General features: G+C 66.8%; 104 protein-coding genes, 1 tRNA gene and 2 pseudogenes (1 of these 107 running past the window's edge). 43 read left to right on the plus strand and 64 right to left on the minus strand.

From position 1 onward, the window contains the following. Positions 1-103: 103 nt before the first annotated feature. Positions 104-1,726 (minus strand): fatty-acid--CoA ligase FadD5, encoded by a 1,623-nt coding sequence (fadD5, locus tag QRN63_RS07265; RefSeq protein ID WP_267320040.1) that lies wholly within the window; start codon positions 1,724-1,726, stop codon positions 104-106. A 135-nt stretch (positions 1,727-1,861) separates the two neighbouring features. Here fadD5 and QRN63_RS07270 point away from each other — a divergent pair, with 135 nt between their 5' ends. Then, on the plus strand, positions 1,862-2,557 hold the full coding sequence (locus QRN63_RS07270; RefSeq protein WP_267320039.1) for a GntR family transcriptional regulator: 696 nt from the start codon (positions 1,862-1,864) through the stop codon (positions 2,555-2,557). On the opposite strand, the gene QRN63_RS07275 is transcribed toward QRN63_RS07270, so the two are convergent. Together QRN63_RS07275 and QRN63_RS07280 are read right to left on the minus strand one after the other, a co-directional pair. After that, positions 2,554-2,997: an SRPBCC family protein gene (locus tag QRN63_RS07275; protein WP_064858619.1), complete on the minus strand. Its 444-nt coding sequence runs from the start codon at positions 2,995-2,997 to the stop codon at positions 2,554-2,556. The genes QRN63_RS07270 and QRN63_RS07275 overlap by 4 nt on opposite strands. 106 nt (positions 2,998-3,103) lie before the next feature. Further along, entirely contained in the window at positions 3,104-3,535 is a 432-nt protein-coding gene (locus QRN63_RS07280) for an acyl-CoA thioesterase (protein ID WP_267320037.1), read from the minus strand. A gap of 26 nt (positions 3,536-3,561) precedes the next feature. Between QRN63_RS07280 and QRN63_RS07285 the strand changes: the two genes are divergently transcribed. After that, positions 3,562-4,650 carry an alcohol dehydrogenase catalytic domain-containing protein gene (locus tag QRN63_RS07285; RefSeq protein ID WP_285030174.1) on the plus strand — a complete coding sequence of 363 codons (1,089 nt, stop codon included), beginning with the start codon at positions 3,562-3,564 and terminating at the stop codon, positions 4,648-4,650. Here QRN63_RS07285 and QRN63_RS07290 read toward each other — a convergent pair. Further along, entirely contained in the window at positions 4,647-5,840 is a 1,194-nt protein-coding gene (locus QRN63_RS07290; protein ID WP_285030175.1) for an FAD-dependent monooxygenase, read from the minus strand. The two genes, QRN63_RS07285 and QRN63_RS07290, sit on opposite strands and share 4 nt — an antisense overlap. Positions 5,841-5,963: 123 nt before the next feature. Between QRN63_RS07290 and QRN63_RS07295 the strand changes: the two genes are divergently transcribed. Next, positions 5,964-6,581 carry a TetR/AcrR family transcriptional regulator C-terminal domain-containing protein gene (locus tag QRN63_RS07295; protein ID WP_285030176.1) on the plus strand — a complete coding sequence of 206 codons (618 nt, stop codon included), beginning with the start codon at positions 5,964-5,966 and terminating at the stop codon, positions 6,579-6,581. Here QRN63_RS07295 and QRN63_RS07300 read toward each other — a convergent pair. Together QRN63_RS07300 and QRN63_RS07305 are read right to left on the minus strand one after the other, a co-directional pair. Further along, positions 6,578-8,374: an acyl-CoA dehydrogenase gene (locus QRN63_RS07300; protein WP_285030177.1), complete on the minus strand. Its 1,797-nt coding sequence runs from the start codon at positions 8,372-8,374 to the stop codon at positions 6,578-6,580. The genes QRN63_RS07295 and QRN63_RS07300 overlap by 4 nt on opposite strands. A gap of 48 nt (positions 8,375-8,422) precedes the next feature. Next, positions 8,423-9,115 (minus strand): TetR/AcrR family transcriptional regulator, encoded by a 693-nt coding sequence (locus QRN63_RS07305; RefSeq protein ID WP_234880477.1) that lies wholly within the window; start codon positions 9,113-9,115, stop codon positions 8,423-8,425. Positions 9,116-9,263: 148 nt separating this feature from the next. Between QRN63_RS07305 and QRN63_RS07310 the strand changes: the two are divergent. From QRN63_RS07310 to pntB, 3 genes and pseudogenes are all read left to right on the plus strand, one after another. Further along, a pseudogene (locus tag QRN63_RS07310) lies at positions 9,264-9,380 on the plus strand (CAP domain-containing protein); the annotation flags it as partial. Positions 9,381-9,632: 252 nt separating this feature from the next. Beyond that, on the plus strand, positions 9,633-11,156 hold the full coding sequence (locus QRN63_RS07315; RefSeq protein WP_267320032.1) for a Re/Si-specific NAD(P)(+) transhydrogenase subunit alpha: 1,524 nt from the start codon (positions 9,633-9,635) through the stop codon (positions 11,154-11,156). A 34-nt stretch (positions 11,157-11,190) separates the two neighbouring features. Next, positions 11,191-12,621: a Re/Si-specific NAD(P)(+) transhydrogenase subunit beta gene (gene pntB / locus QRN63_RS07320; protein WP_267320031.1), complete on the plus strand. Its 1,431-nt coding sequence runs from the start codon at positions 11,191-11,193 to the stop codon at positions 12,619-12,621. Between the two features lie 165 nt (positions 12,622-12,786). On the opposite strand, the gene QRN63_RS07325 is transcribed toward pntB, so the two are convergent. From QRN63_RS07325 to QRN63_RS07335, 3 genes are all read right to left on the minus strand, one after another. After that, positions 12,787-13,683, minus strand: coding sequence for an alpha/beta fold hydrolase (locus QRN63_RS07325; RefSeq protein WP_285030179.1), 897 nt, complete (start codon positions 13,681-13,683; stop codon positions 12,787-12,789). A gap of 93 nt (positions 13,684-13,776) precedes the next feature. Continuing rightward, complete coding sequence (locus QRN63_RS07330; protein WP_267320029.1) at positions 13,777-14,970, minus strand: sensor histidine kinase; 1,194 nt, start codon at positions 14,968-14,970, stop codon at positions 13,777-13,779. 1 nt (position 14,971) lies between these two features. Beyond that, positions 14,972-15,613: a response regulator gene (locus tag QRN63_RS07335; protein ID WP_267320028.1), complete on the minus strand. Its 642-nt coding sequence runs from the start codon at positions 15,611-15,613 to the stop codon at positions 14,972-14,974. A gap of 206 nt (positions 15,614-15,819) precedes the next feature. Between QRN63_RS07335 and QRN63_RS07340 the strand changes: the two genes are divergently transcribed. Next, a complete protein-coding gene (locus QRN63_RS07340; protein WP_267320027.1) occupies positions 15,820-16,059 on the plus strand; it encodes a hypothetical protein in 240 nt (79 codons plus the stop codon). A gap of 58 nt (positions 16,060-16,117) precedes the next feature. On the opposite strand, the gene QRN63_RS07345 is transcribed toward QRN63_RS07340, so the two are convergent. After that, a complete protein-coding gene (locus tag QRN63_RS07345; RefSeq protein WP_267320026.1) occupies positions 16,118-16,615 on the minus strand; it encodes a hypothetical protein in 498 nt (165 codons plus the stop codon). 16 nt (positions 16,616-16,631) lie between these two features. After that, on the minus strand, positions 16,632-17,651 hold the full coding sequence (locus QRN63_RS07350; protein ID WP_285030182.1) for a zinc-dependent alcohol dehydrogenase family protein: 1,020 nt from the start codon (positions 17,649-17,651) through the stop codon (positions 16,632-16,634). Between the two features lie 187 nt (positions 17,652-17,838). On the opposite strand from QRN63_RS07350, the gene QRN63_RS07355 reads away from it, so the two are divergent. The 5 genes from QRN63_RS07355 to QRN63_RS07375 are packed head-to-tail and all read left to right on the plus strand — an operon-like array spanning position 17,839 to position 21,895. After that, a complete protein-coding gene (locus tag QRN63_RS07355; protein WP_350224434.1) occupies positions 17,839-18,741 on the plus strand; it encodes an alpha/beta hydrolase in 903 nt (300 codons plus the stop codon). A gap of 18 nt (positions 18,742-18,759) precedes the next feature. Beyond that, entirely contained in the window at positions 18,760-20,046 is a 1,287-nt protein-coding gene (locus tag QRN63_RS07360; protein WP_285030183.1) for an MBL fold metallo-hydrolase, read from the plus strand. Positions 20,047-20,070: 24 nt separating this feature from the next. Then, positions 20,071-20,241, plus strand: coding sequence for a hypothetical protein (locus tag QRN63_RS07365; protein ID WP_285030184.1), 171 nt, complete (start codon positions 20,071-20,073; stop codon positions 20,239-20,241). Continuing rightward, positions 20,238-21,032 (plus strand): alpha/beta fold hydrolase, encoded by a 795-nt coding sequence (locus QRN63_RS07370; RefSeq protein ID WP_285030185.1) that lies wholly within the window; start codon positions 20,238-20,240, stop codon positions 21,030-21,032. The genes QRN63_RS07365 and QRN63_RS07370 overlap by 4 nt, the downstream gene beginning before the upstream one ends. After that, the gene (locus QRN63_RS07375) at positions 21,029-21,895 is read left to right on the plus strand and encodes an MBL fold metallo-hydrolase (protein ID WP_285030187.1); all 867 of its coding nucleotides are present in this window, start codon (positions 21,029-21,031) and stop codon (positions 21,893-21,895) included. The genes QRN63_RS07370 and QRN63_RS07375 overlap by 4 nt, the downstream gene beginning before the upstream one ends. Before the next feature lie 216 nt (positions 21,896-22,111). Here QRN63_RS07375 and QRN63_RS07380 read toward each other — a convergent pair whose 3' ends face one another. The 9 genes and pseudogenes from QRN63_RS07380 to QRN63_RS29630 form a co-directional block, all read right to left on the minus strand. Next, a complete protein-coding gene (locus QRN63_RS07380; RefSeq protein WP_267320019.1) occupies positions 22,112-23,131 on the minus strand; it encodes an alcohol dehydrogenase in 1,020 nt (339 codons plus the stop codon). Positions 23,132-23,462: 331 nt separating this feature from the next. Further along, the gene (locus QRN63_RS07385) at positions 23,463-24,218 is read right to left on the minus strand and encodes a hypothetical protein (protein ID WP_285030188.1); all 756 of its coding nucleotides are present in this window, start codon (positions 24,216-24,218) and stop codon (positions 23,463-23,465) included. 85 nt (positions 24,219-24,303) lie between these two features. Continuing rightward, positions 24,304-25,206 carry a 3-hydroxyacyl-CoA dehydrogenase gene (locus tag QRN63_RS07390; RefSeq protein ID WP_285030190.1) on the minus strand — a complete coding sequence of 301 codons (903 nt, stop codon included), beginning with the start codon at positions 25,204-25,206 and terminating at the stop codon, positions 24,304-24,306. A 47-nt stretch (positions 25,207-25,253) separates the two neighbouring features. Then, on the minus strand, positions 25,254-26,198 hold the full coding sequence (locus QRN63_RS07395; RefSeq protein ID WP_285030192.1) for a 3-hydroxyacyl-CoA dehydrogenase NAD-binding domain-containing protein: 945 nt from the start codon (positions 26,196-26,198) through the stop codon (positions 25,254-25,256). 29 nt (positions 26,199-26,227) lie between these two features. Further along, positions 26,228-27,010, minus strand: coding sequence for a crotonase/enoyl-CoA hydratase family protein (locus QRN63_RS07400; RefSeq protein WP_285030193.1), 783 nt, complete (start codon positions 27,008-27,010; stop codon positions 26,228-26,230). Next, positions 27,007-28,248 (minus strand): CaiB/BaiF CoA transferase family protein, encoded by a 1,242-nt coding sequence (locus QRN63_RS07405; RefSeq protein WP_285030194.1) that lies wholly within the window; start codon positions 28,246-28,248, stop codon positions 27,007-27,009. Before QRN63_RS07405 ends, QRN63_RS07400 begins: the two co-directional genes overlap by 4 nt. Positions 28,249-28,258: 10 nt before the next feature. Further along, entirely contained in the window at positions 28,259-29,479 is a 1,221-nt protein-coding gene (locus tag QRN63_RS07410; protein ID WP_267320013.1) for an acyl-CoA dehydrogenase family protein, read from the minus strand. A 192-nt stretch (positions 29,480-29,671) separates the two neighbouring features. Next, positions 29,672-30,046, minus strand: a complete 375-nt coding sequence (locus QRN63_RS07415) for a helix-turn-helix domain-containing protein (RefSeq protein ID WP_285030196.1) — start codon at positions 30,044-30,046, stop codon at positions 29,672-29,674. A gap of 22 nt (positions 30,047-30,068) precedes the next feature. Beyond that, a pseudogene (locus QRN63_RS29630) lies at positions 30,069-30,215 on the minus strand (ATP-binding protein); the annotation flags it as partial. A gap of 262 nt (positions 30,216-30,477) precedes the next feature. On the opposite strand from QRN63_RS29630, the gene QRN63_RS07420 reads away from it, so the two are divergent. Next, positions 30,478-30,897, plus strand: a complete 420-nt coding sequence (locus QRN63_RS07420) for an MmpS family transport accessory protein (protein ID WP_502888100.1) — start codon at positions 30,478-30,480, stop codon at positions 30,895-30,897. Continuing rightward, positions 30,894-33,791: an MMPL/RND family transporter gene (locus tag QRN63_RS07425; protein ID WP_285030199.1), complete on the plus strand. Its 2,898-nt coding sequence runs from the start codon at positions 30,894-30,896 to the stop codon at positions 33,789-33,791. Before QRN63_RS07420 ends, QRN63_RS07425 begins: the two co-directional genes overlap by 4 nt. Positions 33,792-33,902: 111 nt before the next feature. Here the strand turns inward: QRN63_RS07425 and QRN63_RS07430 are convergent, their stop codons facing one another. The 3 genes from QRN63_RS07430 to QRN63_RS07440 are packed head-to-tail and all read right to left on the minus strand — an operon-like array spanning position 33,903 to position 38,217. Then, positions 33,903-34,913, minus strand: a complete 1,011-nt coding sequence (locus QRN63_RS07430) for an SLAC1 family transporter (protein ID WP_285030201.1) — start codon at positions 34,911-34,913, stop codon at positions 33,903-33,905. 2 nt (positions 34,914-34,915) lie between these two features. Next, positions 34,916-37,720 carry a helix-turn-helix transcriptional regulator gene (locus QRN63_RS07435; RefSeq protein ID WP_285030202.1) on the minus strand — a complete coding sequence of 935 codons (2,805 nt, stop codon included), beginning with the start codon at positions 37,718-37,720 and terminating at the stop codon, positions 34,916-34,918. Positions 37,721-37,752: 32 nt separating this feature from the next. Continuing rightward, positions 37,753-38,217, minus strand: coding sequence for a hypothetical protein (locus QRN63_RS07440; protein ID WP_285030203.1), 465 nt, complete (start codon positions 38,215-38,217; stop codon positions 37,753-37,755). A gap of 182 nt (positions 38,218-38,399) precedes the next feature. Between QRN63_RS07440 and QRN63_RS07445 the strand changes: the two genes are divergently transcribed. From QRN63_RS07445 to QRN63_RS07455, 3 genes are read left to right on the plus strand one after another with little or no spacing between them, the layout of a single operon-like run. After that, positions 38,400-39,125 (plus strand): hypothetical protein, encoded by a 726-nt coding sequence (locus QRN63_RS07445; RefSeq protein WP_285030204.1) that lies wholly within the window; start codon positions 38,400-38,402, stop codon positions 39,123-39,125. 50 nt (positions 39,126-39,175) lie between these two features. Further along, positions 39,176-40,405 (plus strand): acyl-CoA dehydrogenase family protein, encoded by a 1,230-nt coding sequence (locus tag QRN63_RS07450; protein WP_285030205.1) that lies wholly within the window; start codon positions 39,176-39,178, stop codon positions 40,403-40,405. Next, positions 40,405-41,214 carry a tyrosine-protein phosphatase gene (locus QRN63_RS07455; RefSeq protein ID WP_267320006.1) on the plus strand — a complete coding sequence of 270 codons (810 nt, stop codon included), beginning with the start codon at positions 40,405-40,407 and terminating at the stop codon, positions 41,212-41,214. The genes QRN63_RS07450 and QRN63_RS07455 overlap by 1 nt, the downstream gene beginning before the upstream one ends. Here the strand turns inward: QRN63_RS07455 and QRN63_RS07460 are convergent. From QRN63_RS07460 to QRN63_RS07490, 7 genes are all read right to left on the minus strand, one after another. Continuing rightward, positions 41,211-41,768 (minus strand): YceI family protein, encoded by a 558-nt coding sequence (locus QRN63_RS07460; RefSeq protein ID WP_285030206.1) that lies wholly within the window; start codon positions 41,766-41,768, stop codon positions 41,211-41,213. The two genes, QRN63_RS07455 and QRN63_RS07460, sit on opposite strands and share 4 nt — an antisense overlap. Next, entirely contained in the window at positions 41,765-42,250 is a 486-nt protein-coding gene (locus QRN63_RS07465; protein ID WP_267320004.1) for a DUF456 domain-containing protein, read from the minus strand. Before QRN63_RS07465 ends, QRN63_RS07460 begins: the two co-directional genes overlap by 4 nt. Beyond that, positions 42,251-43,222: an NADPH:quinone oxidoreductase family protein gene (locus tag QRN63_RS07470; RefSeq protein ID WP_285030207.1), complete on the minus strand. Its 972-nt coding sequence runs from the start codon at positions 43,220-43,222 to the stop codon at positions 42,251-42,253. A 3-nt stretch (positions 43,223-43,225) separates the two neighbouring features. Further along, on the minus strand, positions 43,226-44,089 hold the full coding sequence (locus QRN63_RS07475; RefSeq protein WP_267320002.1) for an SDR family oxidoreductase: 864 nt from the start codon (positions 44,087-44,089) through the stop codon (positions 43,226-43,228). Between the two features lie 109 nt (positions 44,090-44,198). Then, positions 44,199-45,599 carry an aldehyde dehydrogenase family protein gene (locus QRN63_RS07480; protein WP_285030208.1) on the minus strand — a complete coding sequence of 467 codons (1,401 nt, stop codon included), beginning with the start codon at positions 45,597-45,599 and terminating at the stop codon, positions 44,199-44,201. 79 nt (positions 45,600-45,678) lie between these two features. After that, complete coding sequence (locus QRN63_RS07485) at positions 45,679-46,611, minus strand: class I SAM-dependent methyltransferase (RefSeq protein ID WP_285030209.1); 933 nt, start codon at positions 46,609-46,611, stop codon at positions 45,679-45,681. A 27-nt stretch (positions 46,612-46,638) separates the two neighbouring features. Beyond that, complete coding sequence (locus QRN63_RS07490) at positions 46,639-47,274, minus strand: TetR/AcrR family transcriptional regulator (RefSeq protein ID WP_267319999.1); 636 nt, start codon at positions 47,272-47,274, stop codon at positions 46,639-46,641. 257 nt (positions 47,275-47,531) lie between these two features. Between QRN63_RS07490 and QRN63_RS07495 the strand changes: the two genes are divergently transcribed. After that, positions 47,532-49,706, plus strand: coding sequence for an FUSC family protein (locus QRN63_RS07495; RefSeq protein ID WP_285030211.1), 2,175 nt, complete (start codon positions 47,532-47,534; stop codon positions 49,704-49,706). On the opposite strand, the gene QRN63_RS07500 is transcribed toward QRN63_RS07495, so the two are convergent. After that, complete coding sequence (locus QRN63_RS07500) at positions 49,707-50,681, minus strand: pirin family protein (protein ID WP_285030212.1); 975 nt, start codon at positions 50,679-50,681, stop codon at positions 49,707-49,709. Positions 50,682-50,745: 64 nt separating this feature from the next. Further along, the gene (gene ptsP, locus QRN63_RS07505; protein WP_285030214.1) at positions 50,746-52,485 is read right to left on the minus strand and encodes a phosphoenolpyruvate--protein phosphotransferase; all 1,740 of its coding nucleotides are present in this window, start codon (positions 52,483-52,485) and stop codon (positions 50,746-50,748) included. A 101-nt stretch (positions 52,486-52,586) separates the two neighbouring features. Here ptsP and QRN63_RS07510 point away from each other — a divergent pair, with 101 nt between their 5' ends. The 10 genes from QRN63_RS07510 (at position 52,587) to QRN63_RS07555 (ending at position 64,866) form a co-directional block, all read left to right on the plus strand. Beyond that, on the plus strand, positions 52,587-53,366 hold the full coding sequence (locus tag QRN63_RS07510) for a DeoR/GlpR family DNA-binding transcription regulator (RefSeq protein WP_285030215.1): 780 nt from the start codon (positions 52,587-52,589) through the stop codon (positions 53,364-53,366). Next, the gene (pfkB, locus tag QRN63_RS07515) at positions 53,363-54,340 is read left to right on the plus strand and encodes a 1-phosphofructokinase (RefSeq protein WP_267319994.1); all 978 of its coding nucleotides are present in this window, start codon (positions 53,363-53,365) and stop codon (positions 54,338-54,340) included. Before QRN63_RS07510 ends, pfkB begins: the two co-directional genes overlap by 4 nt. Before the next feature lie 25 nt (positions 54,341-54,365). Next, positions 54,366-56,387 (plus strand): PTS fructose transporter subunit IIABC, encoded by a 2,022-nt coding sequence (locus QRN63_RS07520; protein WP_285030216.1) that lies wholly within the window; start codon positions 54,366-54,368, stop codon positions 56,385-56,387. Positions 56,388-56,434: 47 nt separating this feature from the next. After that, complete coding sequence (locus QRN63_RS07525; protein WP_267319992.1) at positions 56,435-56,692, plus strand: HPr family phosphocarrier protein; 258 nt, start codon at positions 56,435-56,437, stop codon at positions 56,690-56,692. A gap of 193 nt (positions 56,693-56,885) precedes the next feature. Then, on the plus strand, positions 56,886-58,232 hold the full coding sequence (gene mycP, locus QRN63_RS07530) for a type VII secretion-associated serine protease mycosin (RefSeq protein ID WP_285030218.1): 1,347 nt from the start codon (positions 56,886-56,888) through the stop codon (positions 58,230-58,232). Continuing rightward, a complete protein-coding gene (eccE, locus tag QRN63_RS07535) occupies positions 58,229-59,614 on the plus strand; it encodes a type VII secretion protein EccE (protein ID WP_285030219.1) in 1,386 nt (461 codons plus the stop codon). Before mycP ends, eccE begins: the two co-directional genes overlap by 4 nt. A 14-nt stretch (positions 59,615-59,628) precedes the next feature. Further along, positions 59,629-61,209, plus strand: coding sequence for a PPE domain-containing protein (locus tag QRN63_RS07540; protein ID WP_285030220.1), 1,581 nt, complete (start codon positions 59,629-59,631; stop codon positions 61,207-61,209). Continuing rightward, on the plus strand, positions 61,206-61,544 hold the full coding sequence (locus QRN63_RS07545; protein WP_285030221.1) for a YbaB/EbfC family nucleoid-associated protein: 339 nt from the start codon (positions 61,206-61,208) through the stop codon (positions 61,542-61,544). The genes QRN63_RS07540 and QRN63_RS07545 overlap by 4 nt, the downstream gene beginning before the upstream one ends. A gap of 102 nt (positions 61,545-61,646) precedes the next feature. Continuing rightward, the gene (locus QRN63_RS07550) at positions 61,647-62,837 is read left to right on the plus strand and encodes a DUF7373 family lipoprotein (protein ID WP_285030223.1); all 1,191 of its coding nucleotides are present in this window, start codon (positions 61,647-61,649) and stop codon (positions 62,835-62,837) included. Positions 62,838-62,847: 10 nt separating this feature from the next. Next, positions 62,848-64,866 carry a serine/threonine-protein kinase gene (locus QRN63_RS07555; protein WP_285030225.1) on the plus strand — a complete coding sequence of 673 codons (2,019 nt, stop codon included), beginning with the start codon at positions 62,848-62,850 and terminating at the stop codon, positions 64,864-64,866. 1 nt (position 64,867) lies between these two features. Here QRN63_RS07555 and QRN63_RS29635 read toward each other — a convergent pair whose 3' ends face one another. The 16 genes from QRN63_RS29635 to QRN63_RS07640 all read right to left on the minus strand — a co-directional run bounded on the left by QRN63_RS29635 (position 64,868) and on the right by QRN63_RS07640 (position 85,643). Further along, positions 64,868-65,581 carry a sensor domain-containing protein gene (locus QRN63_RS29635; protein ID WP_350224435.1) on the minus strand — a complete coding sequence of 238 codons (714 nt, stop codon included), beginning with the start codon at positions 65,579-65,581 and terminating at the stop codon, positions 64,868-64,870. 12 nt (positions 65,582-65,593) lie between these two features. Next, the gene (locus QRN63_RS07570; RefSeq protein ID WP_502888095.1) at positions 65,594-68,674 is read right to left on the minus strand and encodes an ATP-binding cassette domain-containing protein; all 3,081 of its coding nucleotides are present in this window, start codon (positions 68,672-68,674) and stop codon (positions 65,594-65,596) included. Positions 68,675-68,687: 13 nt separating this feature from the next. Further along, on the minus strand, positions 68,688-70,166 hold the full coding sequence (locus QRN63_RS07575; RefSeq protein ID WP_285030227.1) for a neutral zinc metallopeptidase: 1,479 nt from the start codon (positions 70,164-70,166) through the stop codon (positions 68,688-68,690). A 101-nt stretch (positions 70,167-70,267) separates the two neighbouring features. Continuing rightward, positions 70,268-71,374, minus strand: coding sequence for a hypothetical protein (locus QRN63_RS07580; RefSeq protein ID WP_285030228.1), 1,107 nt, complete (start codon positions 71,372-71,374; stop codon positions 70,268-70,270). Positions 71,375-71,475: 101 nt separating this feature from the next. Beyond that, positions 71,476-73,020, minus strand: a complete 1,545-nt coding sequence (eccD, locus tag QRN63_RS07585; protein WP_502888096.1) for a type VII secretion integral membrane protein EccD — start codon at positions 73,018-73,020, stop codon at positions 71,476-71,478. Then, a complete protein-coding gene (locus tag QRN63_RS07590; protein ID WP_285030229.1) occupies positions 73,017-74,411 on the minus strand; it encodes a MinD/ParA family ATP-binding protein in 1,395 nt (464 codons plus the stop codon). The genes eccD and QRN63_RS07590 overlap by 4 nt, the downstream gene beginning before the upstream one ends. A gap of 99 nt (positions 74,412-74,510) precedes the next feature. Next, positions 74,511-74,804: a WXG100 family type VII secretion target gene (locus QRN63_RS07595; RefSeq protein WP_285030230.1), complete on the minus strand. Its 294-nt coding sequence runs from the start codon at positions 74,802-74,804 to the stop codon at positions 74,511-74,513. A gap of 49 nt (positions 74,805-74,853) precedes the next feature. Beyond that, positions 74,854-75,156 carry a WXG100 family type VII secretion target gene (locus QRN63_RS07600; protein WP_285030232.1) on the minus strand — a complete coding sequence of 101 codons (303 nt, stop codon included), beginning with the start codon at positions 75,154-75,156 and terminating at the stop codon, positions 74,854-74,856. Positions 75,157-75,253: 97 nt separating this feature from the next. Beyond that, positions 75,254-76,561, minus strand: coding sequence for a PPE family protein (locus tag QRN63_RS07605; protein ID WP_285030555.1), 1,308 nt, complete (start codon positions 76,559-76,561; stop codon positions 75,254-75,256). Positions 76,562-76,630: 69 nt separating this feature from the next. Continuing rightward, a complete protein-coding gene (locus QRN63_RS07610) occupies positions 76,631-76,927 on the minus strand; it encodes a PE family protein (RefSeq protein WP_285030233.1) in 297 nt (98 codons plus the stop codon). A gap of 171 nt (positions 76,928-77,098) precedes the next feature. Further along, complete coding sequence (eccCb, locus tag QRN63_RS07615; RefSeq protein ID WP_285030235.1) at positions 77,099-78,844, minus strand: type VII secretion protein EccCb; 1,746 nt, start codon at positions 78,842-78,844, stop codon at positions 77,099-77,101. Then, complete coding sequence (gene eccCa, locus QRN63_RS07620) at positions 78,841-81,078, minus strand: type VII secretion protein EccCa (RefSeq protein WP_285030237.1); 2,238 nt, start codon at positions 81,076-81,078, stop codon at positions 78,841-78,843. The genes eccCb and eccCa overlap by 4 nt, the downstream gene beginning before the upstream one ends. Beyond that, the gene (gene eccB, locus QRN63_RS07625; protein ID WP_285030238.1) at positions 81,075-82,556 is read right to left on the minus strand and encodes a type VII secretion protein EccB; all 1,482 of its coding nucleotides are present in this window, start codon (positions 82,554-82,556) and stop codon (positions 81,075-81,077) included. Before eccB ends, eccCa begins: the two co-directional genes overlap by 4 nt. 3 nt (positions 82,557-82,559) lie before the next feature. Next, positions 82,560-84,281, minus strand: a complete 1,722-nt coding sequence (gene eccA / locus QRN63_RS07630; RefSeq protein ID WP_285030240.1) for a type VII secretion AAA-ATPase EccA — start codon at positions 84,279-84,281, stop codon at positions 82,560-82,562. Further along, on the minus strand, positions 84,274-84,780 hold the full coding sequence (locus QRN63_RS07635) for a YbaB/EbfC family DNA-binding protein (protein ID WP_285030241.1): 507 nt from the start codon (positions 84,778-84,780) through the stop codon (positions 84,274-84,276). The genes eccA and QRN63_RS07635 overlap by 8 nt, the downstream gene beginning before the upstream one ends. A 2-nt stretch (positions 84,781-84,782) precedes the next feature. After that, the gene (locus tag QRN63_RS07640) at positions 84,783-85,643 is read right to left on the minus strand and encodes an ESX secretion-associated protein EspG (protein ID WP_285030243.1); all 861 of its coding nucleotides are present in this window, start codon (positions 85,641-85,643) and stop codon (positions 84,783-84,785) included. A 518-nt stretch (positions 85,644-86,161) separates the two neighbouring features. Here QRN63_RS07640 and QRN63_RS07645 point away from each other — a divergent pair. Continuing rightward, complete coding sequence (locus QRN63_RS07645) at positions 86,162-87,346, plus strand: MinD/ParA family ATP-binding protein (RefSeq protein ID WP_285030245.1); 1,185 nt, start codon at positions 86,162-86,164, stop codon at positions 87,344-87,346. Between the two features lie 6 nt (positions 87,347-87,352). Here QRN63_RS07645 and QRN63_RS07650 read toward each other — a convergent pair whose 3' ends face one another. Beyond that, positions 87,353-88,060 (minus strand): transcriptional regulator, encoded by a 708-nt coding sequence (locus tag QRN63_RS07650; protein ID WP_285030556.1) that lies wholly within the window; start codon positions 88,058-88,060, stop codon positions 87,353-87,355. Positions 88,061-88,474: 414 nt separating this feature from the next. On the opposite strand from QRN63_RS07650, the gene QRN63_RS07655 reads away from it, so the two are divergent. Together QRN63_RS07655 and QRN63_RS07660 are read left to right on the plus strand one after the other, a co-directional pair. Then, positions 88,475-88,771 (plus strand): WhiB family transcriptional regulator, encoded by a 297-nt coding sequence (locus tag QRN63_RS07655; protein ID WP_267319990.1) that lies wholly within the window; start codon positions 88,475-88,477, stop codon positions 88,769-88,771. A gap of 78 nt (positions 88,772-88,849) precedes the next feature. After that, positions 88,850-89,161 carry a GNAT family N-acetyltransferase gene (locus QRN63_RS07660; protein WP_267319989.1) on the plus strand — a complete coding sequence of 104 codons (312 nt, stop codon included), beginning with the start codon at positions 88,850-88,852 and terminating at the stop codon, positions 89,159-89,161. Positions 89,162-89,210: 49 nt separating this feature from the next. On the opposite strand, the gene QRN63_RS07665 is transcribed toward QRN63_RS07660, so the two are convergent. The 5 genes from QRN63_RS07665 to QRN63_RS07685 form a co-directional block, all read right to left on the minus strand. After that, positions 89,211-89,717 carry a pyridoxamine 5'-phosphate oxidase family protein gene (locus tag QRN63_RS07665; RefSeq protein WP_267319988.1) on the minus strand — a complete coding sequence of 169 codons (507 nt, stop codon included), beginning with the start codon at positions 89,715-89,717 and terminating at the stop codon, positions 89,211-89,213. An 82-nt stretch (positions 89,718-89,799) separates the two neighbouring features. Beyond that, positions 89,800-90,456 carry an enoyl-CoA hydratase-related protein gene (locus QRN63_RS07670; RefSeq protein ID WP_267319987.1) on the minus strand — a complete coding sequence of 219 codons (657 nt, stop codon included), beginning with the start codon at positions 90,454-90,456 and terminating at the stop codon, positions 89,800-89,802. Beyond that, on the minus strand, positions 90,453-91,079 hold the full coding sequence (locus tag QRN63_RS07675) for a TetR/AcrR family transcriptional regulator (RefSeq protein WP_285030246.1): 627 nt from the start codon (positions 91,077-91,079) through the stop codon (positions 90,453-90,455). The genes QRN63_RS07670 and QRN63_RS07675 overlap by 4 nt, the downstream gene beginning before the upstream one ends. A gap of 56 nt (positions 91,080-91,135) precedes the next feature. Further along, complete coding sequence (locus tag QRN63_RS07680; RefSeq protein ID WP_285030247.1) at positions 91,136-92,809, minus strand: serine/threonine-protein kinase; 1,674 nt, start codon at positions 92,807-92,809, stop codon at positions 91,136-91,138. 43 nt (positions 92,810-92,852) lie between these two features. Then, complete coding sequence (locus tag QRN63_RS07685; protein ID WP_285030557.1) at positions 92,853-94,490, minus strand: metallophosphoesterase; 1,638 nt, start codon at positions 94,488-94,490, stop codon at positions 92,853-92,855. A gap of 615 nt (positions 94,491-95,105) precedes the next feature. Here QRN63_RS07685 and QRN63_RS07690 point away from each other — a divergent pair. The 3 genes from QRN63_RS07690 (at position 95,106) to QRN63_RS07700 (ending at position 100,284) form a co-directional block, all read left to right on the plus strand. Next, positions 95,106-96,365, plus strand: a complete 1,260-nt coding sequence (locus QRN63_RS07690; RefSeq protein ID WP_350224439.1) for a S1C family serine protease — start codon at positions 95,106-95,108, stop codon at positions 96,363-96,365. Between the two features lie 137 nt (positions 96,366-96,502). Next, positions 96,503-97,099, plus strand: a complete 597-nt coding sequence (locus QRN63_RS07695) for a DUF3592 domain-containing protein (protein WP_285030251.1) — start codon at positions 96,503-96,505, stop codon at positions 97,097-97,099. Between the two features lie 104 nt (positions 97,100-97,203). Further along, the gene (locus QRN63_RS07700; protein ID WP_285030252.1) at positions 97,204-100,284 is read left to right on the plus strand and encodes an ATP-binding protein; all 3,081 of its coding nucleotides are present in this window, start codon (positions 97,204-97,206) and stop codon (positions 100,282-100,284) included. A 1-nt stretch (position 100,285) separates the two neighbouring features. Here the strand turns inward: QRN63_RS07700 and QRN63_RS07705 are convergent, their stop codons facing one another. Continuing rightward, on the minus strand, positions 100,286-100,624 hold the full coding sequence (locus tag QRN63_RS07705; protein WP_285030253.1) for a hypothetical protein: 339 nt from the start codon (positions 100,622-100,624) through the stop codon (positions 100,286-100,288). Between the two features lie 64 nt (positions 100,625-100,688). After that, positions 100,689-101,423, minus strand: coding sequence for an LpqN/LpqT family lipoprotein (locus QRN63_RS07710; RefSeq protein ID WP_267319981.1), 735 nt, complete (start codon positions 101,421-101,423; stop codon positions 100,689-100,691). Between the two features lie 234 nt (positions 101,424-101,657). Between QRN63_RS07710 and QRN63_RS07715 the strand changes: the two genes are divergently transcribed. Genes QRN63_RS07715 through QRN63_RS07725 form a run of 3 tightly spaced genes read left to right on the plus strand, consistent with a single transcriptional unit; the run spans position 101,658 to position 103,905 of the window. After that, positions 101,658-102,194 (plus strand): anti-apoptotic protein, encoded by a 537-nt coding sequence (locus QRN63_RS07715; RefSeq protein ID WP_285030254.1) that lies wholly within the window; start codon positions 101,658-101,660, stop codon positions 102,192-102,194. Between the two features lie 3 nt (positions 102,195-102,197). Next, entirely contained in the window at positions 102,198-103,559 is a 1,362-nt protein-coding gene (locus tag QRN63_RS07720; RefSeq protein WP_285030256.1) for a neutral zinc metallopeptidase, read from the plus strand. 34 nt (positions 103,560-103,593) lie between these two features. After that, a complete protein-coding gene (locus QRN63_RS07725) occupies positions 103,594-103,905 on the plus strand; it encodes a hypothetical protein (RefSeq protein WP_267319978.1) in 312 nt (103 codons plus the stop codon). 50 nt (positions 103,906-103,955) lie between these two features. Here QRN63_RS07725 and QRN63_RS07730 read toward each other — a convergent pair whose 3' ends face one another. Then, positions 103,956-104,579 carry a TetR/AcrR family transcriptional regulator gene (locus QRN63_RS07730; RefSeq protein WP_285030258.1) on the minus strand — a complete coding sequence of 208 codons (624 nt, stop codon included), beginning with the start codon at positions 104,577-104,579 and terminating at the stop codon, positions 103,956-103,958. Between the two features lie 2 nt (positions 104,580-104,581). Continuing rightward, positions 104,582-105,406: an SDR family NAD(P)-dependent oxidoreductase gene (locus tag QRN63_RS07735; RefSeq protein ID WP_285030260.1), complete on the minus strand. Its 825-nt coding sequence runs from the start codon at positions 105,404-105,406 to the stop codon at positions 104,582-104,584. Positions 105,407-105,490: 84 nt separating this feature from the next. Between QRN63_RS07735 and QRN63_RS07740 the strand changes: the two genes are divergently transcribed. Both QRN63_RS07740 and QRN63_RS07745 read left to right on the plus strand, forming a co-directional pair. Next, complete coding sequence (locus tag QRN63_RS07740; RefSeq protein WP_285030261.1) at positions 105,491-106,354, plus strand: LLM class F420-dependent oxidoreductase; 864 nt, start codon at positions 105,491-105,493, stop codon at positions 106,352-106,354. After that, entirely contained in the window at positions 106,351-106,848 is a 498-nt protein-coding gene (locus QRN63_RS07745; protein ID WP_285030263.1) for a nuclear transport factor 2 family protein, read from the plus strand. Before QRN63_RS07740 ends, QRN63_RS07745 begins: the two co-directional genes overlap by 4 nt. Here QRN63_RS07745 and QRN63_RS07750 read toward each other — a convergent pair. From QRN63_RS07750 to QRN63_RS07770, 5 genes are all read right to left on the minus strand, one after another. Next, on the minus strand, positions 106,845-107,492 hold the full coding sequence (locus tag QRN63_RS07750; RefSeq protein WP_410506157.1) for a TetR/AcrR family transcriptional regulator: 648 nt from the start codon (positions 107,490-107,492) through the stop codon (positions 106,845-106,847). The genes QRN63_RS07745 and QRN63_RS07750 overlap by 4 nt on opposite strands. A gap of 70 nt (positions 107,493-107,562) precedes the next feature. Then, positions 107,563-108,609, minus strand: a complete 1,047-nt coding sequence (locus QRN63_RS07755; protein WP_285030265.1) for a DUF6670 family protein — start codon at positions 108,607-108,609, stop codon at positions 107,563-107,565. Next, the gene (locus QRN63_RS07760; RefSeq protein ID WP_285030267.1) at positions 108,609-109,442 is read right to left on the minus strand and encodes an SDR family NAD(P)-dependent oxidoreductase; all 834 of its coding nucleotides are present in this window, start codon (positions 109,440-109,442) and stop codon (positions 108,609-108,611) included. The genes QRN63_RS07755 and QRN63_RS07760 overlap by 1 nt, the downstream gene beginning before the upstream one ends. Positions 109,443-109,503: 61 nt before the next feature. Further along, complete coding sequence (locus QRN63_RS07765; protein WP_285030268.1) at positions 109,504-109,911, minus strand: hypothetical protein; 408 nt, start codon at positions 109,909-109,911, stop codon at positions 109,504-109,506. 421 nt (positions 109,912-110,332) lie between these two features. Then, positions 110,333-110,788, minus strand: coding sequence for an SRPBCC family protein (locus QRN63_RS07770; protein WP_285030269.1), 456 nt, complete (start codon positions 110,786-110,788; stop codon positions 110,333-110,335). Between the two features lie 196 nt (positions 110,789-110,984). Here QRN63_RS07770 and mraY point away from each other — a divergent pair, with 196 nt between their 5' ends. Next, a complete protein-coding gene (mraY, locus tag QRN63_RS07775; protein ID WP_285030270.1) occupies positions 110,985-112,064 on the plus strand; it encodes a phospho-N-acetylmuramoyl-pentapeptide-transferase in 1,080 nt (359 codons plus the stop codon). A gap of 359 nt (positions 112,065-112,423) precedes the next feature. On the opposite strand, the gene QRN63_RS07780 is transcribed toward mraY, so the two are convergent. After that, a tRNA-Leu gene (locus QRN63_RS07780) sits at positions 112,424-112,506 on the minus strand. Positions 112,507-112,783: 277 nt separating this feature from the next. Here QRN63_RS07780 and QRN63_RS07785 point away from each other — a divergent pair. The 3 genes from QRN63_RS07785 to QRN63_RS07795 form a co-directional block, all read left to right on the plus strand. Next, a complete protein-coding gene (locus QRN63_RS07785; protein WP_285030271.1) occupies positions 112,784-114,304 on the plus strand; it encodes an FHA domain-containing protein in 1,521 nt (506 codons plus the stop codon). 124 nt (positions 114,305-114,428) lie between these two features. Then, positions 114,429-114,896, plus strand: coding sequence for an FHA domain-containing protein FhaB/FipA (locus QRN63_RS07790; protein WP_064859211.1), 468 nt, complete (start codon positions 114,429-114,431; stop codon positions 114,894-114,896). After that, positions 114,893-115,028, plus strand: the 5' end (the start) of a protein-coding gene (locus tag QRN63_RS07795; RefSeq protein ID WP_285030275.1) for a PP2C family protein-serine/threonine phosphatase. The gene runs 1,409 nt beyond the window's last position; the window shows 136 of its 1,545 coding nt (coding positions 1-136); its start codon is at positions 114,893-114,895; its stop codon lies off the right edge, out of view. Before QRN63_RS07790 ends, QRN63_RS07795 begins: the two co-directional genes overlap by 4 nt.

Consider the following 115,028-nt stretch of genomic DNA (forward strand, 5'->3'; position numbering starts at 1 on the left):
CCAACTGAGGGATAATTGCGTTCAGTTTCAGCAAACGCGACATGGGCCCATCCGCCCTCCGCTCAGGTGGTCGAATTTCTCAGCGCGACGTCACTTGCCACGCTTACGACACACTTGTATCACCGAACCGCTCGCGGAGTTCCGTTTTAAGAACCTTGCCAGAAGGATTTCGCGGCAGAGCGTCGACAATTTCCAGCACTTTCGGGTGCTTGTAGCGCGCCAGCCGTTCGGTCAGAAAATCGTCGAGATCCGCCAGGGTCAGGGCACTTTCGCCATCAACGTTCGCACTGGGCGTCACAGCAACGACGGCGACAGGGACCTCGCCCCACTTTTCATGTGGGCGACCGATCACCGCGACTTCGCTAATCGACGGATGCGCGGCCAGAATGTTCTCTACTTCTGCGCAGTAAATATTTTCGCCACCGGAAATAATCATGTCCTTTTTACGGTCGACGACCCAGATGTAACCCTCCTCGTCCTGGCGAACCAAGTCTCCGGAATGGAACCAGCCGCCGGCGAATGCCTCGGCCGTCGCTTTCGGGTTGTTCCAATATCCCGCCATGAGGGTGGGCGCACGGTAGACGATCTCCCCGACCTCGCCTACCGGAACGTCATTCATGTTGTCGTCGACGACGCGGGCAGCCACCGTCGGGATGACCCGTCCGACCGATCCCAGCTTCCGCAGCGCGTCCTGGCTCAGCAGCATGCACGTCACCGGCGACATCTCGGTCTGACCGAACGCAGCAAAGATCTGAGTGCCCGGGAACGTCGACGCCATCTCCCTCAAGAGAGTGTCCGACGCAGGCGCCGCGCCCCAGGAAAGGACGCGCAATTTCACGTCGCGCGGCTTGGCCTGCTGTGCCGCGCACACGGCCTGCCACTGCGCCGGAACCAGGAAGATCGACGAGACGCCTTCGGCCTCCAGCACGTCGAGCAGCGCGCCGGGATCGAATGCACCGAGCGGGTAGATCACGGTCGGCAGACCCAGGAGCAGGCCGCCGATCATGTTGCCGATACCGGCGATGTGGAAGAACGGGACGCCGATGAAGCCGACGTCGTTGTTGATGTCCGGCGCGATCGTGAACAGGTTGGTCATGGCCTGGCCCATGATGTTGACGTGCGTCAGCACGGCACCCTTCGGATACCCGGTGGTGCCCGAGGTGTACATGATCAGCGCCGGGGAGTCCTCCGGGATGTCGACGGGCGCGGGAGGCGCGCCGTCCTCGGCGAGGACGTCGTCGTAGCCCAGCACGGTTCCCTCGGTGGCGCCGCCGGCGACGATGACGGTGGCCAGCGACGGTTCCAGCTCCCGCACCGCCGTGGCGACCGGGGCCAGCACCTGCTCGGTGATCACGGCTTTCGGGTCGCAGTCCCGCACCAGATAGGCGATCTCGGGCGGCGTCATGCGGAAGTTGACCGGGACCGCGATGGCGCCGAGCAGGTTGGCGGCCAGGAACGACTCGACGTACTCGGTGCGGTTCAGCATCAGGATGAGCACGCGATCACCGAAGCCGACCCCTCGACGGCTCAGCGCTCCCGCGAGCTTGGTGACGCGCCGCTGCAGCTCACCCCAGGTGACCGTGTGGCCGACGAACCGCAGTGCCGTCCCTTCGGGCTGCATGAGGGCGTGCCGGGCAAGGTGCGTCGTCCAGTTCTGCCGACGGGCCAGATACGGCTGCTCGAGTGGTGCGGGTGACACGGTCTGCTCCTGCGTCTCGATCGGCATCGCAGCGGACTTCGAGTGATCGCGACGAACGATGCTGATATTTGATCAAATATAGTGTTGCCGCCGTCACAATAGGACGCCCGCACCATCCGGACAACCGCCGGGTGGCTCTACCCGCCGACAAGAAGGACTGCCGTGAACGTCTCGGCGAAACCGCTACCCGGCCTCCAGCGGGCCCGTCGGCGTGAACAGCTGTCCGACGAGGTGGCGGCCCATCTCCGGGCGGCGATCATGTCGGGCACCCTGCGGCCGGGCACGTTCGTCCGGCTCGACGAGACCGCGGCCGCACTCGGCGTGAGCATCACGCCCGTCCGCGAGGCACTGCGCACCCTGCGCGGTGAGGGCATGGTCGAGCTCGAACCCAACCGCGGCCACGTGGTGTCCGCCTTCACCCGCGACGACATCGCCGACATCTTCTGGCTGCAGGCCACCATCGCCACCGAGATCGCCGCGAATGCGGCCCGGCGGATCACCGAACCCGTCATCGCCGAACTCGACCGGCTGACCGACGAACTCGCCGACGCCGTCGCGGCGGGCGACGTAGACGCGATCGCGCTGGCCGAGTTCCTGTTCCACAAGGAGTTCAACCGCGCCGCGGGCCGGACGAAGCTGGCCTGGTTCCTGCTGCACGCGACCCGGTATCTGCCGGTCCGCATCTACGCCACCGATCCGCAGTGGGGCGCCGCGACCGTGGCGAATCACCGCGAATTGGTTGCCGCCCTGCGGGACAAGGACATCGATGAGGTCGTCCGGCAGACCCGACGCCAGTTCGACGACGCCGCCGAGCGCTTGACCGGAAGGCTCGACGAACTCGGGTTGTGGCCTGCTTAGTTGGCGGCGAGCTGCTCGGCGCGTGTCTTGAGGTTGCCGGCGAGATGGTCCAGCGCGTCGTTGACGACCTTCTTGATCATCATCGACGGGATACCGGGCATGTCGACCTCGACGTCCATGTCGACGGTCAGCAGGGCACTGGTCCCGAGGTCGACGACGGAGAACAGCTGCTCCTGCTTGGAGAACAGGTTGCCCTGCTGCATGACGGTCTGGATCTGGCCGTCACCGGGGTAGTAGACGGCCTGGATGTACGAGCCGTCCATGCCCTGAATCTTGGTGTCCAGGCGGAGCTGGCTGGGCCGGCCGTCGTCGTAGCGGTGCAGAATCCAGCAGCCGGTGACTTCTTCGTTCCACTGCGGGTAGGCCTCGAAGTCGGCGACGATCCCCAGAATCTGCGCTGCAGGTGCGGCGACCTCGACGGTCTTGCTCACGATCGGCATGGGCCAGAGCATATCGAGGCCGCTGCGCCGTCGATCCCGCGCGTGTGTCCGTTGACCCTGAACTGACGGCGCAGGTCTCTCGACATTTCGCGCCCTCGATACAGGCTCAACGCACGACGGCGGTCTCCAGCAGCTCACGGATGGGCGCCGGGATCGGGACGGGACGACGGGTGTCGCGGTCGACGTACACGTGCACCCAGCTGCCGACGGCGGCCGGCGTGCTGTCGCCCTCGGCCCACAGCCCGGTGCGGTAGGTGACGCTGCTGTTGCCCAGCCGGGTCACCGCGAGTCCGACCACCAGCTGCGACGGGAACTTCAGTTCCGCGAAGTACCGGCAGCCCGATTCGGCGACGACCCCGAGCCAGGGCGCGGCCACCGGGTCGACGTCGCGTGTGGTGTTGATCCACGCGTTGATCGCGGTGTCGAAAAGCTCGTAGTAGACCGCGTTGTTGAGGTGGCCGAACATGTCGTTGTCGGTCCATCGGGTCTGCACGGGCCAGTGCACCGGAAATTCCGCGGTGGTCAGTGCCTGCTCCATGCCGGTCAGTCTGTCAGGCTGGGGACATGTTGATTCGCGGTGCCGTACTCGAAGAGATCGGGCGAGCCCGCCCCTACGCCGAATCGAAGCCACTCACCATCAGCGAGCTGAACCTGGATGCCCCGGGCGACGGCGAGCTGCTGGTCCGCATCGAGGCGGCCGGCCTGTGCCATTCCGATCTGTCGGTGGTCGACGGCAACCGCGTCCGCCCGGTGCCGATGCTGCTCGGCCACGAAGCGGCCGGCATCGTCGAACAGGTCGGTGGCACTTCGGATTTGGCGGTCGGGCAACGCGTCGTCATGACGTTCCTGCCGCGCTGCGGCCAGTGCCGGTCCTGCGCGACGGACGGCCTGGCGCCGTGCATTCCCGGCAGCGCCGCCAACGGCGCGGGCACGCTACTCGGCGGGGATATCCGCCTATCTCGCAGTGGCGGGGCGGTTTTGCACCACCTCGGGGTGTCAGCGTTCGCGACGCACGCGGTGGTGGATCGCCGATCGGTGGTGCCGGTCGACGCGGATGTGCCGCCTGTCGTCGCCTCGCTGCTCGGCTGTGCGGTGCTCACCGGCGGCGGCGCGGTGCTCAACGCCGGTCAACCGAAACCCGGTCAGACGGTCGCCGTCGTCGGCATGGGCGGGGTCGGGATGGCCGCGATGCTCACCGCCCTGGCGCACGACGACGTCCGCGTCGTCGCCGTCGACCGGTTGCCGGACAAACTCGACCAGGCCCGCGCACTCGGCGCGCACGACGCCGTCACCGATCCCGGCGACATCAAGGCCGATGTGGTGATCGAGGCCGCCGGCCACCCTGCGGCCCTCGACACCGCGATCGGCATGACGGCCCCGGGCGGCAAGACCATAACGGTCGGGCTGCCGCACCCGGATGCGCGAATCTCGTTGTCACCCTTGGCTTTGGTCGCCGACGGCCGGTCGCTGATCGGCAGCTATCTCGGGTCGGCGGTGCCCGCACGGGACATCCCGCGCTTCGTCGAACTGTGGCGCGCGGGACGACTCCCGGTCGAGAAGCTGGTGTCGGACACCATCACGCTGGACGACATCAACACCGGGATGGACGCCTTGGCCGACGGCCGCGCGGTGCGGCAGATCGTGCAGTTCTAGACCCGCGTGTCCGCCCAGGCCGCCCTGGCCGCGTCGAGAACCCGTTGCCGCAAGGCATCGGACTGGTCGTCGGCGGACACCGCGTCTCCGGGCCCGGTGTCTGCCGCCGACTGAATGAACCATCCCCGGGAAACCCGCGCGAGTTCATGACTCAGGGCGATCATGTCGGCTATCCGCTCCTGATACCGACTGAAGGCGTGCAGGTGATCGTCGGGCGTGGCGTTCAGCTCGTCGGCGAGCGCCGCGGCTCCGATGATCGCCAAGGTCGCACCCATGCCGGACAACAACGACGGACTGTAGGCCGCATCGCCGACGAGCGCGACGCGGCCGCGATACGGCTGCGCCACGACAACCTGGGCCACGGAATCGAAATAGAAATCGTCGGCGAGGTCCATGCGATCGAGCAGTTCCGTCGTCCGCCATCCCATGCCGGTGAAAACTTCCTTGACCCAAACCTGTTGAGCCGCAGCGTCAGAGCGATCGTAGCCAACCGGCGGCGAGTCGAAGAACAGGCCGACGACGATCTCGCGGTTGCCGTGCACGCTGTAACAGCCGAGGGTGCGCCCAGGCCTGTTGAGCAATAACCCGGCGTGCTCGAGATTCAGCATGTTGTCGGCGGTGAAGTGCGCTTGGTAGCAACCCAGATGGTGAACGAATTCCGATTCGGGTCCGAAAGCCAGGGCTCGCGTATGCGAGTGCAGTCCGTCGGCACCGATGACGAGGCCGAAATCCTGGCGCCGGCCACCGCGGAACGTGACGACGACGTGGCTACCGGCGTCGTCGAGTGAAGCCACGGAATCATTGAAGCGGTACGTGATTCCGTCCTGCGCCGCGGCGAACAGCACTGCGCTGAGTTCGGTCCGCAGGAGTTCGACGTCGCCGGCGATCACCTCGGGCGCCATGGTGACGACGCGGTTGCCCGCCGGGTCGATGCGGTAGAACTCGGCCAACCCGGTCGCACGCTCGCAGAGTTCGTCGTAGACCCCCATCTCGGCGACGACGTCGACCGCCGGCCCGCGCAGGTCCACGGCGTTCCCGCCCCGGCGCAATGTCGGGGCCCGCTCGACAACGGTCGGCCGGAACCCACCTCGCGCGAGCCGGTGCGCCAAGACGAGGCCGGCGATTCCGGCGCCGCAGATCAGTACCTCGCGGTCGGCACCACTGGCCGAATGATGGTCAGCCGAAGACATTTCAGGGTCCTTCCGGACGAGGCCGAGCCCACCGCTCGGTCCGACCCAGTCCAGGCTAGGTCGCTACTTGACCATTGGTCAAGTATCGACTTGTTATCGTGCTCGGGACCGGAAAGGGAGGCGATGGCGCGTCTTGACCGAGCAGCCGTCCTTGCAGGGGCCTGGGCGTTCATCGAGGAGCACGGCATCGACGCATTGACGATGCGCAAGCTCGCCACGTCACTGGGGGTCAACCACGGAACCCTGTACTGGCACGTGGACAACAAGCACGCACTGACCGATGCCCTTGCCGACGACCTGCTCCACGGGGTCGCCGACGAGACCGGCTCGGGCGCGCAGGGCGGCGACCGGTTGATCGAGCTGGCGCACCGGCTGCGATCGGCACTGCTGTCACACCGAGATGGCGCTCGTGTCCTGGCCGGCACATTCGTCCGCCAGCCCAACACATTGGCTTTCGGCGAAGCGGCGATCGGCGCCGCCCTGGCCGCCGGCGTGCCCGAGGCCGAAGCCGTCCTGGTCGCGTTCTCCGTGCAGTACTACGTCATGGGCTTCGTCATCGAAGAGCAGGCCGCCTACGAACTCTCCCGGGACGAGTCGCGCGACAACAGTCGGGAACCAATCGACGCCAGTGCGTATCCGCACGTGGCCGCCGGATTGGCACGCTTGCGAAAAACCCCGCGCGACAGTCAGTTTGCCTACGGCCTGACGCGACTTGTCGCGAACACCGGCCTACCCGGCTAGAACCAGCTGTCCCGCATCTCCAGCGTCGTGCGGTCCAGCGACGCCAGCAGGTCCAATTGCGGTGCGGTCTTGGGCAATTCGAACCGGAAGAAGTACCGGGTCGCCTGCCGCTTGCCGTCATAGAAGTCGCCGTCTTTACCGGCGGCGGCCACGAACTGCTCCAGCCACAGCCACGCCACCACGATGTGCCCGAACGCCTCCAGGTAGACGTGACTGTTGGCCATCACCGCGGGGATATCGCCGGAGCCGAACATGCCGCCGGTCACCACGACCAGCCGCTGCCACGACGCATCGAGCGCACCCGCCAGCTCGGCGCCCTCACCGCCTACCTCGTTGGCCGCCCGCACCGTCTCCGCGATGACCTGCCCCAGCGCCGCGAGGCTCGCCCCACCGCGCTGAGTCACCTTGCGGCCCAACAGGTCCAGGCTCTGGATCCCGTTGGTGCCCTCGTGGATCGGGTTCAGCCGGTTGTCCCGGTAGTGCTGCTCCACGTCGTATTCGCGGGTGTAGCCGTACCCGCCGTGCACCTGGATCGCCAGGTTGTTGGCCTCCAGGCACCACTGCGACGGCCAGCTCTTGGCGACCGGGGTCAGGATGTCGATCAACAGCCCCGCGGCGTCGGACTCGGCATCCGATTCCGCGCTGTGCTGCACGTCGACCAGCCGGGCGCAGTACAGGGCGAGCGCCAGCCCGCCTTCGACATAGGCCTTCTGCGCCAACAGCATTCGCCGGACGTCGGGATGCTCGACGATGGGCACCTGGGGTGTCGTCGGGTCCTTGACGTCCAGCGGGCGGCCCTGCGGCCGCTCCCGGGCGTACTGCACGGATTTGAGGTAGCCGGTGTAGCCGAGCGCGACTGCACCCATGCCGACGGCCAGGCGTGCCTCGTTCATCATCTGGAACATGTAGACGATGCCGCGGTGCGGCTCGCCCACCAGATAACCGATCGCGCCGTTCTCGCCGCCCGGATTGAACTGCGTATCACCGAAATTCAGAACGGTGTTGGTGACGCCGCGCTGCCCCATCTTGTGGTTCAGGCCGGCGATGGCGACGTCGTTGCGCTCGCCGATCGATCCATCGGCGTTCACCAGGTACTTTGGCACGATGAACAGCGAGATGCCCTTGGTGCCGGGAGGTCCGCCGGGGAGCTTGGCCAGCACCAGGTTGACGATGTTGTCGGTGATCTCGTGCTCGGCGCCCGAAATCCACATCTTGGATCCGAACAGCCGGTAGGTGCCGTCCGCGCGCGGTTCGGCGCGGGTGGCCACGTCGGCCAGCGACGACCCGGCCTGCGTCTCCGAGAGCGCCATGGTGCCCGAAAAGCGGCCTGCCAGCATGGGTTTGACGTAGGTCTCGATCTGCTCGGGCGTCCCGAACCTGGTCAGCAGATTGGCGTTGGCGATGGTCAACATCAGGTAGCCCGACGTCGACACGTTGGCCGCGGCGATCCAGGCGAACGCCGCCTGCGCGACGACGGCGGGCAGCTGCGCCCCACCGACCGACTCATCCATCGACATGCCGATCAGATCGGCGCCGACGAACGCGTCCCAGGCCTCTTTCACCTCGGGGACCATCGTGACGGTCTGCCCGTCGAAGGTCGGCTCGTTGGCGTCGCTCTTCTTGTTGTGCGGCGCGAAGTAGCGTTCGGCCAGCTGTTCACTGAGGTCCAGGACCCCGTCGAAGGTCTCGCGCGAGTGATCGGCGAATCGCTTGCGGCCGGTGAGTTCGTCGACCTTGAGCCACTCGTACAGCAGGAAGTCGAGGTCCCGGCGGGACAGCAGCAGAGATTTCATCGGACCTTTCATCAGTGCCGTAGCCGCCTTCCGCCGTGTCGTTCTGTATCAGGCGCCGCCGCCGAGGGGGTCCTCGGTGCGAATCGTTTCGTCGCGGATCAGGCCCCGCAGCAGTGCCGTGCTGAATTCCACCGCGATCTCGGAGGCCGTGCGCCGGCCGTGCGGCCGCAGCCACCGGTAGGCACCCAGCGTCATCCCGATGTAGCCCAGCGCCAGGACATGCGAGTCGCAGTCGTTGAACTCGCCGCTGGCGATGCCGCGGTCGATGACGTCGCGGACGTGCTCATAGACGGTCGTCTCCGCCTTGCGGATATAGGCGACCTGCTCCTCGGTGAACCATTCGGTGATGTACGGCCCCTCCTGGAAGTACACCGCCGCGGATTCCAGGTCGGTGGCAATGCCCGTCAGCAGCCGCCGGGTGAAGTTGAAGATGGTCTCGCGCGCCGAGGCGGTCGGGTCGTCGTGGAGGGCGTCGACGGTGAAGTCGGCGGTCGACTTGTAGATGTCCCAGAGGATCAGCGACTTGCTCGCGTAGTAGTGGTAAACGGTCGCCTTGTTGAGCCCGACGGCGTCGGCGACGTCGTCCATGCGGGTCCCGTGGTAGCCGCGGGCCGCGAACAACTTGGCGGCGACCGCCAGCAACTCCTCGCGCCGCGACGTGCCGTTCGACCCGTTCGACGCAGCCGACGCCCCCGCGGGCGACCCCGTGGCAGAACCTTTGGTCGACGACTCTGTGGACATGTCAGCTCACTCTATGCAGTCGGGCGCACGGCCCGGGACCCAATCAACTGGTTGGCCAGTCTATGCCGTGACATTTCTCCGGCCGATCCGCCACTCGTAACAGGGGTCCAACAGCTAAACTCGCGAGTAACAAGCTTGTCGGTTGGAGGTACTGATGGATCCGAGTCCGGATTACGACGCGAGCGACGAGGTCGAGTACTTCTTCAACTGGGTCCCGTGGGGCCTGCGCGGCGTGTACCCGCCCCCGGCGTACCCCCCGGTGTAACCACCCGAAAATTGCACCTCACCGACCGGTGTGTTGGCGCGCAGCGTCCCACCGGTCGGAATCTGTGTACCCAAATCCGTGCCGATGACGTAGACATATCCGGCACCGCCCCCGCAGCGGACTTTTGGTCGCATTATGAGCGACTGCTAATTTATAAGCGATTGCTAACTGGTATAGGGGGGCAAGAGCACCGTCCCGACGTGGATGGGGGAGACTCTTGCAAGCAAACCAACACAGATCGGATCGGATTCGATGATCATCGGGATTCCCCGCGAGTCTCTGGCTGGTGAGACGCGGGTTGCCGCCACTCCTGCAACTGTCGGGCAGCTGATCAAGCTCGGCTACTCGGTAGTGGTTGAGTCCGGCGCGGGCGACTTGTCCAGTTTCGCCGACGCCGCCTATGTCGAGGCCGGCGCCGACATCGGCTCCCCCTGGGCCGCCGACATCGTGCTCAAGGTCAACGCCCCCGACGACGGTGAGATCGCCGCCCTCAAGGACGGCGCCACCCTGGTCTCGCTGATCTCCCCCGGTTTGAAGCCCGAGCTGGTCGAAAAGCTCGCGACCCGCCCGATCACGGTGCTGGCCATGGACGCGGTGCCGCGTATTTCACGCGCCCAGTCCCTGGACGTGCTGTCCTCGATGGCCAACATCGCCGGCTACCGCGCCGTCGTCGAGGCCGCCCACGCTTTCGGCCGGTTCTTCACCGGCCAGGTCACCGCAGCCGGCAAGGTCCCGCCGGCCAAGGTGCTCGTCGTCGGCGCCGGCGTCGCCGGCCTGGCCGCGATCGGTGCCGCCGGCTCGCTCGGCGCCGTGGTCAAGGCCACCGACCCGCGCCCCGAGGTCGCCGACCAGGTCGCCTCCCTCGGCGGTGAGTACGTGTCCGTCGACCCCAATGCGGGCGAGGTGTCGGCCACGGGCTACGCCAAGGAGATGGGCGACGACTACAAGGCCCGCGAGGCCGAGCTGTACGCCGAGCTGGCGAAAGACGTCGACATCATCATCACCACCGCGCTGATCCCGGGCCGCCCGGCGCCGCGGATCATCACCGCCGACATGGTCGCCTCCATGAAGCCCGGCTCAGTGATCGTCGATATGGCTGCGGCCAACGGCGGCAACGTCGAAGGCACCGTCAAGGACCAGGCCATCGTCACCGACAACGGTGTGACGATCATCGGCTACACCGACCTGGCCGGCCGCCTGCCCGCGCAGGCCTCCCAGCTGTACGGCACCAACCTGGTCAACCTGCTCAAGCTGCTCACCCCGGAGAAGGACGGCCAGGTCGTCCTGGACTTCGACGACGTGGTGCAGCGCGGCGTGACCGTCGTCCGCGACGGCGAGATCACCTGGCCCCCGCCGCCGGTGCAGGTCTCCGCCGCCCCGGCCGCCCAGCCGGCCGCCGCACCCGCCGTCTCGCAGGCGAAGGAGCCGATGACCACGGCGCGTCGCCTGGGCATCACCTTCGGTGCCGCCGCGGTGCTGTTCTTGCTGATCGCCGCGTCGCCGGCCGCGCTGCAGGTTCACCTGACGGTGTTCGCCCTGGCGATCGTCATCGGCTACTACGTGATCGGGCACGTGCACCACGCCCTGCACACCCCGCTGATGTCGGTGACCAACGCGATCTCCGGAATCATCGTGGTCGGCGCGCTGCTGCAGATCGGGCATCACAACACCCCGATCACCGCCCTGGCCGGCGTCGCCATCCTGCTCGCCAGCATCAACGTCTTCGGTGGCTTCGCGGTGACCCGCCGCATGCTGGCCATGTTCTCCCGCAGCTAGAGCCTGCTGACCTCAGAACCTTTGGAACGGATTCATGTTCAACGCAGAAACCATCACCAACGTGGCGAACGCGGCCTACGTCGTCGCTGCCCTGTTGTTCATCCTCGCTCTGGCCGGCCTGTCCAAGCACGAGACCTCCAAGGCCGGTAATGCCTTCGGCATGGCCGGCATGGGCGTGGCCCTCGTCGCCACGATCGTCCTGGCCATCAACAAGCAGATCGAGCCCCTGGGCCTGGCGCTGCTGATCGGCGCCATGGCCGTCGGTGCCGCCATCGGCCTCTGGCGAGCCAAGGTCGTCGAGATGACCGGCATGCCCGAGCTCATCGCGCTGCTGCACAGCTTCGTGGGTCTGGCCGCCGTGCTGGTCGGCTGGAGCGGCTACCTGCACGCCGAGTTCGACCCGAACAGCCAGGGCGCCCTCGAGCTCGCCAAGGAAGGCATGCTCGGCATCCACTCCGCCGAGGTCTTCATCGGCGTGTTCATCGGTGCGGTGACCTTCACCGGTTCCATCGTCGCCAACCTCAAGCTGTCGGCCAAGATCAAGTCCGCCCCGCTCATGCTGCCCGGCAAGAACTTCCTCAACGTCGGCTCGCTGGTGGTGTTCATCGCGCTGACCGTGTGGTTCTGCATCGCGCCGAACCTGTGGCTGCTGGTCGCCGTCACCGTCCTAGCATTGCTCCTGGGCTGGCACCTGGTCGCCTCCATCGGCGGCGGTGACATGCCCGTCGTCGTCTCGATGCTGAACAGCTACTCCGGTTGGGCCGCGGCCGCCTCGGGCTTCCTGCTGTCCAACGACCTGCTGATCATCACCGGCGCGCTCGTCGGCTCCTCCGGTGCTTACCTGTCCTACATCATGTGCAAGGCGATGAACCGGTCGTTCATCTCCGTCATCGCCGGTGGCTTCGGCATCGAGGCCGGCCCGTCCGAAGACAAGGACTACGGCGAGCACCGCGAAATCACCGCCGAAGGCGCTGCCGAGATGCTCGCGTCGGCCAGTTCGGTGATCATCACCCCCGGGTACGGCATGGCCGTCGCCCAGGCGCAGTACGGCGTAGCCGACCTGACCCGCAAGCTTCGGGACAAGGGCGTCAACGTCCGCTTCGGCATCCACCCCGTCGCGGGTCGTCTGCCCGGGCACATGAACGTGTTGCTGGCCGAGGCCAAGGTGCCCTACGACATCGTCCTCGAGATGGACGAGATCAACGACGACTTCGACGACACCGACGTCGTGCTCGTCATCGGCGCCAACGACACCGTCAACCCGGCCGCCTCCGAGGACCCGGGCAGCCCCATCGCCGGCATGCCGGTGCTCACGGTGTGGAACGCCAACAACGTCATCGTGTTCAAGCGCTCCATGGCCTCCGGCTACGCGGGCGTGCAGAACCCGCTGTTCTTCCGCGACAACAGCCAGATGCTGTTCGGCGACGCCCGCGACCGCGTCAACGACATCCTCGCTGCGCTGTAGCAGTACACCGAAAGGCCTCCAATCCACCGTGATTGGAGGCTTTTTCGTATCGGTGCCGAACACAATGTCGGTCTGAGAGCGTCGCTGAGGCCATATACGGTTATCAGCACTCTCAGACCGACATTGTGATTGCGCCTCGCAGTCGATCCCGGTCCACCAACTCCGTCAGCGGACGAAATCACCTAGTGCGGCGAGGAATTGCTCCGGCTTCTCGACCATCGGGCTGTGGCCGGAGCCGGCAATGAGATGCGGCGGTAGGCCCGCAGCGGTGTACCGCGCGACGTTGGACGCCGTCGGCGTCAGGACGTCCTTGTCACCCCACAGCACCAGCACGGGCTTGCCGAGCCCCTTCAGCGTCTCAACCACAGGGCGGCCGGGTTCTTTCGAGTCGCACACGCCCGCGTAGGTCAGCTGTTTCAAGGAGCGGTACGCCAACGGCGGCACGGGATAGTCGGCCGCGAACCCAGTCTGCAGCGAGCTTTCGCTGATCGCATCGACACCACGGAAATGATCGAGCGCAGGCCCGATGACAGGCCAGCACAGCATCTTGCCGAGCAACGGCATGGACACCAGGTCCTCCCCCGCAGGAGTGTCCGAAACCGCTACGCGCTCAACCATTTCCGGGTACTTGGTGGCGAACTCGGCAGCCACCTCGCCGCCCATCGAGTGCCCTACCAGTTCGGCGTGCAGGACGCCCAGCGCCACCAGGGCGCGGTGGACGGCCTCGGCCTGACCGTCGGCGTGATACGGCGCCGCATCGGTCGGCGCCTCGGAACCACCGTGCCCGACGAGGTCGACGGCGATGACCCGCTGATGGACGGCCAACGCCGGGGCGACCTTCTCCCACCACTCGATAGACGCCGAATACCCGTGCAGCAGAACGATTGCCCGGTCTCCAGGCGGTCCGTATTCGCGGACGTTCAGGTCCGGCCCATCGAGTTTCAGGACGTGGCCGCCGGCGAACGCTTCCGCCGCGCGGCCGGTGTGTTCCACCACCACCGCGTTCACCGCCAACGCAACCACAGCCGCGACCAGCAGGCCGATCAGAATGCGCAGTTTCATGGCGCGACGCTACCGCCCCCACCTGCTAGCAGCCACACCATTTTCCGCCGAGCAGACGTGAAAACCCCCAAATCAGGCTCAAATAGGGGGTTTTCACGTCTGTTCGCGGTCCGGGGGTGACGTCACGGTCACGCGGGTGCCGCCGTCGGCCGCGGAGTCGACGAGCATCGAGCCGCCCATCGCGTCGAACCTGGCCAGCAGCGAGCCCAGCCCGATGTGTCCGTCGGCCACGTACCGTGACACCACTGCCGGGTCGAACCCGACGCCGTCGTCGGACACCGTCAGCACGATCCGGTTGCCGATGCGGCCCAACCGCACCGACACCGTCGAGGCGTTCGCGTGCTTGCCGATGTTGGTCAGCAGCTCGCGGGCCGCGCGGTACATCAGCTGCTGCGATTCCGGCTTGCCGACCTCCTCGAGATCGGCCCGCACCGCGACCCGACTACGAGACTCGAACTGCCGCAATAATTCCCGCACCGCCGGCGTCAGGCCGAGCTGGGCGAGCACCTGCGGATGCAGCTCGGTGACGGTCGCGCGCAGTGCCGCCGCGGTGTCTTCCAACGCCGCGTAGACCGCGTCGAGTTCGGGTCCGGGCTTGCGTTCGCGGACCTCGTCGAGCTGCAAGCGGGCCGCGAGGAGCGTCTGCAACGGACCGTCGTGCAGCCCGTCGGCGACTTCCTGGTTGTGCCGCTCGTCGGACAGCATGGCCTCCGAGACCAGCTGGCGACGCGCCTCCTGCAGGGCCTGCACACGCTCCTGGCGGCGCACGAGGACGAAGCACAACACGGTGGTGGCCACCGCTAGCCACACCAGGAACCCGAAGTGGGTGTAGACCATGTTCGGCAGGCCCATGCGGTCATCGTGTTTGGAGTAGAAGATCCATACCGCGAGATAGCCCGTGGCCGTGAGGGTGCCGATCGCCGCGGTCATCAGCGGACGGTCCTGGAACGCCACCGAGATCGGCAGCAGGAAGAAGACGGGCAGCAGGGCCGCGGTCGCGCCGCCGGACACCAGGCACAGCGACAGAATCACCACCAGGTCGATGCCGGTCGAGGCCCAGTCGGCCCAGCGCGGCACCGGGCCGCGCAGCACCGCCACCAGCCAGATCACCGCCGCGACCGCGTACAGGCCGAGGATCGCCGCATACAGTTCCGGCAGCCAGTGGTCGACGTCCCATATCCACACCAGGACGCCGATCAGGGCGATCAGCGGGAGTCGGAGCCCGGCGGATATCCGCACCGGCTCGGCGGCCAGGTACTCGCCGATCCGGCTGAGTGTCGGGCTCACGTCAGTCCAGCAGCTTCCGCCGCATCGCCTCGGCCACGGCCGCCGCGCGGTCCCCGACTCCGAGCTTCTCGTACAGCCGCTGCACATGGGTCTTGACCGTCGACGGCGCCAGGTACAGCTCCTTGGCCATGGCGGGGATGGTCGCGCCCTTGGCGATCAGCTGCAGCACCTCGCGTTCGCGCGGGCTGAGCGCCGGGGCGTCCGGCTCGGCCCGGCGCCGGATTTCGCCGACGAGTCCGGCGGCCAGGCTGGGCGCGACGACGTCGCGGCCCTTGGCACATTCGAGGATCGCGTTGACCAGCTCACTGCGGGTCGACTCTTTCGGCAGGAACCCGGCCGCGCCGTCCTGCAGAGCCCGGTACACGATCTCGGCCTCGTCGTGGGCGGACAGCAGAAGCACCCGGGTCGGCAGCCCGTCGCGCAGTACCGCCGCGGCCACCTCGGCGCCGTCCATGCCGGGCATGCGGTAGTCCAGCAGCGCCACCTGAGGCTTGTGAGTGCGGATCGCCGCCAATGCCGACGTCCCGTCGTCGGCTTCGGCGAGTACCTCGATGGCGCCACTCGCCGTCAGCGCGCGGACGACGCCGTCGCGAAACATCGGGTGGTCGTCACCCACCACCACGCGAACCCGTTCGTCGGTCATGCCGTCAGCGTCGCACGGCGACCAGCGAAAAGTAACTCCGATCGCAAATTGACGGCCGCGTGTCCCCCGATCAGTGGACACGGAAATCCACCGGCAACTGGGCCGATTGCCGGATACCCGCCGAGTCCGTGTCCGGGCACCCTTGAGTCAACACCGGAACACACCGGAGCAAGACACCAAAAGACCACTGCCACAGGAGAATTCAGATGAGTACTACCGCCCGCACCTTCGGCCTCTCGGTCATCGCCGCCGGCATCCTGGGTGGCTCGGCACTCGGCCTGGCCGGCGTCGCCGGCGCCACCACCCTGGGACCCGACGTCCGTCCGCCGCACATCGTCGCCACCCCGTCGATCATCGCCCCGCCGGCGGGGACGCCGCTGCCCGGCGTGCTCTGGCACCGCGGCATCTATCGCGTCGCCGCTCTGCAGCCCGGCCAGGTCCGCTGACCACCCCGAACCCGGATTCCCTCCCCGAAGTCGTCGCGGGGAGGGGATCCGCCGTTGCTCAGCCGTTCGACTTCGGCCACGCACCGCGGGACAGGTCATGGTCGAGCGCATCCGGACCCGCGTTGCCGCCGTAGAAGAGCGTCGGGTCGAAGGCATCGCCGAAGTGCTCGCGCAGCAGCGAGGAGAACAGCAGGACGGCCGCCTGCGGCCGGTGGTTCATGACGAGGTGGCTGGTCTCACCTGCCTCGTTGAAGTACACGACGACGAAGTTGTAGATCTCTACCCCGCCGGCACGGTAGGTCTCGGTACCTCGGATACGGGACTGATAATCCTCCAGGAAGAGCTCACCGCGCCGGCCGTAGAAACGGAAGTCCTGGTAGGCGTAGAGGCTCCGCGCGAAGCTCAGCATCTTCCCTACTTGTTCCGCGCCGCGTATTTCGCCGTTGAACACGGCGCCCTGCAGGATGACGTCGTCGGCAAGGTTGTCCAGCCAGTGCGGGTAGTAGTCCAGATGGGCCGCTTGGTTCTCGAGCTTGTGCTCGCCCGGTGTGGTCATCGTATGTCTCCTCGTTCTAGGATTCGAACACCAGTAGCGGTTTACCTCCGTGCGCTGGTGCTTCAGCCAAACGGACTGCGTCGCTGAAGTTTTCGACCGGCACCGGCTGCCCTTCGGGCACCCGCAAGACGCCACTGTCCAGGAGTTGGATGGTCTTGTTGATCGTTGCGGTCATGCACTCCTTCGGCGTCTGGCTGAACCAGCGGAAGAGCCAGAAGCCGCGGACAGTCTTGGTCTCATAGATCAGTGAGCGCGCGAAGACGGGAATGGTGAGCTTGTCGGCTTCCGTTTGGCGGTGCGTCGACAGCGCGCCGTAGACGACCAGTTCGCCGCCCGGCGCCAGCGCCCGCGACACATCCGCGCCCACCTGGCCGCTCACGCTGTCGATGGCCTTGAATACGCCTTCGCCACCGGCGATTTCGGCCACTCGCGCACGCAGATCCTCGTCCTCGGTACTGATCACCGCCGTCCCACCCAGCGCACGGATGTCGTCGACAGCGGAGCGGCGCCGGACCACATTGAGGGTCTTGAAGCCGAAGTGCGTGCCGAGCTGGATGACCGACTGTCCGACGGTGGAACCTGCGGCGGTCTGCAGGAGCCATTCGCCGGGCTGGACATCGAGTACCTCGCCGGTCAGGATGACCGCCGTCAACGGATTACTGAGCACCTGGGCCGCAGTCGAGTCGCTCATGCCGGCGAGCACCGGCAGCACGCGCTCGGCGTCAGCCACGAGATACTCCTGCCACGTACCCCGGACGCCGGCGGTGATGACCCGCTGACCAACCGCCAAACCGTCTACCTCACTGCCGATTTCGTCGATCACGCCGACGGATTCGATGCCCGGTGTCGTGGGGAACTCCGGCACGAAGCCGTAGCGGCCGCGCACCGTGTGCAGATCGCTGGCGTGGACCGGAACCGCGGTCACCCGAATCCGCACCTGACGGGGTCCTGGCTGCGGGACGGAGCTCATCTGCAACTGGAGAACTTCTGACGGTTCGCCCATGGCGCCGGCGACGACTGACCGCATGGTGCTCATCGTGGTGAGTTCCTTTCGGGCTGATTCCGAGGTGTTGCCCCGGTCAGCACCGCAGGCACCGCATCAATTCCGGCACTGAGGTCCTCAGCCTGGCCCCCGCAGTACCAGGGTTACCGCGGCATCCCGTACCTGAACTGATCAGCGGCATCGTCGATGTTGTGCCTCACGAAGCCAGCCGAACGGAGAGATGACCATGCAGCGACAGGACGTCGAATTCCAAGCCGAAGGCGGGGTGACGCTGCGGGGCTGGCTGTTCATTCCCGACGGCGCCGGCCCGCACCCGGCCATCACCATGGCCCACGGGTTCGCCGGGGTGAAGGAGCACGGGCTCGAGCGTTTCGCCCGCGCGTTCGCCGACGCCGGCTTCGTGGTCCTGGTACACGACCACCGAGGGTTCGGTGCGAGCGATGGCCGGCCGCGCAACGACATCGACCCGTGGGTGCAGATCGCGGACTGGCGGCGAGCGATCTCGTTCCTGGAGAGCCGCCCGTTCGTCGACGCCGGCCGGATCGGGTTGTGGGGCAGCAGTTATGCCGGCGGTCATGCCATCGTCCTGGGCGCCACGGACCGGCGCCTGCGCGCGATCGTCGCCCAGGTACCGACCATCAGCGGCTATCAGCAGAGTCTGCGACGTGTTGCTCCCGAACAGGTTTCGGCTCTGGAAGGCGCCTTCGCCGAAGATGACCGGCGCCAGTTGGGCGGCGCGGCGCCGGCCACGCAAGCCGTGGTGAGTGCGGACCCCGCCGTTCCCGCCGCGTACCGCATGCCCGACGCCGTTGCGTTCTATACCCAGCCCGTCCCGGCGGGCACCTGGGACAACGAGGTGACGCTGCGCTCGACCCGCGCGGCGCGGATGTACGAACCCGGCACCTTCATCAGCCGCGTCTCCCCCACTCCATTGCTGATGGTGGTGGGCCTGCACGACACCGTCACCGTAACCGACCTGGCCCTCGCCGGCTACGAAAAAGCGTTGGAGCCAAAGAAACTCGCCACGATCGACGGCGGTCATTTCGACCCCTACCTGACGGACTTCGATGCGGCCAGCGGTGCCGCGGTCGCCTGGTTCACCGAACACCTCCAAAACCACTGAGCTCAAAGGAAACCCCTCATGTCCGAACTGCACTACGAGGTACTGGTCCACGACGGCCTGCCGCGGCACCGTGAGCAGCGACTGCCCGACGGGAGCCCGATCGTCTCCTCGCCCGTCTCCACCACGCTCATCTACGGCGACCATGACGCCGTCCTGGTCGACCCACCGTTCACCTACGAGCAGGTGCACCGCGTCGGCGAATGGGTCAAGTCCTTCGGTCGTCGGCTCGTCGCGGTCTACGCCACGCACGGTCATGGCGATCACTGGTTCGGTACCGAACTTCTGCTGCAACGGTTTCCGGGTGTGGTCGCGTACGCCACCGAAGGCACCATCGCGATGATGCACCAGCAGGGCACCGCGGGTCGGGCCCAGATGTGGGATGTCGACTTCCCCGGCCAGATTCCGCCCAGTCCGGTGGTGTACCACCCCGTCCCCGATTGGGGCATCATGCTGGAAGGCCACCGACTGGAGGCCGTCGAAGTCGGCCACACCGACACCGACGACACAACCGTTCTCCACGTACCGTCTACCGGATTGGTCGTAGCCGGTGACGTCGCCTACAACGGTGTGCACCAATACCTGCTGGAGAGTGCACACGGCGGTATCGAGGCCTGGCTGGCGGCACTGGACAAGGTCGCAGCCTTGCAACCGCGTGCAGTGGTCGCTGGACACAAGAACAAAGAGCTGCCCGATGATCCGTCGATCGTCGACCAGACCCGCGACTACCTACTGAATGCCCAGCGGCTGCTCGCCGAAAAGCCCAGTCCTCAGGAGTATTTCGATCAAATGACTGCGCTGTACCCGAATCGCCTGAATGTCGGACCGGTCTGGTACTCCGCCGTGGCTCTGCTCACCGATCCCGCCCCGGCCGGCGAGGCCGAACAGTGGTTCTTCGACGACTACCTGCCCACCTGGATCGGTGTCTGTGCCGGCACCATCGACCGCACCCCTGACTTCATCCTCGACTACTGGTCTGCACCCTTGAATTGGAGTGACGACCAAGGGAGCCGATGGATCCTGGAGCCTGCCGACGTGGTCACCGTGCTGGAGCAGCTGCACGCGCGGCTGCGCGAAGCGGGCTACTCCGACACCGCGGTGCCCGATAAGAAGGTCACCGTCTATCACGACAACGGTGCCGCGATCGAGGTGATCTGGGCCCGCCTGCGCGCGGACGGCAGCGAAATCGAAAGACTCGCCGCTCATTTCGAACTGGCCCGGGGAGCCGGTGGCTGGCGGATCATCGGCATCCAGGCCGTGTCCACCACCAGCGATTCGCTCAACGACGTTTGGCAGCAACAGCACTGATCGAACCCCAGAAAGGAGCCAGCCATGATCATCGACACCGACGACCTCGATCCCACGTCGTCCTACAAACTGCTCATCGGCAGCGTGCTGCCGCGGGCCATCGCCTGGGTCAGCACCAGCTCGACCACCGACTGCTCACCTATCGACACCGCCGCATGGTCACCATCGGGTTCCACCAAGGAGTTGGCCAAATGACCGATTCGTTCGACGACTTTCGCGTCATCCAAACGCCGGCCCGCCGGCCAGGAGCGGTGACCCTGCTGCTCATTCACGGTTTTCTCGATGACGCGGCCGTCTGGGACGAGTTTGTCGACGCACTCGACGGCGAAGTCACCAGCGTCAGCTACGACCTGCCCGGGTTCGGCACGCGCAGCGGTTCGGTCGCAGAGGCACGGGCCGCCACGCTGGAGTCCCTTGCCGCCGAGGCCGGCGACATCATGAGCGCAATACCCGGACCCGTCATCGTCGTCGGCCAGAGTCTCGGCACACAGGTCGCCGAACTCGTCGCCGCACAGCACGCCGACCGGGTTCCCGGCCTCGTGCTGCTCACCCCCATCCCCCTCGGCGGAACACGGCTCCCTGACGAGGCGATTGCGCCAATGCGCGCAGTCGGCGGCGACCGCGACGCACAGCGCGCCGAGCGCGCGGCATTGGCCCCCAACATGGGTGCCGAACGGCTCGAACGACTCACCGAAACAGGTATGCCCGTTGCATCTGACGTGGTTGCCCACTTCGTCGATGTATGGAACAACGGGGTTGCCGAAGCGCCCATCCGCAGTGCATACGACGGCCCGGTGCTGATTGTTCGCGGAGGCGCGGACGGCCTGACGACCGAACAGCTCGTCGACACCATTACTCCCCGGTTCGGGCACGTCGAGGTGCACGTCATCGACACAGGGGGCCACTGGCTCCACGTCGAGCATCCGGGGACGGTCGCGGCAATGGTGCTCGACTTCACCGACGCGGTCATGGGAGTGTCGTCATGACACCCACCGTGCAGCACAAACTCTTTGTCACAGAGCAGATCCCGCAATCCGGGCGCGGGCCACTACCCGACGGCAGCACCCGGATGTGGTCACCCATCACGTCGACGCTCATTGCCGGACGTCACGATGCCGTCCTGGTCGATCCGCCGATGACCACCCAGCAGGCAACGGACGTCGGAGACTGGATCGCCGCGTCCGGTCACACCCTGCGGCACATCTACATCACCCACGGACACGGTGATCACTGGTTCGGGGCGATCCCGTTACTCCAGCGGTTCCCGGGCGTCACGGTCCATGCCACCGAAGGCACTGCGGCAATGATGTTGGAGCAGAACGATCCTCGGTTCCGTGCCGAGTTCTGGGACCGGGTCTTCCCCGGGCAGCTGCCGGTAGGTGAGGTAGAGGTGTCCGTCGTCGAGCCAGGCGGTTTCGACATCGAGGGCACTGCACTGGTTCCCGTCGAGGTAGGCCACACCGACACCGACGCGACCACCATGCTTCATGTGCCCGAAACCGGCCTCCTTGTCGCCGGCGACGTGGTGTACAACGACGTCCACCTGTACCTGACCGAGTCCGGTGGGATCGCCGGTATCGACGACTGGCTGGCGGCACTCGACATCGCCGAGGCACTCGATCCGGCCGCCGTCATCGCGGGCCACAAGCGCCCCGACGCGCCGGATACGCCCACACAGATCGCGGCCACCCGAAGCTACCTCCTGGACGCCCGCCGCCTACTCCAATCAGCCGGTGGTGCTGGGGATTTCTACGCCCAGATGATGACCCGGCATGGTGACCGGATCAATCCGGGCGCGCTCTGGGGCGGTGCGATCACGCTACTTCCGCAGGACACCAGAGAACTCTGAGCCTCACATCGACGATCGCTCCGGTCATCAGCGGGCGGTCTTGGCACGCGACCGAGATCGGCAGCAGGACAGCCCTGTGGTGTCAGCCCAGGTGCGGACCAAATGGCGCGAACGTCCTGGAAGGCGTAGGGACTCCGCGCGACCCACGCGCGATGGGCCAGGTCACGCGGTACCTGGATCACGCGGCGCTCGCCGGGTGATCCAGGTACCTTCTGATCAGCGTGCCTGCATGTCCAGCACGACGCGAAAGCGGGCCTCTCCGGCCATCATTCGTGCATACGCCTTCGGCGCTTCGTCGAACGGGACGACTTCGGTCATCGCGGCCACACCGTGAGCGGCACTGAAGTTCATGCCATCTTCGTTCTCGACGGGCGTACCGGTAAGGCTTCCGACGATCGACCGGTTGGCTGTGACCAGGTCGACGGTGCTGACCGGAATCGGATCCCCCGCGACCCCGACGACGATCAGTTGGCCACGTGGCTTGAGACCAGCCAACAACGGTGCCATCGACGATCCACTTGATGCCGTGGCGACGACGGCGGTAGCGCCACCGAGCTCCTGCAGCGCTTCCGCCGGATCGGTTGCGGCACTGTCGATGTAGTGATCTGCGCCGAGCACGGTGGCCAGAGCGGCTTTGTCGGTGCCGCGAGCGATAGCGGCAACCCGGTAGCCGAGCTTGTGCGCGAACTGAACGCCCAGGTGGCCCAGTCCGCCGATACCCTGGACGGCCACGAGGGAATCGGGTCCGCCGTTGACCAAGCGCAGTGCGTTGTACGTCGTGATGCCGGCGCACAGGAGCGGCGAAGCTGCCACAGAGTCCAGGCTGTCGGGGATGCGGACCAATCCGCTGGCGCGCGCGTATGCGACCTCGGCGTAGCCGCCGTCGACCGTGGTGCCGAACCAGGGCTGGTCCTCGCAGTTGACGAAATCTCCACGGCGGCACGAGGAGCACACACCACAGTGACCGCCGAGAAAGCCGACGCCGACACGGTCGCCGATCTGCCACCCGGTGACCCCGGCGCCGACGGCATCGATTATGCCGACCGCTTCGTGTCCGGGTACGACGGGCTGGTCCGAATTGGGCCGTTGGCCCTCGACGGCGAGCACATCACTGTGGCACACACCGCAACTCAGTACGCGGAACCGTACCTGACCCGGTGGTGGCTCAAGGAGCGGTCGCTCCACCAACTCGAAGTGGGCCTGTCCGGTGACCTGAAAAGCGCGATAAGTAGACATTCGTTTTTCCTTTGTTTGAATTCGGGTTGCTAGTTGCTGCTGCGGTTCCACCGATCGGCGACAAGTGCGGCGTATTCGTCGGGTCGTTCCGCCCAGAGGAAGTGCCCGCCTCTGGCGATGCGGTCAACCTTGCTGTCCGGCAATCGATCTCCGAGATCATGGTTGTTCCTTCGCCGGAGGCTTGGCCGAGTAGGTCTCTCACATCACCCCAGAACGCTCCAGTCGCCACGCCGATTTCGGCCAGCGTGACCCTGCTGGGACCAGGATGACGGCGGCAAGGGTGACGGTCTCGTCACAGAAATACAATCTGATTGCCGCCCATTCAGCGTCGTCACCACGGCTGCCACACAGACACCGGGTTGAGATCGTCTGGTTCACCGGTCCGCTGCGGCTGACCAGAATCGGTGCGCCGCCACTGGAAGCCAGCCTCGTCTTCGTAATCGACGGTGACGCGGAGCTTGTGCCCTGGTTCGGCGGTCGAGTAGCACATCACGGCGTGTTGGTTGGGCGGCATCGTGCGCGGCCATTGATTGACGAAATGTACTGCCACCGCGTCACGAATCGCTTGCCTGACCGGACCGACGAACGGGCTGTCCATGGCGGTCTCCAATGATTCCTCCAGTGCAAGCCGAATGGACCGCCCGACATCTGGGTCATCCGACGTGGAGTGGCCGACATGCCAACAGCCGTCCGGTATCTCGACGCCGTCGGGGCCGACCGCCGCTACCTCGACGCTGAGGATGGCGGCAGCCTTGCTGCCCGCATTGTCGATCCTGACGGCCCACGAGGTGTCACCGAGGATCGGCGTACGCACGCACGACGGCACGAGCTTGCGGGCTTGTGCGGCGAAGCGCTCTCGCGTGATCCTGCGCCACTGGTCCATTCGCGCAACGTGGTACTTGTGCGCCTCGAACGCCTCCCGTGGCTCGCGGATCAAGGCGATGTACAGGGCTGTCAGGACGCCGATGGTGGTTGCCATGGCGCCGGCGGCCTGCGTCACCTGCAACCACGCCGGAGACGAGCTGACATTCTGCGGTCCGCATTGCGCGGCAACAGAATTCGCGAATGACAGCGCCCGAGTGGTCATGGCTGTGGATAGTCGTCGTAGAAGCCTGCGCCGGACTTGACCCCCATCCGGCCCGGTTCGAGGCAGCTGCGCAGCACCGGCGGCTTCATCTCGCTCTCCCCACTGGGACCTCGGCGTATGCGATGCCGGTGAGGTTGCCTTGCAAGGCCCGAATGGCTCCGTGCTCGGAGCCGTCCAGCGTTGCCTTCCAGATGTTGCCGCCGAGGTCGGTGACGAATGCGCGGTCGTTGGCCGGGTCCAGCGCGATGCCGATGCCCTCCATCAGATGCGCCCCGACGATCTCCGGATCGACGCTGCCGATGCCGCCCAGCTCCGCCCGGTTGACGGTGTTGCCGTACGGTGCGTCGCCGCGGTCGGTCCAGTACAGCATCCTTGCGGTGTGGTCGATCTCCAGGTCGATGGGCTCGGGCAGGTCTTTGAACACCACTTCGATATCGGCACGGCTCGCCGCGGTTTCGTTGGCGGGAACATCAATCGCGGCCCGGAGAATCCTGCCCTCACCGGCATCGCTCGCGCCCTTCTGCGTCCAGTACAAGTAGCCGCCCGCATGGTCGACAGCCACTCCAACACACCAATTGGTCTCATCGCGGCGATCCTCGGCGCCATCCCCGGCCTGAACCAGCACCTCCAAGCAAGAGCCGTCCAAGTTGCACCGCATGACCCGCATGCCTTCGCGGTCACCCCAGTACAACTGGCGACGGACGGGATCGAGGTGCAACTGCTTGGGCGTGAAAGTGCGGCCACTCGGCACAATCACCATGCGATTGCCGCCGTCGAGGTCAACCCGTTCGATGGACCCGTCGTTGGCCGACGGGACACCCATGTTGGTCCAGTAGATGTGCCCGCGCTCGACGTCGACTGCGACGCCGTCAGGAATGCGGCATCCCGTGACCAGGGTGGTCGAGCCGGAACCGTCAGGGTTTACGGAGAACAGTCGGCCACCGCCACTGGCTTCGAGCACGAAGAGTTTTCCCGTTGTTTGAGTCATGATGGGTCCTTTCACATTGAATGGCAAGGATTTTGGGTGCACATCCGCTACGACGGCTGGACCTTGTCGCGCGTGGCGATCAGCCCGAACAGCATCGCGTCGCGCTCGGCGGCGAGCTCGTCGATGGACCGTCCATTTGCTTCGGCGAACACGCCGTCAACGATCTGCTTCGCCAGCTCAGGAGTGAACTCCGGCGATTTGAACGATTCCCACTGGTTGACCATGCGCGGCATCAGGGTGTCCATGAAGTGCTGGATGCCACCCTGGCCACCGCCGAGGTGCCACAGCAGACTGGGACCCATTACGCCCCAACGTAATCCGGGTCCCCACGACACCGCGTCGTCAGCGTCCGCGACGTCGAGCACGCCGGCACCGATCAGGTAGACGACTTCCCGGTAGAGCGCGGACTGGATGCGATTGGCGACGTGGCCGGGCAATTCCTTCTTCAGCAGGATGGGCTTCTTGCCGATGTCCCGGTAGAAATCCATGGTTGCACTGACGGTTTCGGCAGAGGTCAGCTTGCCGCCGACCACCTCCACCAGCGGGATGACGTGCGGTGGGTTGAACGGGTGACCGATGACAGTGCGTTCCGGATGCCGGCACTGGACCTGGATTTCGCTCATCGTGATACCTGATGAGCTCGAGGCAATGATCGAATCGACCGGCGTGGCCGCATCGATATCGGCGAACAGCTTGACCTTCAATTCCGGGCGCTCGGGGCCGTTCTCCTGGACGAAGTCGGCGTCGGCCAGGGCCGCCGCCAGGTCGGAGGTGAACTTCAGCCGGTCCGGGCTGGCACCAGGTCCCAGGCCCAAGGTGGCCGCCCCGTCCCATGCCGTCTCGACGTAGGACCGCAGCGCCGCCTCCGCACCAGGCGCCGAGTCGGTGGCAGTGACGTCGAAGCCTCTGGCCAGAAAGTGGGTTGCCCAGCTGGCGCCGATGGTGCCGGTGCCGACAACGGCGATGCGCTGGACTGTCTTTGGTGCATTCATGAGTGGTTCTCCTTAGATGTTCGAGTGGTTCAGCGCCCGCGCCAGACCGGTGCGCGCTTCTCTGCGAAGGCGACAGCGCCTTCGTGTGCGTCCTCGGTTTTCAACAGGCTGTGAGCGGACTCGTTCTGGCGGGCGAACGCATCGGCGTCATCGAGGCCCTGCACTTCGCGCACGACTTGCTTGACCTTCGCCAGTGCTAGCGGAGCGTTGACCGCCACCCGCTGCGCAAGTTCTTGGGCGGCGGCCAACGCCCCGCCGGCCGACGCGAGCTCGCTGAGTAATCCGTACCGGTTCGCCTCGGCCGCCGTGATCGGCTCGCCGGTCAGCAGCACCTTCATCGCCACGTGGTACGGGAGCCGCTGCGGGAGGCGGATGACGCCGCCTTCGCCGGCGATGAGGCCCCGCTTCACCTCGGTCAGGCCGAATTTCGCGGTATTGCCTGCGACGATCAGATCGCAGGCCAAAGCCATCTCGAAGCCGCCGCCGAGCGCCCATCCCTCCACCGCGGCGATGAGCGGCTTGCGCACCACGGCCTGGGTGATGCCGCCGAAGCCTCGACCGGGCAGGATCGGCGTCTCGCCGCCCGCGAAGGCCTTGAGGTCCATGCCGGCACTGAACGTGCCCCCAGCGCCGGTGAGCACACCAACCGACAGCGCGGGGTCGTCATCCAGCAGGTCCAGAGCCGCCGCCAGCTGGACGGCCGTCTCGCGGTTGACGGCGTTCTTTTGACGGGGTCGGTTGATCGTGATGGTCAAGACGCCGTCGTTGCGCTCGGTGAGCACCAGATCGGTCGATACTTCAGTGGTGGTCATTTCAGTGACTCCTGTTGTGTTGCAGCGGGAATCACTTTCTGTTCCCGTAACCTGGCGATCTCATCGGCGGTGAAGCCCAACTGCGCGAGCACTTCGTCGTTGTGCTCGCCGTGTTCGGGTGCCCGCCGCGAAGGCGTGCGGGGTAGGCCGCGAAGAGCGATCGGGTTGTTGACGGTGTAGTCGAGGTCCTCGGCTCCTTCGATCGGCACGACGATGCCGGCCGCCCGCAGCTGCGGATCGTGAGCAGCTTCCTCGGGTGTCTGGATGACGCCGTACGGGATGCGGGCGGCGTCGAGCACGTCGTGCCAATGCGACAGCGGGCGCGACCCGAACTCGTCCTCGAGGGTCTTGGCCAGTTCACCGGCATTGGCGGCAATGGCCTGCGCGTCGGCGAAACGCGGATCGGTCAGCAGATCCGACCGCCCCATGGCGGCGGCCAAGGTCGGCCATGCCGACCGCTTTGCCGCGAGCATGAACCACCGGCCGTCAGCGCTGACGTACGCGTTGGTCATGGCATTGTCCGGCTTGTTGCGGTCATGCAGTTGGTACGGCGTGCCGCCGGCCAAGGCCGCCGACACCAGGGTCCCTGTCGCCCACACACCCGTCGCCAGCAGCGACGTCCCCACGTTGGCGCCGAGCCCGGTGCGTTCCCGGTGATACAGCGCGGTCGTGATGGCCGCGTAAATCGCTGTCGCCGTGGTGTAATCGCCACTGCCCCACACCGGAGACGTCGGCGGAGCACCGGCATCGCGGGTTGCGGCCAGCAGCCCGCTGCGGGACCAGAATGCGGTCAGGTCGAATCCGGGCAACTTGGCATCCGGACCGGAATCGCCATATCCGGTGATGTCGGCGTAGATGATTCGCGGATTCCAGCCCGACACTTCCTCGTAGCCGAGGTGCAATCCCTCGCGAGTGCCGTGCGGAAAATTGGTGATCAACACGTCGGCCCATTCGACCAAACGCTGCAGAATCTGGGTCCCGCCCTCGGATTTCAGGTTGATGGACATGCCGCGCTTGTTTCGGTTGGCCAAATGCCAGCTGTAGTTTCCGGGTGCCGCGGGGCTCGGCGGCACCGAGCTCAGCAGGCGCTGTGGGTCACCGATTCCCGGCGGTTCGACCTTGATGACGTCGGCGCCGAAATCCGACAGCATGGTGGCGGCGGCCGGCGCGGCGATGAAGCTGGCGATCTCGACGACCTTGAGGCCGGCGAACACGGATTGCTTTGTTTGAGTTGACATTTCAGACCCCTTAAACGAACGCGCTCAGGCCGCTGACGGACTTGCCGACAATCAGTGTCTGCATCTCGCGGGTGCCCTCGTAGGAGTACAGCGCCTCCGAGTCGGCGACGAACCGGCCGATGTTGTAGTCGAGCACGATTCCGTTGCCACCGAACAGCTCTCGCGCCCAGTGCACGGTTTCGCGCATCCGTGAGCAGCAGTAGGCCTTGGCAAGCGCCGACTGCTCGTCGCGGTACACGCCCTCGTGCTGCAGCTGGGCCAGGCGCACCATCATGCCGGCGCACGCGGTCGCGTTGCCGAGCATCTTGACCAGCAGGTCCTGGACCATCTGGAACTTGCCGATGGGCCGGCCGAACTGCGTCCGGGTCTTGGCATAGTCCAGCGCCAGTTCATACGCGGCGAATTGGACGCCGACGGCCTGCCAGGCCACACCGCTGCGGGTGCGGCGCAGGATTTCGGCGGTGTCGCGGAATGACTTCGCGTTCTGCAACCGGTTGGCTTCGGGCACCCGGCAGTCGTCGAGGACGATGTCGGCGTTCTGCACGATGCGCAGCGCAAACTTGTTCTCGATCTTCGATGTCGTGAATCCAGGGGTGTCCTTCTCGACGACGAAACCCAACACCTGGTTCGATTCGACGTCGCGGGCCCAGATCACGACCAGATCGGCAAAGGTGGCGTTGCCGATCCAGCGCTTGGCGCCGTTGAGCACCCACTCGTCACCGTCGCGGCGGGCCGTGGTCTCCATGCCGCCGGCGACATCGGAGCCACCGTGCGGCTCGGTGAGGCCGAACGCGCCGATCTTCTCGAACCGGCTCATCGCGGGCAGCCAGCGGCGCTTCTGCTCCTCGGAACCGCACGTGAAGATGCTGCCCATCGCCAGGCCGGTGTGCACACCAAAGAACACCGACAGGGACGGATCGAAGTGCGCCATTTCCAGCGCGGTGATACCGGTCATCAGATTGCTCGGCGCCGGCTCGTTCGAATCGGGGTCGGCCCAGTCGACCAGGTGCAGATCGGCGAAACCCTTCACCAGCTGATGCGGGAACTCGGCGCGCGCCCAGTGGTCCTGGACCACCGGTGCGGCCTCGGTCCGGAAAAATTCGCGGATGCGGGCGACCTTCTCGCGCTCGGTATCCGACAGCAGTTCCTCGTAGGAGTAGAAATCGGCCGGCAGCAATCCCGTTCCCAGATATGGCTGGGAGGTGTCCGGCAACGTCACTTTGGCAGTCATGACGTCCTCTCTTGTCTGTAGATGTGCTCGGCGGCGCGGTGTCGGCTGCGACTGGGGCGAGCACGTTGATGAGTGACAACTCCACGGTCGTCGAGAGTGCTGCTCGGCACCATCGATCGAGGATTGATCTTTTGGGGTGCCGGGATATAGCCCGAAGCGTCGCGGGGCGACTGAAGTACCGACCCGCGCGGGTCAGCGCATCAACTGGGTGCGTGAGGTGACACCCAGTTTGATGAACGCGTTGTGTACATGAGTCTTCACGGTGTGCAGCGAAAGGTTCAACCGCTCGCAGATGTCGCGATTGGTGGCGCCCTCGGCAACAAGGCCGACGACCTTCAGCTCAGCCTCGGTGAGACTGTCCCACCCCGTCGTGGTCCGGCGCCGGTTGACGGTGCGCCGTTCAACGCCCAGCTGCCGCAGCTTGCGGCCTACCTGTCGAGCGTAGGCGGGCGCCTCGAATCGCGTATATACATCGAAGGCGGCGTTGAACTGATCCACTGCCTCGTCGCGGCGATCGGCGACCACCAGCAGATCGGCGGCATCTTCGGCTGCGGCCGCGAAAAGCATTGGGCACGGGGCGCTTGCCGGCCAGCATCATGGCCTCGCGCAGCAGTCGACTCTTGCCGATGCCCGGTGGGCCCTCGATGACCACGATGCCGCCGCGCCCCTGCGCCAGCGCGTCCACCAGCGCGCCGATCTTCTTCAGCTCCGCCGCGCGCCCCCGGATCGGGGTCATCGCGAGCGGCTGCCCGTCGATGTCGAATCGTCCGGTTGCCAACCCCACTGCATCAGCGTGCCACTAGTCCTACATCCCGGGGTGGCTAAACATCAATCCCCGGTCGATGGCATGACCCGGCCGCGCCGACCAGGCTCGGAATCGACCAAAATTCAGCGCGCTCACAGCTATCATCGCCATGTTCCGGTGTAGCTGCAGCCCGCACCAGTCGGAGGACGATCGCATGGGCAAGCGAGGCAGGCGACGCAAGGGCGGCGGGCTGATGTCCAAAGTCTGGTTGCCAGCAGTGGTTCTGGTCGTGGTCGCGATCGTGGCCTACGGCGTGAACACGGTCCGCGGTCTCTCGCAGGCAATCACGAGCCCGCCCGACCCTGTCACCATTCCCCCCACAGTGGTGCAGATCAACCCGAAGAACGTCACCTACGAGGTATTCGGAAGTCTCGGCGGCACAGGGAAAGTCACCTACGCCGATCTCAACAGTGAGCCGATCGAGGTGCAGCTCACCTCGCTACCGTGGTCGTACTCCGAGACCACCATGGCCTCCTCCGCATCGCTGAGTCTGGTCGCCCAGGTCCAAGGCGGTTCTGTAGGGTGCCGGATTCTCGTTGACGGGCAGGTCCGCGACAAGCATTCGGTCACCCACGAGAGTGCCGCGGTAGCGTGCACGGTGACCGCCGCATGAGCGCGCCGGTCGCTGATACGCAGCCGATTCCGCCCGGCCCACCGGCTCAGGTCAAACGCCCGCGTCTCGCCAAAATGCTTCGGGTACTTGCTATTCCGATCATCTTGATCTGGCTCGCCATCGCCGTCCTGACGAACGTGCTGGTGCCCTCCCTCGATGACATCACGGCCGCCAACGCCGGCCCGCTGGTCGCCCGCGACGCGCCGTCGGCACAGGCGGCCATCCATATGGGCAACGACTTCAACGAATCCGATTTCACCAGTGTTGCCGTGCTGCTTCTGGAAACCCACGGCCGCAAGCTCGACGAAGGCGATCACCAGTACTACAACGAAGTGGTGCGCCGCCTGCTCGCGGACACCAAACATGTTCAGTCGGTGCAAGATCTGTGGGGAAAGCCTGTCACGATGTCGGGTTCGCAGAGTGGCGACGCCCAAGCCACCACGCTGACCATCCGCCCGACCGGCGACCTCGGATCGTCAAAAGCGAACGAGTCGATCGAGTCGATCCGCGACGTCATCGCGAAAGTGCCGAAACCCAAGGGGCTCAGCACTTACGTCACCGGCCCGGCACCATTGGCCGCGGACACGCTGCACGCCACCGACGCCAGCCTGGTGAAGCTGACCATCGTCACGGTCATCCTGATCCTGATCCTGCTGCTGATCACCTACCGGTCGATCACCCGAGCGATCATTCCGCTAATGGGTGTGCTGACCACCCTCGCCGCGGCCCGCGGCATCATCGCGTTCCTGGTGCAGCAGGGCGTCATCGAGATCTCCTCGTTCGCTTCCAACCTGCTGGTCTCGCTGGTCCTCGGTGCCTCAACGGATTACGCGATCTTCTACATCGGCCGCTACCAGGAAGCGCGCCAAGACGGCGAAGACAAAGAATCGTCGTATTACATCTCGGTGGCCAATGTCCCGCACATCATCCTCGGTTCAGGGACCGCCATCACCGGCGCCACGTTATGCCTGAGCCTGACGCACCTGGACTACTTCCGCACCCTCGGTCCGCCGTGCGCCGTGTCCATGGTTGTCGCCGTCCTCTCGGCACTTACCCTGGGTCCCGCATTGCTCACGGTGGGCAGCAAGATCGGCTGGTTGCAACCGCGGAAGAAACGCGCCAACCCGGTCTGGCGCAAGGTTGGCACGATGATCGCCCGCTGGCCCGTACCGATGATCGCCGTTGCGGCCCTGATCATCCCGTTGTGCATGCTGGGCTGGACCACCTACAACGTGAGCTACAACGACCGTGACTTCGCCCCGGCCAGTGTCGAGGCGAGCACCGGCTACGCGGCGGCCGACAAGCATTTCCCCACGAGTTGGCTCAACAACGACATCGTGTACCTGAAGTCCGACCACGACATGCGCAACACCGCAGACATGATCTCGATGGACCGCGTGGCCAAGGCCATCATTCGCACGCCTGGTGTTGCCATGGTGCAGAGCGTCACCCGACCCAACGGTCGCCCGATCGAGCACGCGTCGCTACCGTTCGCATTCGGCTCGCTCGGTACCAAGCTCGGTGAGAATCTTGGCTTCCTGCGGGACCGCATCAAGGACATCGGCACCCTCGCCGACACGACGGGGAACATTCTGCAATCGACGCAACGGATTCAGGACATCACCAAACAACTCGTCGTCGGGACACACCTGTCGCGGCAATCCGCTGAACAGCTGCGGGCACTCTCCGAGGAAACCCGCGACCACCTGGCCGATTTCGACGATTTCTTCCGCCCCATGCGCAACTACTTCTACTGGGAGCCGCACTGCTACGACATCCCGATCTGCTTCGCGCTGCGCTCGCTGTACGACTCCATCGATACCGTCGACAGCATCACCGACGAGCTCGGCAACACCGTCAAGGGCATCTCCATCATCGACACCGTCACGCCCCAGATCATCCCGCAGATCCAGTCCACCATGACGAACTTGCGGGCCATCCAGTCGCTGACCCTCACACTGCAGAGCACCCTGAATGCCCTTGTCGATCAACTGGATGTCTTCATCAATCCCTTGGTCGACATGGCGCAGTCCTTCGACAACGCCAAGAACGACGACTTCTTCTTCCTGCCGCCCGATGCCCTCAAGACCGCTGATTTCAAGGTCGGGATGGACTTCTTCATGACGCCCGACGGCAAGGGCGCCCGCATGGTCTTCTACCATGACGGCGAGGCCCAGACCCCTGCCGGCATCGAGCAGGTCCGGAACGTGACCGCGTCGGCACAGCAGGCACTGAAGGGTACGTCACTGTCGAACGCAAAGATCTACCTGGCCGGTGCGGCTTCGAATTACCGTGACGTTCAGGACTATTCGTTCAATGACATCATCATCATGATGCTCGCGACCTTCGCCCTGGTGTTCTGCATCGTCCTCGCCATCACCCGCGCTCTGGTCGGTTCGATCCTCGTGCTCATCACCGTGATGCTGTCGTTCGCCGGGGCCTACGGGCTGTCAGTGTTCATCTGGGAGACGTTGCTGCACACCCAATTGCATTGGCTCACACTGCCCATCGCATTCATCGTGCTGGTCGCGGTCGGTTGCGACTACAACCTGCTGATGCTGTCTCGATACCGCGAGGAGCTCGGCGCCGGCATCAAGACCGGGCTGATCCGCACGATGGGCAGCTCCGGCGGCGTGGTGTTCACCGCAGCGTTTGTCTTCGCGTTCACCATGCTGGCCCTGCTGGCCAGCGACGTCGTCAACATCGGTCAAGCCGGTACGACCATCTGCATCGGGCTGATCTTCGACATGGTCGTCGTGCGCTTGTTCCTGGTGATGCCACTGGCCCGGTTGCTAGGGCCGTGGTTCTGGTGGCCGCAACGGATTTCGCGGCAGCCCTCGAGTCGCCCCGAACCGGAACCGGTCACCGGCCCGATTCCCGCTTCCACCTCGTAGGCTGGATCCGGTTGCGGCTCTGGCCGCTTCCACGCTAAGGAGTTCTGCTCGGACCGTTGGCCATGGCTTCGGCGTTCGTCGACAGGATCGCCGCCCGAGCGGGGGCCATCGTTACCTGGGGGCCGCCTGCCCACGGCCGGTGCTCCACGCCATTCGGACAGTGAGCGTGGCCAGCAGCCCGAGGATCGCGGTGGCAGCGGCGAGAACGGCCCAGGCCAGGACGTGGGCTGGGCGGCTGGGAGCGGCGATCACCCAGCGCCCCACCGTGTTTGCACTCGCTGCCACCGGGAAGCAGAACGTCCACGCGGACAGCACAAACGGCCTGCGGAGGTATTGGGGCACGAGGAAGCCCTGAACGAGCGTCATCATCGCCAGGATCGCCGCCAAGCCCGTACCCACCATGGTGATCCGGTTCTCGTTCAGGCCGAACCACGCGATACTGGCGGTCGCAGGTGGGACCATCAACGCCGCCAGAGTTGGAAACCTGGCGTCCGACAGACCTTCTTCGGTCATGAGGCGGTTGACGATCACGGTTCCGAACGTCAACCAGAAGAACAGGCCGAGGGCGAACAATCCTTGTGCAATCGTGTGCCAGCCGCTGGCCTGCAACGAAATACAGCTGATGAACGGCCCCGCGACCACCGGTAGCGCGATTCCGGGATGTATCGCGTGACGGTCGCGCGGGGTGGTGAGCCAGTGCGCCACCATCGCTGCGGTGGCCAGTGCCCATCCTGAGACCAACACAAGGTCGAGCAATCGCACCCCAACCGCGTGTGGGCGCAGTTGGGCCACGATCAACAGCGGGATCACGGGAATGTAGCCCATGGCGAAGCCCTGGTCAGGGTGCCGCAGATCAGCGACGAAAGCGAAAGGATTTGCGCCACCGTGCCTTACGTACATCACGGTGATCGCGAGCCATACTCCGAAACACATCGCCGTCAGAATCACCGCGGGCCAGGTAGGCGCCCCGAAACCGATTGCGGTGCGCCATGCTCCACCCAACCCGCCCAGCCCCAATGCAATCGGGTACCGACGCAGCCAGCGGTCGCGCGCGGACGCCGCGCCCACCAGGACACGGCGCTCACGCGCTGTGGACACAACGGGACGGGTGGCGATCGGCACGGTCAGCGCCCCGCTTGCACCAGCTGGGCCCGCGAGCTGATGCCCAGCTTTCCGAATGCGTTGTGCACGTGTGTCTTCACGGTGTGCAGCGACAGATGCAATTGATCGGCAACCGCGCGATTGGTGGCACCTTGCGCGACCAGCGTGACAACCTTGTGCTCCGAATCGGTGAGACTGTCCCAGCCGGATTTGGCCTTCGGGTGCCGCGTGATGCGACGCTCCACACCCAGCTGTCGCAGTCGGCGGCCTACCCGGCGAGCATCAGCCACGGCACCCAGGCGCGTGTACGTGTCGAAGGCAGCATTGAACCAGTCCAGCGCCTGGTCCGTACGCTCGGCGTCCGCCAGGTTCCGCCCGACGTCCTCAGTTGCGGCAGCGAAGAGCATCGGACGCTGCGAAGAACGCAGCAGATCGGTGGCACGCATCAACATATCGGTATCGGCGTCGAGTAGTCCGCGCGCATGCAGCACCACCGCGGTGAACAACGGCACCTCGTCGCTGGACAGCTTCTCGACGGCACGCAGCACGCCTGCACGGCAGTCGCGCTCACCCGAGGCCGCAGCCACCCGCGCCCGCAGGATCACCTGGTCCAGCGCCTGCGGGGTCAACGGCGCACGTAGCAACTCGACTTCAGGATCGGACCAGCGTGCAGCCTCATCGAGGTCATCGGCGTACCAAGCCGCCATCGCCAACGCGTGCGCCGCCGTTCGGCGCTCCATGGCCGAACCCTCGGCGTAGGCCGAACGAACATGGAACAGCATCTGCTGCAACAATTTTCGATCGTCGGTCCGTAGCGCCACCTCCACCAGAACAGCCGCCCTGAGCACATCCAGCTCGGTGACGTCCGGTTGAGTGGAATCGTGCACATCAGGAATAGGCACCGCCTCGGCCGCGAGGCGCGCCGCATCAAGTTCGCCGGCAGCCAGCTGTGCCATGCCGGCGTAGGTCGACCACACGTCCACTGCCATCGCATTGTGTTCCTGCCGGGCCCGACCGGCACGCGAGGTGATGAGATCGACGGACTCGTCGACATGGCCGACCGCAGCCAGCGCGTTCGCGTAGTGGGCCGCCGACAGCAGGTAGGCCGCCGGCAGCTCACTCGTACGACAGCGCGCGCAGAGCTCTTTCAGCCGGTCCAATGCGGCACCGGCAGCGCCGTCGACGCACTCGAAACACGCCATGGTGACGTTGGCAATCACCTTCGACTCGAGATCGTTGACCGCGTCAGCAGCCGCCAGAGCATCGTCAGCCAACGCCCGATGTCGTCCGTCGGCGTCGTCCAACATCAGGTTGTAGGCCAACAGCGCCAGGTGCCGCGCACGCGTGACGTCATTGACGGCATCGAGCCGCAGTGCCCGCCGGTTTTCTTCCGCCCGGTGCCGGGAGCCGTGGCGGGTGAAGGCCGGTAGCCGCAACCGGATTTCGGCTTCGCTGTCCGCCGTCGCCTCTGCCAGCGCAGTCACAGCCAGCTCTTCGGCATCCTGGTAACGCCGGGCCCGGTTCAACAGCACAACCGTCTCGGCGACCAGGCGACCATGATCGGTGTCGTCCGTAGGTAGCAGCTCCAGTGCCCGCATGCTGAAATCAGCAGCTGCGCTCACGTCGGTGCGAGCCAGCGACTGTGCGGCTCCGCGCAGCGCGGCGGCCGCAGCGCGATCACCCGGTTCGGCACTACGCACCAACGCCTCCGCCACATCCGCGGGCGGGGCACCCATGCTCATCATCAGTGACGCCGACTGACGTTCCATGGCCCGGCGCAATGACTGCGGCAGGCACTCCCGGGTGGCCTCGCGTAGCAAGCGGTGACCGAACCTCAGCTGCTCACCGTCATCGACCAGGAGCCCCGCCCTCGCGGTCTCGGCGAGCGCCGGCAGCAACGACGCAGGCTGCCGTTCCAGCATTGCCGCCAGCAGGCCTGCCGAAAAACGTTCGGGCAGAACGGCAGCCACCCGGACCAGTTCAGACGCATCGGTGGAAAGCACGTCCAACCGTCGCTGCATACAGGCAGTCAGGCGTCCCGGTAAGTCCTGCCCCGTCACCGACGCGGTGCCGCCACCGATCTGAAGCCGGCCCTCTTCCCGGACGCCGCGCAGTATTTCGGTAACCAGGTACGGGTTCCCCCGTGCCTTCGCCGCCATGCCCTCCAGGGATTCGTCCACTCGGGCGCGCACAAGATCGGCGACCATCTCGACAACTGCGCCTCGCGACATGGCCGGCAAATGTAGAAACTCGGCACCAGAGTGGTGCAGCGTCGCCAACGTCTCGTGTACCGGTGGACTACCTGCACCGGTCCGCATGGTCAGAACCCACAGCACCCGAACGTTCGCGAGCGCTGCGGCCAACGACCGCAGCGCCAACAATGTCCTGTTGTCGGCCCAGTGAATGTCCTCCAGGACAACCATCAGCGGGGACCTTTCGGCCGCTTCGGTAATCGCAGCCTGCAGATGCTGCACGACCCAGTAGCCGGCGTCCGCCGATGCGCCCAGCTTGCGCAGCACCTCACCGTTCCCGACCGGACGGCCACCGCTCAGCATGGCGGTGAACATCGGAACGAACGGTAGGTCTTGCTGATGCTCGATGGCCTCGCCGTACAACGTCCGCACACCCCGCCGCTCCGCCAGCGCCGTCATTTCAGCCAGGAGGCGCGACTTGCCCGACCCCACCGGGCCTTCGATGACAAGGGCACCCCCACGGCCTTTCAGCAGCGCATCCAGTTGCGCGAGAGCAGTTTTCATCTCATCCGCTCGACCACGCAGCGGCGGGGTGGCCGTGTTGTTGCCGAGTGAGTGCACGGTTGTCGATGACATTGTCACGGCTACCTCCAGGCTCAGCCCCGCGCTCAGGCGCTCGGCGGCACCGTGAGCCCATTGCGCGTTTCGATACCGCGCACACTGGTGTCAAATGCCTTCCTCAGCTTGCCCTTGGCGACAGTGCCGAGCGCCCACGACAGGGCCTTGCCCTTGACGTTCTTGCCCTCGCGCACGATCTCGAGGTCCACGTGCGTCGTGCCGTCGCCCTGGCGCGTCAGCGTGTACACGTAACCCGAGGCACCGCCGAACACGTTCGAGTCCGTTGTTGTCAGCAGCACGCGGGTGGGATCGGTCCAGTCATAGGTCAGCCGCTCCCAGACACCACCCGAGCCCTCGGTGACGTCGGCTCGGCCTGTCGTGACGTGATGTACCTCGAGATAGGAATCCGCGCTGTTCGGAAAGACCTGTCCGCGGCCCGGCCCAAAGTCGGTGAGCCCCTGGACGAATTGCACCGGAGTGGCCGACGTGGTGGTTTGGAATCGAATATTGGACATTTTCGGGCCTTCCCTGGTGGTCGGATGATCGGCAACCACAGCGTCGACACCCACAACGCTATTCCGGTGTGGCGGCCGGCAGCCGCCCCCCATCAGTCCTGGTACCGGCAGGGACACCTTGCGTGGGACACCGCGCGGACCCGCCCGTGTTGCGCAATATGGAATCCAGCGAAAGGCCGACGATGACAACAGATCTACTGAGCGCAGTACTGGAAGCGCATGGCGGACTGGACCGGTGGCGAAGTTTCAGTGCTGTGGCGGCGACCATTGTCACCGGCGGCAAGCTCTGGGAAATCAAGGGCCAGCCACAGGACCCGGCACCCCGGCGGATGTCCGTTGCGCTGCAACGACAATGGGCTTCGGTACAGCCTTTCGGCGCGCCGGACCAGCGCACCGACTTCACGCCCGCGCGTGTCGCCATCGAGAAGCTCGACGGCCGGGTGGTGGCTGAACAAGTCGCTCCGCGAACGACTTTCGCTGCTCACGTGCTGAGCACGCCATGGAATCCATTGCAGCGGGCGTACTTCAACGGTTACGCGCTGTGGACGTACCTGACGACACCGTTCTTCATGACCCTGCCCGGGATGGTCGTCACCGAAATCGATCCGGTCCTCGATCACGGCGAACGCTGGCGCGGACTACAGGTGCGCTATCCCGCCGGTATCGCCAGCCACAGCCGGCAGGAGGAGTTTTTCTTCGGCAGCGATTTCCTGATCCGGCGCCACGACTATCGCGTCGATATCGCCGGCGGGTTCGCCGCCCAGCACTACGTCAGTGAGATCGTCGAGGTCGACGGCATCATGGTGCCGACGCGGCGCCGGGCCTACCGGTGCGATGCCGCCGGCCGTCCCCTGGCGGACGAACTCATGGTGGCCATCGACATCAGCGACGTCAGCTTTGCTCCCTAGGAGTGGACCGCGCTTCCACATGTCTAACCAAGTGGCTTATCGTGGCGGGCATGGACTTCGCGTTGTCGGCAAAAGCGCAGGATTACCAGCACAGGCTCACCGAGTTCATGACCGAGCTCGTGCTGCCGGCCGAGGCCTCCTACCACGCCTATCGCGAGGAGAAGGGCCCGAAGGACCACACGGTGCCACCGGTCGTCGAGGAACTCAAGATCGAGGCGCGCAAGCGTGGTCTGTGGAATCTGTTCCTACCGTCGGAGTCGGGCCTGACCAACCTGGAGTACGCCCCGCTGGCCGAGATCTCCGGCTGGAGCATGGAGATCGCCCCCGAGGCCATCAACTGCGCCGCCCCCGACACCGGCAACATGGAGACCCTGCACCTGTTCGCCAACGAGCAGCAGCGCAAGCAGTGGCTTGACCCCTTGCTCAATGGTGAAATCCGCAGCGCCTTCGCCATGACCGAACCCGCCGTGGCCTCGTCGGACGCCCGCAACATCGAGACCACGATGCTGCGCGACGGCGGGGACTATGTCATCAACGGCCGCAAGTGGTGGATCACCGGCGCGGCGGACCCGCGCTGCAAGATTCTGATCGTCATGGGCCGCACCAACCCGGACGCGGCCTCACACGCCCAGCAGTCGATGATCCTGGTGCCCGCCGACACCCCCGGTGTGGACATCCAGCGGTCGCTGCCGGTGTTCGGCTGGCAGGACCAGCACGGGCACTGCGAGATCGTCTTCGACAACGTCCGCGTCGCCGCCGAGAACCTGCTGCACGAGGAGGGCTCCGGTTTCGCCATCGCGCAGGCCCGGCTGGGGCCGGGCCGCATCCACCACTGCATGCGTGCCCTCGGCGCCGCCGAGCGTGCCTTGGCCCTGATGATCGACCGGGTGCAGACGCGCGTGGCGTTCGGCAAGCCGCTGGCCGAGCAGGGCGTGGTGCGCGAGTCGATTGCCAAGTCCCGCAACGAGATCGACCAGGCCCGGCTGCTGTGCGAGAAGGCCGCCTGGACCATCGATCAGCAGGGCAACAAGGCCGCCCACGTGCTGGTGTCGCAGATCAAGTCGGTGGCCCCGCAGGTCGCGTGCGACGTGATCGACCGCGCCATCCAGGTGCACGGTGCTGCCGGCATCTGCGATGACGTCCCGCTGGCCCGGCTCTACGGCTGGCATCGCGCGATGCGGCTTTTCGACGGACCCGACGAGGTGCACATGCGCACCATCGCGCGTGCCGAACTCGGCCGCGAGAAGTCGGCGTTGGCGGCCGCGGCGTTGGGCCACTGATGCGGTCCACAGGTCTCGAACTCGCCGGCGCCTGGAACTTCCGCGATGTGGCCGAGGAGACGGACATCGCCCCCGGGCGGCTGTACCGCTCCAGCGAGCTCAGCGGGCTCGTCGAAGACGGCCGTAAAGCGTTGCAGCACTACGGCATCACCGACGTCGCGGATCTCCGGTCGCTGCGCGAGGTCGAGCGCCGCGGTCCCGGCCAGGTGCCCGACGGCGTCGCGATCCACCTGCTGCCGTTCCACGAGCTCGCCGCGGCGGGGACCGATACCGCCGAGGCGCCGCACGAGAACGCCTTCGAGAAGATGATGACCGCGAAGGCCGACGACGAGGATGTCGCGGTCGCCGCCGGTCGCTTCATGGTCGAGGAGTACCGCCACTTCCCCACCCTGCCCGGTGCGCATCTTGCGATACGACAGGTCATTTCGATGCTCGCCGACTCGCGGCCGGTGATCACGCACTGCTTCGCCGGCAAGGACCGCACCGGCTTCACCGTGGCGACGGTGTTGGGCGCCGTCGGCATCGATCGCGACGCGATTCTCACCGATTTCCTGCGGAGCAACGACGCCGTGCCGCAGCTGCGCGAGGGCATCCTCGAGACCATCCGCACCCGGGCCGGGCAGACTGCCGAGGTCGTGACGTTCGCCGAGGCCCGGCTCACCGAAGAGGTGCTCGGCGTCCGCGAGGAGTACCTGAACGCGGCCCTGAGCGTGGTCGACGCCGAGTACGGATCGCTGCCGAATTACCTTGCCGCCATTGGTGTTACCGACGAGCAGCTGGCGCGCTTGCGGAGCGTCCTGCGGGGCTAGCGCCGGACTGCCCGTGGCTCAGTGCCCGTGAGCGTGACCCGAACGTCGTCGGCCACCTTCATCGCGCCCATCAGCATCGAATACTGCTTGATGCGATGGTCGCTGTGCCGTACCACCGCCTCACCATTGATCCGCAGGTCCGCGCCATCCGGCTCCACGCGGACGACGACTGCCTGCCCGTGGCTCTGACCGCCGAGATCCAGGGTCCCGGTGAACCGCCACGAATCGCCGATCCGTTCAGCCGAAGACGCACGGAACACAGCCTGCGGAAATCGCTTGGTCTGCAACGATTTCAGCGCGTTGTTCCGGACCAGCGTCTTTTCCGCGCCGGACAACGGCGTCATCCCGCCCTCGCCTGTCAGTACGTCCAGCGAGTCCAGTTCGACGGTCACCTCGACCGCAATGGGTTCGTCGCCGTCCACGTCCACGGTCGCCAGCCACGAACGCATCGCGATGGTCAACCGGTGTCCCATCCGCGCCGCGCTGCCGGTGACGCCGGTGTGCAGAAGCAACTCACCGGACGATGCGTCGAGGATCCGTTTCTCTGCCGTCAACTCCCGACCACCAATCCCGTCACCCACGCGACGGTCGCCAGCAGCGCGGCCGTCAACTCCACCCCCATGGCCAGCGCGACGCCCTTGATGGCGTGTTTGGTCGACGTCCACGCCCGGCTCGTGTCCCGCAGCGCGGAGTACTCGGACAGGTAGACCCCCAGCACGAAACCGAGAGCCAGGCCCAGCACCGGGATCACGAAAAACCCGATGACGCCGAGGATTCCGCCGACGATGAGGCTGCGGGTGGACACGTCGGCCCGCCGCATGCGGCGCATCGGCCAGAGATATTTGATGACCTCGCCCGCCAGGAACAAGGCCGCCGCGACGCCTAGTACCACCCAGGCCGTCGCGGTGTGGACGGCCACCGCCCACACCGCGATGGCGAGGAACACGAGCAGTCCCCCGGGTAACACCGGCACCACGATGCCGACGAGGCCGATCGCGATCACCAGCGCCACCAGCACTGTTCCCAAGGTGTTCAATTACGGCTCCAGGACAGCCTTGCCGTGAATCTTGCCGTCTGCCAACGCCTGCAGAGCGGCGGCACCGTCGGCCAGCGGAAAGCGTATGGGCTCCGGCGGCCGCAACCCGGCCTCGACCAGTTTCGCCAGGCCGGCCCCGACCTCCGCAGCCGCACCGGGTACCTGGCGGATGAACTCGCCGTACCCGACGCCCACCACGCTAATGTTGCGCAGCAGCAGGCGGTTCACCTTGACCGTCGGGATACCTTGTCCGGCAGCGAAACCCAGCACCAGCAGCCGACCTTCAGGGGCCAACACGCGGATCGCGTCATCGAACGCCTCGCCGCCAACCGGGTCGACCACCAGGTCCACTCCCCGACCGTCGGTCGCCGCCAGCGCGGCCTCGCGCCACCCGTCGGTCAGCGGCAGCACCACGTCGGCACCGACAGCGGCCACGAAATCCATTGCCCCGACCCGGTGCACCATGGCAATGACCTTGGCGCCCATGGCCTTTGCGATCTGGATGGCCGCGACCCCGACACCACCTGCCGAGCCCAGCACCAACACCGTCTCCCCCGCCAGCAACCTGCCACGGCGGGCCAGTGCGAAGTACATGGTGTAGTAGTTGCCCAGCAGGCAGACCGCCGCGGCGTCGTCCAAGCCGTCGGGCGTCGGGAGCACTGAGTCCGGCAGGGCCAGCGCGCGTTCGGCGTAGCCACCCATCATGGTGAAGGCCGAAACCCGCTGGCCGACAACGAAACCAGAGCCCTCAGGCGCCGACCGCACCGTGCCCGCCACCTCCATGCCCGGGGTGAACCCGGGCGGAAGCTTCAGCTGGTACTCGCCGCGAATCAGCAGTAGGTCGGGGAAGCAGACGCCGGCCGCACCGACATCGATGACGACCGCATTGCCCGAGGGGTCTGCGGCGTCATCGATGTCGGTGTAGGCAAGGCCCGACGGGCCGGTCAGCGACTGCGCGACAAGCGCTTTCACCTATCAGCCGAGCGCGAACGACGCGGCCTTGGCGGCCGACAGGTCGGTGATCTCGCCCCACTTGGCGGCCACCTCGTCGACGCTGGGCACGTGGTCGAACGTGACACCGTCGTTCTGGAACAGCGCGGTGCGCTGCACCTTGCCACCGCCGACGATGAAGATCGACCCGGTCTCGGGCAGCTCGTCGCTGCACAGCTGCGCCACGACGGGCGCCACGTACTCCGGCGACAGCTTCGCGAAGACCTCGGGCGGCACGATGTCCTCGGTCATGCGGGTCGCGGCGATCGGTGCGACGGCGTTGAGCTTGATGTTGTACTTGGCGCCTTCCTGGGCCAGCGTGTTGATCAGGCCGACCAGACCCAGCTTGGCGGCGCTGTAGTTGGCCTGACCGAAGTTGCCGAACAGACCGCTGGTGGAGGTGGCGACCACGACGCGGCCGTAGGCGTTCTCGCGGAAGTGCGGCCACGCGGCGCGGATGACGTTGTAGCCGCCGTACAGGTGCACCTTGAGCACGATGTCCCACTGGTCGGCGGTCATCTTGTGGAACGTGCCGTCGCGCAGGATGCCCGCGTTGGACACCACACCGTCGATCTTGCCGAACGCGTCGATCGCGGTCTTGACGATGTTCTCGGCGCCCTCGGCCTCGGCGACGCTGTCGTAGTTGGCGACGGCACGGCCGCCGGCGGCCTTGATCTCCTCGACGACCGTGTCGGCCATGTTGTGGCCGGCGCCGGTGCCGTCGCGCGCGCCGCCGAGGTCGTTGACCACGACACAGGCGCCTTCGCTGGCCAGCGTCAGCGCGTATTCACGACCCAGGCCGCCGCCGGCTCCGGTGACGACGATGACGCGATCCTGCACTCCGGGCATGGGTTTCCTCTCATGGAACAGAAATTGGACAGCCCGCCCCATCTATTTTCGGGTGGGCCACCCCTTGTGTATACGGCGGCCGCTCAGCCGCCGCATCGTTGGGTCGGCTCTAGAAGAACTTGCGCGCGATCTTCCACGCCTTGTCGGTGTACGGCGGGTAGATGAGCTTGCCCAGGTCGGGCCGGGTCGGCTTGGTCATCACCGACTTGGCGTGGCTGAACTCCAGGAAGCCGTAGCGACCGTGGTAGGCGCCCATGCCGGACGGTCCGACGCCGCCGAACGGCAGGCGCGCGGTCGAGACCTGGAAGATCAGGTGGTTGACCAGCATGCCGCCGGCCGGCACCTCACGGATGAACCGCTCGCGGACGGCCTTGGCCTTGGTGAACAGATACGCGGCCAGCGGCTTGGGCCGGGCGTTGACGAACGCGATGGCGTCATCGAGCGAGTCGACGGTGATGACCGGCAGGATGGGCCCGAAGATCTCCTCGGTCATGACCGGCGCGTCGAGCGGCGGGTCGACCACGACGGTCGGCTGCATCGTCAGCCGCGCCGGGTTCGTGCCGCCTCCGGTGACGACGTCCCCGCCGGTACCGAGGTAGCTGCTGAGCCGGTTGAACTGCCGCTCGCTGACGATCGGCAGACCGTCGGCGTCGTCGGCGGTGAACGCCACGACGGCATCGCGGATCTTGGTGACCAACTCGTCGCGAATGGGCTTCTCGGCCACCACATAGTCCGGGGCCACACAAATCTGGCCCGAGTTGACCACCTTGGCGAAGGCGATGCGCTTGGCGGCGACGTCGATGTCGGCGTCGGCCGCGACGATCACCGGGCTCTTGCCGCCGAGCTCCAGCGTGACCGGGGTCAGGTGCTCGGCCGCGGCGGCCATGATCTTCTTACCGATCTCGGTGCCGCCGGTGAACATGATGCGGTCCAGGCCCTGCGCGATCAGCTCCTGGCTGACCAGACCGTCGCCCTCGACCACGGCGACGGCCGAGGTGTCCAGGTACTTTTCGACGAGCTCGACCATCAGCCGCGACGAGGCCGGCGCGAACTCGGAGGGCTTGAGCACCACGGTGTTTCCCGCGGCGATGGCGCCGACGAGCGGGCCGAGGGTGAGGTAGAACGGGAAGTTCCAGGCGCCGATGATCAGCACCGTGCCGTAGGGCTCGTATTCCACCCAGCCACGGCCGGGCAGCTGCGAGCGCTCCAACAGGCGGTAGCGACGTTTCGCCCATTTGTGCAGGTTCTTGGCGGCGTCCTTGGCCTCGGCGATGGTGCCGACGCTGTCGGCGAGCCACGCCTCGAAGGGCTTGCGGCCGAGATCGGCCTCCAGCGCCTTGGCGATGGCAGTCTCGTTCTCTTCCATCGCCTGGGCCAGCGCAAGTAGCTGGCGCTTGCGCCACTGCAGGTCACGGGTGCGCCCGGTGGCGTAAGTCTTACGAAGACCGGCGACGACCGCCGGGATGTCGGCAGCCGCTCGGTCGACGGATACAGCTGATTCAAGGGTCATGGCGGTTCCTTACGTGAGCCAGGCAACACCGAAATCCTAGTCAACCAGCCGGTTGGTTTGGAAGGGTCGACCCGGAGTATCACCCTTTGCGGGCGGTCACGAACGTGGAAAACGCCTTGTCATCGGTGTTGTCGACCTGCACCCAGCGATTCAGCCGGCGCATCTCGTCCTGCGAGGTGACCGAAGTCGACGCCCAGCCATGCGAGTCCAGCCACTCGGCCACGTCGGCGCGGTCGGGGTCCTCGTACATCAAATCCTGCACGTTCATCACCTGCCCCATGCCGAACTGGCCGGCGAGCTTGTCGAACCGGTCCCGCATCCGCTGGCGACGTTCGGCAGCGTGCTCGCCGACCGTCTCGACCGAGATGCGACTACCCGCCGCGCTCAGCGCGGTGATGTTCTCGAAGAGACGGTCCTGCGCCTCTGCCGGCAGGTACATCAGCAGTCCTTCCGCCAGCCAGGCGGTCGGCGCCGAATCGTCGAATCCGGCTTCCCGCAACGCTTTCGGCCAGTCATTGCGCAGGTCGATCGGCAGCTGATGCAGTGCCGCCGCCGGGGACGCGCCGTGCGCCTTCAAAGTCTCGTCCTTGTACTCGAGCACCTTCGGTTGATCGATCTCGAAAACCGTGGTGCCGGCCGGCCAGTCCAATCGGTAGGCCCGTGAATCCAGGCCGGACGCCAGGATCACCACCTGACGGATGCCGGCCGCCACGGCGTCGGCGAAGTAGGCATCGAAGAAATGCGTGCGCACCGCCTGGTAGTTGCCCATGTGCTCGAGCACCGCGGCGACCTCGGGGTCGGCCGCGGCCATCTTGTTGTTGAAGTCGGCGTCCAGAATCGTCTCCCAGACACCCGTGCCGGCGCCGGCCACCAGGATTTTCGCGAACGGATCGCGGATCAGCGCGTCATCGCGCTCGGTTTCCCCGGCCCGCGCGGCAGCCACCATCACCGCCGTCGCGCCCACACTGCTTGCGATATCCCAGGTGTCGTCGTCGGAGCGCTCGCTGCCCATGTACCAGATGTACCAGCTGATGCCCGACTATTCGGTGACCTGCCACAGCTTGTTGGCCAGCAGTAGTTCCAGCCGCTCGATGACGGCGGTCAGCTCCTGGTGGCTGCCGACATATCCGGCGTAGAAACCCATGCCCCACATCACGGCGATGAGCATCTCCACCACAGTGGACACCTCGGTGTCGACGGCCAGCTCACCGCGTTCGATGGCGTCGGCGACGGCCCAGGCCACGAAGTCACGGGAGGCCACGAGCGCGTCGTGCTCCTCCTGGCGCAATTCGGGATGTCGCTGCGCCTCGAGAATCGAGGTCACCAGGAATGCCGCGGCGGACCGGTCCTCGGAGTCGGCCTGGATGGCGGCGACGAAAAACGACGACAGGCGCCGGATGAAGGTGGTCTCTTCCTCGGCCCGGCGCCGGCCCGCAGCGACGACCATGGCATTGGTCTGATCGAGGACCTCGCCGTAGAGCACACGCTTGTTCGCGAAGTAGTGGTTGATCGCTGGGCGCGTCAGATCCGCGCGGATCGCAATGGCTTGGAATGTTGCTGCGTCGTAACCAAGTTCACTGAAAACCTCACGGGCGGCGCGCAGGATGCGCTCGCGAGTTTCGGCCGCCTTCGCCGCGGGAGGGCGACCCGGGCCTCGGGTGGCGATGTACGGCATCGTCAAATTGTGCCATAGATCTCGGCCCGGCCCTGCTCGTATGCGCGGCACGACCTCCGAAATTGCTTCTCCCAGCAAACTTGCAGTTCTGTCAACAACCGATTGCTGCACGGCGCGCGGTTACGGGCCGCCGGCCGGTCCCGATCGGTAGCCCGGCCAGGAACGACCCCGGGGGCGCCGGCGGCTGTGCGAAACCGTGACCGCAGGCGTGTTGTTGCCGGCGCATGGCGGCGTCAGCCAAATTAATGTTGGGCGCCATGACGGGCGTGGTGTCGCGAGAGTCGCCGGCGTTGCGCCGGGAGCAGCTCGTCGCGCGGCTGCGCGACAAGGATCCCGAATACGACGCGCTCCGGCGGGCGACGCGCGCAGGTGTCGTGCTCCCGGTCGTCGCGATCGCCGGACTGGCGGTCGGTACCGCTGTCGGCAGCAGGTCGCAGACGACGATGTTCGCCATCTTCGGCGCCGTCGCGCTGCTGGTGGTGGTCGATTTCCCCGGTAACCGCCCGGCGCGGGCACTGGCCTACGCGGGTCTCGGCTTCAACGGCGTGGTCCTGATTACCCTCGGCACGCTGGTGTCCCCGCATCCGTGGCTGGCGGTGCCGGCGATGTTCGCCATCGGGTTTCTGGTGACATTCTCCGGAGTCCTCAGCGAGATCATCGCCGCCGGACAGCGCTCCACCCTGATGACGTTCGTGCTGCCGGTGTGCACGCCGGCGGGCCCGGTACCCGATCGGCTGCTCGGCTGGGCCGTCGCCTGGGCCATTGCCGTCCCGGCCGCGCTGTTCCTGTTGCCACCCACCCACCACGACGATCTGCGCAAGCACGCCGCGCAGGTGTGCCGCCTGCTGGCCGCCCGGCTCGAGGGGTCCGCGACCGCGCAGGAGCTCTCCGATGCGATGGAGGCCCTGGCAGACAACTTCCTCGGTGCCGACTTCCGCCCGGTCGGTCTGACCGCCGGCAGCCGCGCCCTGGTGCGGGTCGTCGACGACCTGCGCTGGCTGTGCGACCGCGCCACCGACGCCACCGGCTCCCTGCTCGCGGAGACGCGTGCGCCGGCCATCCGGGTACTGAACGACTGTGCCCGGGTGCTCAGCACGCCGCGCGCCGCGGGCCGCGATCGCTACCGCGCCGACCTGGCCGACGCCCTGACCGCGCATCGGGCCGCCACCCGGGGGCGCTACCGCGAGGACATCGAGCTCATCCGGGCCGAACCCGACGATCTACTGGCCGTCGCGACGGGCCGAAAACTGTTGCGGCTCCGCACCTTCTCTGCGTGTATCGGAGCCACGGGCCGCGTCATCGGACTGGCGGCCGACGCCGATGCCCGGCCGGTGTGGGCCCGCGTCCTGGGCCGGCGGCTGCCGGCACACGGGAACCTCGACCGGGTGCTGTCCGAATCCCAGGCCGTATCGGCCATCCCGTCGGGCTTCGTCGCGACCCGGGCCGTGGTGGTACAGAACAGCCTGCGCACCGGAATCGGGCTGGCCGTCGCCGTGGCCGTCGTCCATCTGTTTCCCCTGCAGCACGGGTTCTGGATCGCCATGGCGTCGCTGTCGGTGCTGCGCAGTAGCGCGCTGACCACCGGGACCCGCGTGCTGCGCGCCGTCGGCGGCACCGCGATCGGTTTCCTGCTCGGCACCGTGGTGATCCACCTGATCGGCGCCAACCCCGTCCTGCTGTGGTTCGTCCTGCCCATCGTGGCGTTCGGTTCGGCCTATGTGCCCGATGTGTTTTCGTTCGTCGCGGGCCAGGCAATGTTCACGATGCTGGTGCTCACCATCTACAACCTGATCAGCCCGGCCGGCTGGCGCGTCGGGCTGATCCGGCTCGAGAACGTGCTGGTCGGTGCCGCGGTGGGCGTCGTGGTGTCGCTGCTGCTGTGGCCGCGCGGTTCAGCGGCCGTCGTGCACCGCACGCTGGAGTCGGCGCGCACCGCCGGCACGCGGTATCTGACCGCGGCCGTGCGGCGCGTGACCCGCGGTGCCTCCGAGGCCGCGACCGACCGGGTGCACGCCCTGAGCTTCGACGCCCTGACAGCCTCGCGCACCGTGGATGATGCGGTACGCCACTTCCTTTCGGAGAGCAGCGGCGCCACGGAGCTTCGGGCACCGGTGGTCCGGGCCGCCAATCAGACGGTCCGGTTGCGGGCAGCGGCCGACCTCATCGCTGACGTCGTGCCGCCGCCCTTGGGTCCATATCGGGCCGCGCGCGAGGTCCTCGAAGCCCACACCGCATCGATCTGCGCCCGGATCGCGGGCGCCGAAAACCCCGGCGCCGCGGCGCGCACCCCCATCAGTGACGACTTCGTGCTCGCCCTGCGCGCCGAGACCGGCGGCGGGAACTTGTCGGTCGAGGCCGCGCTGCCTCTGGTGACCGTCGCCGCCAGCCTCGGCGAGCTGGAGCTGCTCCATCCGGACCCGGCGCCCGCCTGATCAGCGGCCGGGCCGGTGCGGTTGCAACGCGTTCGGCGGAATGTTGCCGAACTTGCCGGACTGGAAGTCCTCGAACGCCTCGATGAGCTCCGACTTGGAGTTCATCACGAACGGGCCGTAGTGGAAGACCGGTTCCCGGATCGGCTGACCGCCGAGCAACAGGACCTCCAGCGCGGGCCGGTTCGAGTCCTGACCCGCATCGGCGGCGACGGTGATCCGGTCCCCCGGCCCCAGCACCGCGAGCTGACCCTGGTGGATGGGGTGGCCGACGGGTCCGACGGTGCCGCGTCCGGAGAGGATGTAGACGAGCGCGTTGAACTTGCGGTTCCACGGCAGGTCGAGTCGCGCCCCGGGCGCAATCGTCGCGTGCGCCATGGTGATCGGCGTGTGGGTACCGCCCGGGCCCTTGGCTTCGCCGATCTCGCCGGCGATGACACGCACCAGCGCGCCACCGTCGTCGGACGACAGCAAGGTGACGTCGGTGCCCTCGATGGCCTGGTACCTGGGGGCCGCGAACTTGTCCTTCTTGGGCAGGTTCACCCACAGCTGCAGGCCGTGGAACAGTCCACCGCTCTCGACCAGTTCGGCGGGCGGCGTCTCGATGTGCAGGATGCCCGACCCGGCGGTCATCCACTGCGTGGCGCCGTCGGTGATCAGGCCGCCGCCACCGTGGGAATCCTGGTGCGCGAAGCGGCCGTCGAGCATGTAGGTCACCGTCTCGAACCCGCGGTGCGGGTGCCAGTCGGTGCCCTTCGGTTCACCGGGTTCGTACTCGACCTCACCCATCTGGTCCAGATGGACGAACGGGTCGAGGTCCGCCGGGCTGACCCCGGCGAAGGCTCGGACCACCGGGAAACCCTCGCCCTCATAGCCACGGGGGCCGGTGGTGATGGACCGCACCGGGCGTTCTGTGTCGCTCGGCGCAGCGGAAGCAATACGCGGCAAGCTGATCGTGTCAGCGGTGATAGCAGGCATGCCACCTATAACCGGACTGCGGTCCGATTAATTCCACGCGCTGAGGGTTGCTGATATCCGCTGGTCAGTGGGCTGTCAGCGCGGCGAGCGCCGCGCCGCGGGCGTCCGTCGACGACTCGGCGGCCAGTGCCGCTTCCGCGGCCGCCCGGCACTGCTCGAGCGTCACCCCGGACAGCGCGGCGCCGACCGCACGTACCGCGGCAGCCGCCGTCGACAGCGACGTCACGCCCAACCCGACCAGCACGCACGCCAGCGCCGGATCGGCCGCGGCCTCACCACACACCCCGACCGGCTTGCCCTGCTCGACACCCGCCTTGGCCGCCGTGCCCACCAACGACAGCACCGCCGGCTGCCACGGGTCGCTCAGCGTGGCTAGGTCGGCCGACATCCGGTCCGCGGCCATCGTGTACTGCGTCAGATCATTCGTACCGATCGACAGGAAGTCGACGTGCCGAAGAATCCGATCCGCCAACAACGCCGCGGCGGGCACCTCGATCATCACGCCGGGCGTCAGGCCGAAGGACCGCACCTGTGCCGCAAAGGCTTTCGCCTCCCCAGGCGTCGCGATCATCGGCGCCATCACCCACGGACGCTGGCCGGTCGCGGCGGCTGCGGCGGCGATCGCCTCGAGTTGACGGGTCAGCAGCTCCGGATTGCCCTGGGCGATGCGGATGCCGCGGACACCGAGCGCCGGATTGGCCTCATCGGCATGCCCGGCGAAGCGCAGCGGCTTGTCCGAACCCGCGTCGAGCGTGCGCACCACGACTTTCCGCTCGGGGAACGCCGCCAGCACGTCACCGTAGATCTGCGCCTGCTCGTCGACGGTCGGCTCGAGATCCCGATTCAGAAAGCACAATTCGGTCCGGAACAGCCCGATGCCCTCCGCCGGCGTCTCGGCCGCCGCGTGCGCTGCGGCACCGTCCTGGACATTGGCGAGTACCGCGACGCGATGTCCGTCAGCGGTGGCGCCCGGGCCGTGCCAGCTCTCGGCGAGGTCGGCCTCACGACGCGCCTGGGCCACGGCGGCGGCGGCCCGCGCTGCGTCGGGCTCGATCTCCACGGTGCCGTTGGTGCCGTCCACCAGCACCATTGCCCCCGCCTGCGCCTGCTCGAGCCCGGCGACCGCCACAACGCACGGAATTCCCAGTTGGCGGGCGATGATCGCGGTGTGGCTGGTCGGTCCGCCCAGGCTGGTCACCAACGCCACCACCAGGTTCGGGTCCAGCCCGGCGGTGTCGGCGGGGGCCAGGTCCTCAGCACACAGCACCGACGGCACGTCCGGCACCGGCACGCCGGGTTCGGGCAGTCCCCGCAGTTCGGCGATCACCCGGTCCCGGATATCCCTGAGGTCCGCGACGCGTTCGGCCATGAGTCCGCCCATGCGCGTGAACATCTCGACGAACTGGTCCGCCGTCGCGACGACCGCACGCACGGCGGTCATGCCGTCGGCGATGCGCTTCTCCGTCGCCGACGCCCAGGCCCGGTCCTGCGCGAGGGTCGCAGTCGTGGCCAGGACTTCCGCAGCGGCTCCGGTGGCTCGCGCGGCGCGGTTGCGAAGCCGGTCCGCGACCGTCACCGACGCCGCCGCGAAGCGTTCCCGTTCCCCTGACCGTTCCGACTCCCCCAGTTCAGTGGCCGGGCCGTCGGCCTCCGGCTTGGGGCGTGCCCCCGGCCACAGCACCGGCGCATAGCGCACTCCGCCGACGGCCGGCACTCCGCGCAGCACCACAGGTGCACCACTGGGCGAACGATCGGTTTCCACGCCGACTACCAAAGGCGACGGGCTCACAAATGTCTGACTCATGTGATGTAGATTACTCCGAACCGTTGACAAGTCAACACATCCAAGCGTAAAACAAACAATACAAAGATCGAACCGGATGAATTCCCACAACTTGGAGGGTCATGTACGCGGAAGAACGGCAGCAAGCCATCGCCGCGCGAGTCCTCGCCGACGGTCGCGCCTCGGTCAACGACCTGGCCGAGGCTTACGACGTCACCACCGAAACCGTCCGCCGCGATCTCGACGTCCTCGACAAGGCCGGCGTCATCCGGCGGGTGCACGGGGGAGCGGTGCCCGCCCGCACCCTGCACCTGGTCGAGCAGGGGGTCGTCCAGCGCGATTCCACCCAGACCCAGCAGAAGGCCGCCATCGCGGCGGCAGCCGCCACCTTGCTGCCCATCACGGGCGGAACGGTGCTGATCGACGCCGGCACCACCACCGCCCGGATCGCCGAGCTCATCCCCACCGACCGCGACCTCGTCGTCATCACCAACTCCATCCCCGCCGCCGCGAAACTGACGTCCAATCCGACGGTGTCCCTGCAATTGCTGGGCGGCCGCGTCCGCAGCATCACCCAGGCCGTGGTGGGGGAGCAGGCCCTGCGGACACTCGACTCCCTGCGCGTCGACGTCGCCTTCCTCGGCACCAACGGCATCAGCGTCCGGCACGGCTTCTCCACCCCGGACAGCGACGAGGCCGCCATCAAGCGCGCCATGGTCCACTGCGCCAATCACGTTGTGGTCACCGCGGATTCGAGCAAGTTCGGCCGGGAAGACCTGGTCAGTTTCGCGCCACTGTCAGCCGTGCGAACCGTCGTCACCGACACCGAGATCCGCGCCCACGAGCGCCAACAGCTGATCGACGCCGGCGTCGACGTCATCTGCGCGGAGGCCGACGCATGATCGTCACCGTCACCTTGAACCCGAGCCTGGACCGCACCCTCGCGCTCGACGAGCCGCTGACCAGGGGAGCGGTGCACCGCCTCACGCCTGTCTCCACCGAGCCGGGAGGCAAGGGCGTCAACGTATCTCGCGCCCTGACCCAGAACGGTGTCGACACCGTCGCACTGCTGCCGGCCGCCGACCACGATCCGATCCTGGCGGGGCTGGCGACGCGCGGCGTGCCGTTCCACAACATCGCCATCCCGGGCGTCGTGCGCAGCAACCTGACCATCACCGAAAAAGACGGCACCACAACCAAACTCAACGAACCGGGGGCATATCTGGACGCCGCCGCGCTGGCAACACTGACCGCCGCCGTCTGCGACCACGCGGCGGGCGCCACCTGGATGGTGCTGTCCGGATCGCTGCCGCCCGGGGTACCCGACAACTGGTACGCCGACATCGTGGCCCGGCTGGCGGCCCTGCCGTGCCGCGTGGCGGTGGACACCTCCGAGCGTCCGCTCACGGCACTGGCCGAAGCGTTCGCGACCGCGGCGCCCGACCTGATCAAGCCCAACTCCGAGGAACTGGCCTGGCTGACCGGCCGCTCCGCGCACGAGCTGGAAGAGGCTGCCGCGCAAGGTGATCCGCTGCCCGTGGTGTCCGCCGCGCGGCAGCTCGTCGACCGCGGGGCCGGCACCGTCCTCGTCACCCTCGGCGGCGCGGGCGCAGTCCTGGTCGACGGCGACGGGACGTGGGCGGCCACGGCCCCGTCGATCGTGCCGCGCAGCACCGTCGGCGCAGGCGACTCGTCGCTGGCGGGCTACCTCGCCGCCACCATCGCCGGCGCTACGCCGGCCGAAAGGCTCCAGACGGCCGTCGCCTACGGCAGCGCCGCTGCCTCGTTACCGGGTTCCGCACTGCCCACCCCGGAACAGATCGACGTGAAAGCCGTTCAGGTTCAGGCTGTCACGTCCGCCTCCGCCCCCCTCTGACCCGTCCCAGCCAAAAGGAACCCCGATGCCGATCATCACCTCGGACCTCGTCGCACTCGACGTCGACGCCGGTCCCGACAAGCAGAATGTGATCGAACTGCTGGCGGCCCGAATGGCCGAGACCGGCCGTGCCACCAACGGTGACGGACTCGTCGAGGCCGCCCTGGCGCGCGAATCCCAGTCGGCCACCGGGCTTCCCGGCGGTATCGCGATCCCACATTGCCGATCGCCCCATGTCGACGAACCGACCATCGGCTTCGCCCGCCTGGCTCCCGCGGTCCCCTTCGGGGCGCCCGACGGTCCCGCCGACCTCGCATTCCTCATCGCCGCACCGGAATCCGGCGGCGCCGAGCACATGAAGCTGCTGTCGAGCCTGGCGCGGGCCCTGGTCCGCAAGGATTTCGTCGAACAGCTGCGTGCCGCGGGCACCGCCGACGAAGTGGTCGCGCTCGTCGAGGATGTCGTCGCCCCGGCGCCGGCGGACCCGGCGACGCCCGCGGCGCCGGCCCCGGCCGCTCCTGCTGCCGAGCCCGAGCCCAAGACCTCCATCATCGCGATCACCGCCTGTCCCACCGGGATTGCCCACACCTACATGGCCGCCGACGCCTTGAAACTGGCCGCCGACCGCGCCGGTGTGAACTTCACCGTCGAAACCCAGGGCTCGTCCGGCTCCACCCCGCTGTCGGCGGAGACCATCGCCGCCGCCGACGCCGTCATCTTCGCCACCGATGTCGGCGTCAAGGACAAACAGCGGTTCGCCGGTAAGCCCGTCGTCGCCTCCGGGGTCAAGCGGGCCATCAACGAACCCGACACCATGATCGCCGAAGCCGTTGCAGCGGCGAAGGATCCGCAGGCCGCCCGGGTACAGGGTGACACCGCGGCCCCTGCCGCCGACGAGGCCCGCGGCGGGCTGGGCTGGGGCACACGACTGCGCCAGATCCTGCTGACGGGCGTCAGCTACATGATCCCGTTCGTGGCCGCCGGCGGCCTGCTGATCGCGCTGGGCTTCCTGTTCGGGGGCTACGAGATCGCCAACAAGCCTGCCGGACAATCGGATTCGCTCGCGCACATCATCGCGACCACCAACTCGCTGACCAACCTGCCCGCGGGCGGTCTGATGCAGTACCTCGGTGCCGTGCTGTTCACCTTGGGCGGGCTGGCCTTCGGCTTCCTCGTCCCCGCGCTCGCCGGGTACATCTCCTTCGCCATCGCCGACCGCCCCGGCATCGCACCGGGTTTCACCGCAGGCGCGGTGGCCGTCACCGTCGGCGGCGGATTCATCGGCGGCATCGTCGGCGGCCTCATCGCCGGATTCGCCGCACTGTGGATCGCGTCATTCAAGGTGCCCCAGTGGTTCCGCGGGCTGATGCCGGTGGTGGTGATCCCGCTCGGCGCCTCGCTGATCGTCGGCCTGTCCATGTTCCTGCTGCTGGGCCGTCCGCTGGCCGCCGTCACCTCGGGCCTGACCCACTGGCTCGGCAGCATGTCCGGCAGCTCGCTGATCCTGCTGGGCGTCATCCTCGGCCTGATGATGTGCTTCGACCTGGGCGGACCGGTCAACAAGGCGGCCTACTCCTTCGCCGCCGCCGGGCTCAACATCACCGACGTCGCATCGCTGCGGATCATGGCCGCCGTCATGGCGGCCGGGATGGTGCCGCCGCTGGCCATGGCACTGGCCTCCACCGTCCGGCCCCGCCTGTTCACCGAACCCGAGCGGGAAAACGGCCGGGCCGCTTGGCTTCTCGGTGCATGCTTCATCAGCGAGGGCGCCATCCCGTTCGCCGCCGCCGACCCGCTTCGTGTCATCCCGTCGATGATGTTCGGCGGTGCGGTCACCGGCGCCATGGTGATGGCGTTCGACGTGACGTCCAAGGCACCGCACGGCGGCATCTTCGTCTTCTTCGCCATCGGAAACCTCGTCTGGTTCGTGGTGGCCGTCCTCGTCGGCGCCGTCTGCAGTGCGCTGGCGGTGATCGCCGCCAAGAGCGCCGGCAGGTCGCTTCCGCCGGTCGACACCACCGCGGCCCTGCAGCCCGCCGCCAGCTGAACCGTCCTGATCAAGCACAACCAATCCAACAATCACAAGGAGAAGCCATGCCCAGCAAGACCGTCACCGTCGGATCCGCCATCGGCCTGCACGCCCGTCCGGCAGCCGTCATCTCCGAGGCCGTCATCAATTCCGGCGCGCAGGTCACCCTGGCGGTCGACGGCGGGGAACCCGTGGACGCCGGCTCGGCGCTGATGATCATGACGCTCGGGGCCGGCAACGGAGCGCAGGTGACGGTGGCATCCGACGACGAAACGGCCGTGGCGACCATCGCTGACCTGGTGTCCCAGGACCTCGACGCCTGACGCGGCTCGCTCGGGGTCGCTCCCAGCAGCCACAGAAAGCGCACAGAGCCCCCGCTACGCACCACTAGTATGAATTCGTGCTAGCTGCGTACGGGGAGGGCATCGCGGAACACGGCGGTGTCGTAGCGGGAAAAATGTCACGGGGGACTCGGAACATCACGAGCGGCCGTCCCCATGGTGGGGGCGGTTGCTCGTGCGTCGTCTAGCCGCCCTGGCTGCGGCGTTGCTGCTGGCTGTCGCCAGTACCCCGCCCGCACTGGCCATCGAGCCGCCGGCCATCGACCCCGGCGCCGTCCCGCCCGACGACACCGGCCCCGATCAGCCGATGGAGCAGCGCAAGATCTGCTCTGGGCCGACCGTCCTGCCGAACACCAACTTCGCCGACAAGCCCTGGGCAGCCGACTATCTGCACCTCGCCGAGGCACAGAAGTTCGCGACCGGAGCGGGCGTCACCGTCGCCGTCATCGACACCGGTGTGAACGCCTCGCCCCGGGTGCCCGCCGAGCCCGGCGGCGACTTCGTCGACAAAGGCGGCAACGGCCTGTCGGACTGCGATGCCCACGGCACGCTGACCGCGTCGATCATCGCCGGCCGCCCGGCGCCGACGGACGCGTTCATCGGTGTCGCCCCCGAAGCCCGCATCCTGTCGCTGCGCCAGACCTCGGAGGCCTTCCAGCCGAAGGACTCCCGTAGTGATCCCAACGACCCCAACACCACCCAGACCGCCGGGTCGCTGCGCAGCCTCGCCCGCGCCATCGTGCACGCCGCGAACATGGGTGCGCAGGTCATCAACATCTCCGAAGCCGCCTGCTACAAGGTCACCCGGGCCATCAACGAGACCACCGTCGGATCGGCCATCGCCTACGCGGTGAACGTCAAGAACGCCGTGGTGGTCGTCGCGGCCGGCAACACCGGCCAGGACTGCACCCAGAACCCACCGCCGGACGCCGCCGTGCCGTCGGACCCGCGGGGCTGGAAGCAGGTGCAGACCATCGTCTCGCCGGCCTGGTACTCGCCGCTGGTGCTGACCGTCGGCGGCATCGGGCCACAGGGCCAGCCGAGCAACTTCTCGATGTCGGGCCCATGGGTCGGTGCCGCCGCGCCCGCCGAAGGCGCCACCGCGCTGGGCTACGACGGCAACCCCGTCAACGGCCTCAACGGGCAGGACGGCCCTATCCCCATCAACGGCACATCGTTCGCCGCGGCGTACGTCTCGGGTCTGGCCGCACTCCTGCGGCAGCGGTTCCCCGACCTGACCGCCGCGCAGATCGTCACCCGCATCACCGCGACGGCGCGACACCCCGGTGGGGGAGTGGACAACTACGTCGGCGCCGGTGTCATCGACCCGGTGGCGGCGCTGACCTGGGACGTTCCCGCCGGCCCGAAGCAGGCGCCGTACCAGGTCAAGAGCATTCCGCCGCCGGTGTACGTCCCGCCGCCCGACCGCGGACCCATCACCATGGTCGTCGTGGCCGGTGCCGCGCTGATCGTGCTGCTCGGCCTGGGTGCGGTGACCCGCCGGGCGCTGAGGCGCCGATGAAGCACTTCGGGCTCCGCTTCACCACGGGGCACCTGTTATGGGCGGCAACGCTGGTGCCGGCCGTCGTGCTGCTGTGCATGCATTTCAACCTGCTGTGGCTCGGCATCACCCTCGGTGTCCTGATCGCGCTGTTCTCGGTCCTCGCCATCCGCGGACGGCGGCTGACGGGCTGGATCGCCGCGATGTTCGCCTGGCGGCGCCGCCACAAGGTGGCTCCGCCGGCGCCCTCGGAGCCGGCCGTCGGAGCGACGGTCATGCCCGGCGATCACGTCGCGGTGCGCTGGCTGGGTGACCATCTGGTCTCGGTCGTCGAACTGGTGCCGCGCTCGTTCACCCCGACGGTGATCGTCAACGGCGAGGCGTTCACGGACGACAACCTCGACACCCGACTGGTGGAGCAGCTGCTCGCGGCGCACGCACCGGATCTCGAGGCGGACGTCGTCTCGGCCGGCTACCGCGTCGGCAAGACCGCCCCGTCGAGCGTCGTCGCGCTGTACGAGCAAGTGGTCGGCCCCTACGCCGCACCGGCCAACCGCCGGACGTGGATCGTGTTGCGCGCCAACCCCGACGAGACGCGCCGCTCGGCAATGCGCCGCGCCACCGGGGTCTCCGGCCTGGCCAGCTATCTGGTGGCGACCACCACCCGCATCGCCGACCAGTTGGCCAGCCACGGCATCGACGCCCGCCCCGCCCGCAGCTTCGAGGAGTATGACCGGGCGACCGCGATCAGTTTCGAGCGCGAGACATGGTCAACCATCAAGGGCCGCAGCACATTTACCGCTGCCTACTCGGCACCAGGCGGTCCCAACATGTGGTGGTCGGCCCGCGCGGACCACACGATCACCCGGGTCCGGGTGAAGCCCGGTCAAGCGCCGACGGCGACGGTGCTGCTGACGACGCTGGCCACGCCGACGACGCCCCGCGGCTTCTCGTGTCTGTTCGGTGGGCAGCGCGCCGCGCTGGAGGGGCTGAGCCCGATCACCGACCGGCACTACGAGCTGCCGATCGGCTCGGCCGGCGTCCTGGTGGGGGAGACCGCCGACCGCTATCCGGTGTACATGCCGTTCGACAACGTCGACTCCACGATCAACCTCGGTGACGCGCACGTGTTCACCCAGTTCGTGGTCCGCTCGGCAGCGGCAGGAGCCGTCGTCACCTTGGCGCCGCAATTCAAGGAATTCGCCGGATTCATCAACGCCCGGATCGGGAACGTTCCGAAGGTGGTGTGGCCCAATGCCACCACCTACCTCGGGCCGCATCCAGGAATTTCACGAATTCTGCTGCGTCACAACTTCATCGACACCCCGCGCCACCGTCAGCTGCCCATCCAGCTGATCAACCCGCGCGAGGAGAGCCGGTTCCAGATGGCGCTGGAGAAGTGAGGGGGAGCAAGTAGATGGCCGGAAAATTGAAAGTCTCCTCGGAGACGCTGAATGCCAAAGCAGCCGAAGTTGACGTCGACCTGCCGACGCTGCCGCCGGCACCCAAAGCGCCATGCGAGTTGACCATCGCGCAAGACGCCACCGGATTCCTCAAGAACAACCTGCAGCAGCTCGACGCCGCGCTCAAGGCCGGGAGGGCTCAGAATCGGCGACTGGCCGCCTGCCTGCGAGCGGCCGCCGCGGCCTACGACGCAGCCGACGCAGCCGGGAAATCCGGCATCGATGCCACCAAGCTCGGCGCCGGCGGGGGTGCACCCATCACTCCCAACCTGCCCCCGGCGCCGGCCCCCTCAGACCCGGTCGGCAGCCTGCCCTGGATGCTCGAATCGCTTGGCGGAGCCGAATCGCATCCCAGTAATCCCGGCATGGACTGGGAGGTGGCCGCTGCGCAGATCAACGGCGGCGACCAGGGGGCCTCGATGATCGAGTTCGGCGCGAAGATGACCGCAGTGGCAGCGCAACTCGCTGAACTGAACGGCAAGTTCAACATGGCCGGCGTCGAGTGGGAGGGCGAAGCCGCCGAAGCCGCAGAACAAGCGCTCAAGGACTACTCGACCTGGCTGACAGCGATGACCGCGGCCGCCAATAACCTGGCCGTCCAGGCCATCGACCTGTCCGCGATCCATGGCGGCAGGCGACCCGAGCACCCCAGCATGCAGGACGTGGCGGACTACGAGAATGCCAGTGTGCTGGCGACCGTGGGCCAGGCGGCATACGACTTCTTCACCGGCCACGCCACCAAGCAACAAGAATCCGACACCGTGCGGGCCAAGTACGCCCAGCAGGCGGCCATTCGTTCCCTCGTCACACCGCCCCCGCCCAACTTCGGCTCGTCCGCGTGGCCCGCCGTCAAGCCGGGGGATGTGGCGAAGAAAGACGGCAACGGCACGGGCGCGCCCCAAGCACCTGGCGGAGGTGGCCCGTCCGGTGGAGGCGGGACCCCGGGCGGCGGCGCGCCGAGCGGTGCGACGCCGTCGATGCCGGAATCGCCGAGCGTCAACCCCGCCGGCGCCGGAGCCCAGAAGCCCGAGGGCGGCGGATCACCTTCTGGCGGTTCACCTTCCGGTGGTGGCTCACCGTCAGGCGGATCCGGTCAGGGTTCACCTGGCGGCGGGATGCCCGGCGGCTTGGGCGGCGACAAGCCCGACATGCCGAGCCTGCCCGACGGCCCGAGCGTGAGCCCGGCGTCCGCCGGCGGCGGCGCGGGCGGCGGATCCGGCGGTGGAGGCGGCGGTGGACTGGGCGGCCAGCCCATGCAGCCAGCGGCCGTCGCGCCGGCGTTGGGTTCTGCCGGTGGCGCGGCAGCAGGTGGCGCCAGTCAGGCTGCGGGTCGTCCCCCGGTCGGCGGCGGCGGTATGGGTGGCGGCATGGGTGGCATGGGTCATGGCGGCGGTCGCGAAGGCGGCAAGGAGAAGAAGCGCAACGCGAATCTGTCCCCCGACGAGGTCCTGTACAAGGAGGACCGCGCGTTCACCGACGGCGTCATCGGGCACCGGCGCCGCACCAAGATCGATGACAAGAAGGACAACAAATGATCGAGATGCATCCCGAGGTCGCTGCGGTTCTCCAGCAGGCCCAGCGCCTGCAGTCGGTCATGGACGAGCAGCTCGCCAAGATGAACACCGAGTCGTTCACCGCAACCGACGAAGCCAAGACCGTCGAGGTCACTCTCAACGGCCACCATTGGCTGACGGATTTGTTCATCGAGGACGGCCTGCTCCGCCTCGGCGCGGACACCGTCGAAGCCCGGATCAACGAGGCCCTGGGCAACGCGACGGCCAAGGCCACCGAGTCCATCGACGCCGACCGGGCCCGGCTCAACGAGCTGGTCGCCGAGATCACGGCCGGTAATCCGCCCGCCCAGCCCTAGCGTCGCCTGGCGCACTCAGACGCTCCAGTGCGTACAGTTCGCGGAGAGTCACTGCGCACGCCCTGGGGAGCTGTGCAGTCAGGGGAGACGATGGGGAGCGTCATGAGGATCGCCGAGTTGGCCGCAGCAGTTGCCGCAGTATCACTGCTGGCCGGCTGCACGACGGTAACGAACGGCGAAGCAACCAAGGACCCGTCGTTCAAGCCGGGCGACGCCATCGTGAGCCTGCTGAATCCCGGGAACTACCCGACGGCACCCAAGCCGGGGCCGGCGCTGAAACCGGGCGCGGAGTCCGGGCGGCTCATCGACGCTGAACGTCTCGCAGAATTCGTGGTCGGGCCGTGGGAAGTCGATCCCACCCTGACCAGCATCGGTTTGGATGTGACGGGCGTGTACCTCGATGCCGCGGGACTGACCAGCGTCGAACGTCCCATGGTGCAGATTGCCAACGACCACCAACTGATCAACGGGTTCGGCTCCGGTCGGGGAACGACTCGCGGCGCGGATCACGACAATGGGTTGGTAATTCTGGTGCTGCGGTTCCCAACGCCAGACCTGGCCAATGATGCCGCACGCAAATTCTCAGAGCAGGCACCGGTCATCGATCGAGCCACGCCCAATGAGCAGCTATCAATACCCGGACACCCCGAGGCTCTGGCGCATCAGTCCACGCTGTTCGACGGCAAATTCACCGTCACCTCCTATACGCCGCACGGCTCGTACGTCCTCTATCAGTACGCGACGAGTGACAAGACCCTCGATACGGCAACGCAACTAATAGCCAAGTCGCTGGACCTGCAGGCAAGCCGAATCGACGGTTTCCGCCCCACCGATCCAGCCCAGTTCGCCACCATGCAGACGGATCCCGACGGAATACTTCGTCTGACCGTCCCCACCAAGGAGCACAGAGGCAACCAAGGATTGTGGGGACCCCGTGGCATTCTTCACTTCGACGACGACCCCATCAAAATATCTGCGACTTTGACGGCAGCCGGTGTAGACGTCATTTCGGTACGCGGCACCTACCTCTATCGGGCCAAAGACGCTGCCGCCGCGACCCAGCTCGCGCAGAAGCTGGCCGAGCCCGACGGTAAGAACCCCACCGTGCCGGGTCCCACCGTGCCCGGCCTACCGTCGGCCAAGTGCCAGACCATCGATTCCGCAGACGTAAGGGCACGGGTCTTTGCCTGCTCAGCATCGCTGGACCGGTGGGTCTACACAGCTTCATCGCTGCAGCCGTTCGACGCCACACAACGAATGGCGTCCCAGTATCTGCTGCTGACTGCGAAATAATCGGACCACGATGACATCGACCTTCAACCCCGGCGACATCGTCGCCGGTTACACCATCGAATCGGTCCTCGGTGTCGGCGGCATGGGCGTGGTCTACAAAGCCAAGAACCCCCAGTTGCCCCGCAGCGACGCCCTGAAGGTCCTCACGACCTCCATCCAGGGCGACGGCCAGTTCCGTGAGCGCTTCCTCCGCGAAGCCAATGTCGCCGCCACACTTGACCACCCCAACATCGTCGCCGTCTACTCGCGCGGTGAAACCGAAGCGGGCCAGCTGTGGATAGCTATGCAGTACGTCGCGGGCACCGACGCCGACCAGGAAGTCCGCTCAGGCCGGATGTCACCCGCGCGGGCGGCCCGCATCATCACCGAAGTCGCCAAGGCTCTCGACTACGCACACCGGCGCGGCATCATGCATCGCGACGTGAAGCCCGCCAACTTTCTGCTGGCCAACGCAGACGATCCCGGCGATGACGAACGAGTCTTCTTGGCGGACTTCGGAATTGCCCGAGCGTTCGACGATGCGGCACACCTGACCACCGATGGCTCGGTCATGGCGTCCATCGCCTACGCCCCGCCCGAAGCCCTGAGTGGGCAGCACGTCGATTCTCGGGCCGATGTCTACTCTCTGGCCTGCAGCTTCTTCGTGCTGCTCACCGGCAAGACACCGTACGGGGGGCTGCCCGGCGGCATAGCCGCGATCGCCGCGGCACACGTAACAGGTGAAATCCCGCGCGTCACCGATCGGGTGCCCCACCTGCCGTGGGCGCTGAACGAAGTGATCGCTCGGGGGATGGCCAAGGATCCCAACGCCCGCTACCAGACCGCGCGAGAATTCGCCGCCGCGGCCACGGCCGCCGTCGCGAACAGTGGCCCGGCGCCACACGCACCCCGCCAGCTGCCGCCCCCGGGGGCGCAATCATGGCCGCCGCGGCAGCCGACACCACCCAGCGGCGTGCTGACGTATCCGAGCGGACAGTTCAGCGGCCCCTACCCACCCGGCCCGCCACGCGGCCAGATGCCTCCCCAGATGGCGGCGCCCCGTCCCCCATCTACTCCACCGAACAGTTCGCGCAAACGTCGACTGGTCATCGGCGCCGGAGTAGCTGCGGTGATCACCGTCATCGTGGTCGTCGCCTCAATACTGCTCATCGGCAAGCCCGCAGCCCCCACGTACACCGCGCAGTCGTTCACCCACGCACACGGCAGCACCGAAATCACCAAGGCGCCAACAGCTGTCGCCGCCCTGGGCCCCGGTGACGCCGACGCCGTGCTGTCGCTCGGCCTACAACCCGTGGCGATTGCCGGCGCAGGTAAATCCCTGCCCTCGTGGTTGCAGTCCAAGATCACCGGGAATCCGTCGGTCAAGGACACCGTCGGTTTCATCGACACCAGCGCCATTCAGGCCGCGAAACCCGACGTCATCATCGCGACCGGCGACATCGACGACGCGACGTACCAGCGCCTCGCGGCCATCGCCCCGACCGTGACGCAGCCGAAAGACACCAGCCGAGCGTGGAACTGGCAGACCCAGCTCAAATGGATCGGCAAGATCGTCGGCCGCGACAGGGAAGCCGACAATCTCATCAACCAGGTGGCGTCCCAACAAACCGATCTCAAAAATCAAAATCCGCAGGCAGCGGGGAAGAGCGTCCAGGTCATACATGTGTCGGACGATGGCGTCAGTCAGACGCTGACGCCATCCAACGCGGCGGACTATCTCAGTTCCCTCGGCCTGAATTACGATGCCAGCCTAAGACGTCAACCCGGTGACAGCAGTTCGAGCCAGTCGATGGCAGATCAGTCGAAATTGTTTCAGGTCCGCACTGAAGTACTGGTCGTCGTGCGCACCGATAAGGCCGCGGGTAACGGCGGGGCAGCGGGACTTCCTTATCAGTTAGCTGCCTACCGCGGGTCGATGATCATCGTTGACGACCCGAATACCGTTGCGGCACTTGCCGATCCGGGCGGTTATCTCGCCACCGAGTATCTCGATACCAACTTCGTTCCGCTGATGAGCGTCATCCGCTGATCTACAGGCCGGCCGCGATCCTCGCCAATAGATCGCGACCCCTGTTCGCAACGTTCGGCGTACACACCCGCACATCGATGATCACGTTCCTTCGGGCACCCAACGCATGCTGACAGGGGACTGCGGTGCCGTCTCGGGCCGTTCCCGACATCGCAACGCTGACAACGGAATCGACTACTTCGACGCTGGTCAATGAATATGTGAGGGTGGTCTGACCGCCCTTGACAGTCGCCTGCTGGTTCTGGCATGACCGCCAAGTTCGAGCGGTCATGTCCCGAAAGTCGGCTGCGTCCGCATCCGTCCGAAACGCGGCAATGACCTGCACGACTTGATCGTGCTGGCCGCTGTGGAGAAGCTGGCCTGCGAAACCCGTTCGGCTGTAGTAGGAAGCGGTGTCGAGACCTGGCATGACAGCCTCGATGCACCGAATGGGCTCGACCCTGAGCCTGGTATCCGGCTTCCGGAAGATGGCCTCGGGCGTCATCGCGACACCCACCACATCGCTGATCTCGGACGGGGAACCCAACAGCCGCGGCAGCCCGGCATCATCAACGGGCCTGGCGGCAGCTGATGTCGGCGTAGTTAGGGCAGCGGAGGCTGTAGCTGGCGCAGTGGCCGTTCCAGAAACCTTCCGATCGGTGGCCCCGCACCCCGCCACCACCAGAACCGCCACACCAACGCTCAACGCCGCCCGCCGAGCTGGGTTCGGATTCATTTGTTCCTTCCGTCAGCTGACTTTGTCAGCGATCTGCTTGGCCAGTTCTGCCGCCTGAGTGCCGCCAGTCGCGCTGCATGCCAAGACGTCGATCACCACATCAGCCTTGGTGGTCAGCACGTGCTGGCAGCTGCGCCCCGGCTCGGTGAACACCGCTGTGAGAGTGCCGTTGTCGGGGACGATCGCGCCGACCGCCAGTTGCCGCGGCGGCTGGCCATCGGCCGTGAATGTGACAGCCGCATTCGCGCATCCCGCCCATGGCGCTGCGGCCGGAATCCGCTCTGCCGCTTGTTGTCCTGGGTAGCCAACGGCATAAGCCACCACCCAGAGGTTGGGGTCCGCCGGGTTGTGCAGCTCCATACCCGACATCCCCGTGAATCCCGGCGCGAAGGTCGTGGCACTTCCCGCGTCCGCGACGCCTGCGCACGGCGGGGGAGTGGCCGTACCGCTCCTTGGAATTTCCGCGGTAACGATGGTCGCTGTGGCCATCGGAGGAGACTGCATGACAGCGCTCACTGCCTTGCCGTCGGGGAGCAGGTTCGCCAGATTGATGCGGTGTCCCGGGGGAGCTGCCTTGGGCGGCGCCGCGGGCGCCGTCGGTTGCGTCGACCGGTTACCGGAGTCCCTGGTCAGGTAGGTCATGCCGGCCACAAATGCCGCGGCCAGGATCACACCGACGACAATCATCACCGCTTTCGAGGTACCCGCCTTCGCGCCACCGCCCGGCAGCCGGAGCCGCCGGTACACCACGAAACCGGCGACTGCGCCCAGCAATACCAGGACACCGATATCCATTGCCCACCAACGCAATTCGTGGTGCCACAGCTGATCGTCGACGGACATGAGCGGGGCAATCTTGAGCAGGTCGACGACGCTGGCCGAGGCTGCGAATCCCCACCGGCCGGGCAGGAACCACGACGCCTGATCCAGGCCGACACGTCCCGTCACGGGGATCATGCCGCCGGAGAACACGATCGACAGCATGATGACGACGACGAGCATCGGCAGGATCTGCTCGCTGGACCGTGCCACCGAGGACAGCAGCAGACCCAGGATCGCCGAAACGATCGCTGCCACAGTCAGACTCACGTAGAAGTCCAGGGTCGGGCTGCCCAATAGCAATGCGCCCTGCGTGGGCGCACCCTTGCCGATCACCACGATCGCCACCACGATTGCCGTCTGGATCGCGGTGAATGTGCTGTAAACGAGGATTTTGGCGGACAGGTACGCGGCGGCCGACAACCCGACCGCCTGCTCCCTGCGGAATATGGTGCGCTCGCCGACCAGATCACGGATCGTCAGCGCGGTCCCCATGAACACGGCTGCGATATTGGCGACGATGAGCAACTGGTTCGGTTCATTGGGGGAGTGGCCCACGGTAGCCACGCCGAACCCTGTGTCCCCCGGCACAATCAGCGACATCGCGCCCAGGATGAACGGCAACAGCAGCAGGAAGCTGGTGTAGATCCGATCGGCGAAGATCAGTTGCAACTGCCGGCGCGAGACGGTGAGCATCTGGCGACCGGTACTGGTGCGGGCCGGTGCGCCGAGCGGGCCGGCGGGCTCCGGCGGTGCCGGTGGTCGGTTGGCGGCCGGATTGGTCTGCAGGAACACCGCATGCGCCGCATCGGGATTCGCCGAGACCCAGGCGAAGATGTCCGCCCAGTCCTGGGTCCCCATCGCCGAGCCGACCGCTTGCGGCGGCCCCGCGTAGACGGTCTTGCCGCCGGGCGCCAGAAGCAGCACCTGGTCGCACATGTTGAGGTAGGTGAGCGAGTGCGTCACCACCAGCACCGTGCGTCCAGCGTCGGCCAATCGACGCAGCATTTGCATGACCTGCCGGTCCAGCGCCGGGTCCAAACCGGAAGTGGGCTCGTCGAGGATCAAAAGCGATGGGCCGGTGAGCAATTCGAGTGCCACCGAGGCCCGCTTGCGCTGGCCGCCCGACAGCTTGTCGACCCGCTTGTCACGGTGCTGGGTGAGTTCCAGCTCAGCGAGCACGCGCTCCACCACCGCGTGGCGGTCGTCCTTGCTCGTGTCCGCCGGCAACCGGAGTTCGGCGGCATAGTTCAGCGCCTGATCGACCGTCAACTGCCGGTGCACCACGTCGTCCTGGGGCACCATGCCGATCCGCGAACGGAGCGACGCATAGTGTGCGTGCACGTCGTGTCCGTCGAAGGTGACCTGCCCGGACGTGGGTTTGGTGACGCCGCCGAGCAGCCTGATCAACGTCGACTTGCCCGCGCCCGACGGGCCGATCACCGCCGTGAGGGTGCCGGGCCGGGCGTCGAACGAGACGTTCGTGAGCAGTTGGTGGCCGTCGATGGCGAGGCCGACCTGGCGAACCTCGATGCCACCGGTCGCAACCGCCTGCCGCGACTGGACAGTGGTACCGCCGGTGAACACCAGGTCGGTGTTGCCGACGGTGATGACGTCGCCGGGACGCAGGGTGACGGCCTCGACGCGGTGGCCGTTGACGAAAGTGCCGTTGCCCGAACCATTGTCGTATAACTGCGTTCCGGTCGGGGCGGGCAACAAGTAGGCGTGGATTCGGGAGGCCAACGAATCCTCGACCTTGATGGTCGCGGTCGAATGCCGCCCTATGGTGACCGCGCCAGGGGGCGGACCCGACGAACGTTGGGGAGTGGGCGCCGGCGGACGCGGCGCCTGCTGCTGAACCGGCCGTGGCGGCGGTTGCTGTACCGGCTGCGTCGGTCGCGGGGGCGCCGTCTGTGCCGGTGGCTGCCGGTATTTGGCGACGGGGATGACCTGCGTGGCCGTCCGGAAATGCAACTGCGGCCCGTCGGGGGCGCCGACGGCCAGCACGAGGTCGTCGCTGATGACGGCCGACGGCACGCGCGTCCGGTTGGCGAAGATTCCGTTGCGGGACTTGTCGATCGCCACCCACTGACCGACCCCTGGGTCCACCCGGATGAGCAGATGCACCCGCGACACCACGTGCTTGGCACCGGGACCGGCGTCAGGGATTCTGACGTCCGAGGCCTCGCCACGGCCGACGATGACCTCCTTGCCGGGCGGGAAGGTGAACATTGCGCCGCCGAGTGTCACGATGAGCGGCGGGACGGAGCTCACGAATGCACTCTCCTCACTGGTAGCGCTGGTAGCAGCCCTCGTCGTCGGTGGACAGCCCGGCCCGGAACGCCGCAATCCGGGTGAACGCAGCCGGAACACCCTGCCCGTCGACCGCCGTGGCCACGTAGCCGTTGGTGAGCAGCCCGGCGACGGCTTTGTCCAGGTCGCCGGCGGTCAGCTGCAGGCTGGCACCACTGGGCAGGTTGTGCGGCTTGGCCATCTGGCGCTGGGCCTGCGCGGTCAGGCAGGCCGTGCGCAGGGCCGCCGTAGGGTTGTCGAGCTTTACCCCGCGCTGGCTCTCCAGCGCCATCATGTACCGCGACACCACGATCGAGAATGCCGTGTTGTCGCCCTGAATGAGGGACTTCTCGGCCATGTCGGCCGGGGTCCCGATCTGTTGCAGGGCAGGCAGGTTCACCGCGATCGTGTTCGTCGACGGGCAATACAAGGCAGGTGAATCACCCTGGGAAATATCGCATTTCGCCGGACCGTACGTCAGCTTCGGGGGCTGCTTCGGGGAATAGATCACCCCGAGCAACTCGACAAGCGTGCCGATCGTGTCCTTGTCGACGGGCAGGTCCGCGGACCGGTGCTCGTCGTCCGTCGGCTCATCTTCGAGCTCCATCGGCAGGCCCTTGCGGCGCTGTTTGATGTCGTCCAGATCGATGGCCGCGCAGGCCTGCGGCCCGACGGTGAAGCCCTGCTGGAACGCGCTCACTCGGTCCAGCGCGGTGCCGTGGCCGTCGGTGAGCATGTCGTCGTCGTGCGGCCCCAGCGTTGGATCCCGGACGGTGATCAGCCCGGCGAGCACATGATTGAGGCCGTCGCCGGTACTCATCATGAACCGCTTGGAATCACCCGCCGCGACGTAGTGCAGATACGCGCCGGCGAAGCAGTCGGCCTGCTGTTCACGGACGATGACCGGCGTACTGCGAGTCACCAGTTTCGCCATGTACTGGATGGCGTGGCCGTATTCGTGCCCGATCAGCCCCGCGACGGAGACATCGCCGAAGTACTTGCGGCCGGTCGGCACCATGACGCCGCGGTCCCAGGCCATCAGCTTTTCGCTGGGACAGTAGAAAGCGTTCACCAGTCCCGCGGTGTCCTCGTCGCACGCCTCCGGACTGTTGCGATCGCGGGCGTCGTACGACAGAAACTTCTCGATGGGTTTGAACGAACCCTTCAAGCCCGACGCGCTGTAGTCGTGCTGCCAGTACTCGGCGATGTCGTTGATCGCCTGCAACGCCAGACGGTCGACGTCACTGTTGTTGGTGTTCTGCACCTTGCCGACCGCTGCGGGTGCGTTGTCGCGGAGCCCGCTCGGGCCGTCCTTGGCCGGGAGGTCGGCGACGTGGAAGGGATCGTTGACAGGCGACACCGCGCTACCGGTGACGGTTGGCGCGCAGCCGGCCAGCAGCGTCACCGCGCACAGCGCCACCGAACGTCGCAGCGCCGTTCCACGTGTCACCCGCAATCCGAAATCGCCTGTCATCGTGCCCCCTGACCTTCGGTTCAGACTATGGCCTGCCGGCAGCTTCAGAACAGCGAACGGTGCACCCCGATTTCAGGGTGCACCGTTCATCGGTCGGGCTGTCAGAACTGACCGGTAGCGATCTTCTGAATACCCTTGTGGACCTGAATCCCGATGTAGCCCAGCACAACTGCGATGACACCGTTGATCACCACAGCCAGGATCAGCATTGCCGTGAGGCTGCCACTGACGTAGGGGCTGCTGCTCACTCCGGCCAAGCCGATGATGCCGAACAAAACGCCCAGCAGGCTTGCCGCCGCACCCACACCGCAAATCGCGTAGGCCACGAACTGCGCCGCCAGCTTCGTGCCGAGGGCCAGGAAGCAGTAGGCCAGCCCGAGCCAGAGCACACTTGCGATGAGCGAACCGATGCCACCGAACAGGCTGAGGAACAACCCGATCAGTACCGCTCCGCCGTAGCCGAGGTAGACGAACTGGTTGGAACCCTGCGGGTTGTTCCGCATGTTCTGGAACCACGGCTGCTGGATCAGCTCGCCGCGGACGCCCCGCGTCATCAACCGGAAGATGAACGAATCACCTTTGGTCAGTAGCGACTTGGCCATGTCGACGGGGGTCTGCTGCGGACCCGCGGGCTCGCCGAACTGCGGTCCGCCGGGACCGGGGTAGCCGCCTGGCTGGGGTCCGCCGAATCCCGGCTGGGCACCACCCGGACCGAATCCCGGCGGCGGCACCTGAGCACCGAAACCTGGAGCGCCGAATCCCGGAGCACCGTAGGTCGGAGCACCGAACCCCGGCAGGGGCGGCACGGGCGCACCAGCCGGATTCCACGGCTGCTCAGGCTGCGGCGGCACCGGCGCTCCGGGCTGACCGAACTGCGGCTGCGGGGCCGGCGGCTGATAGCCCGGCTGGGGCGGCTGCCACTGCGGCGCCGCCGGGGGCACCTGCTGGCCGTAAGGATTCGGCGCGGCGGGAGGCTGGGGCGGCTGCCACTGCGGGGCAGCCGCGGTCGGCGGAACGACGTGCGTCTGGTCGCCCGTCTCCGGCGCGGCGGCGGTCTGTGGAACGACCTGCGTCTGGTCACCCGTCTGCGGGGCGGCTGCCGTCGGCGGCTGGAACGCCGACCGATCGACGAACTGGGTCTTCTCCTCGAGATCACCAGCCGCCGACGGCTGCTCACTCACCGAGCCGGCCTCGTGATTTTCGGACATATCGTGGTCTCCCTATACATTTGACTACTCAAGACACCGTACGGGCGCCAACACGGCCGTCGCGCGGCGGCGTCACACCCGGTGCGCGGCGAACGGACCCGTCAGAACCGGATGTTCCGAATGCTGTCGTAAACACCGGCGATCCACAGCAGCAACGGAATCACCGCGGCAATCGCCGCACCGTCGGTCAGCTCCAGGATTCGCTTGGTCACCGGTGACACGCGGCCGACGCCGTCCGCTGCGCCGACCGTGATGAGCGCGACGACCGCAAGCCCCACGTACAGCACGATCGGCAGCCAAGCGCCGTCGGCATCCCACGAGACCAACTTGATCATCACGCCGGTCGGGATGGCCACCGTCGCCGCCAACAGTGCCCAGCCGCACCACCGTTCGGCGTACAACCGCGACCGGAACCCGCAGATGACCGTCACAAGTCCCGCGACGATCATCGAGTGCACGAAGAAGTGTCCCTGCACGACGATCGCGATGGCGCCGTAAGTCAGCACCGTGACACCCGCGCTCAGGAATCCGATCAACAACTGCCGAGCCAGCGTGCTGCGTTCGGTCAGCCGCGCCGCGGAATCAGGCACCGAGTCGATGATCGCGCGCCACGTCGCCGACTCCTCGTTGGTGACATCGCTATGCGCGGCAACAGGATCGAGCAGTTCCTCATTCGCGATCACCTCACCCGGCGCGGGAATCGGCGGCAGCGCGATCCGCGCCACCGCGACCGTGAGTTTCGCTGCATTGGTGATGACGATGAGACCGAGGGCGATGGCGCCCGCGGGAACCCACGAGCCTCCGCCGTATCCATAGGCGATGGCGGCGCCCATCAGCGCAGCCGCGATGACCGCCAGGAAAGCCGCCGCCGCGGCACGTTTCCGCGGCCCACCGCGGGTCGCCAGCACGACGATCAGGATCACCGCCGCCGCACCCGCGAGCTGGGGCGCACCCATGTCGTTGATACCGCGCGGCAACGGAACCGCCAGTGCCGCCGCACCACCCAACAGTGGCAGCGAAGCCACGAGAAGACTCTCGGACAGGTCTGCGTTGTCGTAGCGCCCCTTGGCGATGAAGCTGCCGGCCAACACCAACGCGCCGAGCAGCCCGAGGGCGACCGGCCACCACCAACCGTGGCCGGAATGCGACCACGCCCACAACGATGCTCCGGTCGTCGCGAACGTTGCGACTGGAATAGCCAGTCCGACAATACGTTTCAGCGCGTCGGCGTCGAACTCGGGGGACTCCTCGAGAACCGCCATGGCGTCGATGACGTCCTCGACCAGCGGCCGGTACCGCTCGGTCCGGCTCACCGACACCAAGGTCAGCAGCGCCCCGTCGACCACTCCGGCGTCATCGAGCGACTCGGTGGACTTCAGCGGCGGCGAACCCGGACGCGCGAACGCCCACACGCCCTGTGCCTTGAAGTCGAACCCGGCCAGCACATCGGCCGGGGTGTCGTCGAGGAGGTCGGCGAGCACGTTGACCGTCTCGTCGATATAGGTCTCGATCGGCGTCGACGCGGGCAGGACCAGGTCGGTCATGCGTCGACCGGTCAGGATGGTGACCCGGGTGGTCGACTGCCTTGTCGGATTGTCAGCTGCCGCGGCGGGTGCAGCGGTTGCGGGGCCGGCCGATGCGGTCACCGGCGCTCGAGCCTGTCGAAGTCGTCAGAGAGTGCCGCGGCGAGCTCGGTGATCCGGCGCTGGTAGGTCTTGCCCAGTAGGTCGAACTGGATGTCCGAACCGGCGGCGATGTGCTTGTCCCAAGGCAGCACGACGACGCGACCCGCCGGCACGTGCCGTTCGAACTGCTGCACGAGGTCGTCGACGTCGATGTTGGTCTTGCCCGGTGTCACGTGGTTGATGACCACACACGCCCGACCCAGCAGATCCTGATATCCGTTCTGCCGCAACCAGTCCATGGTTACCGCGGCCTGCCGGGCACCGTCGATCGAGGCGCTGGCCACGATCACGAGACCGGACACCGTCGACAGCACGGCACGCGAGGCCTGGTGGAACAATCCGGCGCCACAGTCGGCGAGCACCAGGTTGTAGTACTGCGAGACGATCTTGACCGCGGCGGCCCAGTCCTCTTCGTTGAAGTCACGGCGCGCCACACTGTATTCGGCCGACGACAGCACTTCGAGGTTGGAGGCGTTCATGCTGGTGTAGGCGCGGATGTCGTTGTACCGCGCAAGTTCCTTGTCCGACAACAGATCCGAGATTGTTGCCGCCGACTGCCGACCGGCCCGGTCGGCCAGGTTGCCACCATCCGGATCGGCGTCGACAGCCAGGATCCGGTCGCCGCGGACCTTCGACATCACGGAGCCCAAGGTCACGGTGACGGCCGTCTTGCCGACGCCGCCCTTCAGGCCCAGCACACCGATCTGGTACGAGTCACGGGCGTTGCGACGAATCCGGGTGTAGAGGTCCAATTCGTAGAGCTCATCGGGCGACAGGCCCAGGTTGATGCGCGTCAGCAAGTAGAGCACGTGGCGCCAGCCGCGCTGCGACGGCATCTTCACCCCGGCCCGCACGCCGACGTGCGACAGCGCGTCGATGGCGCGGTGGTCGCCGATGGTAGCGGCCGACGTCTGGTCCGGCATGTGCTGCTCGGTCCACTGCATGTCGGCCTGCGGGTCCATGGCGTAGTGCTGTGGCGGCGGCTGCATGTGTCGCGGCGGGGGCGGCATCATCATCGGGGCGTGCTGCGGCTGCTCGTATTGCGCGCCGGCCATCGGCGCACCCTGCGGCGAGCGCATCAAGCCGTTCTGCATGAATTGCGGTGGCGTCGGCGGCATTTGAGTCGTCACTTCGGAGGGCCGCGGCGGCGGGACCAGGCCCGGCGGCTGCTGAGGCTGGCCGGCAACGGGCGGACCCGACGGCGATTCGGCCCCTGCAGCCGAGGCAGCGGCCGCGGAGGCCGACATCTGCGCGGCGGCAGCAAGGGTCGCATGGTCGACGGTGCGCGTGGCTTCCTCGTTGTCGGCCTGGCCCGGCGAGTTGTTGAAGAGCCGGTCATAGTCGGCGGACATGAGTACCTCTCGATTGTGTGTTGATGACCCCGGGAACGCACATGAGGTGGGCAGAGTCGACCCTACGCCGACCTGCCCACCTCCGATGCTGTGTCTGCTTTAACCGAAAGAGCCCGTGACGCCACTCTCGACACCGGCCATATCCTCGTTGGACGAACCGATTGCGTGCGCCAAGCTGAGCAATGCGTTGTTCAGCTCCAATGCGGTGTTGTCCCACCGCTGCTGCACCGCCTGGTACGCCTCCGAACCGGAGCCGCCCCAAACCGACGCCAGCTTCGCCAGCGAAGCCTTGCCCTCGTCGAGCAAACCGTCGATGGCGGCCTTCTGCCCCGCCAGGGCATCCACATGCCCGTGGTTTTCTGCGAAATGCCAAACCTGTCCGCCGTCAGCCATTTCTTTCTCCGTTTCTATGTTTGAGTTAAGTGCGTTGGATTAGGTCGTGTTAGAGGTGCATCTGGCTTGCCAGGCTCGACGCGCCGTCAGCGTCGGCCGCGGTGTACTGCGTACCGGCGGACTGGATGTTGTTGGAGATGTCGCTCAGCTCCTTCAACTGCTGGTCCATGGCTTCGTTGAAGCGAACCAGAGCCAAATGTGCGGCGGTGCCGGCGTCACCCTTCATCGAGGCCTGGAGCTGGCCCGCAATCCCATCGACGGCACCCTTGTGACCATTGAGCTCACCGGCGATGCGGTCGAAGTTTGCGGCCTCCGAGGCGAGGACCGCGGCATCTGTATTCATGCTTGTCATGTTTGGATCACCTTTTCTTTTCCTGTGTCCTCACCACGGGAATGGCGAGTCCTTGCCGACCCCCCGGGGCCGGAAAGCCTTTGTGTGAAGCGACAACTCACCAGTCGTCGTCATCGTCTTCGAGGTCCTGCACCAGAACCCCGGGGGCCTTGAGAGCCTCCCTTGTCCCTCCGCCCTTCTCTGCTTTGGCGCCCGCCCCCATGCCGCCGGCCCCGGCCCCGCCGGCGCTGCTCACCGGCGCCTTACCCGCGGCCGCCGCACCTGCCGCTGCGCCGGCCTCGAGCGATGCGGTCGAGGACCCTCCGGGGCCACCGACCAGCGAGGCCATCAGGGGCGTTCGCGGTGCCGAACCACCCATCCCCGGCAGTGACGCCGCTCGCACCAGCCCGGCGCCCGACGCTGCCCCCGAGCCCCCCGCCAGCGGGTGGTTGGAGAACGGGCTCGCACCCATCAAGCCGATCTGTGGCCCGTTGTTCTGACCGAAGCTGCTGCCGAGTTGACTGAACATCTGTGTGAACTGCTGCATCGGCTGGCTCAGCTGTTGCACTGGCTGGGTAATCAATTGGCTGAGCTGCTGAGGCAACTGGGCCACTTGCGATCCGACTTGCGAGGCCACCTGCATCATCATCTGCGTGCCCTGTTGCGCCTGGTCTTGCTGACCGGTGGCCTTTTGCACCGCACCCTCGGACCGTTGCGCCTGTTCTTCAGCCCTTCCGGCAGCAAAGCTGAGCTGCGACGCGCCGCCACCCATCATCAGTGCAGCGTCTTCCAGCGCTGATTGGCCGGTCACCTGTGCCATGATCAGCTCGCGCATCATCGCTTCAGGCGCTCGTGCAGCGGTCTGCGCCAGCGCCGCAGCGGCCGCGCTCTCCGCCACACCCGGCATGACGATCGGCTGTGCCGGCAGGATCGGCTCAAACAGCGTATTCATGCTGGTCTCCGCCTGATACGTCTCCATGACGGCGCCCGCCAGTGCCCACATCCGTAGGTAATCCGCCTCATTCAATCCGATAGGGACGGTGTTGATACCGAGGAAGTTGGTCCCTTCCAGTACCGCATGCGTGATGTGGTTCTCTTCGATCTCCGGTATCTGCGGTGTCGTGGTGAGGGCCAGCGTGTACGAATCTGCCTGCGCCAGAGCCTGCATGGCACGTTTCTGCGCCTGCACGGCAGTGGTGTGCAACCACGTCACCATCGGCATGGTCGCCGACACCGCCCGCTCACTCGCCATCCCCGACCAGTTCGCGCTCAATGCGGACAGGCTGGCGGAAAGTTCCGCCGCCTGTGCCTCCAACGCGACCGCCAGTGCTTCCCATCCGGCCGCGGCCTGGATCATCGGAGAAGCACCCGCGCCGGCCATCAACCGCCCGGTGTTCACTTCCGGGGGGAATGCTCCGTAGAACATCGCCGGCATGGCGGGCGGGGCAACCATAATTCGCTGTCCTCGGACTCAGAAGTTTCGGCTTGGCAGCGTCTAGATCAAGGTCGCGGCGTTGGCCGCGTCGGTCGCTTCGTAGATCGCCGCAGCTTCCACGTACGCCGCACCACCGCGGGCCAGTTCTTCTTGGGCGAAGGAATGAAGCGCCATGGTCTCCGCGCCCTCGACGGCGAACGCCATGGCGGCCTGCATGGACACCTCGTCGACGCCGGCCGGAACCAGAGCGCTGGCCTCCGTCAGGGTGGCGGTGCCGGTGGCCAGGCCACGTGCACCGTTGGCGACGACCTGCGTACCGACACCGACTGCGCCGGGGTTGTGCTCCAAAGGCTGCATTTCTCTTCTCCTTACCAATTTCAAGATCGCGGTATGGAATTGTGCGAACGGCACAAATAAGAATTGAAGATCCCCACGGAACCCCCGTTCCCCTTTGCCGATCAGCGGGCGTTTAGCGTTGCTGAACGTCTGAAACAGATACTACCGACGGTTTTGGGGGGTCACCTACACTTATTCCGCGGGCGGATCAACATAGGCCGCCTGGATGACCTCCTTGCCGTCCGGCGATGTCAAAAGTGCCTGGCCAGGGGGCCTGCGGCGGAGTTTGAACTCGCTCGACGGGAACTCCGCTTTCTCACCCGACAGGAACATCGTCGGCGTTCCCGCGCCGTATGCGGTACCGACGAACTTGTCCATCGTGGAGCGATGCGCCTGGCTCATCTGACACGTCACGATGATGTGCAGACCGATATCGGCGGCAGCCGGCAACAGGGGGGCCAGCGGCGCCATCGGTGATCCCAAAGCACTGGCCGCGACGATCATGTGCCAGTCGTCGACGAGCAGCACCACGTCCGGCCCGCTCCACCAGGAGCGTGAGCGCAACTGCGACGTGGTGAGGTCCGGCGGAGGCAGCCGCTTCTTCAGGTTGACCGCCAGCGCCTTGATGGACTCCTCCAAAGCGGCGATGTTGCGGTTGATGGCACCGGCCGCGAGCAGATGCGTTTCGGGCACTGCGTCGAGCAGGCCCGAACGGAAGTCCGCCAGCATGAACCGCACCTGATCGGGGCTGTTGCGCTTGCAGATCGCTTCCGCCACGGCATGCGCGATGGTGGTCTTGCCGGACTTGGGCGCACCGAAGATCAACTGGTGGGGCGTGTTGTACATATGGTTGTACGCCACCGAGAGATCGGACTCGCGCACGCCGACCGGAACCGTCCATCGCGTCCGGTAATCGTTCTCCGGTCCGGGCGGGTTCGGGTCGAGTTCGTGCAAGTAGATCCGGTCGGGCAGGACGCGCACGCGCGGCGCCATGTCGCTGTGCAAGGACGCGATGTGGTCGACGGCAGCGGTGATAGCCGGCACGATGTCGTCGGCACTGTGCACCCCGTCCATGCGGGGCACCCCGATCATGAGGTGGTGCTTCTCCATCGACACCGCCCGGCCGGGACGGTTCGCCGGAATCTCGCGAGTGATGCGGTCGATCTGCGTCTCGTTGACGTCACCGAGCCGGAACTCGACCTTGGTGCCCAGGTAGTCCCGGACGCGGGATTTCAGCTCCGTCCAGCGTGGCGTCGAGATGATGACGTGGACACCGAACGCCAGGCCCTGACCGGCGAGATCCTGGACCACCGGCTCCAGGTCTGGGAACTCGCCGATGAACGCCGGCCAGCCGTCGATGATCAGGTAGACGTCCCCGAACGGATCCTGCGACGCCGGATGATTCGGATCTTCACGCAGCTGCCGGTAACCGGCGATCGACCCGATGCGGAGCTCTTTGAACGTGAGTTCTCGTTGCCGCAGAACGGCTTTCATCTCGGCGATGACTCGCATCACCCGGTCTGGTTCAGAGCGGGTGGCGACACCGCCGACGTGCGGCAGGTCCTCGAGGTACATCAGGCCACCACCACCCAGGTCGACGCAGTAGAACTGCACCTGCCTAGGGGAGTGGGTGGCGGCCGCCGACAGCACCAGCGTCTGCAGGAACGTCGACTTCCCGGTCTGCGGCGCACCGCCGACCGCGATGTTCCCACCGGCAGCCGACGTGTCGATGCCCCACACTTCCTGCTTGTGGCGGCGCGGCTCGTCCATGATGCCCAGGCCGAAACGCAGCGGGGCCCGCTGGTCGCGCTCGATCAGTTCGTTGACCGGCACCGGATCCAGCAGCGGCGGCAGCCACATCTTGTAGGCCCGGCTCTCGCCGGTCGTCAGCTGGTTCAGCACCACTTCACGCAGGGCACGCTGCTCGGTGTTCGTCATCGTCCGACTCCCGAATCTGCCATCGGCGCGGCGGTGAACGGACGGATGCGGAAGGTGTTCTGCGCCACGACTCTTGGCGCGTCGTCGCCGTCGTCGTTCTCCGCCACCGTCGGAACGTAGGTACCGCCGGTGTAGATGCTCTTGAACTTCACGGGATCCTCCATGCCCACCCGGAGGAAGCCGACACCGCTCTCCTTGTTGGTGATGTACTGCGCCTCGGGCGTACCGATCACCGCCTTGGATTCGGCGGAGCTGGTGGTACGCAACGCGATTCGGTACGTCAGGTTCGGCTCCAGCTTGTCGATGCGGGCACCGCCGGTATTGAGCGACTGTGTCGCCAGCAGCAGGTGCACACGCAGCGACCGGCCGACACGACAGATGCGGTCGAACAGCGCGATGAAGTCCGGGTGGTTCTGCAGCAGCTCGGCGAACTCGTCGACGACGACGAAAAGCGTTGGCAGCGGCGGCAGATCGGCCCCACGTTCGCGGTACTTCTCGTACTCGGCGACACCCGACAGTGCACCGGCCGCGCCGACCTGCATACCGGCCTGACGCAGGATGTTCTGCCGGCGGTCCAACTCACCGGTGAGCACCTCGCCCATGCGGCCGACCAGTTCGGCTTCCTCTTCCATGTTGGTGACGACCGCCGCCGTGTGTGGCAGCTTCTCCATACCCAGGAAGGTCGACCCACCCTTGAAGTCGGTCAGCAACAGGTTGATCTGATCCGGATGGTGCGTCGCCACCAGCGAAAGGATCAGGGTACGAAGGAATTCCGACTTACCGGAACCCGTCGTGCCGATCAGCATGCCGTGCGGACCGGCACCGAACTCGGCACCCTCTTTGATGTCGAGATGCATGATCTCGCCATTTTTGAGTTGGTGGCCGAACGGGATGCGCAACCGGTCCTGATCCGTGTCCGAGTACATCCGCCAGCGTCGCGGCGTCACCTCCTCGACCGAGCGGGCACCCACCAAGTGGTGCCATTCACTCGATACCTTCTTCTGGACGCGCGTGCCCCTGTCGATGATCGTCCCGGTAATGGACCACCCCGCGAGCTTTCGGGCCAACCGGCCGGCCGACGTCGGGCTGACCGAGTCGGTCACGGTGGTCACCTCGCGCCACGGCTGGTTCGCGGCCCTGTCCTCGCACGAGCCATCGGGGTTGACCTTGATGCGGTAGCCCGAACGATGGTTGCCCTTGGTGATGACGGTGACGCCCGCGCGGCCGTCGACCGGGAAACCGGCCTTACCGCCGGTCAGGTCAACCACCAGCACATACGGACCCGACGGGGGCGCGTCGGCGCTGTGCGGTCCGCGCGCCGTCAGATCCGCCAGCCCGTCCGGCTTGGTGAACACCAGGCGCTTGGGTCCGGCGTCGTCGAACTCGGTCTGGCTCTGCACATGCGGCAGCCACTTGAGCCACGCCCAGTCGGGATCGTCCAGATCGTCCATCAGGACGCGGATCTGCAGCAGGTCCGGCGGATGGAAGACCGCCAGATGGCAGATCATGGCGGCCAGCAATCCCCGAGACCCTTCCGGGTCGCCGCCGACCGCGATGGTCGGATAGCTCTTGAGGATCACCAGCTTCGGGCAGTCGTGCACGAGGCCGTGGGTGCGCAGGAACTTGGTCACCCACATGTGACTGACCGGTTCCAGGTGAGCCTGCGGCGCGGCCATCGGACCCGCGAGGTCCGACCCGATGTTCGGCTTGAGCAGCCGGTCAACCGCAGCCTGCGCGCCGATACCGATGCGGGCGCCCATGAAGAAGTCGGCGTTGTTGCCGCTGACGCTGCGCGACCACTGCCGCTGCGTGCCCACGATGGACAGCAGGTCCTCGGGGTGCGGCGCGTGGTAGCTGAAGAACGTGACCTGGGCGTCCGCCGACGACGTCACGCGCGTCCGCAGGCCGGCCAGGTACCGCAGATACTCCTTGCGGTCCTCGTTGATCTCCGGCACCTTCTTGCCGCCGCCACCGCCACTGGCCATGTAACCGACGGTGCCCATGATCATCATCAGCGGCATCATCAGCATGTACGGCGACAGCTGGCGGACACCGGTGAAGATCATGATCGCGATCATTCCGAGCATGCCGCCGCCCATGACGTATGGCATCGCCTTCTGCATGCCGGACGCGGGGATCTCGATGCCAAGGTCGTCGGGCGGCGTCACGTTGATCTCACCCGGGGTCAGGCGCGGACCGCGCTTCATCGACGGGGTGAACTTCTTGGTCGTCATGACGCACCTCCCGGATGCGGCGGGACCGCAGCTGCAGCACCGTCATTGGTGCCGGCCACCTTCCTCGGTTTCGGATCCGACGGCAGTGTGTCGTGTTCGAGCAGCGCCGCCTCCTTCGACAGCACCGGGCCCTCCATCAGCAGGCCGACCACCTGCCACGGCGCCGTGACGGCGCCCGTGAGGCCGAGCGCCTTCGCGGTGTCGTCGTTGGCGATTCCGTACCGGACGCCCTGAGCGTCGACGTAGTACTGCGCCTCGCCGTACCGCGGGTCGGGGGACTGCAACCGGATGTACTGGCCGCCGTCGATGTAGACGGTGGCGTCGCCGCTGATCTGCTTGATGCCGTTGCCCATCGAGGTGGCCGGGATGGGCAGGTGCCGACCGACGATCACCGTGGTCTTGGCGCCCTGGTCACCGGCTTCGCGCTGCCACGTCCAGCACACCGTCGGATCGTCCTGCGGCAACAGCATGGTCATGGGCTTCGCCGGCAACGGTGAAGTGTAGGTCTGCTCGGGGATCTTGGCGACGACGCTGGATTCCACCGACGGCGGCGAGATCAGCCCGTAGGAGTTGGTGGCCCGCAGTGCGGCCGCTGTGGTGTCGTTGACCTTGGCGACGCCGTCGGGCAGCACCACGTACTGCTGCTTGCTGTTGTCGGTGACAGTCTGGAACACCGTGCCGTTGACCAGATTCGGCGGCAGGCCGACGGTGTTGGGTGCGCCCGCGGCCGGAATGGGGGCAAGAGCCCAGGGGCCGACGTTCGGCAGCGCGTTGAACAGGCCGGACGAGATGGGTGCCGATTTTGACCCGACCGGAATGCCCACGGCGGAGGTCAGGGCTCGATCGGCGAGGTCGATCGAATGCCGCCCGTCCTTGGTGATGAGCCAGGTCTTGTCCTGGTATTTGACCAGCACGCCCTGATCCGGGCGGATGGGCCCGACTCCACCGCCCAAAACGACGGGCTCGACGAGCACCGAGGTCTCGACGGTCGGGGTGACGCTCTCGGGCTTGGTGACGGTGTCACACACCGACCAGGTGCCCGGCGTGCCGTCCACCGGCGTCGCGTACGGCGCACCGGGAACGCCGATCGGTTGGCCCTTCGCCATCTTGGCAAGTTCGGCAGGTTTGACCACCTGTGGTTCACCGGAGTGGCCGAGAACCAACCGGGCCGAGGTCAGGTTGTAGACGGGACGGATCTGCTGTGTCCCGGGCATGACGACGTACAGCTGGTTGGTGCTGCGGTCTACCAGCAACTGGTCCCCGCCCCGCTTGCCCTGTGGTTTGAAGTAGGCCATCATCGCCGCGCCGAGGCACACCAGTACCGCGACGACGATGCCCGCCGACACCGACCGGCTGTAGAACTGCAGCGGGTCGTCGAACATCCGGGTGTCGCGCCGCACGATGGCGTGCTCGACCCGGCGGAGCAGGAAGCGCCAGCCGCTGACCTGAACCTTGGTGGTGAGCCGGAAATCTGCCATCGGTTATTCGCCGATGTTCAGTCGCCGGTGCACTCCGCTGATCGCGGACGCCATGTCATCGCCGGTGATCTCGCCGAGCGCTTCGACGCTGAGGCTCTCGATGTCTATCGACCGGGCGAGTCGCATGTCGCGTGCCTGCTCGCCGGCTTCGACCAGCTGGCGCGCGTAGCGGCCGTTACCCGCGATATCGATGGCCGGCTTGCCGCCCAGCTGATGCTGGTACAGCGTGGTCGCCGCTTCCAGGACCTGTTTGGCAGCTTCATCGTTGATGAGCGAATCATTGCTCTTGGCAATCACTTTCGCGATCTCGACGATCTCCTCCGGGGAGTAGGACTCGAATTCGATGCGGGTGGCGAACCGGGACCGGAGTCCGTCGTTGGCTTCCAGCAGCCGGTCGATGTCCGAGCTGTAGCCGGCGATGATGACGACCAGTCGGTCGCGGTCGTTCTCCATGCGGGCCAGCAGGGTGTCGATGGCCTCCGACCCGAAGGCGTCGCCGCCCTGCAGCCCGTCCTGGATCAGCGTGTAGGCCTCATCGATGAACAGCACGCCGCCGAGGGCCCGGTCGATGACCTTCGACGTCTTCACCGCGGTATGTCCCAGGTACTCGCCGACGAAGTCCTTGCGGGACGTTTCGATGAGCTTGGGCTCGGCAATGACGCCGAGGCCGGCCAGGATGTTCGCGACCACCCGGGCGATGGTGGTTTTGCCGGTTCCCGGCGGCCCGGTGAAGATCATGTGCTTGGACTGCTGCGCGACCTTCATGCCCCGCGCGGCCCGGATTTTCGCCATTTGCGTTGCGGCACGGTAGGTCTCGATCTGCTCCTTGACCTTGGCGAGGCCGATCTGCCGGTCGAGTTCGGCTTGCGCATCGGTGAGCATCTTGTCACGCGCCGAGGTGTCGGCCACGACGCTGTTCGGATCCCACATGTCCGAGCGAGCCGCGATCTTCTCTGTCGTGGTGGTCTGCAGCCTGTAGTTCGGATCGCGAAGCGCCTCAGCAACTTTCGGCTCGGGGAAGTTGGCCTGCAGCCATTCCAGGAGGCGCCGGGCACCCTCCTCGTTGCCCTGCTCGCGGAACGTCATGGCCAGGTACCAGGCGATCGGCCGGCCGCACGCCGTTCCCGCCGGCGACTCATTGGCCTCGGTCAGTTTGTCCTTGGCCTCCGTGAACAGTCCGAGGTTCGCCGCGGCGACACCACGGGCCACTCCCGCGGCGCCCGCCAGAAACGCGTCCGGCCAACTCTCCGAACCTCGGAGCACCTCCATGACGTCGGTCCAGCGCTGGCCGCCGGTGTAGATGACGGCCTTGACCCACGCCACCAGATGCTCGGACCCGCCGACCGCCGCGCTCTCGACGGCTTCCAGCGCATCGGCGTAGTTGCCCTCAGCCGCCTCGTTGACGGCGAACGCCAACGTGAGCGCCAGCGGCGAGTTCACCGGGTAGGTGATGTCGCCGAGCTCGCCGCCGATCCGTACCCGCGCGTTGACCTGTGCCAGCGACACCTCGGCCTGACCGGCAAGCATGCCGAGGTTGCCGCGCGAGTACCAGGCGCGGAACAACGTCGTCCGGTCGGCGTCACCGCACCGGATGCGCCCGATCCAGGCGTCACACGCGGTCTCGTCGACCGACGTGATCTCGCTGAACAGCTGCATCGAGCGCGCCGGTGCGGTGTCCAGCATGCCGACGGCGTTGTTGAACATGGCGGCGAGTTGGTCACTCATGGTTTTCCCCTGAATATCTGGTGGCAAAGATGTGGGCGCGGGTCGCGGCGGCGTCTTCAGGCGACGGGAGGTCGAGACTGTGCGACAGGAAATCCTTGGCCTCGGCGCGGTCGTGGCCCAGTTCCCGGAGTCCGGAGTACATGACGCCGTATTGCGCCGACCTGCCATCCTGGCGGGCCAGTCCGGCGATCACGAGAATCTCCTCCGCCAGTTCGACTTCCGTCATGTTGGTGACACCCGGGGCGAGCCGGACCCGGTGGATCCGGCCGTCCATGAGGGCCGTGACGGTCACGGTCTGCGGCGGGTTCGTGACCGTGTACCCGAACGGGGCGGGCTCGTCGTCGGACGGCACCCCGTCCTCGGCGACCGCGGCGTCCGGCGCGACGACGTCGTCGCCGTAGAGGAAGTCGAGACCGCCGCCGAGGTCGTCGTCCGAGCCGTCGTCCGGATCGTCGCCCGACGGCTCGTCATCGAACCCGTCATCATGGTGGGCCGCCAACGTCAGTCCTGGTAGTCGTCGCCGGCGGCGCCCGCGGAGGGCGTGTCGAACCAGGACCGCGACGGCAGGAACTCCAACAGCCCCTGCAGGGCGCGTTCGAGGTTCTCGTCGGTACCGGAGAGGAAGCTGCCGTACAGCTCGCCGCTGACCTTCCGCGGCAGGGAGACGATGCGGCCCAGCCGGGAGTCGAGGACGCCGGCGGCCACGTCCGCCTCGCTGTGGGTGCCGCCCTCGTGCCGTTCGTTCGCGGTGAGCTCGACCCACGAATCGGGGTTGGCAATGAGCTCGGAGTAGGTCCGTGCCGAATTCAGGCTGATGCCGAACTGGGTGAGCTGGTCGGGCGTGCGGGCGTCGCTGAGCCGGCTGGTCGATGCGGTCAGCGGTTCCACGTTGGCGGGGGTGGCCGAGCCGAGCACGGCGTTGACCATGCCCGCCAGGCCGACTTGCGGGGCAACCCGCTGCACGACCAGCATCTCGCCGTCACGGGCCGCAACGACGTGCCGTTCGCCCTTGCGACAGACCACGAACCGCAGCATCTTCCCGCCGACATCGCGGCGCCACCAACGGCCCTCGATGGTGCGGTCCGCGCGGCTGAGGGTGTCGACCATGGCGGCCACTTCCGGATGCGGGTTCCCGTAGAGGTCGAGGACGCCCTGTGCCGTCAAATCACGGCGCACCTGTTCCCAGACGATGTTCCGCAGGTCCAGTTGCGGAATGTTCGGCCGGATGCCGAGACTCGGCGGGAAATCCATCAGCCCGAGCTTGTCGGCGATGACAAGCATCCCGTCGATGGTGACTTCAACCGCGATGACGTCGTCGATACCGCCCGAGGCGGTGCTGGCCGCGGTGTACGGGCCGGTCACGACAACCGCCCCGGCGACATAGCCGACCCAGACGACCCGGCATCACGCCCGGCGCACGTGTCCACCCACTGCATCTCGGATCCACCCCCTGTTCCCGGCGCCAGGCGCCGGGCATCGCTGTCCTCCGTGACCATCTTGGTACGCCACCTGACGGACGGCAGGCCGATGGCCAAACTCCTACGTGAGTCACGGCATCTGACCTGCGCGGGCGGCCCCACACCACCCCCACAGCGCTTCCCCACAACCCGCATCGAGCCTACCAGCGGGTCTGCCGCCCGATCCGCACCAATTCGCCGCCAGCGCACGCCCGCCCAATACAATCGAGGTGCTGCGAAAAACGTTGGTGGACAAGCCAATCAGTGGTGTCGCGGGCGTTCGGTCCGGACCGTCGACCAAAGAGGCGACGACTCGATTGGGCCCAGCCATCCCGCCGACGGCGCCGGCGTGGTCGATACTGGGATGGCATCTGCGTCTTGGCACCTGCGTCGAGCGAACCGAGGAGAGAAAGCGCGTATTCGGTGACTGACCACTTCGAACCGCAGCACAACCCTCCGGAAAGCGCTTTCGCCGGACATCCCGTGGACACGCCGCCGGCCTGGCCGCGCGTGACTCCGCCGGCGAACAACACCGGCATGCAGCACACCGAACCGCTGCAGCGCCGGACCGGCTACCCGCCGTACCCCGGCCCCGTCCAGCCCGGACCACCGCCGCACCCGCAGTGGCCGCACGGTCCACAGGGCCGGTTCGCGCCACCGGTGTCGTACGCCGACGCCATCCGGCGCGACGACCTGCTCCGGACCCGCAAGCCCGAGCCCGGTCGCGGCTGGCGCAAGACGCTGTTCAAGGCGACGTTCGGGCTGGTCAACCTCGGTCCGTCACCCGACGAGATCCAGGAAGCGCAGCAGATCAACCGGATCCGGTCGGCGCTGTCGGGCCACTACAAGGTCGGGGTGATGGGCAAGGGCGGCGTCGGTAAGACCACGGTGTCGGCCTCGATCGGGTCCCTGTTCGCCGAGCTGCGGCAGGAGGACCGCGTCGTGGCCGTCGACGCCGACACCGCGTTCGGCAAGCTGGGCAGCCGCGTCGACCCCAAGGCCCTGAGCTCGTACTGGGAGTTGGCCTCCGACCAGCACCTGGAGAGCTTCGCCGACATCCGCAACCGTGTCGGCAGCAACGCCGCCGGGCTGTTCGTGCTGGCCGGTGAGGCGAGCCCGGCGCGCCGCCGGGTACTCGACCCCGCGGTCTACCGGGAGGCCGCCTCCCGGCTGGATCGCCATTTCACGATCTCGATAATCGACTGCAGCTCGACTATGGACAGCCCCGTCACGCAGGAGGTGCTGCGTGATCTGGACGCGCTCATCGTGGTCTCGTCGCCGTGGGTCGACGGCGCCGGCGCAGCCGGGCAGACGCTGGACTGGCTGGCGGCGCACGGGCTCAACGGTCTGCTGCAGCGAACTGTGGTGGTACTCAACGATTCCGACGGCCATGCCGACAAACGCACCCGCTCGGTGCTGGCCCAGCAGTTCGCCGGGCAGGGACAGGCCGTCGTCGAGGTTCCGTTCGACGGGCACCTGCGGCCCGGCGGCGTCATCGCCGGCACCCGGGAGATGGCGCCGGCAACGCGACGAAAGTTCATCGAGATCGCGGCCGCGCTGGCGGCGAACTTCCCGACCGGTGACGACCGGCACCGCGAGCGGTCCTGATTACCTCTAGACCAACTGCACGAGCAGCTTTTCGACCAATTCCTTGTCCTGGTCGGACACCGCCGCTTCGGCCTCGGCGCCGACCACGACGGACTCGGGCACGCCGGCCGCAAGCGCGGTCTCCTGAATGGTCAGGTTGGCACCGCGGCGAGCTGCGTACAACCGCTGCCCGAGCGTGGCCGTGGGCGCTTTCGCGCCGAGCAGCGTCAGTTCGTCGATCCGGGCGCGCACCAGTCCCAACGCCTTGATCAGCGGCGGCGACACCGGCCCGAGCCGGGCGGCGCTGGCGGCGACGGCCTCGAGTTGCCGCAGGTCGGACAGAATCTGCGTGACCCATGGCGTGAATTCGGAATCTTCGATCGCCGGCAGGGCGTCGGCCGTGGCGCCCAACGTGTTCACCGCGGCGACGACGGCCTGTGCGATCAGCGGCACCTCGCCGACGTTGGTCAACGGCGGGGCGGGTGCGGCCTGCGCCTGAGGCGCCGGCGGCACCTGGGTCGGTACCGGCTCGCCACTGCGGATCCGCGCGATGGTCCCCGGCGGCCACTGCAACACCTCTTCGAGGCGCAGGCGCGTTCTCTCCCGCGGCCAGCTGCGGCCTTTTTCGAAGGAGATCAGCGCTCCGGCGTTGATGATGCCGTCGGCCGCCAGACTGCGCTGACTGATGTCCAGCTCACGGCGCCGAGCGGCCGCAGCCGCACCGGCGCGCTCCATTCCGGGGTCGACTGCGGGCAGAGCGATGTATTCGGTGACGTCATCGGGATCGATGTTCGGCACCCGATGTCACCTCCCATCATTTGCGGCCCGCGCTCAACACGTAATCCGGAGCACCCTCGGCAGTCCGATACAGCTTAACCCGTTGAGTCCCGCATAACTATCGCGTTGACCGTCACTGAACCGTATCGGTGCGGCGACAAGCGCTTCAGTTAGACCGTACACCGTCCCCAAACCACGACTTTCACCAATGTTATTCCGGACCTTTCGGATGATTTCTGCGCCTCTGCAATGCCCTGACCAGCAGATATGCGTAACGCTACGGTTTAACTGTTGCATTACTGCAGTCTGGTGCTATAGATTCTTGCCAACCGCGACGGAACAGTCGCAGCGCAACAACAAAGGAGTACTCCGATGACCGCAATTGCCATGGACGGCCTGCCGCTCGGTGAGTGCACCCGGAGCCCGGAGCAGTGGACGACGATCGCCAGCGAAGAGGCCAAGAGCCTCTGCCGTCAGTGCCCGCGCCGCTGGGCCTGCGCACGTGACGCCGTCGAACTGCCGCGCGCCGAAGGCCTCTGGGCCGGCATCGTGATCCCGGCCGAAGAGGGTCGCGGCCGGACGTTCGCGCTGAAGCAGCTGCGGTCCCTGGCCGAAACCAACGGCTACCCGGTCCGCCGCCAGCGCCGCATCTTCCTCGAAGTCGCGTAGTACCCGCTGCCCACGCTGCCGTTTGAGGGGGCGGCAGCGCGGGCAGCGGTTTTACTCACGAGGGTTACCGTGGCTCCTATGGCCACTGTGAGCACCACCGACAAGACCGGAGCACCCGCCACCGTCAGCGCCGAAGCCGGACGATTCACCATCGCGGTCGACGGCAAGACGGTCGGATTGATCGACTACATCGACCGGGGCGGCCGACGCATCTTCCCGCACACCGAAGTTCAGCCCGAGTACGGCGGCCGTGGGCTGGCGACGATCCTCGTCGCCGAAGCACTGGAAGCGACCCGCGCCGCCGGGCTGCGCATCGTCCCGCAGTGCTCGATGGTCAGCGGTTACATCGCGAAGCATCCCGAGTACGCGCCGCTGGTCGACCCGGCCTGAGTGGTTTGGGCGCGCTCCGTATCGGAGAGTGATACGGAGCGCGCCGAGATCACTCCCGGCCGAGGTATTGCGCGGTCGAGCCGCTGATCGGCATGTCCGGCATGCCCAGCTTGCGATGATCCCAGCTGCGCGTGCGACCCGGCACCACGCGGACCGCGACGCGGTTGTTCATCATCTGGTCGACGAAGGGGCGCATCTCGTCGCTGTACGGACCGGTGTAGCGCTCCCACACACTGATGCCGACGCGCAGGCAGGTGTCGGGGTCGTCGACGATCTCGGCGGTGCCGTCGATCGACACACCGCGCAGCGTGCCGTAGGTGTCCCCGTCCTCGATCATCACGGTGATGGTCGGGTCCCGGCGCAGGTTGACCGCCTTCTGCGACTTGGCCTTGGTCTCGAACCAGATTTCGCCGTCGAGCACGGCGTACCACATGGCCACCAGGTGCGGCCGGCCGTCGGCCAGGACGGTGGCCATGGTCGCGGTCCGGCTGCGATCGATGAACTCGACGATCTCGTCGTCGGTCATCACGATCTTCTTGCGCTCGTTCTGTCCCACGCTCTTATGCCTATCAGGCCACGGCAGCGGGCTGCCCATCGGACCCGGCAGCGGGCTGCCCATCGGACCCGGCAGCGAGCCGTTACCCGGCTTGCAGCGCCGCGACCGCCGGGCCGAACATCGTCGCCTTGATGGCGGCCATGGTCGCCGAGTCCTTGCCCGCCACCGGAATCACGAGCTCCACCGCGGAGGAGACCACGGCGTCCTCGGCCGCGGCAAGCTCCACGAGGCCGTACTTGGCGGCGTCGTCGCCGCCGAAACGACGTCCGGTGGTCATCGACGCGATGGCCGCCTGCGGCGTCAGCTTGGCCTGGATCAGCGCGGCCATGCCCGGGGTGAAGGGAATCCGGATGTCGACCTCGGGGAAACAGAAGAACCCGCGGTCCGAACGCATGGTCCGGTAGTCGTGGGCCATCGCGAGCATGGCGCCGGCGCCGAAGGCGTGCCCGTTGACGGCGGCGGCCGTCGGGATCGGCAGGGTCAGCACTCGGGCGAACAGCGCGTGGACCCGCCCGACGTACGCCTGCATCTGGTCACCGTGCGCCATCAGCCAGTCGAGATCCAGGCCGTTCGAGTAGAACTTCCCGGCACCGGTCGTGACCAGACCCTGAGCGCCACCCGCGACGAGATCGTCGATGGCACTGTTGATGTCGTCGAGGAAGCCCAGCGAGAAGCGGTTCTCGTCGTCGCCGAGATTCAGGATGGCGATCTTGTCCTGGTAGGTGACGGTGATGGTCATGGTTGTTTCCTCCTGGTTGGGGTGGGTTCTGCGGCGAGGACGGCGCGCACGGCTGCGGTCAGCCGATCACGCGCCCAGCGGTTGCTGATTCTGTTGCGGGACAAAACGATTGCGGTCGGCAGGTCGACGATGCACACGGTGATGGCGTCAACCGCCGCGCCGTCGCGCCGGTCCCATAGATGAGTCGACAGCCGGATCATGAGGTCGATCAGCCGGCGTTGAAGGTCTTCCAGATCGGCGACCACCGCGTCGGGCAGATCGTCGCCGCGCAACTGATCTCGCTGCACTCGCCAGAGCAGCAGGGCCGACTGGCGTTGCCGCTCATAGAACACTGCGGGGGCCTGCGCAGCCGCGACGACGGCGTCCACCGGGTCCGCAGCCTCGCTCGCCAGCGCCGCGTCGACCAATTCTGTTTGGACATCGAGGAATCGGCGGGCGGCGCGCAGCCAGGTGCGGGCGACGAGTTCGGATCGCGAGCCGAAGTTGTGATAGATCGCGCCGTTGGATACGCCGGCGGCAGTGGCCACCGCGCGCGTCGTCACACCACTGGCACTGCCCTCGACGGCCAGCGCCTCGGCGGCGTCGAGCACCGAGTCCAGGTCGTACACGCGAGGGCGAGGCATTCCACCACGATAACAGAGCAAATGCTCTGTTATCGTGTCGTCTGCGCCACAATCAGTTACGGCGGATAGATCTGCTTGATGGTCCCGTCCGCGTTGGCCTGGATGTACCCGGTCCCCGGCGCCGTCGAGTGAATGGCCAGACCCAGGCCGCCGCCCTCTTCGCCTTCGATGATGAGATACAGCGGCGACCCGGGCTCCGCGCCCATTTGTTGCGGTGCGCCGGCCATGGTGGCGGCCACGGCCTGCGTATTGATCGCACCGAGGTCCGCCAGCACGTCGAACGAACTGGTGGAGGTGTCCGAGCCCCACTTGTTCCAGCTGCCGCCGCGGTACATGAAGCTCTGGTCGACGTGCTTGTTCGTGGGGGAGACGCGATCCATGATCGCGTAGTCGGGATAGACCACGAGCTTGAATCCCATGGTGTCGCCGAACTTCGCCTTGATGGTCCCGATCAGGCCGGCCAGTCCGTCGGCGGTCTGCAGCTGGCTCGGTCCCGCCGGCGTCGACGCGGCGGTCGAGGCGGGAGTGGGCATGCCACCGGTCGGGTATGCGCCCGTCGGGCCGGTGCCGGTGGGCCGCGACGGAAACAGTTGCGCGCTGGGCTCGTTGGTCGCTTGGGGCTGACCACCCGAACCGCTGCCGGACCACATCACGTAGGCAATGCCGGCGCCCCCGAGGACGACGACCGTGACCAATGCCGCGACGATCGCCACCGCCGAGTTGCGCCACCATGATTGTGCCGGCTGGGCATTCGTCAGCTGGGGCGGCGACCACTGCGCGGATCCGGCACTCAGACCCTGGGCTGGGGTCGCGTACTGCGTGTGCGCGTGCGCGGGGTAGGACTCGGGGCCGGTCTGCGGATAGGGCACCGCCTGCACGCCCCAGGCCGGCGGCGCGACCGACCGGCTGGGCTGCATGGGTGCACTCAGCGCGGCGCGGGCGGCGACGGCGAGGTCTTTCGTTGTGGCGTAACGCTGTTCGGGATCTTTGGCCATCCCGGTCGCGATGACCTGATCCATCTGCGGCGAAATCCCCGGCCGCATGGTCGAGGGCCGTGGCGGGTCCGAATAGAGATGGCTGGTGATCTGCCGCTCCATGCTGTCGCCCGGAAACGGCGGGGCCCCGGTCAGGCACTCGTGCAGCACGCACGTCAGCGCGTAGATGTCGGATCGCGCGTCGCACCGGTCGCTGGTGAAGCGCTCGGGGGCCATGTAGGCGACGGTGCCGATGGTGGCGCCGGTATGGGTCAGCTTGGTCTCGCCGGCGGCGCGGGCGATGCCGAAGTCGATGAGATACGCGAAATCGTCTGGGGTGACCAGGATGTTGGCGGGCTTGACGTCGCGGTGCACCAGCCCGACGCCGTGCGCGGCGCCGAGCGCGGCGGCGATCTGCTCGATGATCGAGACGGCGCGGTCGGGTGCCAGCGGACCGTCGGCCAACAACTGCTGGACGGTCTTGCCGTCGATCAGCCGCATGGTCACGAAGAGCCGGTCGTCGATCTCACCGAAATCGTGGATCGGCACGATGTGCGGCTCGTCGAGCCCGGCGGCCGCGTGGGCCTCCCTGCGGAAACGCACCTGGTACTGCTCGTCGTCGGCGAAGGTCGGGGGCAGCACCTTCATCGCGACGACGCGCTTCATCGTGGTGTCGTAGGCCTTCCAGACCTCACCCATGCCGCCACGACCGAGCAGCTCAATCAGCCGGTACCGGCCGAACGGTGTCCCTTCCACCGGCTAACCATAAGAGGCAGCGGCGTCCCCTGCCAGCGATTGGTTACGCGCGCACCCTGCGGCGATAGGTGACTTTGTCGAACTCACGACCATGCTCGTCGACGGCGGTCACGTCCATCTCGCTCAGCAGCTGCCCGGGTCTGACGTCGACGCGGATGAAGGCGTAGTTGCGGAAACGCACGCGCGACCAGCCGACCGCCTCCGCTTTCTTCTTCCCATCAGCAGTCCAGACATAGCTGTTCGGGACGAAGGTGTCGGGAGCTTCGTGGCCTCGGTAGCTCTCGGGCTCACCCGGCTGGAAACCGTATCGGGGCCGGCCGGCGCAGCCCACGGTGTAGTACACGGTGCCGTCCGTTTCGGCGTCGACGGTCGAATTGTCCCCGGCGACCTTGGTGGGTCGGTCACCGCGGATCGGGTCGGTGCGCTCGTAGACATGGTTGTGTCCCTGCAACACGAGATCGACCTGGTAGCGGTCGAACAACGCGCACCAGGCCGCCCGCACACCGCCGTCGCTGGCGTGCGAGTCGGTGGTCGAGTACGCGCAGTGGTGGAAGAAGCAGACGATGAAATCGATGTTGGGGTCGCTGCGGTAGGCGGCCAGGGTGCGCTCTACCCAGGAGTTCTGGGAGCCGTCGGAATAGCCGGTGTTGGAACGGATTTCGAAGCTTACGTCATTGGCGTCGAGCGAGAGCACCGCGACGTTGCCGTACGTGAACGAATAGACCGACGGGCAGGCTGCCGGTCCGTTGTCCGGAAAGTCCATGCGCGCGAGGTGACCGCCGTAACCGTGACTCGGGTACGAGGCCTCCATGTCGTGGTTACCGGTCGCGAACATCCACGGTGTGCTCGCCGCGCTGGCCTCGATGGAGCCCAGATACACGTCCCACACGAACGGGTTGTACTTGTCGAAGCCGTTGGCGACCTTGCCTCCGGACGGCACGAACGAGAGCGGCCTGCCGCCGCCGGACGGGTCGGCGTAGGCAATATCCCCGGCCAGCAAGTGGAATTCGGGGTTCGACGCGACGATCTGGTTGAGCACATTGGCGGTGTGCGGGACGTCTGGCTCGTTGTCCGGCTTGTAGTAGCTGTCGTCGTAGTCGCCGCGCTTGAGCCCCGCCGGACGGCTCGGGACCTCATCGGTGCCCTGGTCGCCCATCATGGTGAACCGGAACGGCGCCAACACCTTCCGCACGCTGGGCATCGCCGTCCTGGCCGACCGCACGTCGCTGACGAAACCGTCCTCGGTGCGCCACCGGTAGAAATGCGCGCTGCCACCGGGCAGCCCGTCGACCGGAACATGGGCGTAGAACTGCTCGGCGGCCAGCACTCCGCGGTCGCTGGTGGGGATCTGGGTGACGAGGTTGCGTACCTCGGCTTCGACGGTCGCGCCCAGTTGATCGGTGGGTCCGTGGTCGACGAACACCCTGGTGCTGCCGGGATTTCGCGACAGCTGCGCGGCCAGCCGGAGCTGGCTGTCCGCATCGCCGCCGAAGCCGACCCGCCGATTGGCCACGCTCAACGGGGCGTCCTGCGCGTAGGCGCGGCGCCCGAACGGCGCCAGGCCCAGTGCCGCCACCGCCGCGGCAGCCGCCGATCCACGCAGAAAATTCCGCCGCGAAACGCGGTGCCGGCGCAGGTACTGCTGGTGCCAGTCGAACTGCTCGGCGATGGACATGGTCATCGAAAGGTCGTCGGGGATGCCCGTGTCCGGGATTTCACCGGCGGCGGTCAGTCGGGTCGGACGCACCAGTCGATCGTGGCCCAGCACGGGCCGTCCCGCGAGTCCGACACCAGAATCAGGGCCGAAGTTCAGCCGGGATTCACGCAACCGCGACCAACGACGCCGCGACGCCCGTCGGGCCACGCGCAGCTGAAGTTGAGCTACGTGGGGCGGGGGAGCACCTCACCTGGATCCGCGCAGCCGACGCGAGATGACACTTTTTGTGATCTGAAAAGTCTTGGGCTGTCCCGAACTCTTTCTCAGCAACGCCTCAGTTGGCGACGGCACGGTGGAGACATCAAGCGCGAGCACGCCTGTCTTACCGACGTTTCGAGAAAGTAGTCAACGCCAATGAGACACCCGTCAGAACAGCCGACCCCGGACAACCAGCACCTCTGGTCGCGGCAGTACGCCGCTGAGCAGGAGAAACTGGTCCAGTGGAGCAATGACCGTTACCAGCGCCCCCACGTTTCGGACGAGTACACCCAGCCGCTGCGGACGCCTTACGGGGCGCCACATCAGTATCCCGCCCCGCCCGTTCCGCCGGCGCCAGCTAAGCGCTCGCGCTCCGGGCTGCTGGCCTTCGGTGTCGCCGCGGTAGCCATCGCAGCCGGCGCGGCCGGCACCATGGCCGCGGTCGACCACTACGGCAACGTGGCGCCGACGGCACACGCTCCGCTCGCCACCGGCATCGAGAACCGCTCGCTGCCAACGGCTTCCGCCCCCGCACCGGCAGCACCGGCCGGCTCTGTCGAGGCGGTCTCGGCCAAGGTGCTGCCGAGCGTCGTGAAACTGCAGATTCAGTCCGGTCAGCAGAGTGAGGAGGGCTCCGGCATCGTCCTCAGCGCCGACGGGCTCATCTTGACCAACAACCACGTGGTAGCCGCGGCGAATCAGGCCGCAGGCAGTCAGGATTCGGTGCCGGCACAATCCCTTCCCGGCGGCCGGCTCCCGCGCGGCATGTCCCCGTTCGGTCAGCTCCCCGGCGGTCCGCTGGATGGTCCCGACGCTCAGGACCCCAGCCAGGGTGGTCCGGCTACCGCCCCGTCCGGGCGGGTGAGCCAGGGCCTCAAGGCCACCGTCACCCTCTCCGACGGCCGCACCGTGCCCTTCACCGTCGTGGGGGCCGATCCGGCCGACGACATCGCGGTGGTGAAGGCCCAGGGAGTGTCCGACCTGACCCCGATCAGCATCGGATCCTCCAAGGACCTGCGCGTCGGTCAGAACGTGGTGGCCGTCGGCTCGCCGCTTGGCCTGCAGGGCACCGTGACCACCGGCATCATCAGCTCGCTGAATCGTCCGGTGAGCACCGGTGACGAGCAGACCGGCCAGCAGTCGGTGATGAGCGCCATCCAGACCGATGCCGCGATCAACCCCGGCAACTCCGGTGGTGCGCTGGTCGACATGAACGGCAACCTGATCGGGGTGAACTCGGCGATCGCCTCGCTCGGTGGTGGCCCGGATTCCGGTGGCTCCCAGCCGGGTTCGATCGGCCTCGGCTTCGCCATCCCGGTTGACCAGGCCAAACGCATTGCCGACCAACTGATCTCGACCGGCACCGTGCAGCACGCCTCGCTGGGCGTCAAGCTGGCCGCCAACAACAGTGCCCAGGGCGCGGCAGTGGCCGGCGTCGTCGCCGACGGTCCCGCCGCCGCGGCCGGCCTGGACAAGGGCGCGGTGATCACCAAGGTCGACAACCAGCCGATCGACAGTCCGGAAGCGCTCGTCGCGGCGATCCGGTCCAAGGCGCCCGGTGACAACGTCACCGTGACCTACGCCGACCCCTCCGGAGCGGAACATTCCGTGCAGGTGACCTTGGGACAGACAGAAGCTTGATTCCCAACCCTGTGAGGGTTGTGCACGCCGAACCCGAGATAGGCGTACACAACCCTCACAGGCGTATCGGCCCCGAAGCCAAACAGATTCCAACCGGCCCGTCCTAACCTCTCCGTATCGACTTTTCCGGAGGGGCCATGCGCGTCGAGTACATCGTGGTGTTGATCGCCGTCATCGTGGTGGTGGATGTCGCCATCCTCGCCGCGCTGCTGCGCAAGCATCGCGCTCGGCAAGCCGCCACCAACACGACCGCAACCCTCGCAACGGAACTCGGCACCTCCGACGTACCCAAGAAATCCGCGGCGCCGGTGCTGGCGAAGGCATTCCTTGCCGTCGGACTGTCATTGGCCGTCGCGGCCGGCGTCTGCGCGGCGGTTGTCGCCCAATCGAATTCGTCCGACCGGCACGCCGACGGGACCGTCGTCGAGCTCGTACCCAGCGGCAGCGGCAGCAGCCCGCGCTACCGGGCGCGAGTCGAATTCGCGACTTCCGCAGGCACCCACGTCCGCTTTCTCAGCTCGATCAGCAGCAATCCGCCACCGGCCAGGCTCGGTGAGCACGTCGACGTCCGGTACCGCCCCGACGACCCGCACGACGCCACCATCAACACCTATTGGCAGGTGTGGTTCCTGCCCACCCTGCTCGGCATCATCGCTGCCCCGTTCCTGCTGGTGGGCGCGGGATTCGGGATCGCCAGCCGTGCCGGGCGCAAACGCGGCCCGGAAATCATCTGATCGGCGGGGCGATCCAGCATATTGCCAGGTTCAACTGCGCTGCCGCAGGTCACGCGCGGATGTATCGTCTCCCCAAATTCGACTTTTGCTGTGAATCGGGGGAGATGGTCCAGTACTTCCTCTCGGGTGCAGTAACGGCCCGGGTCGACGGCACGCCGGCGGCGCTCGGCGGACCGAAGCAGCGGTGCGTACTGGCCGTGTTGCTGGCCAATCACGGCACGGTGGTCAGCATCGACCGCCTGATCGATGCCGTCTGGGGCGACGAGGCACCGCCGAAGGCGCTCGCGTCGGTGCGCTCGTATGTAGCCAACCTTCGCCGCGTCCTGGACCCAGGCGCTGATCCCGCGACTGATCAGCCGCCGGACCCCCGTGTCCCGGACAGCCGGATGCAACGCCTGGCATCGCATCCGCACGGCTACCAGTTGAATCTGCTCGACGGCGATTCCATCGATCTGGTGAGCTTCGAGACCCTCGTCGCGAAGGGCCGGACGGCGCTGATCCGCCACTCGGCGGGTGCCGCCGTCGAGATGCTGACCGAGGCACTGGCGCTCTGGCACGGAGATCCGTTCGGAGAGTTCGGCTATCACGAATTCGCCGCCCCCGAGGCCATCCGCTTCGCAGCCCTGCGGACCACCGCCATCGAGGCCCGGTTCGACGCCGCGCTGCAACTCGGCGGCGGCGGCGAACTGGTACCCGAGATCGAGGCGGCCCTGGCGGAACATCCTCTGCAGGAACGGTTGTGGGGCCATCTGATGCTGGCGCTGCACCGGTCGAATCGCACCGCCGACGCAATCCAGGCTTTCGAACGCGCGTGTACGACCCTCGACCGCGAGATCGGCACCCGGCCGGGCGAGGGTCTGCAAACCCTCTTCGAGAAAATCCGCGACGGGGCCGCCGAGTTGCGGGTGGCGCCGACGCCGCATGCGCTCGACCCCGATCCCGCGTCGCCACCTCCGTTCGTCGGCCGCGACGCCGAACTCGGGGCGGTCACCGCCGCCGTGCGGCGTGCCGACGCCGGTTCCGGCGGACTGACGCTCGTCACCGGCGACAGTGGCATCGGGAAGACGACGTTGGCGCAGGCGGCCGTCGACCGCGCCCGCGCGGCGGGTATCGCCGTGGCCTGGGCCGGCCACCCGAGCGGGGTAAAGCTACCCCTGCTCTGGACGTGGATCCAGTTGCTGCGCCAGCTGGGCGGCGAGCTCGGCGCCGCCGGCCGCAAGGCGGTGCTGCGCGAGACACCCGGCGTGGTGACCGCCCTCGTCCCCGAATGGCACGGCGACGACGACCTCACCGCCGGCAGCCGTTTCGCGCCAACGGGATTCGCCCTGATCGAGCGGATCGTGTCGGCGCTGCGCGAGCTGGCGGCCATGGCGCCGATGGTGCTCGTGATCGACGACCTGCAGCGGGCCGACCCCGCGTCGATCAACGCGCTCGTCCTGTTGGCTGAAGAGTTCCCGCGCATCCCCATCCAGGTGATCGGCAACTGGACGTTCTACGGGGCCGACCGGCCCATGAACCGGTCGTCCTTCGAACGCCTCGTCCGCTCCAACGACACCGTCACGATGCACCTGGAGGGCATCGACCGCGCGGCCGCGGCACACCTCGTCGACGCGGTGGCGGGCGGCACGATCCCGCAGGCCGTCTCGGCACAGGTCTGGGAGCAAGCGGCCGGAAATCCGTTCTACATCAAGGAACTCGCCCGGGCGCTCGACACCGACGGGGCTCCGCAACGCGGCCAATCTGCGCTCTCGGACGCGGTGGTCGGTGTCGTCGGCCGGCGGCTCGGCGTGCTGGACCGGCCGTGCCGGCGGGTGCTCTGCGCGGCAGCGGTCGTCGGGCCCGAATTCAACGTCGCGGACCTCGCCGACATCGTCGACCTCTCGGTCTCGACGGTGCAGAGCCGGCTGCGGCCGGCGTATCAGACCGGGCTGCTCGACGAACTGCCCGAACGCCCCGGTGCCTACCGCTTCAGCCACGGGCTGGTTCGGGATGCGCTGATCGCCCAGCTCGCCACCACCGACCGCACCAGCGTGCACGCCGCGATCGCCACCACACGTACGGCGACGCTCGCAACGGCGGCATACGAACACGTCATCGCGACGGCCGACCATGCCTGGCGAGCGGGTGTGGAGCTGAATCCCGATGTTGCCCTTGGCATTGTCGAGACGGCCATTCAGCGAGCCCTGAACCGGTCGGCGTATCACGACGTCGCCGGACTGGCTGAGCACGCGCTGCAGATCGGTGACCGGCTGCCGGCCAAACCCGAGCATCTGGACCGGCAGGCCACCCTATGGCTGCATCTGGCCGGGGCACGGAACATCCTGGAGGGGCAGGCCAGCGAGTCGGCGGCCGCCGCGGTCCAGCGCGCTTTCGAGATCGGTCAGGAAGTCAAGGGCCGCAATTTCTACGGCGCCATCGCCCTGCAGTCCATGCTGCTGTGCGCACATGGCCGGATCGACGAGGTCGAGATAATCGCCGTCGGCCTGCAGGACCAGTACGAAAAATCCGGCGATCCGGTGATCGGCCTCGTCAACGACTTCGTGCACATCCTGCTCTACACGCTGCGGGGCAACGCCGATCTGCTGATCACCACGGGCCTGCACATGATGGACAGCTTTCCGCCGCCGGAGACGGTCACCGACCCGCTGCACTTCTTCCATCCCCGCGTGTACTGCTGGATGGCCATCGCCGAGGCCGTCCGCGGCGATCTCGATGCCATGCGCGAATATCACCGCCGCGCATTGCATCTCGCACAGAGTCGCGGCGACGTGTTCAACATCCTTGCCGCCCGGCTGACCTACGTCGAATGCGCCGCCGTCCTCGGCATCACCGACGGCATCGTCGAACTGGCCGACCAGGTCGACGTCGAATTCTGCGCGGCAGGCAGCCCGCAATGGGCCGCGTGTGCCCGCATCGTCCGAGTGTGGGCCCAAGTGCTCGGTACCGGCGAGGGCGACGCTGCCGTGGCGTTCAAGGCATTCGAGGAATACACCTGCGACGGCACCACGGTGATGAACACAATGTTCCTGTGCCTGCTCTCGGACATCGAGCTGCATCAGGGTCGTCCCGACAATGCCCGCGCCCTGGTGCACCGGGCCAGCCGCCTGGCCGATGCCACGGGCGAGCAGGCCTTCGCCCGGGGCATCGCGCAGCGGCTGGCCGCGCAGTCGGTCGGACCGGTGTGAATCAGCCTCCTGCCGTGCGGTCGGGCAGTTCCTCGCGCCACTGACGCCAGATGGCCCGGTCCGTCATCAGATCGAGCACACTGCCGAACCCCGACGGATATACCAGGGAGACAAGCCATTTGCGGGAATCGCCGTGACTCACCTCGCAGCCGCCACGGTAGAACTGCCGGAGCCACTTGAGATTCACCCCGTCGCGCGGGAAGTCGAAAATCGCGACCTCCTCACCGCTTGCCAGCTTCGCTTTGTAGTCGGTCAGGTCCAACTGGTCGTCGACCCACTTCGCGTATTCGGACGCAAGGCATCGCACGCGGGTGTCCGTCAACTCCAACTCGACGTTCACCCACCACGTGTTGCTTCTGCTCTTGAGTAGATAAGCCTTGGTCCGGGGTGGCGCTGTCGCCATCTCAGGGGGTGATGGCGAGAGATTTGTCGATGGCATCCAAGGCCTGGAACAGCTCGTGGCCCTGGGCTTCATCGCTGGTTGCGTTCATCTGCAGGACGTAGAGCCCGTCGTTGCCCTTGAACACCACGGTCTCCTGCCCGAAGGCGGCCTTGCCGCTCGGCATGTCGTACGTGCCGGCGATCCGGAACGCCGGGAACCCCGCTGACGTACCCGGTTCCTCGCCTGCCGAGGTAAATCCCGGCAAGTTCTTGGCCTCCCCGCCCGCCAGCGACAACAGCTTGTCCGGATCCACCGGGCCGTCCAGTCGTGACACCAGGGCGATGATGTTCGGCGTGTAGGACAGAGTGTCCGCACCGGGGCCACTGAACACGATGGCGCCGTAGGCGTAGTCGGGCGTGTCGTCGCCCGCGTTCTGCCAGCCGTCGGGGAACTGGATCTCGACCTTCGGGGCCCCCGCATCCGTACGGTGGATGGGCGTCTCCTGGATCTTCTGCTGCGCGATGTAGTCGGCGATGGTCGGATTCGCAGCTCCCGCAGTGGCTTCGGGCACCTTTCGTGGTGTCAGCTTGGGCGCAGCTGCCTTCGTCGACGACGAGCTGGAGCTACTGCTGCTCGAACTCGACGAACTGGAGCTGCTGCTCGAGCTCTTGCCCTTGTCGCCGCCGCAGGCACCCAGCGTGACGCTCAGGCAGATGGCGGCGGCAACGGCGATGACAGGTCGATGCGACATCTGCATCGTGACTCCTCAGGGGTAGACGACGGACGCCGGTCACGTCCTCGGCGACACGATATGGACGGCCGATTGGAATTCCGTTGAACCCGGCGGCGCGGGCGGTTGGAACGCCGCGGTCACCAACCGGACCGGTACGGACTTCCAACCGGATTCCAACACCGCGGCGCTAACTTTTGCCGTCCGCTCGATCAGCGCGGCGCCAGTGACTGGCGCCCGAACTCGGAAGGGGTTGGCGACATGACCAACACGATGTGTCAGAGACTCGTCCTGGCATCTGCGATCACGGTTGCCGTGTTCGGCGCCGCCGCCTGCTCCAGCGGGACACCGTCAGTGAGCAAGAAGGACGTCGAGAGCCAGATCGTCGAAAAGATGACCGGGGCCGACGGCAAGAAGGCCGATTCGGTGACCTGTCCCGATAACCTCGCGGGCCAGAAGGGCGCGGAGATCAACTGCAGCATGAAGGTCGGCGACAAAACCAGCACCGTCAACGTCACGGTCACCAGCGTCGAGGGTGAAAACGTCAAGTTCGACATGGTTCAGACCATCGACAAGGCACAGGTCGCCAACCAGATCAGCGAGGAACTGGGACAGCAGTTCGGCAGCAAGCCCGAATCATTGACCTGCCCCGAGAACTTGAAGGGCACCCCCGGTGCCACGTTGCGGTGCGAGCTCAAGGACAGCGGCCAGACGTACGGCGTCACGGTCACCGTCAACAAGGTCGACGGCTCCGACGTGAACTACGGGTTCAAGGTCGACGACAAGCCCACGTCGTAAGCGATGGGAATTCACCGGGCCCTCTGGCGGGCATCTGCGCTGCTGGCGGTCTGCACGCTGGCCGTCGCCGGCTGCGGCGAGAAGCATCTGAAACCACAGGCGGAGCAGTCGTCGTCGTCGTCGACGACGGCGGCCGGCCCGCCGGTCGAAATTCACGGCGACGCCTCGGACCCGGTGAACAAGATCGTCATCAAGGCGATCGGCGACATCGAAAGCTATTGGCAGACCGAGTTTCCCAAGCTTTACGAGAAGGACTACACACCGGTCAAGGGTGGGTTCTACGCGGTGGATCCCGAGAAGGGACCGCTGCCGCCGTGCGCCCAGGCGGCCGCCGACATCGCCGGCAACGCGTTCTACTGCGCCAAGGCCGACGACGTCGCCTGGGACGTGGAAGACCTGCTGCCGAGCTTGCGAAAGCGGTTCGGCGACTTCGTCATTCCCGTGGTACTGGCCCACGAATGGGGGCACGCGATCCAGGCCCGGGCGAACTTCCAGGGCGAGACCGTCACCAAGGAGATCCAGGCCGACTGCTTCGCCGGGGCGTGGGCCAAGCACAGCGCCGAGACCTTCAAGCCCAGTCCCAACGATCTGGACCGCGCCCTCGCCGGCGTGTTGTTCCTGCGCGACGAGCCGGGCACCGGCCAGCACGAATTGAGCGCGCACGGCAGCGGTTTCGACCGGGTGAGCTCCTTCCGCACCGGGTACGACCAGGGCCCGCAGGCCTGCGCCGACTACCGCCGCGGGAATCCGGTCGTGGTCGAGCTGCCGTTCAACAACGCGCAGGACGCCGCGACCGGCGGCAACGCCCCGTACGAGTCGATCGTCGACGGTGTCCCCGAGGACGCCGAAGACTACTTCGCGAGGCTCTACCAGCAGGGCACCGGCAAGCCGTGGACCCCGATGAAACCCGCGCAGAAGCTCGATCCCCAGAACCAACCGGACTGTGGAAACCAGTCGACCAAGGGCTACGTGCTGTTCTACTGCGTTCCGGAGGACTACGTCGGCTTCGACAACGTCGAGGCGATGCCCCAAATCTATGATCAAGCGGGGGATTTCGCGGTTGCGACGCTGATCGCGACGCAGTACGGGCTGGCGCTGCTGACCCGCCTCGGCCAGGACACCAGCACCAAACAGACGTCACTTCAGGCCGACTGCCTGGCCGGCGCCTGGGCGGCGAGTCTGCTGCTGCACGAACGCCCCGACAGCCGGTACAGCCTGTCGCCGGGTGACCTGGACAAGGCGGTGTCCGCGCTGCTGCTGTTCCGGGGTGAGGGCGATGTCGAACGCCAAGGTCAGGGCAGCGACCGGATCGATGCCTACCGCAAGGGCGTATACGAAGGCGCAAAGCCGTGCCTGGCCCGTTGACCACAGCCACCTCGTCGCTCAAGGAGCGTGTTCGATGACCCATCCAGACCACACGACCGCCGCGGCGGACGAGACGCCGGACGAGCAGACATCCGCCGGGCGTGGCCTGCTGAATTCGATGCACCCGAAAGTGTTCTTCTCCATGGCCGACGGCTATCCCGTTGGCGTCAAACAGTTCCTGCAGTTCTGCCTGCTGCTGATCTATCCGGGCTGGCTGATCGCGGCGCCGTTGTGCGCGGCCATCTATTTCACCGGATACGGAGTGCTGTGGGTCCTGTTCTGGCCCCTGCGTGCGTGGATGAAGAAGAACCGGCCCGAGGAGTACGCCGCCAGTCAGCTGAAGTGAGCGCGCCCCCTACCGCTTGAGGAAGTCGAAGAAATGCGGTGTGGGCGATGTCAGTGGTCATTCGATCTCTTTTCGGGGGTTCGGGTACGTCGACGCCAAGGCGCCAGCAGCAGGTCGCAGGCCCGGCGCATGTCGCGCTCGGCCTGCTCGGGCGTCGTCTCCCCGGTGATGGCCCACGACAGGATGCCGTACGCGCACTGCTCGAGCAGGAGCGCGATCTGCATCTGGTCGGCGGTGGGGACCGTGATACCCGCGACGTCGAGGATGTTCCGCCGCAGGTTGTAGTCGCCGCGAACCGTCGACTCGGCGCGCCGGGCATTGACCGACGCGATCATCGCGCGGGCCAGCAGCGGACGGGCCAGCATGTCCCGGATGATGCCGGCCATGAACTCGGTGACATCGGCGACCGGATGCCCCGTCGTCGGGCCCGGCGGTGCTGCGGTCTGGGTGAGGTGAAATAGCAAGGCCGCGAACAGATGATGCTTGGTGGGGTAGTAGCGGTAGACCGTGGTGATCGAGACCGCGGCCTGGTCCGCCACATCCTGCATCCGGACTTCTTCGAGTCCGTGCCGCGCCCCGAGCTCCGCGGCGGTCGCGAGGATGCGTCGGCAGCGGTCGATCTGCGCGGCGGTCCTCGGGGTCGCAGGTTCCCGGTCGAGTGGTGCTCGCGGCATGGTTACTCCGGCGGCCCAGAAGGCGTGCCCTGCAACAGTTTCTGAATCATCTCGTGGGATGCCAGCAGCACCTCGCCGCGGTCCCGGGTGGCGTGGACCGTCGGATTCTCGGCGTGCGCCGAGACGATGTGTACCGGACCGTTCGCGAGGTTCGCCAGGCCTTCGCGCGCGACGTCGGCCGGATCCGAGACGGCCATGCCGGGGACGTCGAAGTTGAGGCCGACCCGCTCCATCGCCGGTGTCCGGGTGAGGCCGAGAACCAGCTCGAGGACGTGCACGTTGTGGTCACGCAGCTCAAGCCAGAGGCCTTCGGCGAAGATCCGGGTAAAGGCTTTCACGCCGCCGTACACGGTGTGCCGCGCCGAGCCCAGGTAGCCAGTGAGCGAGCCGACCAACATCACCCCGCCTCGGCGACGCTCACGCATCAGCGCACCGAAGTGGTGGACCAGCCGCAGCGGCGTCGTGACGTTCAGGTCGATGACGCGCTGGAACGCGGCCAGGTCACCGTCGAGGAACTCCGCACTGTGGGTGTTGGCGCCGGCGTTGTAGATGAAGAGTCCGACCTGCAGATCAGCTGTGGCACTGATGATCTGGCCGACGCCCTCGTCGGTCGTCAGGTCGACGGCGAGTTCACGTACCTCGACGCCGAGCTCGCGACAGCGGGCCGCGGTTGCCTGAAGTGGCCCCGGCTTGCGCGCGATCAGCACCAGGTTGACGCCGGCCTGGGCGAGCAGCGCCGCCAATTCGGCTCCGACACCTTCCGAGCCACCCGCTATGACGGCCCATGGTCCGTATTGCTGTACCTGCAGTGCGTTCTCGCTAGACAAGTCGGTACTCCATATCTAAAATTCATTTTAGTTTTCTGCGTCCGAGGATAACCGGTCCAGGCGCCAGATCGGAAGGGCGCGTGTATGCGGATAGGTCTGCAGACGCCGGTGGTCATCCAAGTGCCCACCACTGCGTCGGCGTGGGAAGCGACCGCCGGCGCCGCCGAGATCGGCGAGATCGCCGCCGTCGCCGATCTGCTCGGCATCGACCACCTCACGTGTTCCGAGCACGTCGTCGTGCCGACCGACGTTGCCGCAACCCGAGGAGCGACGTACTGGGATCCGTTGGCCACCTTGGCTTTCCTCGCCGGGCGTACGTCGCGGATCCGGTTGGCCACCTCGGTGCTGGTGCTGGGTTACCACCATCCGCTCGAGATCGCCAAGCGCTACGGCACTCTCGACCAGGTCAGCGGCGGCCGGTTGATCCTGGGTGTCGGCGTCGGGTCATTGAGGGAGGAGTTCGACCTGTTGGGCGCGGCCTGGGATGACCGGGGCGCGCGGGCGGACGAGGCAATGGCCGCGCTGCGCGGCGCGTTGTCCACCAATCATCCAGTGCACCACGGTGATTACTACAGTTATGACTCGGTGGTCATGGATCCGTGTGCGCGGCAACCGCGCGTCCCGATCTGGGTGGGTGGCCGGACCCGCCGTTCGCTGCGCCGGGCCGTCGAGCTCGGCGATGGCTGGATGCCCTTCGGCCTCTCGGCCGCCGAAATCTCGACAATGCTTGCCGCCGTGGAGCTTCCCGAGTTCTTCGACATCGCGCTCGCCACGGGGCCGCTGGATCCCATGGGCGCGCCACAACAGACACTCGATGAACTCGGCGCACTCGAAGACGCCGGTGCGACAGCCGCGACTTGCGTGATCGCCTCACGATCCGCGGCGCACTGCTGCGAACAACTCGGAGCCTTGGCGAATCTGACGAACCTCCTGGCGGAGCACCGATGACAGAGCAGCGAATCACGGAACTCGAAGCGCGGCTGCGCCGCATCGAGGACGAGCGCGCGATCGAGCGGATGATCGCCTCCTACGGTCCGCTCGTCGACGCCGGCGAGGCCGACGCCGTCGCTGCGATGTGGGCGCCGGACGGGGTGTACGACGTCGAGAACTGGCTCATGACGGGACCCGACGACGTCGCGGCCATGGTGCGCTCATCCGGTCATCAGGACTTCATCACCACCGGATGCACCCACTTCCTGAGTCCCGCCGTCGTTACCATCCAGGGCAATCAGGCCGTCGCGGTGTGCGAGTCGACACTATTGCTCAGGCGCGCAACAAGTTACGAGGCCATCCGGGCCGGCGTCAGCCACTTCCACCTCCGCCGCGCCGCCGAGGCGGCGCACGGTTGGCAGATAGTCAAACGCATCACCCGGCTACTCGATGGAACCGAGCCGCCCCGCAAGTTGTTGTCGGACGGTGTGGCCGGCCGGATCCCGAACTAGCCCCGCACGCTCTCGAGCGTGTGCCCGGCCATGGCCGCGAGGACCCGGTGGGCCCGGGCGACCATCGCCGCGGCGGACTCCTCGGGATGATTGCGCCAGAACAGCATCAGCGCCGACACCATGTGTTCCCAGACGCCGGTGGCGGCCACCAGGTCGACGGGATCCGTCAGGCCGACACCGCCGAGAGATCGGGACACTCCCGCGAACGCCTGCTGCCGCAATATCGTCCGCTGCTCACGCGCCGCATCCCGCGCCGGGCCATTGGGGACCGACCGGTCGAACAGGACGTGCCAATCGCCCGGGTGGCCCTCGAATGTCGTGAAGATGGCGGCCAGCACCGGCTCGCCGGCGGCAGCGCCTGCCCCGGCCAGGTGATCTGGGGAATTGAGCACGTCGGCGACGGCCTGCTCGATCTGGGTTCCGATTTTGGTGACGCACGCGGCGTAGACGGCCTCTTTGGACCCGAAGTAACTGATGATCAGGGTCTTGGAGACGTCGGCCTGCGCGGCGATGGCGGCCAGGGATGCGCCCGCGTACGTGGCCCGGCTGAATTCGGCGATCGCGGCCTCGACGATCAGCTGCTCACGCTCGCCGCGCGGCACACCTTTGGTGCCGGTTCGGCCGGTGACGGAGCGCGAGGTCATCGGGACAGCCTAATCAGCCGGACCGCGCCTGTGCCCCGAAGTTGACCGTTGCCCGGGACGAACAGGCGATTCAGTCCGGCTGAACGTCAATCCACTCGAGATACGCGCTGCCCGAGACCGATCCGGTACCCCACGTACCGGTATAGGAGTACGCCGTGACGTATCCCGGTCCATGGCCGGGGCGCCACGGCGCGTCGACAGTGCCGATCAGGGCCAGAATTTCCCGGTCGCCGTCGCGCACCGCCCACTTGAACTTGCGGGGCCTTCGCATCGTGTTGCTCCGATCGTCGATTAGCGGCTCGCCGTATTCGGTGACCGCGAAGTGGACGTCGGTGTACACCGCGGTCTCGCCGCCGAGGACCCGGACGTGGGCCAGCTTGCAAGCGGTCCGGCCCCGCGCGCGGACGTCGGTCAGCAATACCTGTGTGCGCTCGTCGATGTTGATGATCTGGTAGGTGAAGAAGTCCAGCGGTAGTTTGAGCCGGGCTGGTACGGGCCTTCGCGTAAGTGCCTGGTGTGTGCGGATTCTCGCGTACTCGAAGGTGCCGAGCCCACTGACCGCCACCCCGTCTACGGTGCCGGTGTAGGGCGCGAGCAGGCTCAGGTGGTCGTAGATCGGCGTCTTGACGAAGTAGGAAACCTGTTCTGTGACAACCAGTTTGAGGTTGACATCGAACTGGGGGTAGCGGCCGCGGACGACGACACTGGGCAGTGCGACGTCGATGGCCAGGTCCTCGGCCCACCTCAGGCTGGCGCCGTCAGCGGCGAACGAACAGTCAGCGCGCATATCGTATGCCCGGTAGAAGCGCTGCTCCGCATGCGCGGTCGACGAGAAGACCGTGGTGGTATCCCGCGCGTCAGCGGCCGCAAGGTGGTCGAGATCGAACAGCTCGGCACCCGACGCCCCCAGCAGCGTCATGGTGTTGAGGTAGCGGTAGGGCTCGGGCAGATCCGGCACGAACACACCGAAATGCGTGACGCCCCAGGCCCGTGAGCGGTCGTGAGGCTTGAGAATCTCCGGTGCGTCGAACGGCCGACGTGACGCCGGCAGGCGACTGTCGATCAAGGGCAGCAGGCCGTCGATGGCGGCACGCGACAGTGCGCGGGAGATGGTCATCAGGTGAGCGCCGCGATCGCCCGGTCCGCCGTGGCGGGGGACAGGAGGTCGATCGTCGGCAGGACCGCTCGCAGGACCGCGGGGCTGACCTCAACCGGCTGATGGGTGACCGCCCGCACGATCCAGCGTCCCGCCTCTTCCGCCGACAGGGCCGGGGCATCCTCGTATTCGGCTGTTGGCGCGATCATTTCGGTGCGGACCAGCGGGAAGTAGACATTGGTGGCGCAGATTCCGGAGTGCGGTCGCTCAGCGTTGAGGCTGCGGCCGAAGATCGCCAGCGCACTCTTGGAGGCGGCGTACGCCGAGAAGCGCGGGAAAGTGTTGGCGTGCAGACCCCAGGTACAGATGTTGACGACTTGGCCGCGGCCACGCTCGATCATGCCGGGCAGCAGACCCAGGCTCAGCTGGACGGCCGCCAGGTAATTGAGGGACATCGTGCGCTGATAGTCGTGCAGGCGGTCGGTCGCGTCGGCGATGCTGCGGCGGATGGAGTGGCCGGCGTTGTTCACCAACACGTCCACGCGCTCGTCGGCGAGGTCGGCCAGCAACCGGGCAGTGGCGTCCTGGTCCGCCAGATCACAAGTCCGCCAAGAACATCCGGTCTCCTCGGCGAGCATCCGCAGTTCGTCCTCCCGGCGGGCGACGGCGATGACGGTGGCGCCGCGGGCACGCAGCTGAACGACCGCCTGCCGCCCGATACCGGCCGAGGCCCCCGTCACGATGATCGTCAGATCGCTGACATCGCGGCCCGGGCCCGCCAGCGCGGCGTCGAGTCGCTCAGGCAGCAGGGTGCGGCGCTGGACGAGATCCATCACTGCATGACGAATGGACATGGCTTCCTCCCACACGGTGTTCTCACCGGGACGCGCCGATATTACCATGCGGTTACTTCAATTAGAGCGGCCGGCCGACGATGCTCGATCCGGCCATCCACAGCGGGGGCTCGCAGTGATCGCCGAGCGCAGCATGGGGACTCATCCCGCTCCAGCGCTGCCGGCGCGTCATTCGGTCGTAGTGCCCGGCGGCGACGGACTTCAGGAAGTCCACGCTGCCGCTCCTGAAGTCCAGTCCGTAGCCCGTCAGCACGTACTTGGGCAGGCCTGACTGCGGCTGCTGCTCGGAGATGTCGTACCGCTCGCTGCGGTGATGCGTCCCGCGCTGATCGACGTCGGCTGTCCACCGCAATGCCGACGGCCGGCGCCACACCGTCGCCGTCGCCTCCACGACCGTCCGCCAGTCGACACCGGTCTCGGGCGCGACCCAAAGGGGCGCTGGGATTTCGTGAACAATCCCTGCCCTCATGCCGATCCCCTTTCCCAGCTCGTGCACCGAGTGTGGGCGCGAACATCGCAGTCGAGGAAGAGCTGCCTACCCGATCGGGCCCATTCCTCGCACAAATCACAGATTGGGTCGGCAGGCGCTACAGCCGATACATCTCACGTTCGGTGGCCGCTTCCTCGAAGAGCACGTCGGGACGCCCCCGATGGGTGACCTGTACCCGCGCTGCGACGAACCGGGCTGTCCAGGTTGGACGTCCAATTACGTTGCACCGGAATTTGATTCGCGGTGCGAGGACGACCGCGGCCAGGCTCGGCCGGCAAGAGAATGCAGTCATCGACCAACCCTAGGAGTCGAGACCACGGGTGGGCATCGTGCTGGAGGTGGCTCCGTTCTCCTACCGAAGTAGGAGCGGGCTGTTCACTTTCCGCCAGCGCCGTGCGTATCAGACGGACTCGACCTCGGCCTTGATCCGATTGAGGGTGGTCCGCATGTCCCGGATGTTGCGGCGCGTACGCAGCTGGCCACCGAAGATGCCGAAGACGGTGTCGAGCAGTCCAGGTGTCATCCAGAACGACTCGGTGACGTCCGTGCCCTCACCGGCGGGCTCGAGGGCGTAGTGCCAATTGTTTACCGCCTTGTCGCCGGCAAGCACCGCGAAGCCGAACTCGCGCCCGGGCTCGCAGGCCGTGACCCGGCACGTCGTCCAATAAATCGGCCCGATCTCGTTGCGCTTGACGTGGCCACGGAACAGCGCGCCGAGTGTGGGTCCGGTGACTCCGTCCAACCATTCCGACTCGAACACTTCCGGCGAGTACTTCGGGGTGTTCCGAATATCGGCAATCAGGTTCCAGACCTGATCAGCCTGGGCGTTCATGTGCACGGTGACCGAACCCTTCATGGCGCGATCGTAACCACCGGTGCCACGCATGAGATCGGCGCCAGGGCCGTCGCGTATCTCCAAAACAACACCGAACGTACGTCGGTTGCAATGGCGCCACAGAAAGATCGAGCCATACTGGCTTGGTGGGGGCGGAGAGTTCAATGCGGTGTAACTGCTGTCGATCGAAGGGTGCGAGAGAAACCTGCACGGGTCTGTGACGCGGATACTCATCGCCGCGGGAGTGGCCCTGGCGGTCGCCATTCTGCTCACTCCCATGTTGATCGGGATGTTCACCCGGCTGCGGCTCGGTCAGCCGATCCGCGCCGAAGCCCCCGAAAGCCACCAGCGAAAACGGGGCACGCCGACGATGGGCGGCCTGGCGATCCTCACCGCGATATGGGCCGGCTACCTCACCACCACCCTTGCCGGGCTCGTAGTCGGCGATGGGGGCCCGACGGCATCAGGGTTGCTCGTCCTGGGCCTCGCCACGGCGCTGGGCGTGGTCGGATTCACCGACGACTACGTGAAGTTGCGGCACGCACGCAACCTCGGCTTGAACAAGCGGGCCAAGAGCGTGGGCCAACTCGTCGCTGCAGTCCTCTTCGGAGTGCTTGCGCTCCAGTTCCGTAATTCCGACGGCCTCACTCCTGGCAGCGCCACCTTGTCCTACGTCCGCGAAATCGCCGCATTCACAATGCCGCCGGTGGTTTTCGTACTGTTCTGCATCATCGTCGTCTCGGCGTGGTCGAATGCCGTCAACCTCACCGACGGCCTGGACGGGCTCGCCGCAGGTGCCATGGCAATGGTGGCCGCCGTCTACGTGCTCATCACCCTCTGGCAGTTCCGAAACGCGTGTGCCTTAACGCCGGGACCCGGTTGCTATCACGTGCGGGACCCTCTGGATCTGGCCCTCGTTGCCGCGGCGACTGCCGGTGCCTGCATCGGCTTCCTGTGGTGGAATGCCGCACCCGCCAAGATCATCATGGGTGACACGGGTTCGCTGGCACTGGGCGGCATCATCGCCGGACTGTCAGTGACCACCCGCACCGAAATTCTGGCCATCATCCTGGGCGCCCTGTTCGTAGTCGAGGTGACCTCGGTGGTCATCCAGGTCTTTTCGTTCCGCACCACCGGCCGACGGGTTTTCCGGAACTCCCCGATCCACCACCACTTCGAGCTGATCGGCTGGCCCGAGACCACACTGACTATCCGATTCTGGCTCATCACCGCCATCGCATGCGGCCTCGGCATCGCGCTCTTCTACAGCGAATGGCTGACGGCCGTCGCTGTCTGAATCCGGACTGAGTGAATTTCGGCGATCGTGGACGGTCGAACGAATCATCGGCTATCTGTACTCGACCTCACTGCCACTACGCCGACTACTCGGCGACAGTCAGAGCGCCTTCGAGGAGGCACTGAGCACCACCCTGCTGGCGGTCAATCCATCGGGGCACTTCATAGAATCCGTCGCTCTGGAAGTTCTCATTGCAAGAAGACTTGCAGCCTGACCGACGGCCCCGCACACCACCGACATTCTCACCGCTGTGAGTGCTGTGCAGAACTTTGGGCCCATTCGCATGCGCAGGGCTCACGGCGGCGCCCAGCCAAATGCAAAAGCCGCGAATCCGGACCGGATTCGCGGCTTTCGTTGAGTGGGCGAAGGGGGACTTGAACCCCCACGTCCCGAAGGACACTGGCACCTGAAGCCAGCGCGTCTGCCATTCCGCCACTCGCCCCAAACAACTGGGAGAGAGTATCACCACCCCTACCCCCGGCTCCAAATCCGCGCCTGACCACCGGATTCGGCCCAATTCGGCCCGCTGCGACGGCGAAATCGCGCGATCGGCCGGTCTGCGTGCCGGCCGGCCACCGTCTGACCTGCGGCTTTCGAATTCTCACGATTCTGTTGGTCACGTATTACAAGGTCAGGCCGATACCATGCGTAACAGTGGTGTCCGCGGTTATTACGCACATCACATCTGGGACCACCGAGACGAGGCGAGGCAGGGGGACATGGGTCTGGTCGACCGGTTCGAGCGCAAGCTCGAGACCACGGTCGGAGACGCTTTTGCCCGCGTCTTCGGGGGGTCGATCGCACCCCCGGAAGTCGAGGCCGCCCTCCAGCGGGAAGCCGAATCCGGTGCCCGCGACGTCGGTGGCGGCCGTATTTTGGCACCGAACGATTACGTCATTACGCTCAGTAACACCGATTTCGAGAAGGTGAACGCGGATCCTGACCTCACACCCAGTGCTTTTGCCAAACACCTTGAGGGATTCGTCCATGAGCGGGGATGGCAAACGTATGGTGAGGTGGTCGTCAGGTTTGAGCCGTCACCTGGCCTTTACACCGGCCAATTCCGCGCCCACGGCGCGGTCAACCCCGACTCAACCGCCGGGCCACCGCGGCCGGCACCCAGCGACCGCGTGCACACCGCAGAACCAGGAGTACCAACGATGACTGACAACCCGACCCACCGCCCCGGCCAGGGGCAGGGCCAGCCAGGCGACGAGTACGACTACGGACGGCAGCCCGACGAGCAGCGCGGTCAGCAGTATCCGCAGGACCCGAGCCAGGGCTACGGCCAGCCGCCGCAGGGTTACGGACAGCAGGGTGGCTACGGCGCTCCGCAGGGTGGCCCCGGATACGGCCCACAGGGAGGCTACGGTCAGCCCGAACAGGCCGGTTACGGCGCGGGCCCGTCCGGTTACGGCCAGGGCGGCTTCGGCGGCCCGCAGGGTGGCCCTCCCGGACCGCCGCCCGTCGGTCCTCAGCATGGTTACGGCCAGCCCGAGCAGGGCTATGGCCAGCAGGGCTACGGTCAGCAGCCCGAGCAGGGTTACGGCGGCCAGCAAGGTGGCTACGGTCAGCCCCCGCAGGGTGGCTACGGCCAGCCCGAGCAGGGTTACGGCGGTCAGCAGGGCGGCTACGGTCAGCCCCCGCAGAGTGGCTACGGCCAGCCCGAGCAGGGTTACGGCGGCCAGCCGGGCGGCTACGGTCAGCCCCCGCAGGGTGGTTACGGCCAGGGCGGCTACGGCGAGCAGAACTACGGCCAGCCGCAGCAGCCGGGTTACGGCCAAGCGCCGGCAGATCAGGGCTACGGTCATGCTCCCGCTGATCAGGGTTACGGCCAGGCCCCGGCCCCGGCCGGCTACGGCGACCCGGGTTACGGCGGCGGCGCAGGCGCCGGCTACGCCGAGCCCGAATACGGCCAGCCGGGCGGCTACGGCGGTGGCTACGGTGCCGCCGGCGCGAACGTCACGCTCCAGCTCGACGACGGCAGCGGCCGCACCTACCAGCTGCGCGAAGGCGCGAACGTCATCGGCCGCGGCCAGGACGCGCAGTTCCGGCTGCCCGACACCGGCGTCTCCCGCCGGCACCTCGAAATCCGCTGGGATGGCCACACCGCGCTGCTCTCGGATCTGAACTCGACCAACGGCACCACCGTCAACAACGCCCCGGTTCAGGAGTGGCAGCTGGCCGACGGCGACGTCATCCGGGTGGGTCATTCCGAGATCGTGGTCCGCGTTCACTGAGCCCGGTTTCTGTCACCGGCCGGATGATGTTCGCACCGGCCGGTGGCCGCCAAAGTATCGTGACGATGCCGACGGCTACCGGGCACCGGGCCCAGCCTCGACGCGGCAACGGAGAGGACGTCGGATGCAGGGGTTAGTTCTGCAGCTGACGCGGGTCGGTTTCCTCCTGTTGCTCTGGCTTTTCATCTGGTCGGTTCTGCGTGTCCTGCGCACCGACATCTACGCACCGACCGGAGCCGTCATGGTGCGGCGCGGCCTGGCGTTCCGCGGCACCCTGCTGCCCAACCGGGACCGACGCCGGTATGCGCGCCAGTTGGTGGTGACCGAGGGCGCCCTCGCGGGCACCCGGATCACCCTGACCAGCCAGCCCGTGCTGATCGGCCGGGCCGACGACTCCACCCTGGTGCTCACCGACGACTACGCCTCGACACGGCACGCCCGGCTGTCGCCGAGAGGCTCCGAGTGGTACGTCGAAGACCTAGGATCGACCAACGGTACATACCTGGACAGGGCGAAAGTGACGACGGCGGTAAGGGTTCCGATGGGAACGCCGGTACGAATCGGCAAGACGGTAATTGAGCTGCGCCCGTGACACTCGTACTCCGATATGCCGCGCGCAGCGACCGCGGCCTGGTCCGCGCCAACAATGAGGACTCCGTCTACGCCGGGGCCCGCCTGCTCGCCTTGGCTGACGGCATGGGCGGCCATGCCGCGGGTGAGGTCG

Origin of the sequence: Mycolicibacterium sp. lyk4-40-TYG-92, from assembly GCF_030209435.1 — a bacterium.
Taxonomy (GTDB): domain Bacteria; phylum Actinomycetota; class Actinomycetes; order Mycobacteriales; family Mycobacteriaceae; genus Mycobacterium.

Bases quoted from the DNA above. Each gene is read 5' to 3' on its own strand.
- fadD5 (WP_267320040.1), bottom strand. From the start codon at position 1,726: ATGCCGATCGAGACGCAGGAGCAGACCGTGTCACCCGCACCACTCGAG.
- QRN63_RS07275 (WP_064858619.1), bottom strand. From the start codon at position 2,997: ATGCCGATCGTGAGCAAGACCGTCGAGGTCGCCGCACCTGCAGCGCAG.
- QRN63_RS07280 (WP_267320037.1), bottom strand. From the start codon at position 3,535: ATGGAGCAGGCACTGACCACCGCGGAATTTCCGGTGCACTGGCCCGTG.
- QRN63_RS07285 (WP_285030174.1), top strand. From the start codon at position 3,562: ATGTTGATTCGCGGTGCCGTACTCGAAGAGATCGGGCGAGCCCGCCCC.
- QRN63_RS07290 (WP_285030175.1), bottom strand. From the start codon at position 5,840: ATGTCTTCGGCTGACCATCATTCGGCCAGTGGTGCCGACCGCGAGGTA.
- QRN63_RS07295 (WP_285030176.1), top strand. From the start codon at position 5,964: ATGGCGCGTCTTGACCGAGCAGCCGTCCTTGCAGGGGCCTGGGCGTTC.
- QRN63_RS07300 (WP_285030177.1), bottom strand. From the start codon at position 8,374: ATGAAATCTCTGCTGCTGTCCCGCCGGGACCTCGACTTCCTGCTGTAC.
- QRN63_RS07305 (WP_234880477.1), bottom strand. From the start codon at position 9,115: ATGTCCACAGAGTCGTCGACCAAAGGTTCTGCCACGGGGTCGCCCGCG.
- QRN63_RS07315 (WP_267320032.1), top strand. From the start codon at position 9,633: ATGATCATCGGGATTCCCCGCGAGTCTCTGGCTGGTGAGACGCGGGTT.
- pntB (WP_267320031.1), top strand. From the start codon at position 11,191: ATGTTCAACGCAGAAACCATCACCAACGTGGCGAACGCGGCCTACGTC.
- QRN63_RS07325 (WP_285030179.1), bottom strand. From the start codon at position 13,683: ATGAAACTGCGCATTCTGATCGGCCTGCTGGTCGCGGCTGTGGTTGCG.
- QRN63_RS07335 (WP_267320028.1), bottom strand. From the start codon at position 15,613: ATGACCGACGAACGGGTTCGCGTGGTGGTGGGTGACGACCACCCGATG.
- QRN63_RS07340 (WP_267320027.1), top strand. From the start codon at position 15,820: ATGAGTACTACCGCCCGCACCTTCGGCCTCTCGGTCATCGCCGCCGGC.
- QRN63_RS07345 (WP_267320026.1), bottom strand. From the start codon at position 16,615: ATGACCACACCGGGCGAGCACAAGCTCGAGAACCAAGCGGCCCATCTG.
- QRN63_RS07350 (WP_285030182.1), bottom strand. From the start codon at position 17,651: ATGAGCACCATGCGGTCAGTCGTCGCCGGCGCCATGGGCGAACCGTCA.
- QRN63_RS07355 (WP_350224434.1), top strand. From the start codon at position 17,839: ATGACCATGCAGCGACAGGACGTCGAATTCCAAGCCGAAGGCGGGGTG.
- QRN63_RS07360 (WP_285030183.1), top strand. From the start codon at position 18,760: ATGTCCGAACTGCACTACGAGGTACTGGTCCACGACGGCCTGCCGCGG.
- QRN63_RS07365 (WP_285030184.1), top strand. From the start codon at position 20,071: ATGATCATCGACACCGACGACCTCGATCCCACGTCGTCCTACAAACTG.
- QRN63_RS07370 (WP_285030185.1), top strand. From the start codon at position 20,238: ATGACCGATTCGTTCGACGACTTTCGCGTCATCCAAACGCCGGCCCGC.
- QRN63_RS07375 (WP_285030187.1), top strand. From the start codon at position 21,029: ATGACACCCACCGTGCAGCACAAACTCTTTGTCACAGAGCAGATCCCG.
- QRN63_RS07380 (WP_267320019.1), bottom strand. From the start codon at position 23,131: ATGTCTACTTATCGCGCTTTTCAGGTCACCGGACAGGCCCACTTCGAG.
- QRN63_RS07385 (WP_285030188.1), bottom strand. From the start codon at position 24,218: ATGACCACTCGGGCGCTGTCATTCGCGAATTCTGTTGCCGCGCAATGC.
- QRN63_RS07390 (WP_285030190.1), bottom strand. From the start codon at position 25,206: ATGACTCAAACAACGGGAAAACTCTTCGTGCTCGAAGCCAGTGGCGGT.
- QRN63_RS07395 (WP_285030192.1), bottom strand. From the start codon at position 26,198: ATGAATGCACCAAAGACAGTCCAGCGCATCGCCGTTGTCGGCACCGGC.
- QRN63_RS07400 (WP_285030193.1), bottom strand. From the start codon at position 27,010: ATGACCACCACTGAAGTATCGACCGATCTGGTGCTCACCGAGCGCAAC.
- QRN63_RS07405 (WP_285030194.1), bottom strand. From the start codon at position 28,248: ATGTCAACTCAAACAAAGCAATCCGTGTTCGCCGGCCTCAAGGTCGTC.
- QRN63_RS07410 (WP_267320013.1), bottom strand. From the start codon at position 29,479: ATGACTGCCAAAGTGACGTTGCCGGACACCTCCCAGCCATATCTGGGA.
- QRN63_RS07415 (WP_285030196.1), bottom strand. From the start codon at position 30,046: ATGCTTTTCGCGGCCGCAGCCGAAGATGCCGCCGATCTGCTGGTGGTC.
- QRN63_RS07420 (WP_502888100.1), top strand. From the start codon at position 30,478: ATGTCCAAAGTCTGGTTGCCAGCAGTGGTTCTGGTCGTGGTCGCGATC.
- QRN63_RS07425 (WP_285030199.1), top strand. From the start codon at position 30,894: ATGAGCGCGCCGGTCGCTGATACGCAGCCGATTCCGCCCGGCCCACCG.
- QRN63_RS07435 (WP_285030202.1), bottom strand. From the start codon at position 37,720: ATGTCATCGACAACCGTGCACTCACTCGGCAACAACACGGCCACCCCG.
- QRN63_RS07440 (WP_285030203.1), bottom strand. From the start codon at position 38,217: ATGTCCAATATTCGATTCCAAACCACCACGTCGGCCACTCCGGTGCAA.
- QRN63_RS07445 (WP_285030204.1), top strand. From the start codon at position 38,400: ATGACAACAGATCTACTGAGCGCAGTACTGGAAGCGCATGGCGGACTG.
- QRN63_RS07450 (WP_285030205.1), top strand. From the start codon at position 39,176: ATGGACTTCGCGTTGTCGGCAAAAGCGCAGGATTACCAGCACAGGCTC.
- QRN63_RS07455 (WP_267320006.1), top strand. From the start codon at position 40,405: ATGCGGTCCACAGGTCTCGAACTCGCCGGCGCCTGGAACTTCCGCGAT.
- QRN63_RS07475 (WP_267320002.1), bottom strand. From the start codon at position 44,089: ATGCCCGGAGTGCAGGATCGCGTCATCGTCGTCACCGGAGCCGGCGGC.
- QRN63_RS07480 (WP_285030208.1), bottom strand. From the start codon at position 45,599: ATGACCCTTGAATCAGCTGTATCCGTCGACCGAGCGGCTGCCGACATC.
- QRN63_RS07485 (WP_285030209.1), bottom strand. From the start codon at position 46,611: ATGGGCAGCGAGCGCTCCGACGACGACACCTGGGATATCGCAAGCAGT.
- QRN63_RS07490 (WP_267319999.1), bottom strand. From the start codon at position 47,274: ATGCCGTACATCGCCACCCGAGGCCCGGGTCGCCCTCCCGCGGCGAAG.
- QRN63_RS07495 (WP_285030211.1), top strand. From the start codon at position 47,532: ATGACGGGCGTGGTGTCGCGAGAGTCGCCGGCGTTGCGCCGGGAGCAG.
- QRN63_RS07500 (WP_285030212.1), bottom strand. From the start codon at position 50,681: ATGCCTGCTATCACCGCTGACACGATCAGCTTGCCGCGTATTGCTTCC.
- ptsP (WP_285030214.1), bottom strand. From the start codon at position 52,485: ATGAGTCAGACATTTGTGAGCCCGTCGCCTTTGGTAGTCGGCGTGGAA.
- QRN63_RS07510 (WP_285030215.1), top strand. From the start codon at position 52,587: ATGTACGCGGAAGAACGGCAGCAAGCCATCGCCGCGCGAGTCCTCGCC.
- pfkB (WP_267319994.1), top strand. From the start codon at position 53,363: ATGATCGTCACCGTCACCTTGAACCCGAGCCTGGACCGCACCCTCGCG.
- QRN63_RS07520 (WP_285030216.1), top strand. From the start codon at position 54,366: ATGCCGATCATCACCTCGGACCTCGTCGCACTCGACGTCGACGCCGGT.
- QRN63_RS07525 (WP_267319992.1), top strand. From the start codon at position 56,435: ATGCCCAGCAAGACCGTCACCGTCGGATCCGCCATCGGCCTGCACGCC.
- eccE (WP_285030219.1), top strand. From the start codon at position 58,229: ATGAAGCACTTCGGGCTCCGCTTCACCACGGGGCACCTGTTATGGGCG.
- QRN63_RS07540 (WP_285030220.1), top strand. From the start codon at position 59,629: ATGGCCGGAAAATTGAAAGTCTCCTCGGAGACGCTGAATGCCAAAGCA.
- QRN63_RS07545 (WP_285030221.1), top strand. From the start codon at position 61,206: ATGATCGAGATGCATCCCGAGGTCGCTGCGGTTCTCCAGCAGGCCCAG.
- QRN63_RS07550 (WP_285030223.1), top strand. From the start codon at position 61,647: ATGAGGATCGCCGAGTTGGCCGCAGCAGTTGCCGCAGTATCACTGCTG.
- QRN63_RS07555 (WP_285030225.1), top strand. From the start codon at position 62,848: ATGACATCGACCTTCAACCCCGGCGACATCGTCGCCGGTTACACCATC.
- QRN63_RS29635 (WP_350224435.1), bottom strand. From the start codon at position 65,581: ATGAATCCGAACCCAGCTCGGCGGGCGGCGTTGAGCGTTGGTGTGGCG.
- QRN63_RS07575 (WP_285030227.1), bottom strand. From the start codon at position 70,166: ATGACAGGCGATTTCGGATTGCGGGTGACACGTGGAACGGCGCTGCGA.
- QRN63_RS07580 (WP_285030228.1), bottom strand. From the start codon at position 71,374: ATGTCCGAAAATCACGAGGCCGGCTCGGTGAGTGAGCAGCCGTCGGCG.
- QRN63_RS07590 (WP_285030229.1), bottom strand. From the start codon at position 74,411: ATGTCCGCCGACTATGACCGGCTCTTCAACAACTCGCCGGGCCAGGCC.
- QRN63_RS07595 (WP_285030230.1), bottom strand. From the start codon at position 74,804: ATGGCTGACGGCGGACAGGTTTGGCATTTCGCAGAAAACCACGGGCAT.
- QRN63_RS07600 (WP_285030232.1), bottom strand. From the start codon at position 75,156: ATGACAAGCATGAATACAGATGCCGCGGTCCTCGCCTCGGAGGCCGCA.
- QRN63_RS07605 (WP_285030555.1), bottom strand. From the start codon at position 76,561: ATGTTCTACGGAGCATTCCCCCCGGAAGTGAACACCGGGCGGTTGATG.
- QRN63_RS07610 (WP_285030233.1), bottom strand. From the start codon at position 76,927: ATGCAGCCTTTGGAGCACAACCCCGGCGCAGTCGGTGTCGGTACGCAG.
- eccCb (WP_285030235.1), bottom strand. From the start codon at position 78,844: ATGACGAACACCGAGCAGCGTGCCCTGCGTGAAGTGGTGCTGAACCAG.
- eccCa (WP_285030237.1), bottom strand. From the start codon at position 81,078: ATGACGACCAAGAAGTTCACCCCGTCGATGAAGCGCGGTCCGCGCCTG.
- eccB (WP_285030238.1), bottom strand. From the start codon at position 82,556: ATGGCAGATTTCCGGCTCACCACCAAGGTTCAGGTCAGCGGCTGGCGC.
- eccA (WP_285030240.1), bottom strand. From the start codon at position 84,281: ATGAGTGACCAACTCGCCGCCATGTTCAACAACGCCGTCGGCATGCTG.
- QRN63_RS07650 (WP_285030556.1), bottom strand. From the start codon at position 88,060: ATGGAGCGCGCCGGTGCGGCTGCGGCCGCTCGGCGCCGTGAGCTGGAC.
- QRN63_RS07655 (WP_267319990.1), top strand. From the start codon at position 88,475: ATGACCGCAATTGCCATGGACGGCCTGCCGCTCGGTGAGTGCACCCGG.
- QRN63_RS07660 (WP_267319989.1), top strand. From the start codon at position 88,850: ATGGCCACTGTGAGCACCACCGACAAGACCGGAGCACCCGCCACCGTC.
- QRN63_RS07670 (WP_267319987.1), bottom strand. From the start codon at position 90,456: ATGACCATCACCGTCACCTACCAGGACAAGATCGCCATCCTGAATCTC.
- QRN63_RS07675 (WP_285030246.1), bottom strand. From the start codon at position 91,079: ATGCCTCGCCCTCGCGTGTACGACCTGGACTCGGTGCTCGACGCCGCC.
- QRN63_RS07685 (WP_285030557.1), bottom strand. From the start codon at position 94,490: ATGACCATGTCCATCGCCGAGCAGTTCGACTGGCACCAGCAGTACCTG.
- QRN63_RS07695 (WP_285030251.1), top strand. From the start codon at position 96,503: ATGCGCGTCGAGTACATCGTGGTGTTGATCGCCGTCATCGTGGTGGTG.
- QRN63_RS07700 (WP_285030252.1), top strand. From the start codon at position 97,204: ATGGTCCAGTACTTCCTCTCGGGTGCAGTAACGGCCCGGGTCGACGGC.
- QRN63_RS07710 (WP_267319981.1), bottom strand. From the start codon at position 101,423: ATGCAGATGTCGCATCGACCTGTCATCGCCGTTGCCGCCGCCATCTGC.
- QRN63_RS07715 (WP_285030254.1), top strand. From the start codon at position 101,658: ATGACCAACACGATGTGTCAGAGACTCGTCCTGGCATCTGCGATCACG.
- QRN63_RS07720 (WP_285030256.1), top strand. From the start codon at position 102,198: ATGGGAATTCACCGGGCCCTCTGGCGGGCATCTGCGCTGCTGGCGGTC.
- QRN63_RS07725 (WP_267319978.1), top strand. From the start codon at position 103,594: ATGACCCATCCAGACCACACGACCGCCGCGGCGGACGAGACGCCGGAC.
- QRN63_RS07730 (WP_285030258.1), bottom strand. From the start codon at position 104,579: ATGCCGCGAGCACCACTCGACCGGGAACCTGCGACCCCGAGGACCGCC.
- QRN63_RS07740 (WP_285030261.1), top strand. From the start codon at position 105,491: ATGCGGATAGGTCTGCAGACGCCGGTGGTCATCCAAGTGCCCACCACT.
- QRN63_RS07745 (WP_285030263.1), top strand. From the start codon at position 106,351: ATGACAGAGCAGCGAATCACGGAACTCGAAGCGCGGCTGCGCCGCATC.
- QRN63_RS07750 (WP_410506157.1), bottom strand. From the start codon at position 107,492: ATGACCTCGCGCTCCGTCACCGGCCGAACCGGCACCAAAGGTGTGCCG.
- QRN63_RS07755 (WP_285030265.1), bottom strand. From the start codon at position 108,609: ATGACCATCTCCCGCGCACTGTCGCGTGCCGCCATCGACGGCCTGCTG.
- QRN63_RS07760 (WP_285030267.1), bottom strand. From the start codon at position 109,442: ATGTCCATTCGTCATGCAGTGATGGATCTCGTCCAGCGCCGCACCCTG.
- QRN63_RS07765 (WP_285030268.1), bottom strand. From the start codon at position 109,911: ATGAGGGCAGGGATTGTTCACGAAATCCCAGCGCCCCTTTGGGTCGCG.
- QRN63_RS07770 (WP_285030269.1), bottom strand. From the start codon at position 110,788: ATGAAGGGTTCGGTCACCGTGCACATGAACGCCCAGGCTGATCAGGTC.
- QRN63_RS07785 (WP_285030271.1), top strand. From the start codon at position 112,784: ATGGGTCTGGTCGACCGGTTCGAGCGCAAGCTCGAGACCACGGTCGGA.
- QRN63_RS07790 (WP_064859211.1), top strand. From the start codon at position 114,429: ATGCAGGGGTTAGTTCTGCAGCTGACGCGGGTCGGTTTCCTCCTGTTG.